Source organism: Citrobacter sp. RHBSTW-01044, from assembly GCF_013781945.1.
GTDB classification, from domain to species: Bacteria; Pseudomonadota; Gammaproteobacteria; order Enterobacterales; family Enterobacteriaceae; genus Citrobacter; species Citrobacter braakii.
The window spans coordinates 4709775-4825117 of record NZ_CP056180.1; the positions used below are offsets into that span (position 1 = coordinate 4709775).

At 52.6% G+C, this 115343-nt stretch carries 105 protein-coding genes, 2 tRNA genes, 3 rRNA genes and 1 pseudogene (2 of these 111 cut by a window edge); 51 read left to right on the forward strand and 60 right to left on the reverse strand.

The features are described from left to right. The 3 genes from hslU to rraA form a co-directional block, all read left to right on the forward strand. Window positions 1–564, forward strand: partial view of an HslU--HslV peptidase ATPase subunit gene (gene hslU / locus HV352_RS22450; protein ID WP_003028803.1) — the final stretch only. The gene continues 768 nt to the left of window position 1, outside the view; 564 of the gene's 1332 nt are visible here — the last part of the coding sequence; its start codon lies off the left edge, out of view; the stop codon is at window positions 562–564. Window positions 565–631: 67 nt separating this feature from the next. After that, window positions 632–1561, forward strand: coding sequence for a 1,4-dihydroxy-2-naphthoate polyprenyltransferase (menA, locus tag HV352_RS22455; protein ID WP_016157915.1), 930 nt, complete (start codon window positions 632–634; stop codon window positions 1559–1561). Between the two features lie 92 nt (window positions 1562–1653). After that, a complete protein-coding gene (gene rraA, locus HV352_RS22460) occupies window positions 1654–2139 on the forward strand; it encodes a ribonuclease E activity regulator RraA (RefSeq protein WP_008787034.1) in 486 nt (161 codons plus the stop codon). Between the two features lie 221 nt (window positions 2140–2360). On the opposite strand, the gene zapB is transcribed toward rraA, so the two are convergent. After that, a complete protein-coding gene (gene zapB / locus HV352_RS22465; RefSeq protein WP_019077914.1) occupies window positions 2361–2606 on the reverse strand; it encodes a septal ring assembly protein ZapB in 246 nt (81 codons plus the stop codon). Window positions 2607–3034: 428 nt separating this feature from the next. Here zapB and HV352_RS22470 point away from each other — a divergent pair, with 428 nt between their 5' ends. From HV352_RS22470 to fpr, 4 genes are all read left to right on the forward strand, one after another. Continuing rightward, a complete protein-coding gene (locus HV352_RS22470) occupies window positions 3035–3880 on the forward strand; it encodes an MIP/aquaporin family protein (RefSeq protein WP_016155255.1) in 846 nt (281 codons plus the stop codon). Window positions 3881–3902: 22 nt separating this feature from the next. Further along, window positions 3903–5411: a glycerol kinase GlpK gene (gene glpK, locus HV352_RS22475; RefSeq protein ID WP_016155254.1), complete on the forward strand. Its 1509-nt coding sequence runs from the start codon at window positions 3903–3905 to the stop codon at window positions 5409–5411. A 135-nt stretch (window positions 5412–5546) separates the two neighbouring features. Further along, on the forward strand, window positions 5547–6557 hold the full coding sequence (glpX, locus tag HV352_RS22480; protein WP_016155253.1) for a class II fructose-bisphosphatase: 1011 nt from the start codon (window positions 5547–5549) through the stop codon (window positions 6555–6557). A 95-nt stretch (window positions 6558–6652) separates the two neighbouring features. After that, entirely contained in the window at window positions 6653–7399 is a 747-nt protein-coding gene (gene fpr / locus HV352_RS22485) for a ferredoxin--NADP(+) reductase (protein ID WP_131380445.1), read from the forward strand. Window positions 7400–7437: 38 nt separating this feature from the next. Here the strand turns inward: fpr and HV352_RS22490 are convergent, their stop codons facing one another. Further along, window positions 7438–7869 (reverse strand): DUF805 domain-containing protein, encoded by a 432-nt coding sequence (locus HV352_RS22490; RefSeq protein ID WP_047497573.1) that lies wholly within the window; start codon window positions 7867–7869, stop codon window positions 7438–7440. Between the two features lie 100 nt (window positions 7870–7969). On the opposite strand from HV352_RS22490, the gene HV352_RS22495 reads away from it, so the two are divergent. Together HV352_RS22495 and tpiA are read left to right on the forward strand one after the other, a co-directional pair. Then, the gene (locus tag HV352_RS22495; protein ID WP_016155250.1) at window positions 7970–8566 is read left to right on the forward strand and encodes a YiiQ family protein; all 597 of its coding nucleotides are present in this window, start codon (window positions 7970–7972) and stop codon (window positions 8564–8566) included. Between the two features lie 111 nt (window positions 8567–8677). After that, window positions 8678–9445: a triose-phosphate isomerase gene (tpiA, locus tag HV352_RS22500; RefSeq protein ID WP_003028783.1), complete on the forward strand. Its 768-nt coding sequence runs from the start codon at window positions 8678–8680 to the stop codon at window positions 9443–9445. An 82-nt stretch (window positions 9446–9527) separates the two neighbouring features. On the opposite strand, the gene HV352_RS22505 is transcribed toward tpiA, so the two are convergent. From HV352_RS22505 to cpxP, 6 genes are all read right to left on the reverse strand, one after another. Next, window positions 9528–10832, reverse strand: a complete 1305-nt coding sequence (locus HV352_RS22505) for an SLC13 family permease (protein WP_016157906.1) — start codon at window positions 10830–10832, stop codon at window positions 9528–9530. Between the two features lie 73 nt (window positions 10833–10905). Continuing rightward, on the reverse strand, window positions 10906–11655 hold the full coding sequence (locus HV352_RS22510; protein ID WP_019077918.1) for a CDP-diacylglycerol diphosphatase: 750 nt from the start codon (window positions 11653–11655) through the stop codon (window positions 10906–10908). Window positions 11656–11759: 104 nt separating this feature from the next. After that, the gene (sbp, locus tag HV352_RS22515; RefSeq protein WP_181635094.1) at window positions 11760–12749 is read right to left on the reverse strand and encodes a sulfate/thiosulfate ABC transporter substrate-binding protein Sbp; all 990 of its coding nucleotides are present in this window, start codon (window positions 12747–12749) and stop codon (window positions 11760–11762) included. A gap of 206 nt (window positions 12750–12955) precedes the next feature. Then, on the reverse strand, window positions 12956–13918 hold the full coding sequence (gene pfkA, locus HV352_RS22520; protein WP_003028778.1) for a 6-phosphofructokinase: 963 nt from the start codon (window positions 13916–13918) through the stop codon (window positions 12956–12958). A gap of 185 nt (window positions 13919–14103) precedes the next feature. After that, complete coding sequence (fieF, locus tag HV352_RS22525) at window positions 14104–15006, reverse strand: CDF family cation-efflux transporter FieF (RefSeq protein WP_016155246.1); 903 nt, start codon at window positions 15004–15006, stop codon at window positions 14104–14106. A gap of 147 nt (window positions 15007–15153) precedes the next feature. Then, entirely contained in the window at window positions 15154–15654 is a 501-nt protein-coding gene (gene cpxP / locus HV352_RS22530) for a cell-envelope stress modulator CpxP (protein WP_016155211.1), read from the reverse strand. Between the two features lie 150 nt (window positions 15655–15804). On the opposite strand from cpxP, the gene cpxR reads away from it, so the two are divergent. Together cpxR and cpxA are read left to right on the forward strand one after the other, a co-directional pair. Continuing rightward, a complete protein-coding gene (gene cpxR, locus HV352_RS22535; protein ID WP_006686193.1) occupies window positions 15805–16503 on the forward strand; it encodes an envelope stress response regulator transcription factor CpxR in 699 nt (232 codons plus the stop codon). Next, entirely contained in the window at window positions 16500–17873 is a 1374-nt protein-coding gene (cpxA, locus tag HV352_RS22540; RefSeq protein WP_016155210.1) for an envelope stress sensor histidine kinase CpxA, read from the forward strand. Before cpxR ends, cpxA begins: the two co-directional genes overlap by 4 nt. A gap of 40 nt (window positions 17874–17913) precedes the next feature. Here the strand turns inward: cpxA and HV352_RS22545 are convergent, their stop codons facing one another. From HV352_RS22545 to yiiM, 4 genes are all read right to left on the reverse strand, one after another. Next, window positions 17914–19164, reverse strand: coding sequence for an MFS transporter (locus tag HV352_RS22545; RefSeq protein WP_181635491.1), 1251 nt, complete (start codon window positions 19162–19164; stop codon window positions 17914–17916). A gap of 118 nt (window positions 19165–19282) precedes the next feature. Then, window positions 19283–20239, reverse strand: coding sequence for a TIM barrel protein (locus tag HV352_RS22550; RefSeq protein ID WP_053388909.1), 957 nt, complete (start codon window positions 20237–20239; stop codon window positions 19283–19285). A gap of 8 nt (window positions 20240–20247) precedes the next feature. Next, complete coding sequence (locus HV352_RS22555) at window positions 20248–20952, reverse strand: GntR family transcriptional regulator (RefSeq protein WP_019077919.1); 705 nt, start codon at window positions 20950–20952, stop codon at window positions 20248–20250. A gap of 228 nt (window positions 20953–21180) precedes the next feature. Beyond that, on the reverse strand, window positions 21181–21855 hold the full coding sequence (gene yiiM, locus HV352_RS22560) for a 6-hydroxyaminopurine reductase (protein ID WP_065554793.1): 675 nt from the start codon (window positions 21853–21855) through the stop codon (window positions 21181–21183). A 152-nt stretch (window positions 21856–22007) separates the two neighbouring features. Between yiiM and HV352_RS22565 the strand changes: the two genes are divergently transcribed. After that, a complete protein-coding gene (locus HV352_RS22565) occupies window positions 22008–22904 on the forward strand; it encodes a dihydrodipicolinate synthase family protein (protein ID WP_016155205.1) in 897 nt (298 codons plus the stop codon). 41 nt (window positions 22905–22945) lie between these two features. Here the strand turns inward: HV352_RS22565 and kdgT are convergent, their stop codons facing one another. Both kdgT and sodA read right to left on the reverse strand, forming a co-directional pair. Continuing rightward, window positions 22946–23929 (reverse strand): 2-keto-3-deoxygluconate transporter, encoded by a 984-nt coding sequence (kdgT, locus tag HV352_RS22570; protein WP_103284383.1) that lies wholly within the window; start codon window positions 23927–23929, stop codon window positions 22946–22948. 235 nt (window positions 23930–24164) lie between these two features. After that, window positions 24165–24785, reverse strand: a complete 621-nt coding sequence (sodA, locus tag HV352_RS22575; protein WP_016155203.1) for a superoxide dismutase [Mn] — start codon at window positions 24783–24785, stop codon at window positions 24165–24167. A 255-nt stretch (window positions 24786–25040) separates the two neighbouring features. Here sodA and HV352_RS22580 point away from each other — a divergent pair, with 255 nt between their 5' ends. Together HV352_RS22580 and rhaT are read left to right on the forward strand one after the other, a co-directional pair. Further along, a complete protein-coding gene (locus tag HV352_RS22580) occupies window positions 25041–26462 on the forward strand; it encodes an L-fucose/L-arabinose isomerase family protein (RefSeq protein WP_019077921.1) in 1422 nt (473 codons plus the stop codon). A gap of 201 nt (window positions 26463–26663) precedes the next feature. Beyond that, window positions 26664–27698 carry an L-rhamnose/proton symporter RhaT gene (rhaT, locus tag HV352_RS22585; protein ID WP_016157897.1) on the forward strand — a complete coding sequence of 345 codons (1035 nt, stop codon included), beginning with the start codon at window positions 26664–26666 and terminating at the stop codon, window positions 27696–27698. A 116-nt stretch (window positions 27699–27814) separates the two neighbouring features. Here rhaT and HV352_RS22590 read toward each other — a convergent pair whose 3' ends face one another. The 8 genes from HV352_RS22590 to rhaS all read right to left on the reverse strand — a co-directional run bounded on the left by HV352_RS22590 (window position 27815) and on the right by rhaS (window position 38008). After that, entirely contained in the window at window positions 27815–28993 is a 1179-nt protein-coding gene (locus HV352_RS22590; protein ID WP_016157896.1) for an MFS transporter, read from the reverse strand. Between the two features lie 3 nt (window positions 28994–28996). After that, window positions 28997–31486 (reverse strand): phosphoenolpyruvate--protein phosphotransferase, encoded by a 2490-nt coding sequence (gene ptsP, locus HV352_RS22595; protein WP_181635095.1) that lies wholly within the window; start codon window positions 31484–31486, stop codon window positions 28997–28999. A gap of 4 nt (window positions 31487–31490) precedes the next feature. Then, window positions 31491–34082, reverse strand: a complete 2592-nt coding sequence (locus HV352_RS22600; protein ID WP_181635096.1) for a glycoside hydrolase family 38 C-terminal domain-containing protein — start codon at window positions 34080–34082, stop codon at window positions 31491–31493. 87 nt (window positions 34083–34169) lie between these two features. Next, window positions 34170–35285 carry a PTS fructose transporter subunit IIC gene (locus HV352_RS22605; protein ID WP_016157893.1) on the reverse strand — a complete coding sequence of 372 codons (1116 nt, stop codon included), beginning with the start codon at window positions 35283–35285 and terminating at the stop codon, window positions 34170–34172. Then, window positions 35278–35592 (reverse strand): PTS fructose transporter subunit IIB, encoded by a 315-nt coding sequence (locus HV352_RS22610; protein ID WP_016157892.1) that lies wholly within the window; start codon window positions 35590–35592, stop codon window positions 35278–35280. Before HV352_RS22610 ends, HV352_RS22605 begins: the two co-directional genes overlap by 8 nt. Next, entirely contained in the window at window positions 35522–35983 is a 462-nt protein-coding gene (locus tag HV352_RS22615) for a hypothetical protein (RefSeq protein ID WP_131341564.1), read from the reverse strand. Before HV352_RS22615 ends, HV352_RS22610 begins: the two co-directional genes overlap by 71 nt. 222 nt (window positions 35984–36205) lie before the next feature. Beyond that, a complete protein-coding gene (rhaR, locus tag HV352_RS22620; RefSeq protein WP_049040553.1) occupies window positions 36206–37054 on the reverse strand; it encodes an HTH-type transcriptional activator RhaR in 849 nt (282 codons plus the stop codon). A gap of 105 nt (window positions 37055–37159) precedes the next feature. Then, a complete protein-coding gene (gene rhaS, locus HV352_RS22625; protein ID WP_016157890.1) occupies window positions 37160–38008 on the reverse strand; it encodes an HTH-type transcriptional activator RhaS in 849 nt (282 codons plus the stop codon). A 300-nt stretch (window positions 38009–38308) separates the two neighbouring features. Between rhaS and rhaB the strand changes: the two genes are divergently transcribed. The 5 genes from rhaB to rhaM all read left to right on the forward strand — a co-directional run bounded on the left by rhaB (window position 38309) and on the right by rhaM (window position 43591). Continuing rightward, on the forward strand, window positions 38309–39778 hold the full coding sequence (gene rhaB, locus HV352_RS22630; protein ID WP_016155199.1) for a rhamnulokinase: 1470 nt from the start codon (window positions 38309–38311) through the stop codon (window positions 39776–39778). Further along, window positions 39775–41034 (forward strand): L-rhamnose isomerase, encoded by a 1260-nt coding sequence (gene rhaA, locus HV352_RS22635; RefSeq protein ID WP_159137220.1) that lies wholly within the window; start codon window positions 39775–39777, stop codon window positions 41032–41034. Before rhaB ends, rhaA begins: the two co-directional genes overlap by 4 nt. 143 nt (window positions 41035–41177) lie before the next feature. Then, on the forward strand, window positions 41178–42005 hold the full coding sequence (gene rhaD / locus HV352_RS22640) for a rhamnulose-1-phosphate aldolase (RefSeq protein ID WP_181635097.1): 828 nt from the start codon (window positions 41178–41180) through the stop codon (window positions 42003–42005). Between the two features lie 126 nt (window positions 42006–42131). Next, window positions 42132–43280: a lactaldehyde reductase gene (gene fucO / locus HV352_RS22645; RefSeq protein ID WP_016155196.1), complete on the forward strand. Its 1149-nt coding sequence runs from the start codon at window positions 42132–42134 to the stop codon at window positions 43278–43280. After that, entirely contained in the window at window positions 43277–43591 is a 315-nt protein-coding gene (gene rhaM / locus HV352_RS22650; protein ID WP_181635098.1) for an L-rhamnose mutarotase, read from the forward strand. The genes fucO and rhaM overlap by 4 nt, the downstream gene beginning before the upstream one ends. Before the next feature lie 290 nt (window positions 43592–43881). On the opposite strand, the gene HV352_RS22655 is transcribed toward rhaM, so the two are convergent. After that, window positions 43882–45279: a carbohydrate porin gene (locus HV352_RS22655; protein WP_016157885.1), complete on the reverse strand. Its 1398-nt coding sequence runs from the start codon at window positions 45277–45279 to the stop codon at window positions 43882–43884. A gap of 335 nt (window positions 45280–45614) precedes the next feature. Beyond that, window positions 45615–46163, reverse strand: coding sequence for an XRE family transcriptional regulator (locus tag HV352_RS22660; protein WP_016155192.1), 549 nt, complete (start codon window positions 46161–46163; stop codon window positions 45615–45617). Between the two features lie 101 nt (window positions 46164–46264). Here HV352_RS22660 and HV352_RS22665 point away from each other — a divergent pair, with 101 nt between their 5' ends. The 6 genes from HV352_RS22665 to HV352_RS22690 all read left to right on the forward strand — a co-directional run bounded on the left by HV352_RS22665 (window position 46265) and on the right by HV352_RS22690 (window position 52137). Next, window positions 46265–46924: an AzlC family ABC transporter permease gene (locus HV352_RS22665; protein ID WP_016155191.1), complete on the forward strand. Its 660-nt coding sequence runs from the start codon at window positions 46265–46267 to the stop codon at window positions 46922–46924. Continuing rightward, window positions 46924–47247, forward strand: a complete 324-nt coding sequence (locus HV352_RS22670) for an AzlD domain-containing protein (protein ID WP_016157884.1) — start codon at window positions 46924–46926, stop codon at window positions 47245–47247. Before HV352_RS22665 ends, HV352_RS22670 begins: the two co-directional genes overlap by 1 nt. A gap of 182 nt (window positions 47248–47429) precedes the next feature. Beyond that, entirely contained in the window at window positions 47430–47876 is a 447-nt protein-coding gene (locus HV352_RS22675) for a PTS fructose transporter subunit IIA (protein ID WP_049282350.1), read from the forward strand. Between the two features lie 10 nt (window positions 47877–47886). After that, entirely contained in the window at window positions 47887–49332 is a 1446-nt protein-coding gene (locus tag HV352_RS22680) for a PTS fructose-like transporter subunit IIBC (protein WP_181635099.1), read from the forward strand. Continuing rightward, window positions 49322–50392 carry an aminopeptidase gene (locus HV352_RS22685; protein ID WP_016157881.1) on the forward strand — a complete coding sequence of 357 codons (1071 nt, stop codon included), beginning with the start codon at window positions 49322–49324 and terminating at the stop codon, window positions 50390–50392. Before HV352_RS22680 ends, HV352_RS22685 begins: the two co-directional genes overlap by 11 nt. Then, entirely contained in the window at window positions 50392–52137 is a 1746-nt protein-coding gene (locus HV352_RS22690; protein ID WP_049269660.1) for a putative frv operon regulatory protein, read from the forward strand. Before HV352_RS22685 ends, HV352_RS22690 begins: the two co-directional genes overlap by 1 nt. 56 nt (window positions 52138–52193) lie before the next feature. Here HV352_RS22690 and HV352_RS22695 read toward each other — a convergent pair whose 3' ends face one another. Together HV352_RS22695 and fdhD are read right to left on the reverse strand one after the other, a co-directional pair. Then, window positions 52194–52406 (reverse strand): DUF1471 domain-containing protein, encoded by a 213-nt coding sequence (locus HV352_RS22695; protein ID WP_003825262.1) that lies wholly within the window; start codon window positions 52404–52406, stop codon window positions 52194–52196. A gap of 128 nt (window positions 52407–52534) precedes the next feature. After that, window positions 52535–53371 (reverse strand): formate dehydrogenase accessory sulfurtransferase FdhD, encoded by an 837-nt coding sequence (fdhD, locus tag HV352_RS22700; RefSeq protein ID WP_071600360.1) that lies wholly within the window; start codon window positions 53369–53371, stop codon window positions 52535–52537. Window positions 53372–53565: 194 nt separating this feature from the next. Between fdhD and fdnG the strand changes: the two genes are divergently transcribed. The 4 genes from fdnG to fdhE are packed head-to-tail and all read left to right on the forward strand — an operon-like array spanning window position 53566 to window position 59089. Beyond that, window positions 53566–56616 carry a formate dehydrogenase-N subunit alpha gene (gene fdnG / locus HV352_RS22705; protein WP_087121869.1) on the forward strand — a complete coding sequence of 1017 codons (3051 nt, stop codon included), beginning with the start codon at window positions 53566–53568 and terminating at the stop codon, window positions 56614–56616. Window positions 56617–56628: 12 nt separating this feature from the next. Continuing rightward, on the forward strand, window positions 56629–57531 hold the full coding sequence (gene fdoH, locus HV352_RS22710) for a formate dehydrogenase O subunit beta (protein ID WP_003028691.1): 903 nt from the start codon (window positions 56629–56631) through the stop codon (window positions 57529–57531). Further along, window positions 57528–58163 (forward strand): formate dehydrogenase cytochrome b556 subunit, encoded by a 636-nt coding sequence (fdoI, locus tag HV352_RS22715; RefSeq protein ID WP_003028686.1) that lies wholly within the window; start codon window positions 57528–57530, stop codon window positions 58161–58163. Before fdoH ends, fdoI begins: the two co-directional genes overlap by 4 nt. Further along, entirely contained in the window at window positions 58160–59089 is a 930-nt protein-coding gene (gene fdhE / locus HV352_RS22720) for a formate dehydrogenase accessory protein FdhE (protein ID WP_003028685.1), read from the forward strand. Before fdoI ends, fdhE begins: the two co-directional genes overlap by 4 nt. A gap of 36 nt (window positions 59090–59125) precedes the next feature. Here fdhE and HV352_RS22725 read toward each other — a convergent pair whose 3' ends face one another. Beyond that, entirely contained in the window at window positions 59126–59500 is a 375-nt protein-coding gene (locus HV352_RS22725; RefSeq protein ID WP_016155182.1) for a type II toxin-antitoxin system VapC family toxin, read from the reverse strand. Next, the gene (locus tag HV352_RS22730; RefSeq protein WP_016155181.1) at window positions 59500–59742 is read right to left on the reverse strand and encodes a CopG family transcriptional regulator; all 243 of its coding nucleotides are present in this window, start codon (window positions 59740–59742) and stop codon (window positions 59500–59502) included. The genes HV352_RS22725 and HV352_RS22730 overlap by 1 nt, the downstream gene beginning before the upstream one ends. A 204-nt stretch (window positions 59743–59946) precedes the next feature. On the opposite strand from HV352_RS22730, the gene HV352_RS22735 reads away from it, so the two are divergent. The 3 genes from HV352_RS22735 (at window position 59947) to HV352_RS22745 (ending at window position 61721) form a co-directional block, all read left to right on the forward strand. Continuing rightward, on the forward strand, window positions 59947–60876 hold the full coding sequence (locus HV352_RS22735) for an alpha/beta hydrolase (RefSeq protein ID WP_181635100.1): 930 nt from the start codon (window positions 59947–59949) through the stop codon (window positions 60874–60876). Window positions 60877–60960: 84 nt separating this feature from the next. After that, on the forward strand, window positions 60961–61272 hold the full coding sequence (locus HV352_RS22740; protein ID WP_019077936.1) for a type II toxin-antitoxin system HigB family toxin: 312 nt from the start codon (window positions 60961–60963) through the stop codon (window positions 61270–61272). Then, window positions 61269–61721 (forward strand): helix-turn-helix domain-containing protein, encoded by a 453-nt coding sequence (locus tag HV352_RS22745; protein ID WP_104651900.1) that lies wholly within the window; start codon window positions 61269–61271, stop codon window positions 61719–61721. The genes HV352_RS22740 and HV352_RS22745 overlap by 4 nt, the downstream gene beginning before the upstream one ends. Before the next feature lie 17 nt (window positions 61722–61738). On the opposite strand, the gene fabY is transcribed toward HV352_RS22745, so the two are convergent. The 6 genes from fabY to HV352_RS22775 form a co-directional block, all read right to left on the reverse strand. Further along, window positions 61739–62680 (reverse strand): fatty acid biosynthesis protein FabY, encoded by a 942-nt coding sequence (fabY, locus tag HV352_RS22750; protein WP_003825286.1) that lies wholly within the window; start codon window positions 62678–62680, stop codon window positions 61739–61741. A gap of 44 nt (window positions 62681–62724) precedes the next feature. Beyond that, window positions 62725–63162 (reverse strand): D-aminoacyl-tRNA deacylase, encoded by a 438-nt coding sequence (dtd, locus tag HV352_RS22755; protein WP_016157874.1) that lies wholly within the window; start codon window positions 63160–63162, stop codon window positions 62725–62727. Further along, window positions 63159–64031 carry a virulence factor BrkB family protein gene (locus HV352_RS22760; RefSeq protein WP_019077938.1) on the reverse strand — a complete coding sequence of 291 codons (873 nt, stop codon included), beginning with the start codon at window positions 64029–64031 and terminating at the stop codon, window positions 63159–63161. The genes dtd and HV352_RS22760 overlap by 4 nt, the downstream gene beginning before the upstream one ends. Next, window positions 64025–64624, reverse strand: a complete 600-nt coding sequence (gene yihX / locus HV352_RS22765; protein ID WP_049282314.1) for a glucose-1-phosphatase — start codon at window positions 64622–64624, stop codon at window positions 64025–64027. Before yihX ends, HV352_RS22760 begins: the two co-directional genes overlap by 7 nt. A gap of 104 nt (window positions 64625–64728) precedes the next feature. Further along, window positions 64729–65532, reverse strand: a complete 804-nt coding sequence (locus HV352_RS22770) for a DeoR/GlpR family DNA-binding transcription regulator (RefSeq protein ID WP_016155173.1) — start codon at window positions 65530–65532, stop codon at window positions 64729–64731. 33 nt (window positions 65533–65565) lie between these two features. Next, window positions 65566–66462, reverse strand: a complete 897-nt coding sequence (locus HV352_RS22775) for a sugar kinase (protein ID WP_104651901.1) — start codon at window positions 66460–66462, stop codon at window positions 65566–65568. Between the two features lie 166 nt (window positions 66463–66628). Between HV352_RS22775 and yihU the strand changes: the two genes are divergently transcribed. The 8 genes from yihU to ompL all read left to right on the forward strand — a co-directional run bounded on the left by yihU (window position 66629) and on the right by ompL (window position 76306). After that, entirely contained in the window at window positions 66629–67519 is an 891-nt protein-coding gene (gene yihU, locus HV352_RS22780) for a sulfolactaldehyde 3-reductase (protein ID WP_019077940.1), read from the forward strand. 19 nt (window positions 67520–67538) lie between these two features. Then, entirely contained in the window at window positions 67539–68414 is an 876-nt protein-coding gene (gene yihT, locus HV352_RS22785) for a sulfofructosephosphate aldolase (protein ID WP_049282318.1), read from the forward strand. 12 nt (window positions 68415–68426) lie between these two features. Beyond that, on the forward strand, window positions 68427–69668 hold the full coding sequence (gene yihS, locus HV352_RS22790) for a sulfoquinovose isomerase (RefSeq protein ID WP_016155169.1): 1242 nt from the start codon (window positions 68427–68429) through the stop codon (window positions 69666–69668). Between the two features lie 18 nt (window positions 69669–69686). Continuing rightward, window positions 69687–70562 carry an aldose-1-epimerase gene (locus HV352_RS22795; protein ID WP_149382143.1) on the forward strand — a complete coding sequence of 292 codons (876 nt, stop codon included), beginning with the start codon at window positions 69687–69689 and terminating at the stop codon, window positions 70560–70562. A gap of 52 nt (window positions 70563–70614) precedes the next feature. Further along, the gene (locus HV352_RS22800; RefSeq protein ID WP_181635101.1) at window positions 70615–72651 is read left to right on the forward strand and encodes an alpha-glucosidase; all 2037 of its coding nucleotides are present in this window, start codon (window positions 70615–70617) and stop codon (window positions 72649–72651) included. 45 nt (window positions 72652–72696) lie between these two features. Then, window positions 72697–74079, forward strand: a complete 1383-nt coding sequence (locus HV352_RS22805; RefSeq protein ID WP_016155166.1) for an MFS transporter — start codon at window positions 72697–72699, stop codon at window positions 74077–74079. A gap of 46 nt (window positions 74080–74125) precedes the next feature. Continuing rightward, window positions 74126–75547 (forward strand): MFS transporter, encoded by a 1422-nt coding sequence (locus HV352_RS22810; protein WP_019077944.1) that lies wholly within the window; start codon window positions 74126–74128, stop codon window positions 75545–75547. 66 nt (window positions 75548–75613) lie between these two features. Further along, on the forward strand, window positions 75614–76306 hold the full coding sequence (gene ompL, locus HV352_RS22815; RefSeq protein WP_019077945.1) for a porin OmpL: 693 nt from the start codon (window positions 75614–75616) through the stop codon (window positions 76304–76306). A 69-nt stretch (window positions 76307–76375) separates the two neighbouring features. On the opposite strand, the gene typA is transcribed toward ompL, so the two are convergent. Further along, complete coding sequence (gene typA / locus HV352_RS22820) at window positions 76376–78199, reverse strand: ribosome-dependent GTPase TypA (protein ID WP_008786988.1); 1824 nt, start codon at window positions 78197–78199, stop codon at window positions 76376–76378. Between the two features lie 380 nt (window positions 78200–78579). Here typA and glnA point away from each other — a divergent pair, with 380 nt between their 5' ends. The 4 genes from glnA (at window position 78580) to HV352_RS22840 (ending at window position 82886) form a co-directional block, all read left to right on the forward strand. Beyond that, window positions 78580–79989 carry a glutamate--ammonia ligase gene (gene glnA / locus HV352_RS22825; RefSeq protein WP_003028638.1) on the forward strand — a complete coding sequence of 470 codons (1410 nt, stop codon included), beginning with the start codon at window positions 78580–78582 and terminating at the stop codon, window positions 79987–79989. Between the two features lie 203 nt (window positions 79990–80192). Beyond that, the gene (glnL, locus tag HV352_RS22830; protein WP_016155163.1) at window positions 80193–81242 is read left to right on the forward strand and encodes a nitrogen regulation protein NR(II); all 1050 of its coding nucleotides are present in this window, start codon (window positions 80193–80195) and stop codon (window positions 81240–81242) included. 11 nt (window positions 81243–81253) lie between these two features. Then, window positions 81254–82663, forward strand: a complete 1410-nt coding sequence (gene glnG, locus HV352_RS22835; RefSeq protein ID WP_047357802.1) for a nitrogen regulation protein NR(I) — start codon at window positions 81254–81256, stop codon at window positions 82661–82663. A gap of 112 nt (window positions 82664–82775) precedes the next feature. Beyond that, window positions 82776–82886, forward strand: a complete 111-nt coding sequence (locus HV352_RS22840) for a YshB family small membrane protein (protein WP_003028631.1) — start codon at window positions 82776–82778, stop codon at window positions 82884–82886. Window positions 82887–82973: 87 nt separating this feature from the next. On the opposite strand, the gene hemN is transcribed toward HV352_RS22840, so the two are convergent. The 3 genes and pseudogenes from hemN to HV352_RS22855 form a co-directional block, all read right to left on the reverse strand. Further along, a complete protein-coding gene (gene hemN / locus HV352_RS22845; protein WP_181635102.1) occupies window positions 82974–84347 on the reverse strand; it encodes an oxygen-independent coproporphyrinogen III oxidase in 1374 nt (457 codons plus the stop codon). Between the two features lie 188 nt (window positions 84348–84535). Further along, entirely contained in the window at window positions 84536–85045 is a 510-nt protein-coding gene (gene yihI, locus HV352_RS22850) for a Der GTPase-activating protein YihI (protein WP_019077947.1), read from the reverse strand. 105 nt (window positions 85046–85150) lie between these two features. After that, window positions 85151–85399, reverse strand: a pseudogene (locus HV352_RS22855) (hypothetical protein). 209 nt (window positions 85400–85608) lie between these two features. On the opposite strand from HV352_RS22855, the gene yihA reads away from it, so the two are divergent. Beyond that, window positions 85609–86241 (forward strand): ribosome biogenesis GTP-binding protein YihA/YsxC, encoded by a 633-nt coding sequence (gene yihA / locus HV352_RS22860; protein WP_115191168.1) that lies wholly within the window; start codon window positions 85609–85611, stop codon window positions 86239–86241. A 333-nt stretch (window positions 86242–86574) separates the two neighbouring features. Here the strand turns inward: yihA and polA are convergent, their stop codons facing one another. Continuing rightward, window positions 86575–89361 (reverse strand): DNA polymerase I, encoded by a 2787-nt coding sequence (gene polA, locus HV352_RS22865; RefSeq protein ID WP_181635103.1) that lies wholly within the window; start codon window positions 89359–89361, stop codon window positions 86575–86577. 363 nt (window positions 89362–89724) lie between these two features. Here polA and HV352_RS22870 point away from each other — a divergent pair, with 363 nt between their 5' ends. Beyond that, window positions 89725–90666 carry an acyltransferase gene (locus HV352_RS22870; RefSeq protein ID WP_181633055.1) on the forward strand — a complete coding sequence of 314 codons (942 nt, stop codon included), beginning with the start codon at window positions 89725–89727 and terminating at the stop codon, window positions 90664–90666. Window positions 90667–90679: 13 nt separating this feature from the next. Here HV352_RS22870 and dsbA read toward each other — a convergent pair whose 3' ends face one another. The 3 genes from dsbA to HV352_RS22885 form a co-directional block, all read right to left on the reverse strand. Then, on the reverse strand, window positions 90680–91303 hold the full coding sequence (dsbA, locus tag HV352_RS22875; protein ID WP_016155156.1) for a thiol:disulfide interchange protein DsbA: 624 nt from the start codon (window positions 91301–91303) through the stop codon (window positions 90680–90682). Between the two features lie 16 nt (window positions 91304–91319). Further along, a complete protein-coding gene (locus HV352_RS22880; protein ID WP_101700788.1) occupies window positions 91320–92306 on the reverse strand; it encodes a serine/threonine protein kinase in 987 nt (328 codons plus the stop codon). A gap of 76 nt (window positions 92307–92382) precedes the next feature. Continuing rightward, complete coding sequence (locus HV352_RS22885) at window positions 92383–92652, reverse strand: YihD family protein (protein ID WP_003028616.1); 270 nt, start codon at window positions 92650–92652, stop codon at window positions 92383–92385. A 69-nt stretch (window positions 92653–92721) separates the two neighbouring features. On the opposite strand from HV352_RS22885, the gene mobA reads away from it, so the two are divergent. Beyond that, window positions 92722–93306, forward strand: a complete 585-nt coding sequence (gene mobA / locus HV352_RS22890) for a molybdenum cofactor guanylyltransferase MobA (protein WP_016157861.1) — start codon at window positions 92722–92724, stop codon at window positions 93304–93306. Further along, a complete protein-coding gene (gene mobB, locus HV352_RS22895) occupies window positions 93288–93806 on the forward strand; it encodes a molybdopterin-guanine dinucleotide biosynthesis protein MobB (protein WP_029139699.1) in 519 nt (172 codons plus the stop codon). The genes mobA and mobB overlap by 19 nt, the downstream gene beginning before the upstream one ends. A gap of 121 nt (window positions 93807–93927) precedes the next feature. Here the strand turns inward: mobB and rrf are convergent. The 9 genes from rrf to pepQ all read right to left on the reverse strand — a co-directional run bounded on the left by rrf (window position 93928) and on the right by pepQ (window position 103472). Then, window positions 93928–94043: ribosomal RNA gene (gene rrf, locus HV352_RS22900) — 5S ribosomal RNA — on the reverse strand. Window positions 94044–94139: 96 nt separating this feature from the next. After that, window positions 94140–97046: ribosomal RNA gene (locus HV352_RS22905) — 23S ribosomal RNA — on the reverse strand. A gap of 208 nt (window positions 97047–97254) precedes the next feature. Beyond that, a tRNA-Ala gene (locus tag HV352_RS22910) sits at window positions 97255–97330 on the reverse strand. 108 nt (window positions 97331–97438) lie between these two features. Beyond that, window positions 97439–97515 (reverse strand) — tRNA-Ile (locus HV352_RS22915). Window positions 97516–97586: 71 nt separating this feature from the next. Beyond that, window positions 97587–99128 (reverse strand): 16S ribosomal RNA (locus tag HV352_RS22920). The 16S, 23S and 5S rRNA genes sit together here with 2 tRNA genes alongside, the layout of an rRNA operon. Window positions 99129–99479: 351 nt before the next feature. Further along, window positions 99480–100025, reverse strand: a complete 546-nt coding sequence (gene hemG, locus HV352_RS22925; protein ID WP_016155152.1) for a menaquinone-dependent protoporphyrinogen IX dehydrogenase — start codon at window positions 100023–100025, stop codon at window positions 99480–99482. Between the two features lie 11 nt (window positions 100026–100036). Then, window positions 100037–101488 carry a Trk system potassium transporter TrkH gene (gene trkH, locus HV352_RS22930; RefSeq protein WP_003017848.1) on the reverse strand — a complete coding sequence of 484 codons (1452 nt, stop codon included), beginning with the start codon at window positions 101486–101488 and terminating at the stop codon, window positions 100037–100039. 38 nt (window positions 101489–101526) lie between these two features. Continuing rightward, window positions 101527–102141 (reverse strand): IMPACT family protein, encoded by a 615-nt coding sequence (locus HV352_RS22935; protein ID WP_181635104.1) that lies wholly within the window; start codon window positions 102139–102141, stop codon window positions 101527–101529. Beyond that, window positions 102141–103472, reverse strand: coding sequence for a Xaa-Pro dipeptidase (gene pepQ / locus HV352_RS22940; RefSeq protein WP_016155150.1), 1332 nt, complete (start codon window positions 103470–103472; stop codon window positions 102141–102143). The genes HV352_RS22935 and pepQ overlap by 1 nt, the downstream gene beginning before the upstream one ends. Window positions 103473–103661: 189 nt before the next feature. Here pepQ and fadB point away from each other — a divergent pair, with 189 nt between their 5' ends. Then, on the forward strand, window positions 103662–105851 hold the full coding sequence (fadB, locus tag HV352_RS22945; protein WP_049042362.1) for a fatty acid oxidation complex subunit alpha FadB: 2190 nt from the start codon (window positions 103662–103664) through the stop codon (window positions 105849–105851). Between the two features lie 9 nt (window positions 105852–105860). Then, complete coding sequence (gene fadA, locus HV352_RS22950) at window positions 105861–107024, forward strand: acetyl-CoA C-acyltransferase FadA (protein WP_016155148.1); 1164 nt, start codon at window positions 105861–105863, stop codon at window positions 107022–107024. Between the two features lie 213 nt (window positions 107025–107237). On the opposite strand, the gene HV352_RS22955 is transcribed toward fadA, so the two are convergent. The 4 genes from HV352_RS22955 to ubiD form a co-directional block, all read right to left on the reverse strand. After that, entirely contained in the window at window positions 107238–108218 is a 981-nt protein-coding gene (locus HV352_RS22955; RefSeq protein ID WP_181635105.1) for a LacI family DNA-binding transcriptional regulator, read from the reverse strand. Window positions 108219–108225: 7 nt separating this feature from the next. After that, on the reverse strand, window positions 108226–109140 hold the full coding sequence (locus HV352_RS22960; protein WP_049269825.1) for an ROK family protein: 915 nt from the start codon (window positions 109138–109140) through the stop codon (window positions 108226–108228). Between the two features lie 233 nt (window positions 109141–109373). Further along, window positions 109374–110075, reverse strand: a complete 702-nt coding sequence (gene fre / locus HV352_RS22965) for an NAD(P)H-flavin reductase (RefSeq protein ID WP_003828903.1) — start codon at window positions 110073–110075, stop codon at window positions 109374–109376. 40 nt (window positions 110076–110115) lie between these two features. Beyond that, window positions 110116–111609, reverse strand: a complete 1494-nt coding sequence (gene ubiD, locus HV352_RS22970) for a 4-hydroxy-3-polyprenylbenzoate decarboxylase (protein WP_016155145.1) — start codon at window positions 111607–111609, stop codon at window positions 110116–110118. Window positions 111610–111813: 204 nt separating this feature from the next. On the opposite strand from ubiD, the gene rfaH reads away from it, so the two are divergent. Continuing rightward, window positions 111814–112302, forward strand: a complete 489-nt coding sequence (gene rfaH / locus HV352_RS22975; protein WP_047358740.1) for a transcription/translation regulatory transformer protein RfaH — start codon at window positions 111814–111816, stop codon at window positions 112300–112302. Window positions 112303–112307: 5 nt separating this feature from the next. Here rfaH and tatD read toward each other — a convergent pair whose 3' ends face one another. The 5 genes from tatD to ubiB all read right to left on the reverse strand — a co-directional run. Further along, window positions 112308–113090 (reverse strand): 3'-5' ssDNA/RNA exonuclease TatD, encoded by a 783-nt coding sequence (gene tatD / locus HV352_RS22980; RefSeq protein ID WP_109017223.1) that lies wholly within the window; start codon window positions 113088–113090, stop codon window positions 112308–112310. Window positions 113091–113131: 41 nt separating this feature from the next. After that, window positions 113132–113923 carry a Sec-independent protein translocase subunit TatC gene (gene tatC / locus HV352_RS22985; protein ID WP_016155142.1) on the reverse strand — a complete coding sequence of 264 codons (792 nt, stop codon included), beginning with the start codon at window positions 113921–113923 and terminating at the stop codon, window positions 113132–113134. 2 nt (window positions 113924–113925) lie between these two features. Next, on the reverse strand, window positions 113926–114474 hold the full coding sequence (gene tatB / locus HV352_RS22990) for a Sec-independent protein translocase protein TatB (protein ID WP_047358742.1): 549 nt from the start codon (window positions 114472–114474) through the stop codon (window positions 113926–113928). A gap of 3 nt (window positions 114475–114477) precedes the next feature. Beyond that, window positions 114478–114732 carry a Sec-independent protein translocase subunit TatA gene (gene tatA / locus HV352_RS22995; protein ID WP_003017888.1) on the reverse strand — a complete coding sequence of 85 codons (255 nt, stop codon included), beginning with the start codon at window positions 114730–114732 and terminating at the stop codon, window positions 114478–114480. Between the two features lie 78 nt (window positions 114733–114810). Continuing rightward, window positions 114811–115343 carry the 3' portion of a ubiquinone biosynthesis regulatory protein kinase UbiB gene (gene ubiB / locus HV352_RS23000; protein WP_016155140.1) on the reverse strand. Its footprint extends 1108 nt past the window's final position, so only the last 533 of its 1641 coding nucleotides appear in the window; the start codon falls outside the window, past its right edge; it ends in the stop codon at window positions 114811–114813.

Genomic DNA, 115343 nt, shown 5'->3' on the forward strand with positions numbered 1-115343 from the left:
GAAATCGACAAAATCTGTAAGCGCGGCGAATCCTCCGGCCCGGACGTGTCCCGTGAAGGCGTACAGCGCGACCTGCTGCCGCTGGTTGAAGGCTGCACGGTCTCCACTAAACACGGTATGGTGAAAACAGACCACATTCTGTTTATCGCCTCTGGCGCATTCCAGGTAGCGAAACCGTCTGACCTGATCCCGGAACTGCAGGGTCGTCTGCCGATTCGTGTCGAGCTGCAGGCGCTGACCACCAGCGATTTTGAGCGTATCCTTACCGAACCGAATGCCTCCATCACCGTCCAGTACAAAGCGCTGATGGCGACCGAAGGTGTGGACATCAACTTCACCGAATCGGGCATTAAACGCATTGCCGAAGCGGCCTGGCAGGTCAATGAAACCACCGAAAACATCGGTGCACGTCGTCTGCATACCGTTCTCGAGCGTCTGATGGAAGATATTTCCTATGATGCGAGCGATTTAAACGGCCAAAGCATCACAATTGATGCCGAATATGTGAGCAAACATCTGGATGCGCTGGTCGCAGATGAAGATCTGAGCCGTTTTATCCTATAATCGCGTTCAATGCATTTTCATCACTGTTGATGGGGCTGATAAAGCCCCATTTTTATTGGCGCTAAATATGACTGAACAACAAAAAATTAGCCGCTCACAAGCCTGGCTGGAAAGTTTACGACCTAAGACCTTACCGCTCGCCTTCGCGGCGATCATCGTCGGTACGGCATTAGCATGGTGGCAAGGATACTTCGATCCGCTGGTTGCTCTGTTGGCATTGATTACGGCAGGACTGCTGCAAATTCTGTCCAACCTCGCTAACGACTATGGCGATGCCGTCAAAGGCAGCGACAAGCCCGACCGCATTGGACCACTGCGCGGTATGCAAAAAGGGGTTATCACCCAACAGCAGATGAAGCGTGCGCTGATCGTTACCGTGGTGTTGATCTGTCTGTCGGGTCTGGCCCTGGTTGCTGTGGCCTGCCACACGCTGGCGGATTTTGTCGGTTTCCTGGTACTTGGGGGCCTGTCGATTATCGCGGCGATCACCTACACTGTGGGTAATCGCCCTTACGGATATATCGGTCTGGGCGATATTTCCGTGCTGGTATTCTTTGGCTGGCTTAGCGTGATGGGAAGCTGGTATCTGCAGGCGCATACGCTGATTCCGGCGCTGATTCTGCCTGCCACCGCCTGTGGCCTGCTGGCAACTGCCGTGCTCAACGTCAACAACCTGCGCGATATCAACAGCGACAGAGAGAACGGCAAGAACACGCTGGTAGTACGTTTAGGTGCCGTCAATGCCCGCCGCTACCATGCCTGCCTGCTGATGGGTACGCTGGTCTGCCTGGCGCTGTTTAACCTGTTTTCGCTACAAAGTCTGTGGGGATGGCTGTTTATCCTTGCCGCTCCGCTGCTTTTCAAACAGGCGCGTTACGTGATGCGCGAAATGGATCCTGCGGCAATGCGTCCGATGCTGGAACGCACCGTAAAAGCGGCGCTATTAACTAACTTGCTGTTTGTCGTTGGAATTTTCTTAAGTCAGTGGTCTCTTTAACTGACAAATATCAATTAACAATTGATGATTTTGCCAACAGTACACATAGCGCGATATACTGAAAATTCTCGCAGCAACTGAACGTTAAGCCTATGAAATACGATACATCCGAGCTTTGTGACATCTATCAGGAAGATGTCAACGTCGTGGAACCGCTGTTCTCTAACTTTGGAGGACGGTCGTCGTTTGGCGGACAAATCATCACGGTAAAATGTTTCGAGGACAACGGGTTGCTGTACGATCTGCTCGAACAAAATGGCCGTGGTCGCATTCTGCTGGTCGATGGCGGCGGTTCTGTCCGTCGTGCGCTGGTCGATGCCGAACTGGCACGACTGGCCGTACAGAATGAATGGGAAGGTCTGGTCATCTACGGCTCAGTCCGCCAGGTAGACGATCTGGAAGAACTGGATATCGGCATTCAGGCGATTGCCGCAATTCCGGTAGGTGCTTCAGGAGAGGGGATTGGGGAAAGCGATGTGCGCGTCAACTTTGGCGGCGTGACATTCTTCTCCGGCGACCACCTGTACGCCGACAACACCGGGATAATCCTCTCCGAAGACCCGCTCGATATCGAGTAAGTGAAAAAGGCACCGCAAGGTGCCTTTTTTATGCGTTGTCACTGATTGCCGGTTGGCGGCTTACGCCTTATCCGGCCTACAGGCACTCGCATTCTACATCCTCTATAGATTTCGCGTCAGGGCAAGGCGGCAAGTAAGTGAATCCCCAGGAGCATAGGCCACTATGTGACTGGGGTGAATGTACGCAGCCAACGCCGCCATAACGTGAAATATGACGAGGATTAGACTTCTTCCATACGCCCCAACAGGGCATGCAGACGATCCTGCCAGCCGTTCTGCTGTTCTTTCAGGTTGTTGTTCTCACGCTCCAGCTCTTCACGCTGCTGCTGTGCAGACTGAACTTCCTGCGACAGTGAGTTGTTCTTTTCTTTCAGCTCTTCGATTTCCATCTGCAACAGCGTGATGGTATCAATCGCCTGCTGTACTTTTGCTTCCAGTTTCTCAAACACTTCTAATGACATCGTCATACCTCTCCTGAATTGCAAGGCGTTGATGGATAAAAATCCTCGTCCCGATAACCGGCGACGCCTTAATAAAAACGAGCGCACTCTACTTAACACCGATTGTATGAAGCCGCGTCATCCCTGTCCAGCGGCATCCCGCGCAGATTGCGGTTTGCAACACTTTTCGTCTTTCTCCTGGTGACATTACTATCATAACTCTTAAATGTTAACGAATTGATCATTGAAATGATTCAGCTCACACTATTTTTGTATAACAAATACCGCGAAATGGCGCGATAACGCTCATTTTGTTGATGGAGTACACACATTTCAATTTCGATATTTCTCGTTTTTGAGCGTTAACGATAAATTAACAGTGTGCCTACCGGCTCCGGGGATGTCAGTGACCTTCTCGCATACAATAAACATTAAACTCTCTTCAGGATCCGATTATGAGTCAAACATCAACCTTAAAAGGCCAGTGCATTGCTGAATTCCTCGGTACCGGGTTGTTGATTTTCTTCGGTGTGGGATGTGTCGCTGCACTCAAAGTTGCTGGGGCTACTTTTGGTCAGTGGGAAATCAGTATCATCTGGGGTCTGGGGGTAGCGATGGCTATCTATCTGACTGCAGGCGTTTCTGGTGCACACCTGAATCCAGCGGTAACCATCGCACTCTGGCTGTTCGCCTGTTTTGATAAACGCAAAGTTGCACCTTTTATTATTTCGCAAATTGCCGGCGCCTTTTGCGCAGCGGCACTGGTTTACGGGCTTTATTACAATCTTTTCATCGATTTCGAACAAACTAACCATATCGTGCGCGGCAGTACCGAGAGCCTGGGTCTGGCAGGTACTTTCTCGACCTATCCGAACCCGCATATCAATTTTGTGCAGGCCTTCGCGGTTGAAATGGTCATTACCGCTATTCTAATGGGGCTGATTCTGGCTCTGACCGACGATGGTAACGGTGTACCTCGTGGTCCGCTGGCACCACTGCTGATCGGCTTGTTGATCGCCGTTATTGGTGCTTCCATGGGTCCGCTAACAGGTTTTGCGATGAACCCGGCACGTGACTTCGGACCGAAACTCTTCGCCTGGATGGCCGGATGGGGTGAGATTGCCTTCACGGGTGGTCGTGATATCCCTTACTTCCTGGTCCCGGTGTTTGGCCCGATTACCGGCGCGATTTTAGGCGCATGGGCATATCGCAAACTGATTGGTCGCCATTTACCGTGCGATGTCTGCGCGATTGAAGAGAAAGACGTTGCGACCAACACTCAACAAAAAGCTTCGCAGTAATGTGACTACGGGACAAATAATCATGACTGAAAAAAAATATATCGTTGCGCTCGACCAGGGCACCACCAGCTCCCGCGCGGTCGTAATGGACCACGATGCGAATATCGTTAGCGTTTCACAGCGCGAATTCGAGCAAATCTACCCGAAAGCAGGTTGGGTAGAACATGACCCAATGGAAATTTGGGCGACCCAAAGCTCCACGCTGGTAGAAGTTCTGGCGAAAGCCGATATCAGTTCCGATGAAATTGCAGCGATCGGTATTACCAACCAGCGTGAAACCACCATCGTCTGGGAGCGTGAGACCGGTAAACCTATCTATAACGCAATTGTGTGGCAGTGTCGTCGTACCGCGGATATCTGCGAAAAGCTCAAGCGCGACGGTATGGAAGAGTACATCCGTAATAACACGGGTCTGGTAATTGACCCGTACTTTTCCGGCACTAAAGTGAAGTGGATCCTCGACCACGTGGAAGGCTCACGTGAGCGCGCTCGTCGCGGCGAACTGCTGTTCGGTACGGTAGACACCTGGCTTATCTGGAAAATGACGCAGGGACGCGTACACGTAACGGATTACACCAACGCCTCTCGTACCATGCTGTTCAACATCCACTCCCTGGACTGGGATGACACGATGCTGGATGCGCTGGATATTCCGCGTGCAATGCTGCCAGAAGTGCGTCGTTCTTCTGAAGTGTACGGCCAGACCAACATCGGTGGTAAAGGCGGCATTCGTATTCCTATCTCCGGTATTGCCGGTGACCAGCAGGCCGCTCTGTTTGGCCAGCTGTGCGTGAAGGAAGGGATGGCGAAAAACACTTACGGTACCGGCTGCTTCATGCTGATGAACACTGGCGAGAAAGCCGTTAAGTCCGAAAATGGACTACTGACCACCATCGCCTGCGGGCCGACCGGGGAAGTGAACTACGCGCTGGAAGGTGCGGTATTTATGGCTGGCGCATCCATCCAGTGGCTGCGCGATGAAATGAAACTCATCAGCGATGCATTCGACTCTGAATATTTCGCCACCAAAGTGAAAGATACCAACGGCGTGTACGTCGTTCCGGCATTCACAGGCCTTGGCGCACCGTACTGGGACCCGTATGCACGCGGAGCCATCTTCGGCCTGACCCGTGGCGTAAACTCCAACCACATCATCCGCGCAACGCTTGAGTCTATCGCTTACCAGACCCGTGACGTACTGGAAGCGATGCAGGCTGACTCCGGTATTCGCCTGCACGCCCTGCGCGTCGATGGCGGTGCGGTCGCCAACAACTTCCTGATGCAGTTCCAGTCCGATATTCTCGGCACGCGCGTTGAGCGCCCTGAAGTCCGCGAAGTCACCGCATTGGGTGCGGCTTACCTTGCCGGTCTGGCAGTAGGTTTCTGGCAGAATCTGGATGAACTGCAGGAGAAAGCGGTCATCGAGCGTGAATTCCGCCCTGGCATCGAAACCACCGAGCGTAATTTCCGTTACAGCGGCTGGAAAAAAGCGGTCAAACGCGCCATGGCGTGGGAAGATCACGACGAGTAATTCGTCATTGCCGGATGGAGACGTTACCTTGTCCGGCAATATCTTCGTGCGGGGGCAACCCCGCACACACATCAATAATCTAGTCCCCTCCCCTGTGCTACACTTCGCGCCATTCCTTTCAGCTACGAGTTTGCAATGAGACGAGAACTTGCCATTGAATTTTCACGCGTGACCGAAGCGGCCGCGCTGGCTGGCTATAAATGGCTGGGCCGCGGCGATAAAAATACCGCTGATGGCGCGGCGGTGAACGCCATGCGTATTATGCTCAACCAGGTCAACATCGACGGCACCATCGTGATTGGCGAGGGTGAGATTGATGAAGCGCCGATGCTGTTTATCGGCGAGAAAGTCGGAACCGGCCACGGTGATGCGGTCGACATCGCCGTCGATCCTATCGAAGGCACGCGTATGACGGCAATGGGCCAGGCGAATGCGCTGGCGGTGCTGGCTGTAGGCGATAAAGGCTGTTTCCTGAACGCGCCAGACATGTACATGGAAAAGCTGATTGTCGGCCCTGGCGCAAAAGGGTCCATCGACCTGAACCTGTCACTGGAAACCAACCTACGAAACATTGCAGCCGCGCTGAACAAACCACTGAGTGACCTGACCGTCACCATCCTGGCAAAACCACGCCATGACGAGGTTATTGCAGAGATGGCGAAACTGGGCGTGCGCGTCTTCGCCATTCCTGACGGCGACGTTGCGGCCTCGATTCTGACCTGTATGCCTGACAGCGAAGTTGACGTGCTGTACGGTATTGGCGGCGCACCGGAAGGAGTGGTTTCCGCGGCCGTCATCCGCGCGCTGGACGGCGACATGCAGGGCCGACTGTTGGCGCGCCATGACGTCAAAGGCGACAGCGAAGAGAACCGTCGTATTGGCGAACAGGAACTGGCCCGCTGCACCGCGATGGGCATTGAAGCGGGCAAAGCGCTGCGTCTGGATGAAATGGCGCGCAGCGACAACGTCATTTTCTCCGCTACCGGCATCACCAAAGGCGATCTGCTGGAAGGGATTAGCCGTAAAGGCAATATCGCAACCACCGAAACGCTGTTGATCCGCGGCAAATCACGCACGATCCGCCGCATTCAGTCGATTCACTACCTCGATCGCAAAGATCCCGATGTGCAGGCGCACATCCTGTAATTGATTTGATCAATAGAGCCTTCCAGCCCATCCGGGCTGGAAATCTTTCGTCCAACGAACGAAGATAAGGCAATCAAAGCAGACAGGAGAAAACCATGGCAGATTGGGTAACAGGCAAAGTCACAAAGGTGCAGAACTGGACCGATGCCCTGTTTAGTTTGACCGTGCGAGCTCCGGTTCTTCCTTTCACTGCAGGTCAGTTCACCAAGCTTGGCCTTGAGATCGACGGTGAGCGCGTCCAGCGCGCCTATTCCTACGTCAATGCGCCCGATAACCCCGACTTAGAATTTTATCTGGTGACGGTTCCCGACGGCAAACTCAGCCCTCGACTGGCGGCGCTAAAGCCTGGCGATGAAGTTCAGGTGGTGAGTGAGGCCGCTGGTTTCTTCGTGCTGGATGAAGTCCCTGATTGCGAAACGCTATGGATGCTGGCAACCGGCACGGCTATCGGCCCGTATTTGTCGATTCTGCAACTAGGCAAAGATCTGGGTCGCTTTAAAAATCTGGTGCTGGTCCACGCCGCACGCTATGCCGCCGATTTGAGCTACCTGCCATTGATGCAGGCGCTGGAAAAGCGCTACGAAGGTAAATTACGCATCCAGACGGTTGTTAGCCGTGAGACAGCCGTAGATTCGCTGACCGGGCGTGTACCGGCGCTGATTGAAAGCGGTGAACTGGAAAAGGCGGTAGGGCTGCCAATGGATAAAGAAACCAGCCATGTGATGTTGTGCGGAAATCCACAAATGGTACGCGACACGCAGCAACTGCTGAAAGAGACCCGGCAGATGACCAAACACCTGCGCCGTCGACCGGGCCATATGACTGCTGAGCACTACTGGTGAGGGTTGCCGGGAGGCGCTTGCGCTTCTCCGGTCGACAACTACTGGCGCTCGGCTTTGTACTTTACGTCCTGCGTATCCTTACCATATTTATTTTCGTCCTGGGTGCCAATGAACGCGCCCAGATCGATGAGCATGCCGACCAGAATGAGCGTCGGAACAAAGCGACCAACCGCCCATTGCCAGACGCCGGGTAACATCGTCCAATTTCCGGCCAGCAGCATCCACGCCAAAATCATCAGCAGCGCCCACGCTCCAGAACGTCCCCGATCGTGCAGGCGTTTTACCGTCACTGCCGCCGTCGGCCATAGCAGACAAACCAGACAAAATGCCGCAGTCTGAATATCGAGTAATTGCTTGCTCGCCAGCGAGAACAAAACCAGCATTCCGACGATCCACAGACCTATCCAAATCCAGAAATCACGGCGCCCGATGCGCCCTTTAAATGAGAATAACCACTGCTGTATGGTCATGTAAGTTCCTTTATTATTACCTTCCAGAACAGTTTACCCTTTTGACAAGCCCGACAGTTACCGTTTTAATCGTGAGCAGTCATAACGAAAGGTACGATTGATGAAGCAAGGATTTACACTGTTTTTATTATTGTTTTCAGCCTTCACCGCGAGCGTTGCGGCACGGGCAGAAGAGCCATCGACGGCAACCACAGCCCCCTATTTACTGGCGGGTGCGCCGACCTTTGACCTGTCGATTAGCCAGTTTCGCGAAAACTTTAATACGCAGAATCCGAAGCTTATCCTGAATGAGTTCCGCGCCATCGACAGCAGCCGCGATCGGGCAAACCTCACCCGCGCGGCCAGTAAAATCAATGAAAACCTGTATGCGTCCTCCGCCCTTGAGCGCGGCACGCTAAAAATCAAAAGTATGCAGATAACCTGGTTGCCGATTCAGGGACCAGAACAAAAGGCGGCCAAAGCGAAAGCGCTGGAATACATGACCGCCGTCATTCGTACCGTCGCGCCGCTACTGACGAAAGAGCAGAGCCAGAAAAAGCTGCAAAAACTGCTCGCTGCCGGCAAAGGTAAACACTATTACGCCGAAACAGAAGGCGCAATTCGCTATGTTGTGGCAGATAACGGTGAAAAAGGGCTGACCTTCGCTGTTGAACCGATTAAGCTGGCACTATCAGAAAGTCTTGAGAAGGCGAATTGATGACAAAAAGCAAAGCCTTTCCGCAGACGAATCTCTATACTGTTTCACAGACCATGCTGCCCTGACGGGCGGCCATATTCCTTAATTCGCTGACAAGCGTGGAGAAATGAAATGCGACATCCTTTAGTGATGGGTAACTGGAAACTGAACGGCAGCCGCCACATGGTAAACGAACTGGTTGCTAATCTGCGTAAAGAACTGGCTGGCGTTGCTGGCTGTGCAGTAGCAATCGCTCCGCCGGAAATGTATATCGACCTGGCGAAACACGCCGCTGCCGGTAGCCACATTATCCTGGGCGCGCAGAACGTTGACCTGAACCTGTCTGGCGCATTTACCGGTGAAACAAGTGCTGAAATGCTGAAAGATATCGGCGCGCAGTACATCATTATCGGTCACTCTGAGCGTCGTACTTACCACAAAGAGTCTGACGAGCTGATCGCTAAAAAATTCGCCGTACTGAAAGAACAAGGTCTGACTCCGGTTCTGTGCATCGGTGAAACCGAAGCAGAAAACGAAGCGGGCAAAACTGAAGAAGTCTGTGCACGTCAGATCGACGCCGTTCTGAAAACTCAGGGCGCGGCAGCATTCGAAGGCGTCGTTATCGCTTACGAACCAGTATGGGCTATCGGTACCGGTAAATCTGCAACTCCTGCTCAGGCTCAGGCTGTTCACAAATTCATTCGTGACCACATTGCTAAAGCTGACGCGAAAATCGCTGAACAAGTTATCATCCAGTACGGCGGTTCCGTAAACGCAGCTAATGCAGCAGAACTGTTCGCTCAGCCGGATATCGATGGCGCGCTGGTTGGCGGTGCTTCTCTGAAAGCAGATGCCTTCGCGGTCATCGTTAAAGCAGCAGAAGCGGCTAAACAGGCGTAATGCTGTTGAGGCGGGTAGCGCTTCGCTGACCCGCCCTCCAAGACTGTAGGCCCGGTAAGCGTTAGCGCTACCGGGCTTTTTTTTACAACTTACCCAACACGCTAAACCACAGATAATCCAGCGGCAGAAGAAGCAGATATGTTGCCGTCGCCAGCGCGATACACAGCAGCATCCCCGCCCTCGCAGGCACTTTCCCAAGCGCCATCGCCACCACAATCGGCGAAGCCTGATACGGCAGTAGCGGTGTGGAATACCCCAATACCTGAATCATAATTACCGACAGCAGCGGGAACCCAGTCGCATCGGCAAAACTTTGCGCCAGAGTGGTATACAGCGCCGGAACGCCGTTCGCCGTCATAATAAAATTGAGTGCGGTGGTAATGCCGGTCAGCGCGAGAAAGCTGGTAAATGGTTTTTCCGCATCCAGCGGCATCACCTGTAACAGCGCCTCGCCCACTGCATTGCCAATGCCGGTCTGGGTAACGGTAATTGCCAACCCCAGAATCCCCGCCACGTAAATGCAGGTCCTGATATTTACCCCGGAGGAAAACTCGTCGCCATTGATAAAACCAACCCGTGGTAGCAGCGTGATAACCGCCGCCGCCAGCCCGGTCCACGCAGGCCCTATACCGTGCCAGCTTTCACTTACCCACAGCAGCAGCACCACTGCTAGCATCCAGGCCAGGCGTTTTTCATCCCGGCTCATTGGTTCCGCTGGCGTGAGATCGCGCGGTGCGTGGGGCTTGCCAGGGAACAGCCAGCAGATAAGCATGATGAGCACCGCGCCTTTAAGCCAGCCCAGAACCGGCGTATGCAGCAGCAAATAGGGAAGATAATTGAGGTGGATGCCGTAAGAGCCTTCCGCCGCGCCGCTCATTACCAGATTGGGCACGTTAGCGGGTAAAATGGTCGCGGAAAGCTGGAACGTCCCAAACCCGACGGCCAGCGCCAGACCATACCAGGCGCGCGTACCCTCGTTAATTCCGGCACGCTTCGCCATTGCGGCAACAATCGGCATCAGCAGCGCAATACGCCCCATATTGGACGGCATCACAAACGCCAGCGCGTAACTGAGCAGCACCACGCTCGCCACCATTAACGGCCAGGAATCGGTCAATCGCGATGACAGCGCTCTCGCCGCCCTGTCCGCCAGCCCCGTTTTGCGAATCGCGATACCCAGCACAAAACCACTAAAGACCAGCCAGAATGCCGAAGACGCAAATCCGCCAAAGATCACATCCGCAGGTGCGATTTTGGCGACCATTGCTACGGCAAAGAACAGCAGCGCCGTTATAAACTCCGGCAGTAGCGACGTCGCCCAGAGCAGGATGGTAATGCCAATCACCAGAGAGGGGATAAACAGAGGGTGTGTAAGCCAGAGCGACATGCCTGTCTCCTGTTGTTTTTTTCAACAAGAATACGGGGACAGACATGCGGAGTAAATGCCAGATTAGGTGGGGTTAACGCAGAATATCACATTGATGATCCTGAATTTCCTCAGCGGAGGCGAGATTGAGCGACAACAGATTGCGCTGGGTCGCCAGCAGGACAAAGGACTCATCGCTCTGACGCACCATCGCCAGCGCATAGCTGCCCATGTGCTCACGCGCATCCGGCACCTCTTCTGCCAGCATCATAAACGGGCTGCGTTGCGCCAGTTCATTTTCCGTGACGCGACGCGCCAGATATTCATGACCGCGCAGCCCACCCGGTAATGGCAGCCAACGAGTGCTGATTTTCGCCAGATTGTCATCCAGCTGTTTTCTGACATCGGTTCGCAGGCAGGAGATATGAATATGCAGATGATTTTGCGTACGCCCGCTACGCGAGTTAATAGTCAGCGATACCGCTTTGTCAGGGATTTCCTGACCGTATTTTTGGCTCATAAAGCTGCGCGCCTGCCAGGCCAGCCAGAAAAAGTTCGGCGTACCTGATTTCAGCAGCAGCGGGCTTTCCGTTCCGTTGATGCGCCAGGTCGGCATCAACAGGTATTGCAGTGGGCCGTTACGATCCTTGAACACCACATATCCGGCATCCGGCTTCACTTCGGCGCACGGCGTGGGATCCTGCTGCTGCAACTGGTGCGGCAGGCATTGCTGAAGAACAATCTGGCGTAATGCGTCCGGGTTACCGGTGAATTTCCAGTACCCGATACCTGCAGCAGCGGCGACTACAATCACCGCCAGTAAAAGATAGCCTGCTTTTTTCATTACGCGTTCCCTGTATCTCATTGAAGGGCAAGAGTAACGCAAAACCATGACAAATAAAAAACCCGGTCGCGTTATGCCACCGGGTTGGTAAATCACAGACTTATTTAGCGCTTGCTGATCTGGTCAAACGTACCACCGTTAGAGAAGTGCTCTTTCTGCGCTTTCGTCCAGCCGCCAAACTCTTCGTCGATGGTGAACAGTTTCAGCTTCGGAAATGCATTTTCGTATTTCTTCGCAACGTCTGCATCACGCGGACGATAGTAGTTTTTCGCTGCAATTTCCTGACCTTCCGGAGAATAGAGATATTTCAGGTAGGCTTCCGCCACCGTTTTGGTGTCTTTCTTTTCCACTACTTTATCGACCACGGAAACGGTCGGTTCCGCGAGGATAGATTCACTCGGCGTCACTATCTCGAATTTGTCTTTGCCCAGCTCGTTTGTCGCCAGCAGGGCTTCGTTTTCCCAGGCGATCAGCACATCACCGATACCGCGTTCAACGAAGGTATTGGTTGAGCCACGCGCACCGGAGTCCAGCACTTCAACATTCTTATACAGGGCCTTCACGAAGTCTTGTGCCTTGGCCTGATCGTTGTTGTTGTGGTGCAAGGCGTAGCCCCATGCCGCCAGATAGTTCCAGCGTGCGCCGCCTGAGCTTTTCGGGTTTGGCGTAATGACCGACACGCCTGGTTTGATCAGATCGTTCCAGTCATGAATTTGTTTGGGGTTGCCTTTGCGGACCAGGAAAACGATGGTGGAGGTGTATGGCGCGGAGTTATCCGGCAGACGCTTAATCCAGTTTTTATCGATACGACCACGTTCAGCAATGGCATCCACATCGTAAGCCAGCGCCAGCGTCACGACATCGGCTTCAATGCCGTTAATGACGGAGGTCGCTTGTTTACCCGAACCGCCATGCGACTGGCGGATCACGATGTTGTCGCCCGTTTCCTGCTTCCAGTGCGCGCTAAAGGCCTTATTGTACTGCTCGTACAGTTCACGCGTTGGATCGTACGATACGTTAAGTAACTGAATATCCTTTGCCAGAACGCTGGTCGATGCCAGCAATAATGTTAACCCTACGCCCCATTTGTTCATCGCCCAGCTCTCTTATGTGGTGTTGTGATGAGCAAAGCGTGCCAGAAAGGTATCCAAACATTAAAGAATAAAAAAAGATTTGCTATAACTTGGGGGAATAAATGCGGGGAATGGTGCCGAATGGTGGTTAGCGGCTCATCAGGCCTACAAGTCTTTGCAACCTGTAGGCCTGATGCGCTTAGCGCCATCAGGCGCGGAAAAAACAATCAGTACAGTTTTTTCGCGCAGTCCAGCCAGTCACCTTTGAACGGACGCTTCATGTTTTCAATCGCGTCGATGATGTCGTGGTGAACCAGTTGTTCGTTCTGAATACCTACACAGCGACCGCCGTGACCGGCCAACAGCAGTTCAATGGCATATGCGCCCATACGGGACGCCAGGATACGGTCGTAAGGCACCGGAGAACCACCACGCTGGATGTGACCCAGTACGGTTGAGCGCGTTTCACGACCCGTTTCTTTCTCGATGTAATGCGCCAGTTCGTCAACGTCACACATGTGCTCAGTGATCGCCACAATCGCGTGTTTTTTACCTTTCGCGATGCCTGCTTTGATTTCAGCAACCAGATCGTCACGGCTGAATTCCACTTCCGGAACCACCACGAACTCACAGCCACCAGCAATGGCAGCCGCCAGAGTCAGATCGCCACAGTAGCGGCCCATCACTTCAACGATGGAAATACGCTGGTGAGAAGAAGAGGTATCACGCAGACGGTCAATCGCTTCGACTACGGTACCCAGAGCGGTGAAATAACCGATGGTGTAGTCGGTGCCTTTGATATCGTTGTCGATAGTGCCAGGCAGACCGATGCATGGGAAGCCCATTTCAGTCAGGCGTTTTGCCCCCATGTAAGAACCGTCACCACCGATAACAACCAGCGCGTCAATGCCACGCTTTTTCAGGTTTTCGATAGCCACGGCACGCACGTTTTCGTCGCGGAATTCCGGGAAGCGGGCAGAACCGAGGAATGTACCGCCACGGTTGATCATGTCGGACACGCTGTAGCGGTCAAGTTGAACCATACGGTCTTCATACAAACCCAGGTAGCCATCATGGATCCCCATGACTTCCAGCCCTTCCGTCAACGCTGCACGTACAACACCACGGATTGCTGCGTTCATGCCCGGCGCATCACCGCCGCTTGTCAACACACCGATTTTCTTAATCATGACTACCTCTGAACTTTGGAATGCAAAATGAAATCTGCTGCCGGAAGTCGATTCCGCATATCGAAACGATCCAACGAATATGCAGATAGTATAACAATCACTTCCTGCTGAATTGATTCAGGTCAGGCCAAATGGTGGTAATTTATACACAAAATGCTGGCCCAGTTCACTTTTTTTACAACGAATTATAAAAGCTCAAACATCTTGCCTTCCTTGGGTACGACCGAACAGGGATCCTGATGAATGATGACATCCGATCCCGGGAAACGCCGTAAAATTGCCTGCTCTACCTGTTCAGCCACTAAATGCGCCTGAACGAGCGGCAGATTATCTTCCATTTCCAAATGAATCTGAATAAAGCGGGTCGGCCCTGACTGCCGCGTGCGAAGATCGTGAGCGCCGCTGACTCCAGGCCATGACGTCACAATATCAATAATTTCCTGACGTTCTTCATCGGGTAAAGCGCGATCCAGCAAAGACTGTACCGCCTCATAACCCATGCGTAATGCACTATATAAAATATAGATGCCAATCCCGAGCGCAAACAAGGCATCTGCGCGATGCCAGCCGTACCATGCCAGCCCAAGCGCCACGAGAATCGCACCGTTCATCATAACATCAGACTGATAATGAAGCATATCCGCCCTAACGGCCTGACTTTGCGTGCGCTTCACCACCCAGCGCTGAAACGAGACCAGAATGATTGTACACACTAACGCAATGATGGTGACAACCACCCCGACGCCAGGATCTTTCATTGGCGTGGGTTGGATGAGATGCTGAATCCCGGTCAGGAATAAAAACAGCGCCGAACCGGAAATAAACATGCTTTGCGCCAGCGCCGCCAGCGATTCCGCTTTTCCGTGTCCGAACGTATGTTCATCATCGGCCGGTTGCAAAGAATAGCGCACCACCAACAGGTTGGTTAACGACGCGGCGATATCCACCAAAGAATCCACCAGCGCAGCCAGAATACTGACCGATCCGGTGTACCACCACGCAAAAATCTTGATCAAAAGTAACAGCGATGCCATTACGGTCGCCGCGATTGCCGCCCGGCTAACCAGCCGCCCATAGGTTTGATTCATAAACACTCCTGCCAGGATATGCCGCTAGTATAACGGATGAAGTAAAACAGTCAGGCAATAACCGAGTGACAAATTTTGGGCAAAAAAAACCCCCACATCATGTGGGGGAAGACAGGGATGGTGTCTATGGCAAGGAAAACAGGGTTACTACTGGGAACGTGAGTTGCTACTACTCAATAAATTCAACGATGAGCTTTTTTTCCAGTGCGCTACGTCGCGCAGTTGCTCCATTCGTTGTTCATGTCTCTCATTTAAAACCGCTTGCTGCTCGGGCGTTAACAGGCGATACATCTGGTTGCGAACCTTGGCTATTTCAACCTGGCGGGCAACCTGTTCTTGCGCCATTCTTTCTGCCTGAGCGCGCACAGCGCGTTCATCAAATTTCTCTGCGGTGACAAGGCGATGCATTGTCTCCATTTCGCTAACATTAACAGGAGGCTGTTCGTGTCTTGCCTGCTGCATTAAATCTCGCATCTGTTGACGTTGATGTTCGGTTAAACTGATACCGTCGAACATGTGGCTCTGAACGCTGCGTTGCGCGGAGCCTTCACCCAGGTGCCAGTGATCGCCTGTGACGACTTCAGCTGCATGGCTTAAAGTACTCAGTGCCAGCGTTGAGGCCATGACGGCAGCGGTAACTTTGCCCATCACTTGCTCCCAAAATCTTTTCTGTCGCGATTCAACGAGAGACAGTTTACGATTCGGGCTGCAAACATGCGTCAGGGGGTGTAAAACAACGTAAAGTCATAGATTAGCGACGCCTGATGACGTAATTTCTGCCTCGGAGGTACGTAAACAATGAATAAAATCCTGTTAGTTGATGATGACCGAGAGCTGACTTCCCTGTTAAAGGAGTTGCTCGAAATGGAAGGTTTCGATGTGCTGGTTGCCTATGATGGGGAACAGGCGCTTGAGCTTCTGGATGACAGCATCGATTTACTTTTGCTCGACGTCATGATGCCGAAGAAAAATGGCATTGATACGCTGAAAGCACTTCGTCAGACACACCAGACACCCGTAATCATGCTGACCGCTCGCGGCAGCGAATTGGATCGCGTACTTGGCCTTGAGCTGGGCGCGGACGACTATTTACCCAAACCGTTTAACGACCGTGAACTGGTCGCGCGCATCCGCGCTATTTTGCGTCGCTCACACTGGAGCGAACAGCAGCAGAACAGCGACAACGGTTCGCCGACTCTGGAAGTGGATGCGTTAAGCCTTAATCCGGGTCGCCAGGAAGCCAGCTTTGACGGGCAAACCCTGGAATTAACCGGCACCGAATTCACCCTGCTCTATTTGCTGGCACAGCATCTCGGTCAGGTGGTTTCGCGTGAACACCTGAGCCAGGAAGTGCTGGGCAAACGCCTGACGCCTTTTGATCGCGCGATCGACATGCATATCTCGAACCTGCGTCGTAAGCTGCCAGAACGTAAAGACGGACACCCGTGGTTTAAAACCCTGCGCGGTCGCGGCTACCTGATGGTCTCCGCTTCATGATAGGGAGCTTAACCGCACGCATCTTTGCCATCTTCTGGTTGACGCTGGCACTGGTGTTGATGTTGGTACTGATGTTACCCAAGCTTGATTCACGCCAGATGACCGAGCTACTGGACAGCGAGCAGCGCCAGGGGTTGATGATTGAGCAACACGTTGAAGCTGAACTGGCGAACGATCCACCCAACGATTTGATGTGGTGGCGTCGCTTGTTTCGGGCGATAGACAAGTGGGCGCCGCCAGGACAGCGGTTATTGCTTGTGACGACGGAAGGACGCGTGATCGGCGCAGAACGCAACGAAATGCAGATCATTCGTAACTTTATTGGTCAGGCCGATAACGCCGACCATCCGCAAAAGAAAAAATACGGTCGCGTTGAGATGGTCGGGCCTTTCTCCGTCAGAGACGGCGAAGATAACTACCAGCTGTATCTCATTCGACCTGCCAGCAGCTCACAATCTGACTTTATCAATCTGTTGTTCGACCGACCGCTGTTGTTGCTGATTGTCACCATGTTAGTCAGCTCTCCGCTATTGCTCTGGCTTGCCTGGAGTCTGGCGAAACCGGCGCGTAAGTTGAAAAACGCGGCGGATGAAGTGGCCCAGGGCAACCTGCGTCAGCATCCGGAACTGGAAGCCGGTCCGCAGGAATTTCTGGCGGCGGGCGCCAGCTTTAACCAGATGGTGACGGCGCTGGAGCGAATGATGACCTCGCAGCAACGCCTGCTGTCGGACATCTCTCACGAGTTGAGAACGCCGTTGACGCGTCTGCAGTTGGGCACCGCGCTGCTGCGCCGTCGTAGCGGTGAAAGCAAAGAGCTGGAGCGTATTGAAACAGAAGCGCATCGGCTGGACAGCATGATCAACGACCTGCTGGTGATGTCACGCAATCAGCAGAAAAACGCGCTGGTCAGTGAAACGGTGAAAGCCAATCAGCTGTGGGGCGAAGTGCTGGATAACGCCGCCTTTGAAGCCGAGCAGATGGGTAAATCACTCACGGTGAATTTCCCGCCGGGCCCGTGGCCGCTGTACGGCAACCCAAATGCGCTGGAAAGCGCGCTGGAAAACATTGTGCGCAACGCCCTGCGTTATTCACACACGCAGATTGAAGTTGGCTTCGCGGTGGATATCGATGGGATTACCATCACCGTCGACGACGATGGCCCGGGCGTTAGCCCTGAAGACCGAGAACAGATTTTCCGTCCGTTCTATCGTACCGATGAGGCGCGCGATCGCGAGTCTGGCGGAACAGGTCTGGGTCTGGCGATTGTTGAAACCGCAATCCAACAGCATCGTGGCTGGGTGAAAGCCGAAGACAGCCCGCTGGGTGGTTTACGGCTGGTAATTTGGTTGCCGCTGTATAAACGCGCTTAACAGGCTTCCCCGGTAACGTCGTACCGGGGAAGTTCTCACATTATGCTGCCACAGTCGCAGCCGCTAGCTTTTGCTTTTTAATCCGCTTCACCAGAATGGTCGAACAGATAAAGCCCATTAAGCTGAACGCAATCATCACGCTAAAGACATAGTTATAGCCCGTGATGCCGCTATTGGTATCCAGTAAATAGCCGTATAACGTATACGCAAACATGGCGGGCATATAACCGATAATACAGCCAAATGCCATCGCCGAACCGGCATATTCACGCGGGGTACCAATCTCATCCATTGGTGCAAAGAAAATGGCGCGCTGTGAGAAAATAATCGCCCCAAATCCTAGCGTCGCCGCCATACCGATATACACATTCATCGTTTGATGTGGCAACAGCATAAAAACAACCATAGCAGCAGCAGAGATCAGAAACGTCCACTTCAGGTAAACCGTAGGTGATTTAGCAACCTTATCCGCCAGCAGCCCACCAATCGGCCCTCCCACCATTTTCAATGCATACTGGTTGATGATGCCGTACGCGCCGACGAGTGCTACCGGCAGCATGTAGATATCTTTTAAGAATGGGATGAAGTAAGTCAGGCCACAGTACGCGGCGTAAACAAAGAAAATCCCTAAAGAAGCCAGCCAGACGTTAGGGCAGGACAACACATGTTTGATACCCTTTAAGACTTCCATGTTTGCACTGGTTTTCTCGCCGCCTTTCACTTTGTCATCATCGACAATAAAGTACGTCACAATACCTGCCGCAAGCGTAATGACCGTATAAAACAACAGACCCGCCTGCATCCCCGCTTTACCTTCACCAAACTGGACGAAAACAAACAGAGCGCCAGAAGCGACGATAACATCCACCACGCCACGTCCGGCTTCTAAAAAGCCAAACATGCGCCCTTGTTCTTCTTGCGTACCTAGCAGACGCACAGCTTTCAATAACACCGGCCAATAAACCACATCGGCAAAGAACGCAATTGCGGCAAAGCAAATAAGATAACCGGTAAATGACGGTAGCGTCGCCAAATATAAACCGCATAGCCCAACGCCGATCAGACCAAATGGTAATAATATTTTCTTGGAATAACGGTCTGCGATATAGAGCGACAGAAAAAGCCCGGTTGTCTGAACAATCGTATAAACAGTAAAACTTAAACCAATTTGCGTATTGGTTAAACCCCAGTCACTTTGCATTGGCACATAGAAAACGTCTTTCATACTTGAAAGTTTGAATATTGTGCCGCCGCCTAAAATTAAAAAACAGAGCCTTGCCCATTTGTTCATGAACATAATTAAACCCTCATTGCTTGTTGAGAGAAATATTTAAATTAAATCATATAACTAATAAATTAAGAGAGTTATTTTCATAACCCTTTTCGCATTTAATAATATTAAAAGAAGTTTATTTATTACTTGTAAACTTGTCGCATAAATCACGGATATACTTTATTTGAGCAAGAGCATGTTCTTTTTCCTGCGCCAGTCGCGCATCAATCATGTTACTGTCGGGCAGCGGCGTATAGCTTGCATCGCGCCATGGGATCCAGGGATTATCACCTTCATCATCAAAACGAAATGCCGGAGCATAATATTCAACTTCCTCTTCCAGACCAAAAGCATTTACTTGCGGCTTGTCCTCACCTAAAAGTAATAATGCCTTAAGCATCTCTTCCATTGGTAAATCACCGTATCCTGAACGACAAGCCTCATGCCCCCAGCCTTTACCTTCTTTAATAATTTTTGCGTCTTTGATATGCACCTGAGTGATTAGAGGGGACATAACTTCTAACGCAGAAAGCGGCTGCTCATTGGCGTTAATCATGTTGCCAAAATCAAAAAGAATAGAGAGATTCTTCATTCCACTATTATTAACCAGCGTAACCAGTTCATGGCCTTGCAGATCTTCATGCTGTTCGATAGTAAAGCTTAGTCCGCAATCGTCATACTGAGACAACCACGCAATATCATTGGCAATCTTTGCCATGACATCGTTGAGATGTCCTTCATAGCGGGGGTAGAAACGTACTGAAGTTGCGCCAGTTGTCACAGCAATACGGATCGCATCCGTCAATGTCGCCTTGTCCGATGCGCTCGTTTCAATATGTACATCGAGGTTATATTTTTTGGCCTTTTCTTTAAAATCGTGCAACTGCCGATCGTTTAGTTTCTGCAGCGATTGGGACTCACCATCCTCAACATGTATTTTCACTCCCTTTAATTGTTGCTGATGCGCAATATCCAGAAGATCGCCCGGAAGGACTCTCTCATAGCGCATATTCAGATGAAAGGCATAAGCATGTAGGTACAGTGGTATATTTCTCGCACGTTCAGCGAGAAGTTCTTGGTTGCATTTTCCCATTATTTTTCTCATTCATCACGAATAACAAGTTCCACAGATTCAAGTCGCCAGTATTCAAAATCAACCTGAACCACTTTTTTATCTCGGGTAGCCCGATGTTTTTCTACTAAAATTCCATAAGTATTAGGCGCAACGCCCAACTCTTTGCAGGCCACTTCTGGCATATTGACCGGTTTAAAAATCATTTCTTTGATATTTAAAGCATGACCAAACGCATCTTCCCAGACGCTGGCAAAAGACTGATTGCCCAATTTGTTAATGAATCCTGGCGCAACATCAGCATCAATATAGGACTCATGGTAAAACACTTTATGCGAATCAAGACCACACCAACCGGTAACTAAATAGCGATCACCGGAGGAGAGAAAAACATCATCAACATGGTGCGGAACCGTCGCAATCGTTTCTTTGGTTAAATAACCCCAAAAAGGCTTGCGCCCCTGAGCACAGGCTTCAGCATTAAAGCTGGAAAGTGATTTGGGATTATAAATAAATCGCTTCGATGAAATAAACCAACCACTGCGGTTCTTTCGGAAGATACGCGCATCGATCTCAAGCTCAATCAGAACCTGACGTAAGGTCATGCGCTTCGCATCCAGCAACTCACATAACTCTCTCTCCGAAGGCAATTTAGAGCCCGCTGGCAAATTATTCTCGTTTAACCAGCTTTCAAAGCGCTCTCTAAGCACATCAACATTGTTTTTCTTTTTCATCTTGCTCATCTGGTTTAAACCAATTTAAAGCTAAGATATTTGAGTGCAGGAAATACTCAAGTTTTTTTTCAACGCAGAGTTTCTTTTTGTGGGCCAGGTATCAAGAATGGACTGAAAACATGGCGTGACAAGCAGGTTTTTTAACCCGCTTTAGTATGCAGAGATAAGAATCACGAGAAAGGCAAATCAGGTGTTACCACCTGATTTAATTGCATGGCCAGAATGGCTTTATTTTCCCCACAAACGGCGGGAATTGTCTTCGATCTTGCCGCTTAAACGACGCTTTTGCATCGTTTTGGTCCAGCTTTTCGATAACCCGGCAGCCGAGAGTAAACGGTGATATTGTGAGTCATCAAACGGCATATGCCAGGCAATGGCAATCGCCTCCCGCACGCTGACGTCGCTGACGCGTGAAGCCAGGATCAACGGCGCGTCCGCCGACACCTGGCCTGGAGCGATGACGCTGCACAACCAGCCCGTCTTGCCTGCATCCTGCATCTGGCTAGCCATATCGCTGATGCCAAAATGGAAATTCAGCTTAAAGCACGGTGAGCGCGGCTGCGTGACCTGAATCAGCGCATCTCCCCACTGGAAAATGTCGCCAATAAATACATTCTCTTCCGTTAGCCCCTGAGTAGAGAGATTCTCGCCAAACGCGGGCGCGACAAAGCGCTCTGCCTGCTCCGGAAACTCTTGTCTCCAGTGCTGATAGTGTTCACGCGGATAGTGGCACAGCGCGCGATCCGGCCCACCGTGAATTTTCGTTTCCGCCTGTTCATCACCCGTCAGCCCCAGTTCGGTCAGCATCAGCTCGCCGTCAACCTGGACCTTAGCAATCGCGCTGGGACGGCTTCCCATGTAGTCCCGAACCTTGCCTGTAAAAACATCGACCGGATATCGCATCTGTTCCCTCTCCCGATAAATTTCCCCCATTACACCACATTTATTTTACCCCAGTCGCTCAAAATGAGAGCACGGTTCACATGAAACTTAGGGACACATGCTATCAATGTAATCTGGTTTTGAAACATCATTTCAAATAAGGAGTCAACAACGTGACTGGTCAATCGCAATTTGCTGGCGTCTGGTGTCCTTCCATTACGCCAATGGATAATGACGGCAAGATCGATCTTAACGGTCTAAGCCAGCATCTCAAACGCCTTACCGAGGCCAAAATCGACGTGATTTTGCTGATGGGTAGCATCGGGGAATTTGCCTCCTTTACGCTCGAAGAAAAGCTGTTACTAATCCGCGAGGCCCGCGCTATGAGCTCGCTGAAGATGGTCGCCAACGTCTCATCCACCTGCCAGAATGATGTGCTGTTGATGGCGCAGGAAGCGTATCGCGCCGATTACGACGCCGTGATGATCCTGCCGCCTTACTACTATGGGCAAACGGCAAAACAGCTGCTGAGCTACTTCCGTCAGTTGGGGCAGAAGCTCAGCGGTAAATGGTTTGCCTATAACTTTCCGGCGCGCACTGGCTGCGATTTAACGCCTGAACTGGTTGCCACCCTCGCCGCCGAGTTCCCCAACTTCGCAGGCATTAAAGATACCGTCGACTGCCAGTCCCATACTCGCAGTATGATCCAGACCACCCGCGCCGTACGGGAGGATTTTGCCGTGTTGTCCGGCTATGACGAATACTACATTCCTAACCTGCTGGCAGGCGGCGCGGGGGTGATTTCAGGATTAAACAACGTCATGCCTGAACTGTTTGTCAGCGCACGGGAAGCATTTAAACAGGGCGACCTGACAGCACTTCGCGACATTCAGGACCAGATTGGCACCTACATGTCCATCTACGCCATCGGCGAAGATTTCGTCACCACCATCAAAACCGTGGTATCGCGTAAGTTTGGCTATTGCACCGGCGTGTCACGAAATGCCGGCGGAGAGTTGAACGAGGGTGAGTGTCGGACCATCGATGAGGTATTTGTCGTCAAAGCGTAAATCGTTAAGCCGGATGGAACAGACCATCCGGCAAAAGAGACTTACTTCACGGCGCTACGAATATCAATTTCCGCCGCCCTGGCTTTAACTCTTTTCGACCAGATGGAAGTGATAATCGGCACCAGAATGGAGGTCACAATCACCGACGTGGCGACAAGGGAAGTTGCTGCCGGTGCCATCGGTTTAAATGCCGGAACCATTTCAGCAATCAGCACTGGCGTAGCGACCGCCGCACCAGCTGAGCTGGAGGCCGCAATCCCCGCCGTGCCATCGCCGCCGCCAATCAGTTTATCAGCGATAATCAATGGGATACCGGTAATGATAATTACCGCCACGCCCAGCAAAATACCCAGTACACCGGTCTGCGCAATCACGCTCAAATCAATGGTGTTACCAAGCGCGAAGGCAAAGAAAGGAATCAATGTCTGCACCGCTTTGCTGAAGAACTCCCGCAGCTCAGGGTCCAGATTCCCCAGCGCAAAGCCAATCAGGAACGGTAATACGGCCCCGACAAACACGTGTGGTTCAAACGAAGCGATCCCGGCGGTTCCCAGAATCACCATAGTCATCAGCGGGCCAGACTCCAGCGACATCAGGACAAACGCCCCGGCCTCTTCTTTGGTGCCGTACTGCTGCATAATCGAGGCATACAGCCCGCCGTTGGTCATATCCATGGCGGCCACCAGCGCCAGCGTAGACAACCCGGCGAAGAAACCAACTTCTACACCATTTTCCGGCAGAATACGTGAAGCAATCGCCGCGACCACCCACGCTACCAGAATCTTGGTTATGACCAGCGTGCCTGATTTACGCAGCACGGTACCGGTGGCGCTTAGCTTGATCGACGCCCCCATACAAAAGAACCAGACCGCCAGAATAGGCACCGTACCGGTGATCATACCGTTGGTAAAGGAGCCGAAGTATTTCCCGGCGCCGGGGGAAAAGGTGTGACACAACGCGCCCAAAAAAAGCGGCACCAGCATCATGCCGCCTGGGATTTTCTCTATCGTTCGTTTGATCTGCATTTCCATCACCTGTAGACATAAAAATGGGGCAATTTTTATGGGCGATTGCATCTTGCTTATGAGATGCGCCCGTCTTGATGAAACGAAGATAGACATTCATAGAGACTATAAAAGTGATCTCACTCGCATAATAAAACCTTGTTTCAATTTAAATAGATCATTGTTTTTATATTGATTTTGATCACAAAAAAACCCCCACAAGCATCGCTTGCAGGGGCTTATCAAAGCGTAGAACTTATTTTTTCGCTGCGAAACGCGCGGCAGCTTCGTCCCAGTTCACCACGTTCCAGAACTCTTTGATGTAGTCCGGGCGACGGTTCTGGAATTTCAGGTAGTAAGCGTGTTCCCAAACGTCCAGGCCCACGATCGGGAAGCCGGAAGCGCCAGAGATAGCTTCACCCATCAGCGGGGAATCCTGGTTAGCAGTGGAAACAACAGCCAGTTTGTCACCTTTCAGAACCAGCCACGCCCAGCCGGAACCAAAACGGGTTGCCGCAGCTTTTTCAAATTCAGCTTTGAAGTTGTCCACGGAGCCGAAGTCACGTTCGATAGCCGCTTTCAGGTCGCCCTGCAGCGTAGTACCGGTTTTCAGACCTTTCCAGAACAGGCTGTGGTTAGCGTGGCCGCCCGCGTTGTTACGCAGTACGGTTTTCTTGTCTGCTGGCAGTTGATCCAGTTTGGTGATCAGCTCTTCAACAGGCAGGCTCGCGAATTCAGGCAAGCTTTCCAGCGCAGCGTTCGCGTTGTTTACGTAAGCCTGGTGGTGTTTGGTATGGTGGATTTCCATCGTCTGCTTATCAAAGTGCGGTTCAAGGGCATCATAAGCGTACGGCAGGGATGGCAGTGTATAACTCATAATCATCTCCAGTATTGTCGGGCGGCCAGTGTTAACGCCGCGTAAGCAGTTGGGTCATTATAGTTAATTAAATGATATTGAAAATGATTATCAATGCCGTACTTTTTACATGGCTATTATGAGGTAAAAGTGTGAGCATCACTGGGAAAATCAGGCTGATTTTGCCAATCTGAGTAGAAAATAGGCAGCGACATGAAGGACATGGGAGATAAAGCACGACATAGTCTGAAAATTATCTCACAAGGAAATATTGCTATGTCTGTCAACATCGCCCTTTTTGGTATCGGCCTCGACACATACTGGCCCCAGTTTACAGGCCTGGAGTCACGTCTTCAGGGCTATCTGCAATCAATTGATGAGCGCCTGACGGCGCAACAAGCCAGCGTGATTAATGGCGGCCTGATTGATAACGTCGATAAAGCCGATGCCCTTATCAGACGGTTGCAGCAACAGCCGGTCGATGCTGTCTGTCTTTACATCAGCACCTATGCGCTCAGCTCAACGGTGCTACCGCTTGTGCAGAGTATCAATAAACCGGTCATTATTCTGGCCCTACAGCCAGAGCCAGGGCTGCCTTATTCAACAATCCGTCAAATTCCCGATCGGGGAGGTCGTACTGGAGAGTGGCTGGCGCACTGTCAGGCCTGCAGCGCCCCCGAACTGGCAAACGTGTTTAACCGTGCGAATATCCGCTTTCAGTTGATTGTTGGCGCATTACAGGGCGATGAGTATGTCTGGCAACAAACGGCGCAGTGGCTACAGGCACTTAACGCTCGTCAAATGCTGGCAAATTGTCAGGTCGGCGTCCTCGGGCACTATTATGACGGTATGGTAGACGTTTACAGCAATATGACGAACTTGTCCGCCAAAATGGGCGTACGCTTTAAGCCATTGGAAATGTGTGAGTTGGCGGAATATCGCGAGCAGGTCAGCGAGGCAGACCTCAATGCCAAACGACAGGAAATGCACCGTGTACTTCAGTTGGATGCGGCATGCGAACCTGCAGAGCTCAACCGCGCACTCACCACTGCCTGCGCCATGGATAAACTGATTGCCCAGAATAAACTCGGTGCACTAGCCTATTATTATGAAGGCCGTAACGGCAACGCTTACGAGAACATCATCACCTCAATCATTCTCGGCAACACGCTGCTTACCCACCGTGGTATTCCCGTAGCGGGAGAATATGAAATCAAAAATGTGCTGGCGATGAAAATTCAGCAACTTCTGGGGGCTGGCGGTTCATTCTCAGAACCATATGGCATTGAATTTAATGATGATGCTGTTTTGTGGGGACATGACGGTCCGGCACACCCGCTGATGGCGGATGGTCCGGTGAGTCTGGTGCCGCTGCCGGTTTATCATGGTAAACCCGGTAAAGGTGTATCTATCCAGATGACCGTAAAATCAGGTCCGGTGACCTTTCTTTCGGTAATTGAAGATGCCGAAAACGGGGTGCGTTTACAGTATGCCGAGGGTGAAGCTGTGCCAGGTGAAGTCCTGGATATTGGCAACACCAATAGCCGCTATCGCTTCCCGTTATCAGCTCGCGAGTTCACCACACAATGGTGTATGGGCGGCCCAGCTCATCATTGCAGCATTGGCCTGGGGCACCATGGCGAGGCACTGGAAAAACTCGCCTGGCTACTGGGTATTCAGGCAGTAAGAATTTGCTAATCCTCTATATTTCCGCCCTTCTCAAAAAAGAGGGGCGGGGCCGCATTTGTGATCAATATCCCTTTCATCCCCTGAATTTTGCCAGCATTACTGATCAAACGGCAGCATGCTGAAGGTTAATCTATTGCTCACTCTTTAGACTTTTGAACATCAAAACGGGTGTTTTCATCCTGCCAAATCGATAATTCAAAAGGAAACAGAATGGGTAACGCAATTACGATGGGGATAATATGGCATCTAATCGGTGCCGCTAGTGCCGCTTGTTTCTATGCCCCTTTTAAAAAGGTACAACACTGGTCCTGGGAAACCATGTGGTCTATAGGTGGTTTTGTTTCATGGCTGATCCTTCCCTGGCTCGTCAGCGCGATCCTTCTGCCGGACTTCTGGGCCTATTACAGTTCATTCAGTGCGTCCACCCTGCTGCCGGTATTTTTATTCGGTGCCATGTGGGGGATTGGTAATATCAACTATGGCCTGACTATGCGCTATCTCGGTATGTCGATGGGGATCGGGATCGCTATCGGCATTACGCTAATTGTTGGTACCTTAATGACGCCAATCATTGCCGGTAAATTTGACGTGCTCATTGGCACACCAGGCGGGCGTATGACCCTGCTCGGCGTGCTGGTCGCCCTGATCGGAGTGGCGATTGTCACCCGCGCCGGACAGTTAAAAGAGCGCAAGATGGGCATCAAGGCCGAAGAGTTCAATCTGAAAAAAGGTCTGATACTGGCGGTGATGTGCGGCTTTTTCTCCGCAGGGATGTCCTTTGCCATGGATGCGGCTAAACCAATGCACGAAGCCGCTGCAACACTCGGTATCGATCCGCTGTATGTCGCCCTGCCAAGCTACGTAGTCATCATGGGCGGTGGTGCGGTGATCAATCTGGGATACTGCTTCATTCGTCTGGCAAAAATGAAAAACCTGTCAGTAAAGGCCGACTTCTCTTTAGCAAAACCGCTGATTATCAGCAATATCCTGTTTTCTGCGCTTGCTGGCCTGATGTGGTATCTCCAGTTCTTCTTTTACGCCTGGGGCCATGCCAAAATTCCAGCACAGTATGACTACATGAGCTGGATGCTGCACATGAGCTTCTACGTCCTGTGCGGCGGTATCGTGGGCCTGATCATGAAAGAGTGGAGCAATGCAGGGAGACGTCCGGTCAGCGTGCTAAGTCTTGGCTGCGTAGTGATCATTGTCGCGGCAAACATTGTTGGTCTGGGAATGGCCAGCTAATCATGTTGGGTACTGAGATGACGCCACTGGCTCGGCGTCATCCCAACTTTACGGTTAAATACCACCGAAAATCAGTTTCCGTTGTACTACCTTAAATTAACCAAATAATGATGGCGTTACTCACAAAATACCTCCGTTCGAGCGTATAGCTTAAATCCGTTCAGCAATAAAAACAGATACCCGATAACCGGCACCCAAAAGCTCAAACGCAGGCCAATAGCATCAATAACCATCCCCTGGATAAAGGGCAGCACCCCGCCGCCAATGCCCGCCATAATCAAGCAAGCAGAAATAGATGCCGCATAGCGATCAAGTCCGGAGAGCGTGCGAGAGAAAATAATGGGATACATCACCGAGTTCATGAGCCCCGTCGCCAGCAGGCAATAGCCGCCAAAACGGTTAGCGAAAACTATCGCGGCAACGGTTAGTAGTACCGCTCCCGAAGAGCACAGGCAAAACAACAACTGAGGTCGGCAACAGTGAGCCAGCAAGCCATACAAAAACCGACCCGCCAATGCACCGCCCCAGTACAACGCGATAAAGGAGGTCGCTTGTGCAAGCGAAAACCCGCCCAAAGACGGGTCGTGAAGATAGCTGAGAGCCGTAGTACCCATGCTGACTTCCACGCCAACATAAACAAGAATGCCACTCACCCCAGTACGAAACTGCGCATAGCGCCTGAGCGCACGAATCGCAGAAAAAATATTCTCGTGCGCGTCACGAAAATCAGCAATTGAAAAACGGTATAACGCAACCAGCAGTATGCCTCCCACCAGCATCAAACCGAGATACATCCCTGGAACTGAAATGACAGAGCCAGCCAGAACAACCGCCAGGACGACAGGCGCCAGCGCCGCCCCGAGGGAGTTGATGGACGACGCCAGACTGAGGCGTCCAGCCGCACTTTGCGCCTCGCCAAGCCGATTAACATAAGGGTTTGCGACCACCTGCATCGCCGCAACCCCCATCGCCACAATGAAAATCCCCACCAGGCAACCGGCAAATGATGCCAGCCAGAGCGATACGGCAATCACCACCGAACCACTTGCGGCAAGTATCAACGCCAGTAAGAGTGCGCTGCGATACCCTAAACGCGCCATCCAGCCTGAACACGGTAAACAAATCACAAACGGTGCGAGATAAAACGCCACATTTACCAACATCGAGTCTCGCCATGAAAGCGAAAAAACTTGCCGGAAAAAGGGAATCGTGGCGCTATTAATTGCCGTCAGGACGCCCCAGTAAAAAAAGACAGACGACAGCATAATGAACGCCCGGCGAGGATTCTGTACCATGATTTATCCCGCCATTTCCTGTGCCAGATGCACGGCGACATCCTGCGGCGACATGCTGCCAAGCAACTGCTCACGGAACTCCACATGCATCAACTTACGCGCCAGACGGGAGAAGATTTTCATATGATCGCCCTTCTCCTGCTCACTCACCGTCAGCATGATAACCAGCGAGACATCCACCTCGTCGCTCCACGCCAGCGGCTCACTCAAACGCATCACCGACACGCTACTGTGCGCGACCGCCGCCGATTTGCAGTGCGGAAGCGCAATTGCAAATCCTAATGCGGTAGAGAAAATCGCTTCACGCTGCCAAATAGCCTCTTCAACGGCTGAGCCGGAAAAGACCCGCTGTTCGACCTCCAGATTATCGGTGAGCACCTTAATCGCTTCCGCTTTACGGGTAATCGCCTGATCGAGCAGGATCAGGGCGGGATCAAACACGGGTTTTGCTTGCGCCGCCACCTGTTGCGAAAGTAGTACCGCCACGTCCTGACCACTTTCACAGGCTAATGCCCGTTCCAGCGTCTGCTCGCTGTGCGCGAGGGTTAAGGTCATTAAGCGCGCCTTTGCTGGCGCAATACGGCTTGAGGACATGCTGATCTGTCGTAAACCAACGCCCAACAGTAGCGCCAGCGCCGACGGGTCGCCGCCCATCTCGCCGCACAGGCTGATCTCAATACCGGCCCGCTGCGCGCGCGCCGTCATCTCCTTCAGTAACTGTAAAAACGCGGGGTCAAAATAATTGTAGAGATGTCGAACCTGCGCGTTGCCCCGGTCGCAGGCCAGGAAGTATTGCGTCAGGTCGTTGCTGCCAATCGAAACAAAGTCGATATACGCAGCGGCTTTCTCCAGCAGATAAAGCACCGATGGCACTTCCGCCATAATACCCAGCGACCACTGCCCAACCGCCGCCCCCTCGGCCAGCAGTTGCGCCGCTGTTTGCTGGAACTGTTCACGCAGCCACTTCACCTCAGCAAGCGTAGTCACCATCGGCGCCATAATGTGCAACGGTCCGGCGACGCTGGCACGCAGTAGCGCACGTATCTGAGGACGGAAAATCGACATAAATTCGGGATACAGGCGGATGCCGCGCCAGCCAAGAAACGGGTTTTCCTCCGGCGGCATCGCCAGATAGTCACAGGGTTTATCACCACCAATATCCAGCGTACGGATCACCACTTTACGCCCCCGCGCCTGTTCCAGCACGTGACGATAGGCCTGGTACTGCTCCTCCTCGTCAGGCGGCGCGGCTCGTTCGCAGAACAGCATTTCAGTGCGGAACAGACCAATCCCCTCCGCCCCGGCGGCAAATGCCGCTTCCACTTCCGCAGCCAGCGCGATATTCGCCAGCACCGTCACCCGTTCGCCCTCTTGCGTCGCCCCAGGGCGTTGAATAAGCGGCTGTAAACGCGCTTCAAGGCGCTGACGTTTGTCCTCTTCCAGTTGATACCACCGCAGAGCCTGCTCATCCGGCGACACCACCACCACCCCGTGGCGAGTGTCGAGCAGCAGCGCTTCACCACCGCGAATACGCCCCGCTTCCGCCGCCTCTACGCTCAGCAGCGGAACCCCAAACGATCGCGCCAGAATGACGGTATGTGATGTTTCCCCGCCCGCGCCCATCACCACACCTTTCAGATGCGGACCGCGCAGCGCCAGAAACTGGCCTGGCGTTATGGGAACCGGACTGATAACGATGGTGTCTTGCGACAATGCCGTTTGCGGCATAAGCGGCTGCGCGGTGAGATGCGCCGCCAGACGCAGGCCCAAATCCTGTAAATCCAGCACCCGCTGTTGTAGGTAAACGCTGCGACTTTCGCGCAGCGGCGCGCTCAGTTCATCCAGCGCCAGCGCCAATGCTGCCAGCGCATTGCGCGCTGTACGGTCGGTAAATAGCGAGGTTTCGAAGAGCGCATCGTCCAGCAGTTTGACATGAGCCTGTAGCACCGACGCGGCTTCTCCCTGCGTATGCGGTAATGCGTCGTGCAGCTCGCGGCGTACTTGCTCAAGTGCCGCCGTCAGCGCGGCTCGCTGTACAGCCGGCGCCGCCACCGCCTCTTGTTCTGCCAATTGATACAGATCCGGCACGCCCAGATGCATTGCCACCCCTTGCGCCAGCCCAGCGCTCACGCCGTTACCGCGCACCCACTCCGCACGGGTCTGCGCCAGAAAAACCGGCAGAGGTTGCTCCACCCGTTCCGGCGTCTGGGCAACGGGTTCGTCACACGCGGCAAACTCTTGCCTCACAAACTGAGTCAGCGCCTGATGCGCGGCAGATTCATCCTCGCCCTCAATCACCAGTTCACACGGGTCCTGATACAAAATATCGGTCCCAATCATCGCCAACACGCTACGGACATCGGCCTGACGCTGGTTACGCAGATTGCCTATTTGAACGCGAGCCTGAAATGCGCTGACGCGCTGCTCTAACGCACTGGCGGGGCGAGCATGTAGACCATTTGGCAACGGGCAGGTAAAACGAATGTTTAACACAATATTATCCTCTGGCTGCAGGCGTAATACGCCATGAGATCGGCGTGCAGGCCGGTATCGTTTCATGCGATGAGTTCAGCGATTTTTCCGCCAGCGTAACTTCGCACACTGTCGCATCAGCGACCGGCGTTGAGCTGATCTGCGGCTGCGAGCCGGGGTTCCAGCCGCGTAAAATCAGCGCATCTTCACGTTGCGCTTTTTTCAAGGTGCTGAAATGGAGTGGTGTCTCCCAGTGCAGCAGGCTGTAGGCTGTCGGGAATGTCAGCGCGTGTGGATTAGTTTTAAAACGCGCCCAGCCGGAATCCAGCCAGCCAACTGGCGATGTGCGCCAGGCTTCGACTTCACGCCAGAAGTTCGGGCTTTCACCATCGCACAACGGGATGAGCGCGAAGCGGGCGCTAAATTCGCCTGGGATCTGTGAGTCTGGGGAAGGCAACGCCATACCGGATGCGCGTCCCGGACGCCACGGCATACCGGCACGTCCCAGCCAACCCACGCTACGTAGTAGCGTAATGGCGATAACCGATGGGCGTTCTGCGGGAATTTCATATTCTCGCAGCCCCTCCGTCACCACACTGATGCCCTGCTTGCCATCATGCATCATTACCAGACTTTGCATTGGCCACAGCGATGCCGGGGCTTCACCCCAATTTTCCTGCTGCCAGACATCCAGCGTGGCCGGTCGGTTGGCGCGACGAATGAGACCAAACGGTTGATCAGCAAAATGGACATCGGTAAAGACATCAGCAGGAATTTCCACCTGTAAACGATGATCGTGCAAGGTGTTGTTGACGCTAACCTGGAGGTCCAGCGTCGGGCGCTGGTGATCTAGCATGACCACCATGCTGACATCCAGTCGTGCATTACAACGGTGCTCCTGCCTGTCGGCCAGCGTGTGCGGTGCTGCGATAGACCAGCTTAGCGACAACGTGTCCACCAGCGCGCCGCGCTGCCAGTCGGCGTGAAGCAGCGCCCCTGCGCCGGTAACGCGCCAGTCATCCTCTGGTGGAGAATAGTTATAGGTGTCACCGGCATCGCCGCCGTCCACCAGTTGAATAAGGTTCTCCCAGCGCTTACCGCTGCGCTTATCGACCAGAACGACCTTTTCACCCTCCAGCGTCAGGCGTAACCACGGGTTCTCCAGCGCCTCTTCTGTCGAGGACGGCACAGCAAATTCGGGGGCGCACTCATCTTGCAGATACAGGGTGGTATAGCCGCAGGCGGGGAGCGATGCGACCTCCAGTAAAATATCGCACCGCCGATAGAAGACGGGATCGGGGCTATTGGACAGTTCCTGAACAATGACGGACATATCTTGCGATGTCTCACGCATAATCTGCCAGCGACAGGGTTGTCCCTGCTCGTCAACAATGCGGAACGCCTCACCGGGTAGGTAGAGCGTCAGCGCCACCAGGCCATCGCGCACCGACGGCAGCGCGTTAAAGACGATGATTTTTTTACCCTGTTGCTGCGCCGTAATGCCGTTTGCCAACATCTGCATATTCAGCTCGTACAGGCGCTCGGCTTTTTCCTGACCCGAGAGCAAACGCGCCTTAACCATTGCATTCACGCGATCGGCATTACACCCACCGATACTATCGTGAGCGTGGGATTTCATCGCCTCGCGCCATATTGTCTCAATGGCTCGCTGCGGATAGGGCAACCCCAGCGTCCAGGCCATACTCAGCAACGGTTCTAGCTGACGGCTGACGAAGTTCTCCAGCCGGACGTTGGCCTGTTTAATATCCATGCGGGTAGAAAAAATACCGCGATGGATACGCATATATTTCGGGCTTAGCAGTTCGCCCTCAAAGATCGCCAGCGGCGTATCCGCCAGCGCGGCAAAGTAACGGCTAAAGTCGCTGCGAATAAAGCGGTACGCCGTTTGTTCCTGATTCAGCGTGTCGAGCATTGCCGGAACGCCGTACTCAAACGGTGACTGATCGTTACCGTTCGGCAGTAGTAGCTGCGTACTGCGGCTAAATGCCGCCTGCTTTTCCATAACCGCAGAGAGGCGCGGCCAGGCCTGGTTGGCATCCGTCGGCAACCACTTCGCGCACCCATAACCCTGCGGTAATACCGCCGTCGTCACCACGCTGCCCCCCTGGCTTCGCCAGCGGAACTCGGTAAACGGCGTGTCGTACTCGCTCCAGCCGCGCCAGATAACTGTGTGGTCGATGGCAAACTGATTAAGGAACATGGGCAACTGTGCGCTCTGGCCAAAGGAGTCCGGTACATAACCGACCGTCATTCTCGGCCCTATCTCGTCACAGTCTGCCTGCCCCAGCAGCAGATTGCGGGTGATGGACTCAGCGCCAACCACCAAAAAATCGGTCTGTGTATACCAGGGACCGATTAACAAACGTCCGGCTTTCACCAGCGCCTGCACGCGTTCGCGGTTTTCTGGTGCCAGTTGGAAATAATCTTCCAGCACCACCGTTTGGCCATCAAGCATAAATGGACCTAATGATTCATCCGCTTCAAGATGTTGGATAAGATCCGCCATAAAATAATAAAGCAGAGCCTGGGAATCATTCTCCGTAAAATACCATTCACGATCCCAGTGCGTATGCTGAATTAAATGAACCGTTTTCATTTCGTTTATTCCTGTTTTAAGGCGTAGGTAACCCGCACGGATATTTACCCGCGCTAAACATAGGGAAATATTAATTCAGTAGTACGTCTAACGGCTGGCTTTAAATTTCGGCGCCACCGTCTCTTTTCTCACCTCAGGCGTGGCTGTCGGGCCACGGAATATCAACAGTGAGCCGCAGGCGATAATCGCCGAGCCACAGACAATCGAGAGCACATAAATCGGCCATTTTTCTACCGCCAGCCAGCCGTAAAAACCGGAGATCGGCGCATGGTTTACCGCCCCTAATCCTACCGCCATCGCCGCCCCCACCGCCGAGCCAATCACGTTGACGACAATAATTCTTGGATTTGACAGCGCAAACGGAATGGCGCCTTCAGAAACACCAATCAGCCCCATCAACGTAGAGGCTTTACCCGCCTCACGCAGGGATTCCGGGAAGCGTGACGACCACAGCAGCGTAGCGACACCCAGACCAATTGGCGGCACGATAATCGCCACCTGCGCGGCGGTGTTTGGGTCATAAATACCGGAGGCCAGTAACGCCATTGCCGTCGTCACCGCCGCCTTGTTAATCGGGCCGCCGAGATCAAACCCAACCATGCCGCCAATGACCGCCGCCAGCAGCACTTTGTTCGTGCCGGACATTGATAACAGCCAGCTTTCCATGCCGTGATTCAACGCCGCCAGCGGCGTACCGATCACAAATGCCATCACCACGCAGGTCAGCAGCGTACCGCCGACTGGCAGAATGAAAATAGGCACAGCAGAGGAGAGCGCCTTCGGCAATTTGATGTAGCGGTTCAGGGCGCGAACGATATAGCCCGCGACAAAACCGGCCGCCAGCGCGCCGAGAAAACCCGTTCCCAGGTTACTCGCCAGCAGTCCGCCAATCATCCCCGGCGCAAGACCCGGTTTGTTCGCCAGCGCAAAGCTGATATAGCCGGCCACCACCGGCAACATCAGGGACAGCGCCAGCCCGCCGAAACCATCAAATTTGTGCAGCAACTGCACCACCATGCCGGCCTGCTCGTAGCTGGCATCCCAGATGTTATCAATACCGTAGAGAGAAGCGCCGATACGGGCGATCCCCATTAGCACCGCTCCAGCAATGACAAACGGCAGCATCCATGAAACGCCGGTCATAATGGCGTTCTTGACCTCTATCCCGGTAGACGGTTTGTCTCCCCCCTGAAACTTAGCCATTTGCAACCTCCTGCTCTACTGCTTCAAACACCGCATCGCCAAATTTGATGGGATCAGAGACGCTGCATTCGAGCTTCACCATGCCATCGAAACGCTCTTTCCCGCTAATCGCAACGTCGGCAGCAATGATGACCGCGTCAGCGCGCGCCAGATCCTCTGGCGTAATTTCATTCTCAGCGCCAATGCTCCCCTGCGTTTCCACTTTAACTTCATGCCCACGGTTTTTCCCCGTGATTTCAAGCGATTCCGCAGCCATGTAGGTATGAGCAACGCCGGTCGGACAAGCTGCAACACAAACAATGTACATAATGATTCCTCGTAGATTCAGGCAATAAAAAAAGCACAATGGCGAAAGTGCGCATTGTGCTTTGTGTAGGACTAACAAATTGATAAACCTGGCTTTCACCGTCAGCGCCGCTGGCATGGCGGCAAACTAACAGTTGGTGCAGGCTGGAGTTACGGAAACTGAAGGCCAGCTCATCACGTTTGCGACGGCACAGCAGCGCCTGCGGGAAATGCAGGCCAAAACGAGCAGGACGATGACAGCGTTGACGTACGCTCGCGCCGATAGCTTCGCTGGCGCAGTCCCACAGGCTGGACCATTCGCGCGCCATTTGCGTATCCATACACTCCTGCTCGGCGATATCATTTTCAGCCAGATCGTTAACGGAATTAAACCAGCAAAAATAATCAAGCATACGTTTAATTTTGCGATCGCAAGATAGCAAAATTAAAAGCAGACTTTTGATGATTATAGAGTTAGTCAACACAAACGTTACTCCGATAAATAAGTTTGCTGAGAATAAAACAAAAATAAAAGAGCAACTGTGATTTATTGCACAGAGCATTCACTCATTATGTCTGATTTAGTCTGAATATGTATCAAAACGCCACTGCAATATATAAACCACATTTATATATTATGGTGTCACCCGACTACGATGGCGCCATTGCCCTGGCGTCATCCCGACTTCGCGGTTAAATACCACCGAAAAATAGTTACTGTCTTCAAAACCGCACTGCATAGCAACTTCACCAATCAGCTTTTCAGTATGCGATAACAGATACTGAGCATGGCAAATGCGCAGTTGCCGCAGGTAATGGTTGATAGTCATCCCGGTCTGGCTGCGAAACTGCTGGCGCAAAACGCGTTCGCTGCACCGTTCACGCTCGCAAAACGTATCCAGTTCGAACGCATGCTCATGGCTACCGGCTAACGCGGTGATCAGTTTATCCAGCAGCGTTTCACTTGACGTCGCCGGGAGCGTATCCGTGGCATAACGATGACGTTTAAGGTGAGTTACCAGTTGACCAAACAGCAGCTCAGCCATGGTAAAGGCCTGCGCATCGCGCTGATTACTTTCATGCTCAAGCTGGCTTATCACCTGTCTGGCCTGGGTCATGCCAACGCTGCCAAGTCGCCAGTGCGGCTGCCTTGGCGTACCGTCAAATCCGGGGATCGCCCCTTGCCAGTCAACATTCAGCGTTAACCGCTCCGGGCAGTAGATGATATTTTGCAACACAAGGTCGTTAACGGAGGTGTAGGAGTGTTTATCTTCGGCGCGAATGTAAAACAGATCGCCACGGGTTATCCGGTACGGACGATCGTTAAGGACATGCAGACCATTGCCGCGCCAGACCAGAACCAGCTCGCAAAACTCGTGGGTATGCTCAGCAAAGACATCCTGCGGATAACGATCGGCCACGGCGACAGCCTGCTGCTCATGCGCAAAAAAGTCTGATTTCAAAAGAACCAGATGATTCGCCATCACATCACCTCAACCTGTACGCTTGCCGGATAAGCGCAGCGCATCCGGCATGAAAGGGTATGATTATCAGCAAACGGACGGTAAAAAACGTTGATAGCTTTCGCGTTACTGAAGGCTGCTTCCCGCTATAAGGTCACGCCCCTGACGAATATCGCGTGGCGACCACTCGAACTCACGGCGAAAAAGCGTCGAAAAGTGGTTACTGTCACCGAAACCGCAGAGATAAGCGATATCAGTCACGCTGTCATCACTGTGGCGGAGAAGATGTCGGGCTTTAATCAGTCGCAGACGGTTAAGGTAGCGCTGCGGCGTCAATCCTGTTTGCTGTTTAAGCTGGCGATGCAGAGTGCGTAAAGAGAGCGAAAACTTCTCGGCCAGCGCCTCCCAACACACCTCTTCGGCAAAGTTATCCTCCAGCCATGCCATCAAAAGGTTAAGCCGCGCATCGTTATCGGTCGCCGCTTCCATCAGGCTGCTTTTACGTAGCAGTACCAGCAACTGCATAAACAAGATCTCGCGATTTGCCGCCGTGGGCGTATCCATCTCCTCGCCGAGCGTCTCCATCTGCCCCACCAGGTGACGAACCTGCTGCAGTACGCCCTGGTTTACGCGCCAGTGGGAGGGATACTGCCCATTTTGTTCCTGAGGCAAAAGCTGATTCAGCCCGGCCAGAAATTGAAACGCATCCGGAGAGCGATACAAAACATTGGTCAGACACAGATTGTCAGTATGTTCATATAAATGCCTGTCATGATCGCGGACGAAACACACCGTACCGCCGCTGATGGTATAAGGCTGTCCGTTGAACACATGGATCCCCGTTCCATGTTCGACCACCACAATTTCATGAAAATCATGATGATGTTCAGGAAACGCGGGCTGAGGAAGCCGCGGTTCAATAGCCACAGGCGCTTTACCTGTCGGAAAAAAATCCACGCAATGCAGTACGGTCATGACGGCTCCCCCTGATTAACGAATATGGCTGAATAGTAATTAAGGGTTCCTACCCTCACCTTAATTTTTTGACGCCAAAGTGCGTAAACACGGTTAATTCTTCAAGAAATGGCGGGAAAGATCGGGAAATGCGGAAGGCGTCACATCCGCCAAAATCCGCGCTATTAGTGGAAACTGTGAACAACATCACGTTCACCTTTGCCATGTTGCCAGCCGCTAATTGGGGCTGTCACTGTCAAGAAGGTACGCTTTATTCGGGGTTCTTAGACTGAGTGCAATAAAACTCAGAAGGACCTCGCCATGACTTTTCGCCATTGTGTCGCTGTCGATCTCGGCGCATCCAGTGGGCGCGTAATGCTCGCACGTTACGACAGTAAACACCGCACCCTGACGCTGCGTGAAATCCACCGCTTCGTTAACTGTCTGCAAAAAACGGACGGTTTTGACACCTGGGACATCGACAGCCTGGAAAACGACATTCGCCTTGGCCTGAAAAAAGTCTGTGATGAAGGCATTCGGATAGACAGCATTGGCATTGATACCTGGGGCGTGGATTACGTATTGATCGATAACGCCGGCCAACGTGTTGGTCTGCCGGTCTCTTACCGTGACAGCCGCACGACCGGCATTATGTCACAGGCGATGGCGCAGCCAGGTAAAGGTGAAATCTACCGCCGTAGCGGCATTCAGTTTCTGCCGTTTAACACCCTGTATCAGCTGCGTGCGCTGGTTGAACAGCAGCCAGAACTGCTTGCGCAGGTGGCACATGCCCTGCTGATCCCCGACTACTTCAGCTTTCGCCTGACCGGCAAATTGAACTGGGAATACACCAACGCCACCACCACCCAGTTAGTCAATATCAACACCGACGACTGGGATGACACGCTGCTGGCGTGGACCGGGGCAGACAAAGCCTGGTTTGGTCGCCCGACGCATCCGGGGAACGTCATTGGTCACTGGATTTGCCCGCAGAAAAACCAAATTCCGGTTGTGGCCGTCGCCAGTCACGACACCGCCAGCGCGGTCATCGCTTCACCGCTGGCCGATAAAAATAGTGCGTATCTCTCTTCCGGTACCTGGTCGCTGATGGGCTTTGAGAGCAGAACGCCGTATACCAACGATGCGGCGCTGGCAGCGAACATCACCAACGAAGGGGGCGCGGAAGGGCGCTACCGCGTACTGAAAAACATCATGGGACTGTGGCTGCTCCAGCGCGTTTTAAAAGAGCGCCAGATTACCGACCTGCCAACGCTTATTGCCCAAACGCAAGCGCTGCCGGCCTGCCAATTCCTGATAAACCCAAACGACGATCGCTTTATCAACCCCGACGATATGAGCGCGGAAATTCAGGCGGCCTGTCGTGAATCGGGTCAACCCGTTCCCCAGCAAAACGCCGAACTGGCGCGCTGTATCTTCGACAGCCTGGCATTGCTATACGCTGACATTCTGCAAGAACTGGCACAACTGCGTGGTGCAGCATTTAGCCAACTGCACATCGTTGGCGGCGGCTGCCAGAACGCCCTACTGAACCAGCTGTGCGCGGATGCCTGCGGTATTCGCGTGATGTCCGGGCCGATTGAGGCCTCCACGCTCGGCAATATTGGCATCCAGTTGATGACGCTGGACGAGCTTAACAACGTCGATGATTTCCGTCAGGTGGTGCGTGCCAACTACGACCTGACCACCTTCATTCCAAATCCTGAAAGTGAAATTGCCCGCTACCAGGCGCAGTTTCCATCACTAAGACAGACAAAGGAGCTTTGCGCATGACCACTCAACTTGAACAAGCCTGGGAACTGGCAAAACTGCGTTTCGCCGCGGTAGGCATTGATGTCGAGGCGGCCTTACGCCAGCTCGATCGTCTGCCGGTCTCCATGCACTGCTGGCAAGGCGATGATGTCGCCGGTTTCGAGAATCCGGAAGGCTCGCTCACAGGCGGTATTCAGGCTACCGGCAACTATCCGGGCAAAGCGCGTAACGCCACCGAACTGCGCGCCGATCTGGAGCAGGCGCTGAGCCTGATCCCGGGTCCAAAACGTCTGAATTTGCACGCGATCTATCTGGAATCTGAGACGCCGGTTGCCCGCGACCAAATCAAACCTGAACACTTTAAAAACTGGGTCGAGTGGGCGAAAGCAAACCAGTTAGGGCTGGATTTCAACCCATCCTGCTTCTCTCACCCGCTGAGCGCCGACGGCTTCACGCTGGCCCACGCCGATGACACCATTCGCCAGTTTTGGATTGACCACTGCAAAGCCAGCCGTCGCGTCTCAGCGTATTTTGGCGAGCAGTTGGGTACGCCATCGGTGATGAATATCTGGATCCCGGATGGCATGAAAGACATTACCGTTGACCGGTTAGCACCGCGCCAACGTCTGCTTGAAGCACTGGATGAAGTGATCAGCGAAAAACTCGACCCGGCGCACCATATCGACGCCGTCGAGAGCAAGCTGTTTGGCATCGGCGCCGAAAGTTACACCGTGGGCTCCAACGAGTTCTATATGGGTTACGCCACCAGCCGTCAGACTGCGCTGTGCCTGGATGCGGGTCACTTCCATCCGACTGAAGTGATTTCCGACAAAATCTCCGCCGCCATGCTGTACGTACCGCGTCTGCTGCTGCACGTCAGCCGTCCGGTGCGCTGGGACAGCGATCACGTGGTGCTGCTGGATGATGAAACGCAGGCGATTGCCAGCGAGATCGTCCGCCACAACCTGTTTGACCGCGTACACATCGGCCTCGACTTCTTCGACGCCTCTATTAACCGCATCGCCGCGTGGGTTATCGGCACTCGCAATATGAAAAAAGCCCTGCTGCGCGCGCTGTTAGAACCGACCGGGCAACTGCGTCAGCTTGAAGCCAGCGGCGATTACACCGCACGTCTGGCCTTGCTGGAAGAGCAAAAATCGCTGCCGTGGCAAGCCGTCTGGGAGATGTACTGCCAGCGTCACGACACGCCAGCAGGAAGCCAGTGGCTGGACAGCGTGCGCGCCTATGAGAAAGAGATTTTGAGCAAACGTAGCTAACCGTGACACCAGGCTTACAGGCCGGATAAGACGCCCCACGTCGCTATCCGGCAATGAATGAAAGACGATTGCCGGATGGATCTTCACTTATCCGGCCTACGTAAGACCCGATAACGATCGGGCAATCAACAGGATCACCGAATATGCAAAACATGACTAATTCCTGGTTCGTCCAGGGGATGATCAAAGCCACTTCCGACGCGTGGCTGAAAGGCTGGGACGAACGTAACGGCGGCAACCTGACGCTGCGTCTGGATGAGACTGACATTGCGCCATTTAGCGCCGATTTCCACGAAAAACCGCGCTATATCGCGCTAAGTCAGCCAATGCCTTTGCTGGCGAACACGCCGTTTATCGTCACCGGTTCCGGTAAATTTTTCCGTAACGTTCAGCTCGATCCCGCGGCAAATTTGGGCGTGGTGAAAGTAGACAGCGACGGCGCGGGCTACCACATCCTTTGGGGCCTGACCCACGAAGCGGTGCCAACCTCTGAGTTGCCGGCTCACTTCCTCTCCCATTGCGAGCGTATTAAAGCGACGAACGGCAAAGACCGCGTGATCATGCACTGCCATGCAACCAACCTGATCGCCCTGACCTACGTGCTGGAAAACAATACCCCGCTGATTACCCGCAAACTGTGGGAAGGCAGCACCGAGTGTCTGGTGGTGTTCCCGGATGGCGTCGGCATTCTGCCGTGGATGGTGCCGGGTACGGATGAAATCGGCCAGGCAACCGCCGAGGAAATGCAGAAACACTCGCTGGTACTGTGGCCGTTCCACGGCGTGTTCGGCAGCGGCCCCTCCCTCGACGAAGCATTTGGCTTGATAGATACCGCAGAAAAATCCGCCGAAGTTTTAGTCAAAATCTATTCGATGGGCGGTATGAAGCAGACCATCACACGTGAAGAGCTGGTAGCACTGGCTAAACGCTTTGGCGTGACCCCGCTGGCCAGCGCCGTAGAGCTGTACTGATACCTGCCAACTCAACGCCGGATGCGGCTTCGCTTTATCCGGCCTACATGACGATGCACGTTTCACCGTCGGCCCGATAAGCGTAATGCCATCGGGCACCAGGGATTTTTTTTAAGGAGAATAGTGATGAGCTTTATGTTGGCACTGCCAAAAATTAGCCTGCATGGCGCCGGCGCGATTGCCGATATGGTGAATCTCGTGGCGAATAAACAATGGGGCAAAGCGCTGATCGTCACCGATGGTCAACTGGTGAAGCTGGGCCTGCTGGATAGCCTCTTTGCCGCACTGGATGAACATCAAATGTCTTACCACCTGTTTGATGAGGTGTTCCCGAATCCGACAGAAGAGCTGGTACAGAAAGGTTTTACGGCATATCAGGGGGCAGAATGTGACTATATTATCGCCTTCGGCGGCGGCAGCCCGATCGATACCGCCAAAGCGGTGAAGATCCTGACCGCCAACCCTGGCCCTTCTACCGCTTACTCCGGCGTGGGCAAAGTGAAAAATGCGGGCGTGCCGTTGGTTGCCATCAATACCACAGCTGGTACAGCAGCAGAGATGACCAGCAACGCGGTCATTATCGACTCTGCCCGTAAGGTCAAAGAGGTGATCATCGACCCGAACATCATCCCGGATATCGCCGTGGATGACGCCAGCGTGATGCTGGAAATCCCAGCCTCCGTTACCGCCGCAACCGGCATGGACGCCCTGACTCACGCGGTGGAAGCCTATGTTTCCGTTGGCGCGCATCCGCTCACCGACGCCAACGCCCTTGAAGCAATTCGCCTGATCAACCTGTGGCTGCCGAAAGCGGTCGACGATGGTCATAACCTCGAGGCCCGTGAGCAAATGGCGTTTGGTCAGTATCTGGCGGGTATGGCATTCAACAGCGCCGGTCTTGGACTGGTTCATGCGCTGGCTCACCAGCCAGGCGCGACCCACAATCTGCCGCACGGCGTCTGCAATGCCATTCTGCTGCCGATTATCGAAAACTTTAACCGCCCTAACGCCGTGGCGCGTTTTGCCCGAGTGGCGCAGGCGATGGGAGTGGACACCCGCGGGATGAGCGACGAAGCGGCAAGCATGGAGGCCATCACCGCGATTCGTGCCCTGAGCAAGCGTGTAGGTATTCCGGCTGGTTTTAGTTCCCTTGGCGTGACGAAAGAGGATATTGAAGGCTGGCTGGATAAAGCGTTGGCCGATCCATGTGCGCCGTGTAACCCACGCACCGCCAGCCGCGACGAAGTCCGCGAGCTGTATCTGGAGGCGTTATGATCCGCAAGGCCTTTGTGATGCAGGTGAATCCCGACGCGCACGTTGAGTATCAACGTCGGCACAATCCCATCTGGCCAGAACTGGAAGCGGTGCTGAAAGAGCACGGTGCCCATCACTACGCGATTTATCTCGATCAGGAACGCAACCTGCTGTTCGCCACCGTTGAGATTGAGTCAGAAGAGCGCTGGAACGCCGTTGCCAGCACCGATGTTTGCCAGCGTTGGTGGAAGCATATGCGTGATGTAATGCCGGCAAACCCGGACAACAGCCCGGTCAGCGCTGAGCTAAAAGAAGTGTTTTATCTGCCTTAACCGCTCTGTTTCCTCCCCTGACGGGGGAGGAAACTTTTTCTCCCGTTAGCAGCATTGCGTTAGTTTTGTCATCCACGCCATTTCCTCACAACCCGGCACCTGCTCAGGCATACCGATGCTGAAAGTCTCCGGCGTCACCAAACTGGAAGACGGGACTGCATTTAACTACTCATGTAGCTACAACCGCGCCGACAAGTTCAAAATCAAAAATAACTGGGTGGGAAAATAAAAGCCTGATGACCAGGCTCTAAGAAAAAAGCGCCTGAATCCAGGCGCCTGAGAACGGAAAATCAGAAGAAGTATTTGAAACGGAGACGCGCGCCGTAACGGTCGTCGTCGTCGGTATAATTCTCCGGATTGCTGTTATCGCTGTTAATCATCGAATAATAAGCGCCGAGATAAATATTAAAGTTCTGCATATCCATCACGTTCGGAATTAAATAAGACGCGTGAATGGTATGAATATCGTAAGTGCCCTCATTGTAGAACCAGTCATTATCATCGTGATCGATCAGACCGTTAAATTCGTCGATCTTGTTATGAGCATAGATATAGCCCAGTTCAAAGCGCTTCCACAGAGCGTTGGCCGCCGCCGTAAAATCTTTTTCGTTATCCGCATCGAGATAAGCGGTGTTCAGGTTAAACACCAGGCCATTTTCCGGATCGGCTTTCAGACCGTTCCAGGTCATCGTCATACCGTAACCGGTACGATCGGACTGATCGACAAAGTTGCCCTGAGCATCGGTATATCCATAGGCGTTATTGATAACGTTCGATTCCATGGCCGCAGAAATCGTCAGCGCATCCACCGGTGTCCAGGCGACGACCGGGCGCAGATAAGCCACGTTTTTCTCCTGCGACATTTCACGACCATGATAGCGGCTATCCTGATAAAGCGAGGTACCATCTTCCAGCAGGGTATTTAACTCGAAATACCAGTTATCGAGCTGTTTGCTCATCAGGAAGCTGCCGCCGGAATCAGAACGGCCACGACCTTCTTTCATCATGTAGATGTAGCCGCTACCGTCATCATACAAATCGTTGGCGGTATGCCCTGAATGCTCAACAAAGGTATCCTGATTCAGCGGGAACATATCGTAAGCTTCGAAACGACCGACTTTTACTTTCCAGTCATTTTCCTGACCGAAGAAGAAAGCGGCGTCATCAAGATTGACCGAACCCGTCATGTCAGCCAGCGGTTGCGCTGAAAAACCGGCGAAATAGCCGTTATCCAGCTTACGCATACCGTCAAAGCCCAGCAGGATACGTCCGTTCAGATCCCAGCGTTCATTGGTTGGGTCGCCCACATTCGAATTGGTTGCCGCCAGCACGCCTTTGTTGCTTTCCGCATCCATGTTGAATTCCACGTCGCCGTAGATTTTCAGATCGCCATAGCCGGAGAGCACCAGGTTAGGGGTGGTGGCGTTCTTTTTGGTCTCTTGCGCGGGCGTAGTGCCGTTGACTGGCGTATTCCCCTGAGCAACTTTAATTTCCTGGATCTCCGCAGCCTGCTGTACCTGCAATTGCTGCACCTGATTTTCCGCTTTTGCCGCGCGGTTTTCCGCAGCTTCCAGCCGAGCCTCCAGCTGTTCGAGCCGCTGTTCCAGAGTCATTTTTTGCGTTTTAGCAAAGCCATTATTTGCCACTAATAATAGACCTATTGCTAAAGCTAACGTCGATTTCTTCATTATTTGCTTTCCTTGAAATAAAGATCGTTCAACGTCTTCCAACCGGAAGACGCGCAACATGCAAATCCCAAAAATATTTTTATAGGTAATACGATACCGATGACTGAAATAAATTCAGAACATTAAAACGTGGCACCAGTGCAGGCTAATATTTATTATCATACTGATTTTATTATGTGTAACGTAGATATAATTAAGAATGTGAGGGATATAACAATAGTGCTGAAATTAACGAAAAATAATAAAACAATTTTATATGAATAACAATAAAATATAATTAAAAATAATAAAAGCGCGAACGATAATCGCCGCGCCTTTATTTAATAAGCGTTCAATTAACTCTGCTCAGAAACCAGAATCGCCTGAGTGTCAGGCTCCAGTGCTTTAAAGATATGTGCTTGATCGGCGGGGTAACAAATATAATCGCCCTCACCTAACTCCTCCGGCGCTTCCGTCAATCCCACCATCGCCTTACCCTGCGTTACGATAATATGTTCAACCGATCCCGGTGGATGCGGTTGTGAAATACGATCCGCGCCCGGCTGCGTCAGCAGCAGATAGATATCCCGCCGCGCACCCGGTGGGCAGGCGGCCAGTAAAATGGCCTGATAGTGGGCCTGCTCAGCCACGACTTTTGTCCCTTCGCCGCGGCGAATCACCTGCGTTTTTTGCTCCTGCGGTTCCAGCAGGCGCGCAAAGGGAATATCTAACGCCACACACAGCGACCAGAGCGTTTCCAGGCTAGGATTTCCATTGCCCGCTTCCAATTGCGAGAGTGTCGATTTTGCAATCCCCGCGCGACGGGCAATCTCCGCCAGCGACAAACCAGTGCGCTGACGTTCACGCACCAGACTTTTCGCGATCATACTGATGGGCTGGGTCATTCACGACTCCATGTTTTTTATATCGAACGAATTGTTCGACTTGTAAAGCCAATTGGTCGCGTTCATTATAATGGAAACTCGTTCGATATGGCTAAAACGGTATGAAACATTATTTTTCCAGTCTCAAAGGCGACACGATAAAAGCAATATTTTTAGTCTGTCTGGCCGTCGGTGTAGTCGGCATGTCATACGGCTCGCTGGCGATGGCCTACGGCTTCCCGCTGTGGGTACCGTTTGTACTCTCTATTACTGTGCTGGCGGGCGCGTCCGAGTTTATGTTTATCGGCATTATCGCCAGCGGTGGTAATCCACTGGCGGCTGCGGCTGCGGGTTTACTGGTTAACGCCCGACACGTGCCGTTCGGCGTCACCGTGCGCGATCTGGTAGGCACCCGAGCTGCCAGTTTCCTCGGCTGTCATATTATGAACGACGAAAGCGTAGTCTTTGGCCTGTCGCAAAAAACGCCTGAGCAACGTAAAGCCGCCTACTGGCTGTGCGGTCTGGGCGTCGCAATTTTCTGGCCTGTTGGCACCCTGATCGGCGCAGGCGTCGGCAAACTGCTCCCTGCCCCGGAAACCATCGGTCTGGATGCCGTCTTCCCTGCCATTCTGCTGGCTCTGGTCGTCCCGGCATTCAAAAACCGCACTACGCTGATTCGTGCCTGTAGCGGCGCCACGTTGTCGCTTGCCGCCATTCCCTTTGCGCCGGTCGGTTTACCGGTTTTGCTCTCACTCTTTGGCTTACTGACGAGGAAAAAATAATGGGCAATATGACGCTGTTTATCGTCGGTATCGCCATGTTATCTGTGGGAACGTATTTAATGCGTTTAGGGGGAGCCAAGCTTGGAAGCCGTTTAGCGTTCTCAGAACGCTCGCAGGCGCTACTTTCCGACGCCGCAACGGTATTACTGTTCTCCGTTGCGCTGGCGACCACCTTTTACGAAGGCGAACACTTTGCCGGGATGGCGCGCGTACTCGGCGTGGCTTTTGCGGTATTTCTCGCCTGGCGTAAGATGCCGCTGATCGTGGTGATCGTTGCCGCCGCAGTGGTAACCGCGCTGTTACGAATGGTGGGCATACACTAAGAATATAATTACCCTGGCGAAATATTCATCAGGGTAATCACCTGTAGCGTTATGTGTTTTACCCCACAAAACCAGGCGCTAACTCTGCCTCAAATTGTCACTTCCCGCTGACATATTGCTGCTCATCTCTTCACCATCTCACCGTTAAAATCAAATCAAACAGTTTTTAACGGAGTCCCACCATGACAGCCCTTACAGCTAACTGCATTGACCTGAATATTCAGGGGAATAGCGTTTATGCCATCCTCAAGCAACTGGCGAATATGGCGCTTCAAAATGGCTACGTCTCTGACCGCAGCGCCTTCCTGCAAACGCTGCTGATACGCGAAAAGCTGCATTCCACCGGCTTTGGATCGGGCATTGCCGTCCCACACGGTAAAAGCGCCTGTATCACACGCCCCTTCGTCTTGTTCGCGCGCAAATCAGAAAAAGTGGACTGGAAAGCCAGCGACGGCGAGGACGTTAACTGCTGGATCTGCCTCGGCGTGCCACAAACGGGCGAGGACGATCAGGTCAAAATTATCGGCACCCTGTGCCGCAAAATTATCCATCAAGATTTCATCAACCAACTGAAGCAAGGCGACACCGACCAGGTACTCGCCCTGCTCAATCAGACCTTAACCTCATAAGGAAGCGGCTATGGAGTCATCCTTGCGTTTAGTGGCGATTACCAACTGTCCGGCGGGTATCGCCCACACTTATATGGTGGCAGAAGCGCTGGAGCAAAAAGCGCGCTCGCTCGGCCATACGATTAAAGTCGAAACCCAGGGCTCAAGCGGCGTCGAAAACCGACTGACCAGTGAAGAAATTGCCGCTGCCGATTACGTTATTCTGGCTACAGGTCGCGGCCTGAGCGGCGAAGACTGGGCGCGTTTCGCCGGGAAAAAAGTCTATGAAATAGCCATTTCCCAGGCGCTGAAAAATATCGACCTGATTTTTACGCAGTTACCGACTCATTCACAACTTTTTGCCACTGATAGCAGTGTGAAGCTGGGAAAACAGGAGGTCCAGCACGGTAGCGTGATGAGCCACCTGATGGCTGGCGTTTCCGCCGCGCTGCCGTTTGTTATTGGCGGCGGTATTCTGGTCGCCATCGCTAATATGCTGGTGCAGTTCGGTTTGCCCTATGCCGATATGTCGAAAGGTGCGCCGTCGTTCACCTGGGTTGTTGAATCCATCGGCTATCTGGGTTTCACCTTTATGATCCCCATTATGGGGGCATACATCGCGTGGTCGATTGCCGATAAGCCCGCTTTTGCCCCGGCGTTTCTGGTGTGTTACCTGGCGAACGATAAAGGTCTTCTCGGCACCCAATCCGGCGCGGGGTTTCTCGGCGCGGTCGTACTCGGACTGGCAATTGGCTACTTTGTGCTTTGGTTTCGCAAGGTTCGGCTCGGCAAAGCGTTGCAGCCGCTGCTCGGCTCCATGCTAATCCCGTTTGTCACTTTGCTGGTGTTTGGCGTACTGACTTATTACGTCATCGGCCCGGTGATGTCCGACATCATGGGGGGGCTGCTGCACTTCCTGAACACCATTCCACCATCAATGAAAATGGGCGCAGCCTTCCTCGTTGGCGCAATGCTGGCATTTGATATGGGCGGGCCAATCAATAAAACGGCCTGGTTCTTCTGCTTCTCACTGCTGGAAAAACATATCTATGACTGGTACGCCATCGTCGGCGTGGTGGCGCTGATGCCGCCCGTCGCGGCAGGTATCGCTACCTATTTAGCGCCAAAACTGTTTACCCAGCAGGAGAAGGCCGCCGCCAGCAGTGCGATTGTGGTGGGTGCCACCGTCGCCACCGAACCGGCAATCCCCTATGCGCTGGCCGCGCCGCTGCCGATGATTACCGCCAATACGCTCTCCGGTGGTATTACCGGCATGCTGGTCATCGCCTTTGGAATCAAACGTCTCGCGCCGGGTTTAGGTATCTTTGATCCGCTGATTGGCCTGATGTCTCCGGTGGGGTCATTTTACCTGGTGCTGGCTATCGGTCTGGCGCTGAACATTTCGTTAATTATCATCCTGAAAGGATTGTGGCTGAAACGTAAAGCCGCACAGCAGGAGCTTGCCCATGAACATTGAGTTACTTCAGCAGTTATGCGAAGCCAGCGCCGTCAGCGGTGATGAGCAGGAAGTTCGCACTCTTCTCATTAATGCGCTGGATTCCAGCGTCGATGAAATCACTTTTGACGGCCTCGGCAGCTTTGTCGCACGCAAAGGCAACCGTGGGCCGAAGGTTGCCATCGTCGGTCACATGGATGAAGTGGGCTTTATGGTCACGCATATCGACGAAAGCGGCTTTTTGCGCTTCACCACCATTGGCGGTTGGTGGAGCCAGTCGATGCTGAACCACCGAGTCGCCATCCGTACCCGCAAGGGCGTTAAAATCCCTGGTATAATCGGCTCCGTGGCACCGCACGCCTTAACGGAAAAGCAGAAACAGCAACCACTGACATTTGACGAAATGTTCATCGATATTGGTGCCAACAGCCGCGAAGAAGTAGAAAACCGCGGAATTGCGATCGGTGATTTCGTTAGCCCGGAAGCCAATTTCGCTCGCTGGGGCGAAGATAAGATCGTCGGCAAAGCGCTGGATAATCGCGTCGGCTGCGCCCTGATGGCCGAGCTTTTACAAACCGTGAATAACCCTGAAATTACCCTGTACGGCGTGGGCAGCGTGGAAGAAGAAGTGGGTCTACGCGGGGCGCAAACCTCAGCGGAGCATATCAAGCCCGATGTGGTTATCGTGCTGGATACTGCGGTTGCGGGCGATGTGCCCGGAATCGACAGCATTAAATACCCACTCAAGCTTGGCGAGGGCCCAGGGCTGATGCTGTTCGATAAGCGCTATTTCCCTAATCAGCAGTTGGTTGCCACATTAAAAGCGTGTGCAGAAAACAGCGGTGCGTCATTGCAGTTTTGCACCATGAAAACCGGGGCGACGGACGGTGGACGCTATAACGTTATGGGCGGCGGTCGTCCGGTGGCGGCACTATGCCTGCCGACTCGCTATCTCCACGCCAACAGCGGCATGATTTCCGCATCGGATTACGACGCGCTGTTTACGCTGGTGCGGGAACTGCTCACCTCGCTGTCGACCGAAAAGGTCCGCGCGCTTACTGACTTTCGCCGGGAGAGTTAATGCTTTCGGAACGCCAGTTAAAATTGGTGGATCTTCTTGAACAGCAGCCGTGTTTGCTGGGCGACCTGGCGCGGCAAACTGGCGTTTCAGGCAGAACCATCCTGCGCGATATTGACTACCTCAATTTTACCCTCAGCGGTAAGGCCCGCATTCAGCCCGGTGGCAGTGCGGGCTATCAGTTGGAAATTGTCGACAGACGCGGTTATTTTCAGCTTCTGCAACGCCATGATAATGATGACCGGTTGCTGGCCTTTCTTCTGCTCAATACCTTTACACCGCGTGTACAGCTGGCTTCGGCGCTCAATTTACCTGAAACCTGGGTGGCCGATCGTCTCCCACGGTTGAAGCAGCGCTATGAGCGGGCCTTTTGTCTTGCCAGCCGCCCGGGCGTCGGTCATTTCATTGATGAACCGGAAGAAAAGCGCATTATCCTGTTGGCGAATCTGCTTAAAAAAGATCCCCTCTTAATTCCACTGCCGGGTATTACCCGGGACAACATCGACAGGCTCAATGCAGCATGTGAAAAACTTAATGAATTCCCGCTCATCTCGGGAGAGTACCTGGCAAGTCTGGTGCTGGCCGTCTATGCCCTGCGTAACCAGCTCTCCGGATCATGGCCGGAGTGTCGGTATGTTTCACTGAAAAATGCGGTGGAACAAGGAGGAGTCTACTTGGGCGAGAACGCCTTCAGAACACTGATCGGCCTTCTGGAAATCAGACAACGGCAGGCAATGACAATCTCTGCCGATGCGGTGACCTTGTTGTTAAAAAGCGTTCCCGGCATCGCTGCGTTGAACGTTATCGATACCCAACTGGTTGATAATATTACCGGCCACCTGCTGAGATGCGTCTCTGCCCCGGTTTGGGTACCAGAACATCGCCAGAGCAGTATGCACAACCTGAAGTCGACCTGGCCTGCCGCCTTCGATTTGAGTCTGCGTTTTATTGCCCTGTTGCGTGAAAAACTGGATATCCCACTGTTCGATAGCGACCTCATCGGGCTTTACTTCGCCTGCGCCCTGGAGCGCCATCAAAACGAGCGCCAGCCGGTCATTTTGTTATCCGACCAGAATGCTATCGCCACCATCAACCAACAGGCTATTGAGCGAGATGTTCTGAATTGTCGGGTGATCATTGCGCGAAATACGAGTGAAGTCAGCGCCATCAGTGAAGAAATCACCCCACTGTTAATCATCAACAATAGTCACTATTTACTTGATGAATCTATAAAAAACACCTTAACCATCAAGAATATCATCACCTCTGCGGGTACCGAGCAGATTAAACACTTCCTCGCGACGGCCTTTATCCGCCAGCAGCCCGAACGTTTCTTTTTACAGCCGGGCAGCTTCCATTACGCCAATATGAAGGCCGAAAGCTGGCAGAGTATCATCGGCCGGATCTGCGGCCAGCTTGTGGCACAGAGCCATATCACCGAGGACGAAGCGCTGCGCATTTGCGCCCGGGAGCATGAAGGTGAAAACCTGATCGTTAATCGCCTGGCGATTCCTCATTGCTGGAGCGAACAGGAGCGCCGCTTTCGTGGTTTCTTTATTACCCTCGCACACCCTATTCTGGTGAATAACGAACCGGTCAGCCATGTCCTGATCGCCTGTGCCGCCGCCGAGGCGCGGCATGAGCTAAAAATCTTCAGTTATTTATCCAGCGTGCTGAGCAGCCATCCGGCAGAAACTATTGCGGGATTGAAAGACTATAACGCGTTTATCGCATTGCTCAGGCAGTGAATGCCGGAAATGAAAAAAGCGCCTCAAGGGCGCTCTTTCGACAGTACTGAGGTATCTTATTTCAGCAGTTCAGCGGTCATGTGCACGCGGTTGCCGGTGTATGCCTGAGTGATTTTATAATCGCTGGCACCTGCACGTTCAGCCTGAGCGGCAATTTTTGCTTCAGCGCTTTCCAGTGTAGAACCAGTTGCGGTAACTGTCTGAGCAGCGAAAGAACCGAAAGAAGTAGCCAGAGCGATAACTGCGACAAAAGTTTTGATGCTTTTCATGATATAAACCCTTTAACTTAGTTGTTTGATTAAGGCACCGTGCCTTGATGTGATAAATAATAGCCATCTCATCGCACAACTAAAAGCGGAAGGATTTGCCAGTCTTATTCAAATTAATTGAATACTGGTTACTCAGTTATCAGACGCTCGGGATGTGTATAAATCGTCGCCCGGCCCGGTTTGCAAAAACCCACCAGCGTCAGGTTACAGCGTTCGGCAACTTCCACAGCGAGCGTTGTCGCCGCAGAAACAGCAAACAGGATTTCCACGCCGCACATTGCCGACTTCTGCACCATCTCGTAGCTGGCGCGGCTGGAGACTAATACCGCGCCCTGCTGCCAGGTTTCCCCTTCGATCGCACGTCGCCCCAGCAGTTTATCCAGCGCAACATGACGTCCAACATCTTCATGTCCGCCCGCCAGATGACCTGACGGCTGTACCCAAGCAGCCGCGTGCGTGCAGCCTGTCAGTTGCCCAACAGGCTGGAAATCAGGGAGATGCCTTAAGGCGTTATCGAGATGCGCCAGATTGAATGTCTGGGTAAACGGCAGCGGCTGGACCGGTTTGCCAATATCATTAAGTTGCTCCACGCCACAAACACCACAGCCAGTCCGACCGGCCAGTGCGCGACGACGCTCTTTCAGCCCCATAAAGCGTCGGCTGGACAGCTCAACCTGCACTTCTAATCCGCTGCAGGAAGGCACCACGTCCATCCCGTAAATATCTTGCGAGGACTCAATAATGCCTTCAGAAAGTGAAAAACCCATCGCGAAGTGCTCAAGATCTTTCGGTGATGCCATCATCACCACGTGTGAAATCCCGTTGTATACCAGTGCCACAGGCACTTCTTCAGCTACCTCATCTGGCTGAGGATGTTGCAAGTCCTCGCGCTTCCAGAGGGTCAACTGACGAGATCCTGTCGGAGATGTCACATTCTTGATGTTTTCTTGAATAATCTTATTCACTTTCTTTTAACCGTATTGGAACACACATACCAACATTGTGGTATTCTTTACAAACCCCTCCTGGACGGAGGGAAATTCACCCAATTCTGGACCTTTGCGGTCCCGTCCGCAAAGAAAAATAACAACCACTTCCCTCGCGTTCGCGTTATAGGAAAACGAAGGGAACGTGACAATGTCGAAACAAGGAGCGAACCATGCAGGTCAGCAGAAGGCAGTTCTTTAAGATCTGCGCTGGCGGTATGGCAGGCACCACGGCAGCGGCACTGGGCTTTGCACCCGGCGTAGCGCTAGCGGAAACACGGCAATATAAATTGCTGCGCACCCGCGAAACCCGTAACACCTGCACTTACTGTTCCGTTGGCTGTGGACTGTTAATGTACAGTCTCGGTGACGGAGCAAAAAACGCCAAAGCATCCATCTTCCATATCGAAGGGGACCCGGATCACCCGGTGAACCGTGGCGCACTGTGCCCGAAAGGGGCAGGACTTGTGGACTTCATCCACTCTGAAAGCCGCCTGAAATTCCCGGAATACCGCGCACCTGGCTCTGATAAGTGGCAACAGATTAGCTGGGATGAGGCATTTGACCGCATCGCTAAGCTGATGAAAGAAGACCGCGACGCTAACTACGTTGCACAAAACGCCGAAGGCGTAACCGTTAACCGCTGGCTTTCCACCGGGATGCTGTGTGCTTCCGCTTCCAGTAACGAAACCGGCTATTTAACACAAAAATTCTCCCGCGCGCTTGGTATGCTCGCGGTCGACAACCAGGCACGCGTCTGACACGGACCAACGGTAGCAAGTCTTGCTCCAACATTTGGTCGCGGTGCGATGACCAACCACTGGGTCGACATTAAAAACGCCAACCTCGTTGTGGTAATGGGCGGTAACGCCGCTGAAGCTCACCCGGTCGGGTTCCGCTGGGCGATGGAAGCCAAAATTCACAACGGCGCGAAGCTGATTGTTATCGATCCGCGCTTTACGCGAACCGCGGCGGTGGCTGATTTCTATGCTCCGATTCGTTCCGGTACTGACATTGCTTTCCTGTCAGGCGTTTTGCTGTACCTGCTGAACAACGAAAAATTCAACCGCGAATACACTGAAGCCTATACCAACGCCAGCCTGATCGTGCGTGAGGATTACGGTTTCGAAGATGGCCTGTTTACCGGCTACGACGCGGACAAACGCAAGTATGACAAAACCAGTTGGAACTACGAACTGGATGAAAAAGGCTTCGCCAAACGCGATGTCACCCTGCAACACCCGCGCTGCGTATGGAACCTGCTGAAACAGCACGTCTCCCGCTACACGCCGGACGTCGTAGAAAATATCTGCGGTACGCCAAAGGCCGACTTCCTGAAGGTCTGTGAGTACATCGCAGAAACAAGCCGCCCAGATAAAACCGCGTCGTTCCTGTACGCACTGGGCTGGACGCAACACTCCGTTGGTGCGCAGAACATCCGTACCATGGCGATGATCCAGTTGCTGCTGGGCAATATGGGGATGGCAGGCGGCGGCGTTAACGCTCTGCGCGGACACTCTAACATTCAGGGTCTGACCGACTTAGGTCTGCTGTCACAAAGCCTGCCGGGCTACATGACGCTGCCAAGCGAGAAGCAAACTGACCTGCAAACTTACCTTGCCGCCAACACGCCAAAACCGTTGCTGGAAGGCCAGGTGAACTACTGGGGCAACTACCCGAAATTCTTCGTTTCGATGATGAAAGCCTTCTTTGGCGATAAAGCGACAGCGGAAAACAGCTGGGGCTTCGACTGGCTGCCGAAGTGGGATAAAGGGTACGACGTCCTGCAGTACTTCGAGATGATGAACCAGGGCAAAGTGAATGGCTATATCTGCCAGGGCTTTAACCCGGTCGCATCATTCCCGAATAAAAACAAGGTGGTGGCTTCGCTATCCAAACTGAAGTTCCTGGTCACCATCGACCCGCTCAACACAGAGACCTCCACCTTCTGGCAGAACCACGGTGAGTCGAACGATGTTGACCCGTCGAAAATCCAGACTGAAGTATTCCGTCTGCCGTCCACCTGCTTCGCCGAAGAGAACGGTTCTATCGTCAACTCCGGTCGCTGGCTGCAGTGGCACTGGAAAGGTGCGGATGCCCCGGGGATTGCCGTTACCGATGGTGAAATCCTCGCCGGTATCTTCCTGCGTCTGCGCAAGATGTATGCCGAACAGGGTGGTGCGAACCCGGAACAGGTACTGAGCATGACCTGGAACTACTCCACCCCACACGAACCGGCTTCGGAAGAAGTGGCGATGGAGAGCAACGGTAAAGCCCTGGCCGACATTACCGACCCGGCCACCGGTGCCGTTATCGTCAAGAAAGGCCAACAGCTTAGCTCGTTCGCCCAACTGCGTGACGACGGTACCACCTCCAGCGGCTGCTGGATTTTTGCCGGTAGCTGGACGCCGGAAGGCAACCAGATGGCACGTCGCGATAACGCCGATCCGTCAGGCCTTGGCAATACGCTGGGCTGGGCATGGGCGTGGCCGCTCAACCGACGTATTCTGTATAACCGCGCCTCCGCTGACCCGCAGGGGAATCCGTGGGATCCAAAACGTCAGATCCTGAAATGGGACGGGGCGAAATGGAGCGGGATGGATATTCCAGACTACAGTGCCGCCGCGCCGGGCAGCAACGTTGGGCCGTTCATCATGCAGCCGGAAGGGATGGGACGCCTGTTTGCTATCGATAAGATGGCAGAAGGTCCGTTCCCGGAACACTACGAGCCGTTTGAAACGCCGCTGGGGACTAACCCGCTGCACCCGAACGTTATCTCTAACCCTGCCGCACGTATCTTTAAAGGTGACGCGGAAGCACTGGGTAAAGCGGATAAGTTCCCGTACGTCGGTACGACCTACCGTCTGACCGAGCACTTCCACTACTGGACTAAGCATGCGCTGCTTAACGCTATCGCCCAGCCGGAGCAGTTTGTGGAAATTGGCGAGAAGCTGGCGAATAAGCTCGGTATCTCTCATGGCGATACCGTCAAAGTCTCCTCTAACCGTGGCTACATTAAAGCCAAAGCGGTGGTGACTAAACGTATTCGCACGTTGAAGGCCAACGGTCAGGATATCGACACTATCGGTATTCCGATTCACTGGGGCTACGAAGGTGTGGCGAAAAAAGGCTTTATCGCTAACACGTTAACGCCATTCGTCGGTGATGCGAACACGCAGACGCCGGAATTTAAGTCCTTCCTCGTGAACGTGGAAAAGGTGTAACGGAGACGACCTATGGCTTATCAATCGCAAGACATCATTCGTCGTTCCGCCACTAACGGTTTCACCCCCGCGCCTCAGGCGCGGGACCATCAGGAAGAGGTGGCGAAGCTTATCGACGTCACCACCTGTATCGGCTGTAAAGCGTGTCAGGTGGCGTGTTCAGAATGGAACGACATCCGTGATGAAGTGGGCAACAACGTTGGGGTGTACGATAACCCGGCTGATTTGACCGCTAAATCCTGGACGGTAATGCGCTTCTCGGAAGTGGAACAAAACGACAAACTGGAGTGGCTAATCCGCAAGGATGGCTGTATGCACTGCGCCGATCCGGGCTGCCTGAAAGCGTGTCCGGCCGAAGGAGCAATCATTCAGTATGCCAACGGTATCGTCGACTTCCAGTCCGAGCAGTGCATCGGCTGTGGCTACTGTATCGCGGGCTGCCCGTTCGACGTGCCGCGCCTCAACCCGGAAGACAACCGCGTTTACAAATGTACGCTGTGCGTTGACCGTGTAGTGGTCGGACAAGAACCAGCCTGCGTGAAAACGTGTCCAACCGGCGCTATTCATTTCGGCACTAAAGAGTCGATGAAAACGCTGGCCGGTGAGCGCGTGGCGGAGCTGAAAACGCGTGGTTACGAAAACGCGGGTCTGTACGATCCGGCAGGCGTTGGCGGTACGCACGTGATGTACGTATTGCACCATGCGGACAAGCCGAATCTGTACCACGGTCTGCCGGAGAACCCGGAAATCAGCGCCACCGTGAAGTTCTGGAAAGGCATCTGGAAACCTCTCGCAGCCGTCGGCTTTGCAGCGACATTTGCGGCCAGTATCTTCCACTACGTCGGCGTAGGCCCGAACCGTGCGGAAGAGGAAGAAGACAATCTGCATGAAGAAAAAGACGAGGTGCGCAAATGAAACGACGTGACACCATCGTGCGCTACACGGCGCCGGAACGCATCAACCACTGGATCACCGCCTTCTGCTTCATTCTGGCGGCAGTGAGCGGGATGGGTTTTCTCTTCCCGTCGTTTAACTGGCTGATGCACATCATGGGCACGCCGCAACTGGCGCGAATTGTGCACCCGTTTGTCGGCGTGATCATGTTTGCCTCGTTTATCATCATGTTTTTCCGTTACTGGCACCACAATCTAATCAATCGGGATGATATCTTTTGGGCGAAGAATATTCGTAAGATTGTCGTCAACGAGGAAGTAGGTGACACTGGACGTTATAACTTCGGCCAGAAATGCGTATTCTGGGCGGCGATTATCTTCCTGGTCCTGTTGCTGGTGAGCGGAGTGGTCATCTGGCGTCCGTATTTTGCGCCTGCTTTCTCAATCCCGGTGATCCGATTCGCGTTAATGCTGCATTCATTTGCCGCAGTAGCGTTAATTGTGGTTATCATGGTGCACATTTACGCCGCCCTTTGGGTGAAAGGCACCATTACCGCGATGGTGGAAGGATGGGTTACCAGCTCATGGGCGAAGAAACATCACCCGCGCTGGTACCGTGAAGTCCGCCAGAAACAGGAAAAGTCATCTGAATGAGTATTCGCATAATCCCGCAAGATGAGCTGGAGAAGAGCGAGAAACGCACGGCGGATATGATTCCGCCGTTATTATTCCCCAGACTCAAAAATTTGTATAACCGCCGCGCTGAACGTCTGCGCGAGCTGGCCGAGAACAACCCGCTGGGTGATTACCTGCGTTTTGCCGCGCTGATCGCTCACGCGCAGGAAGTGGTGTTGTACGACCATCCGCTGCAGATGGATCTGACCGCTCGCATCAAAGAAGCGAACGATCAGGGCAAACCGCCACTGGATATCCACGTTCTGCCACGCGACAAGCACTGGCAAAAACTGCTGCAATCGCTAATTGCTGAGCTGAAGCCGGAAATGAGCGGCCCTGCACTGGCCGTAATCGAGAATCTGGAAAAAGCCTCGGAGCAGGAGCTGGAACTGATGGCCAGCGCGCTGTTTGCCTCCGATTTCGCCTCCGTCAGCAGCGACAAAGCACCGTTCATTTGGGCTGCCCTGTCGCTCTACTGGGCGCAGATGGCGAGCCTGATCCCCGGCAAAGCCCGTGCGGAATACGGCGAACAGCGTCAGTACTGCCCGGTGTGTGGTTCAATGCCGGTCTCCAGCATGGTGCAAATCGGTACCACTCAGGGGCTGCGCTATTTGCACTGCAACCTGTGCGAAACTGAGTGGCACGTGGTGCGCGTGAAGTGCAGCAACTGTGAGCAGAGCCGTGATTTGAACTACTGGTCGCTGGATAACGAACAGGCGGCAATTAAAGCTGAAAGCTGCGGCGATTGCGGGACTTACCTGAAGATTCTCTATCAGGAAAAAGACCCGAAAGTCGAGGCCGTAGCCGACGATCTCGCTTCACTGATGCTGGACGCACACATGGAGCAAGAGGGCTTTGCCCGCAGCTCCATCAACCCGTTCCTGTTCCCGGGTGAAGGGGAGTAAGTTCTTCGCACTACCGGGCGGCGCAGGTCGCCCGGGTTATAACGTATACGGTGTGACCACGCCGGATATGCCTGCAAAATCCCTGGTATTACGCGTAACCAGTGTAAGACGATGAATCTGCGCAGTGGCCAAAATGATGGCATCCGGCAATTTCATCCCATATTCCTGCCTGATACTCACGCTTCGTTCAGCAATATCCTGTGAGACACCGATCACATTAAAAGCGCCTAGCGCAACGCGTGTGCGAGATTCCTGATGATATTTTTTTGCGCCCACCATCAACTCCATCCATGTAATGAGGCTGATTGCGTTCTGCGGCGGCCATGTTTCTATCGCTAGTTTTGCTTCACTTCGCCCGCTAAACAGGTCGATGAGGATGTTGGTATCAAAAAGCGCAGATCCTGTGACCATTACCATTCCTCGCGGAGTTTACGCTGATAATCAACGCCATCTTCCTCACAACCTTGCCATAGCCCAAGAGCACGTGAAATTGTCGTTTCAGCTTGATCCTGCCTCTCAAGATACTGTTCAACAGCCTCCCGCAAAAGCTCGGCCCGCGGCAGATTACGCTGCACCTTGAGATCATCAAGACGTTTGATCACTTCGTCTGATAAATCGAGTAAAATTCTGCCCATATCCATCCCAGCCATCATACTCACATATACCTCCAGTATATCATTGGCGATTAATTTCCACACAACATACACCCGAGAAAAGCGAGAAAATAGCCTTCACGCGAACGATTTTTACTTTTGCGAGCCGCTTTCCAGAATCGTACACCCGTCACTTTTCCCATTCTCATTCGTGGCTATCCAGGTTATAAAACTGTATATCCATACAGATAAGGAAAATAATAAATGGCACTGGAAAGCGGGATTGCACAGCTGGTTGAGGCATTTATCGCGGCGGGACGCCCTTCTTCGCGTGAGCAAAATATTGATGACCGGAGAGCTGGCTACATTGCCAGCACGGTACTGGCAGGAGAAACTGAAACCCGCGTACAGGTTGAAGATATTGAACTCGATGCAATGACATTTCGCGTTGTTTCGCCGCGGGACGCCACGGGAAATCTCCCCTGCGTTATCTATTATCACGGTGGCTGCTTTGTTAGTGGCGGATTCGCGACGCATGATAACCAGCTAAGGCAGCTCGCCTGGTACAGCGGCTGTCGAGTCATTGCGGTGCAGTATCGCCTTGCACCAGAGCATACTTTCCCGGCTGCACATAACGACGCTGAAACGGGAGCCAATATTATCTGGAAGTATGCCCAGAAACTGGGTGTCGACCGCGGCAGGATTACGCTTGCTGGCGACAGCGCGGGCGGGCATCTGGCGCTAGTCACCGCACTGCGCCTGAAAGCTGCCAATCAATGGCAACCTGCGCAGCTAATACTGATTTACCCGATGCTGGACGCAACCGCCAGGTTTGAGAGCTACGATCGAAATGGGCAGGATTACATTATCACGCGTGACACGTTGCTTTCGGGCTACGAGATGTATTTGCCGCAAACCGACCTGCGGCATCCTGAAGCCAGCCCTGTCTGGCGTGAAGACTTCAACGGTCTGCCGCCCACGCACATCATTACAGCCGAATTCGACCCACTGCGCGATGAGGGCGAGGCCCTGTATCAACGGTTCCAGGAGCAGGGCGTGGAGTGCACCTGCCAACGCTATCTTGGCGTTATCCACGGATTTTTCCAGTTGGCAGGAGTGAGCCAGGCGGCACGAAATGTTATGCGAGATGTGGCCTGGCGCGTCGTTAATCCTATAGCAGGAAGACATGCTTGATTAATCTTTTGTTTTCATCTTGAAAACTTAATTGCCTTGCGTTATTTTGTTTTCAGGTTGAAAACCTTGTAATGGAACTACACCATGCATGTTATCAGCCGAAAACCTTTCAACGAGGCAATACTCCGTTTTCCAAACCACATGGCAGCACTCGTTGATTTGCTGAATATTTTAGAGAAAAAAATGTTCCACACTCCTGAAGAGATGAAGCAGTACATACCTTCACTGGATAATTTTAAATACAGAAATAAATGGTGGGTGATTAATGTTTCAGGTAACTGCTTGAGACTTATTGCCTATATTGATTTCAAACTGCAAAAGGTATTTGTGAAGCATATCGTTCACCATGCCGAGTATGACAGACTAACCACATACTATCGGGGTCACAAAGAATGAGAACGCATGAAAGCCATCAGATAGACACAGCCAGTGTAAAATTGATGATCGATACCTTTACCGATGCAGTGAAAAAAATCCCCCTGTTAGGCAAAGAACAAAATGAGACAGAGTACCGAAAAGCACTCGCTTTGGTGGAGTTTCTGGTTGATCGTGACGACCTGGAAAACCCGTTGTTTGAGCTGCTTTCAGCTCGGATCCGCGACTACGAAAAACATGCGCCTGAGTTCAGTGCCCTCAACCAACAACTGGAACATACTCCTCATGGCGTTACGTTACTGCGTACGCTCATGGATCAATATGGTCTCAAAGCAGCAGATCTTGCCAACGAACTTGGTTCAAAATCCAATGTCAGCAACATCTTGAATGGTCGCAGAGCACTGACTGTAAGTCATATTAAAATGCTCGCAGAACGCTTTAACCTTCCGGCAGACGCATTCATCGAGTAAAGAGGATCCCCTCTGACCTACTCTTCCTCATTCCCGCCCTCTTCATATGCGCCAAACGGTTTCGCGGGTAGCACAATGTAGGTACCTTCAAACACGACGCCCGGCGTGTCATCGCCAAACACCCCGACCTGCATCTGAACGCGCGCCTTGCGGCCTCTTGCCAGACGGTCCAGGTCACCGCTCAGCGAGCCCAGATCGGCAATAGCGGTAGGTTTCCCGGTAATTGGCCTGCTGTATCGGATATGCGCGTCGGCGAGGATTATCGTCCCCCCCAGATGACGCTCGCGCAGCATCAGCCAGATAAGCCCCCAGCCCGTTAACGTCGCCAGTGAAAACAGGCTTCCGGCAAACAGCGTATGGTGCGGGTTCTGATTGCCTGTCTCTGGCATCGTAGTAATAAATTTCTGCCCGGTGTACTGCTGAATGCGCACGCCCATTTTCTCACTCAATGGAATATGTTCGTACCAGGCTTGCTGTAGCTGTCCGCACCAGTCCCCGCGATGGAGAATGTCGTCCAGCGTTGCGATGGGTTTAATCATCAAAAAATGGCGCACCGGCGTGGTTTGTGGCGTGGTAATTTCGCCCTGACTCACAAACCCCAGTTTGGCGAAAAATTCGACCGCATCTTCACGAGCGCTACAGGTTACGCGCTTTACCCCTTCCTGACGCGCCACAGACTCCAGGGTCATCGCCATCAGCGTGCCCAGCCCTTTCTCCTGCACAGAGGGGTCAACGGCCATAAAGCGTATGGAGGCTTCGTTATCCGCATTGATATACAGACGCCCGACCGCGACCAGATTTCCCTCTTCGTCCACCACCATCTGGTGATGCGCCATCGCGTCCCAGGCATCCCGTTCGGAGCCTTTGGGCTGGTGCAACGGTTTACGCAACATCTCCCAGCGAAACTGGTAGTAACGCTCCAACTCTTCTTCTGTTTGCGGTACTCGAAGGTGATACATAGTCGTATTCTCTCTTGTTGCCCGCGGCCACACCGGTAGCTGGTTCATACTTGTAACCAGAACGTCACGGGGCCATCATTAACCAGTGAAACCTGCATATCCGCAGCGAATCGACCGGTTTGCGTATTCATTTCCTGTTGGCGGCAACGCTCAACAAAGTATTCATACAGCGCTTCTGCCCGCTCGGGCGAAGCGCCTTTCGAAAACCCCGGGCGCATGCCACGTTCGGTATCTGCCGCCAGCGTGAACTGTGAAACCACCAGCACACTGCCACCTGATTGCTGCACGTTGAGGTTCATTTTTCCTTCGGCATCGCTAAAGATTCGATAGCCGAGTACGCGCTCGCACAGACGGTTCGCTTTCTGTTCGTCATCATCCCTTTCGACACCTAACAGGACCAAAAGTCCTGGGCCAATTTCACCCGTCACCTCGCCCTCCACGGTGACGCTGGCACGGGTTACGCGCTGAATTAATGCAATCATGGTTGATCTGCTTCTTCTTGTTCTGCGGCTTGTTTAAGTTTGCGGTATTCCCCGAGAGTGACAGTTATTTCTGCACCAAGCAAGACGATACACCACGTCCAGTATACCCAGACAAATAAAATGGGGATCACCGCCAGGACACCGTAAATGAGCTGATACGACGGGAACATCGTGATGTAGAGTGCAAATCCTTTCTTTCCGGCCTCGAACAACACGGCGGCCACAAAGGCGCCAATAACAGCATCACGATTGGGCACACGCGTAGTTGGCACAATGCTGTAAAGCAGCCAGAACGAGAGCCAGGAAAGCACCAGAGGGAAAATACGCAAGACGTCATCAATCACCGAGTTGAGATCGCTGGCCCAGCGCAATGACAACAAATAAGAGCTGATCGCCAGACTGGCCCCCGCCAGCAGCGGCCCCAGCGTTAAAATCATCCAGTAAACGGCGAAAGAGTAAACTTTGGGACGAGTGCGCTTACTGCGCCAGATAGTATTCAGAGCATTATCAATGGCATACATCAGCAATAACGCCGTGACAATCAGCCCACATGCCCCAACGGCCGTCATTTTGTTCGAGTTGGCGACAAACTGTTCGATATAACGCTGGATGACGTCTCCCGTCGCCGGGATAAAGTTTGCGAAAATAAAATGACGTAGCTGGGCACTGACGTCGGAAAACATCGGAAATGCGGCGAAAAGAGCAAACACAACGGCGATAAGCGGCACTAATGAGAGCAGTGAAACGTAGGCAAGATTCCCTGCCAGCGTCGTCATGTTGTCCTCATCAATCCGCTGCCATAGTAGCTTCAGCCAGGCCCGTACAGGACGCGTATGGTGCCTGGCTTGTTGCTGAACATTTTTTAGCATAACAACTTCGCGAAATAGTCAGGAATGGTCGTTTTATCGACGACCAGGATACTGGTAATCCCTAACCGGTTAGCTCCTTCAATATTATCGGCGTTGTCGTCAAAAAAGACCGCATCGTCCGCAGAAAAACCTTCAGACTGCAGGACATGCTGGTAAATCCGCGCTTCCGGCTTTCGCATGCCCAGATCCTGGGAAAGATAAATATGGTCAGCAGCCTGACGAATTTCAGGATATTCATCCGGCCAAAATGTTGTGTGCAGACGGTTAGTATTCGACAAGACGACCACCCGATGCCCCTGCTCACGCAGCTTATGCATGATGTCGATGACTTCAGGGCGCAATGCCACAAAAACGGCCTGCCAGCCGTGAGAGAACTGCTCGTAACTTAGCGGCAGCGCCATGTCATGACATAGTGCCTCGGCAAAGGCTTCATCCGTTATTTCACCTCGCTCGTGCTGGTGAAAAGCCTCCCCCATGGTGAAACTTTGCTTCAGCGAGGCCAGCGGTACACGGCTCAGATCGCTCCATGTGCCCAACACGCGGTTGAAGTCGATATCGACAATCACATTACCTAAATCAAAGATATAGAGCATGCCCTTCTCCTTATTCGCCGTGGATGAATAACTGTAGCGGGAAAGGAGAAGTTTGACTATGTGAGAGTGATGGCTTCGAACTTATCGAGCCATCATCTGAGGAATTACACGGCCAGAGCATCATCTTGTGAAGGACTCACCTGCACAATTTCAACCTGTTGTGACTGGAGTAAATTATGCAATGCGGGACCTGGGTATTCATCGGTAAACAGCGCGGTCACCTGAGAGACGTTACCAATTTCTACCGCGGCAGAAGCCGTATATTTCGTATGATCCGCTGCCAGCAGAATGTGTCTTGAGTGCGACATCATCGTTTTCACCACGCTGGCTTCATTGACATCAAACTCCAGCAGCGCGCCATCACTTTCGATCGCGCCAACGCTGGTTACCAGGTAGTCGGCCCGAAAATCAGCGACAAATGCCGAGGCAGAAGGACCAATGATGCCACTGTTGTGCGGGCGTAACGTTCCCCCCGGCACCATGACTTCAAAACGTGGATTGTTATAAAGAATGTGCGCCACGCGCAGACTGTTGGTGATAATGCGCAAATGATTATGGTTTAACAGCGAGCGGGCCACCTGCTCAACGGTGGTGCCAATGGTAATAAACACCGTTGACCCATCGGGAATGTAGTCCGCCACCGCTTCCGCGATGGCTTTTTTCTCCTCCGTCCAGGAGACTTCACGCTGCTCAAACGCCGTATTCACCACGCTGGAGGCTCTGCCCGCGCCACCATGATGACGCGTAATTAATCCCTGCTCGCTGAGTTTACGAATATCACGACGCACGGTCTGCGTGGACACGTCCAGCAGGCTGGCCAGCTCGTCGATATTCATATAACCGCGCTCGCTAATCAGCATAAGCAGTTGATCGTGTCGCGGGTTACCGGTCAGTTCGGTAAGACTCATGAAATTTCCTCGAAAAACCATTGCCCTGGCATTTTATACAAAAAGTGACAGAAAAGATCGGGTTTGATCACAGTCAGGGATTCCGGCCCTTCCTCCCGGACGCGTACATTTTAGCGCAGCAACCCCGCTGGCGAACCTGACGGCCTCTTCCGGGAGGTCGCCGCCGGCCAGGCTAAACGCGAGCGCACCATGGAAAACATCCCCCGCCCCCGTTGTGTCAACAACGTCGACTTTAAATCCAGATTGATGCTGCAACGTATTATTTTTTATCCAGTCGCAGCCTGCACTGCCCCGCGTTACATACACGTGACCATTTGTGAGCGTTTGTGCTTGTTTCAGTCCGGCTTCAGGATCGTTTATCCCGGTTAAACGCGCCAGACCGGGTTCAGAAAACGCAGCATGATCGCTTAACGCCACCAGCTCGCGGATATCTTGTGGCGTTACGTCACCATCCAGTACCGTCATCACTCCCGCCCGACGTGCCAATGTGAACGCCTGCCTGGCCCCTTCGTGCCAGCGAACATCCGCCAACACCACATCCCACTGGGTAAAATCGATCTCATTGAGCCAGTCAGCATCATGCAGTAAATCCGGGCTGGGATAGTTAACGATAATCCGTTCCCCTTGCGCATCAACCATAATTGCCGATTGTGAAGACTTCGCCCCCGCGTAGCGCCGGGAATAGCGGGTATTTACCCCCAGGGACTCCAGCTCCGCCAGCAAGCTATTTCCGGTGTCGTCATCGCCCACACGGCCAATAAAGTCCACCTGCGCGCCCAGCTTCGCTGCAGCCACTGCGGCCGTTGCAGCAGGCCCGCCGCCCACTTCCGTATAACGCTTCGCCACATACTTACCTCCTTCAGTCGGTAAACCTTCCACGTAATAGATGCGATCCATCACGGCAATACCTACACAAGCAATACGAATCATGGTCGTTCCTTAGGCGTTTCAAGATGGGATCATTTTAATTTCACAAAATGTTTAAAAAGTGACGGCTGTCAATTTTTTGACCATAAATTACAAATACGATCAAAAACAGACAGAAACAAACGACCTTAAATGACAAAAAATGACATCCACGTCTCAGGAGAACGTTATGGCAGTTATAGCATTTATCGGATTAGGTCAGATGGGTTCACCCATGGCGAGCAACTTGCTGAAGCAGGGTCATCAACTCAGCGTCTTTGACGTTAACCCGGATGCCGTTCAGCGCCTGGTGGAAAAAGGAGCACAGCCTGCCAGTAGCCCGGCTCAGGCAGCAAAAGGTGCAGAATTTGTCATCACCATGCTGCCAAACGGCGATCTGGTGCGCAGCGTATTGTTCGGCGAGCAGGGTATTTGCGAAAGCCTCTCACAGCAGGCGTTAGTAATTGATATGTCGACTATTCACCCACTGCAAACCGATAAACTCATCGCCGATATGCGTGCCAAAGGCTTCGATATGATGGATTGCCCGGTTGGACGCACCTCCGATCACGCCATAGCGGGAACGCTGTTGCTGCTGGCAGGTGGAACGGCAGAGCAGGTAGAACGCGCCACACCGTTTCTGATGGCGATGGGTAATGAATTGATCAATGCAGGTGGTCCCGGCATGGGGATCCGCGTGAAGCTCATCAACAACTACATGAGTATCGCGCTAAACGCCCTCTCTGCCGAAGCCGCCGTGTTGTGCGAGGCACTTGGTCTCTCCTTCGATGTGGCTTTGCAAGTCATGAGCGGCACCCCCGCCGGAAAAGGCCACTTTACTACCTCCTGGCCGAACAAAGTGCTGAAAGGCGATCTTTCCCCGGCTTTCATGATCGATTTAGCTCACAAGGATCTTGGCATCGCCCTGGACGTTGCCAACCAATTGCACGTGCCGATGCCGCTCGGCGCCGCTTCCCGCGAAGTCTATAACCAGGCACGCGCCGCTGGCCGTGGCCGGGAAGACTGGACCGCAATACTCGAGCAGGTTCGGGCATCTGCCGGACTGAATTCCCAACTTTGATAAGTAAAAGGACTGAACAATGACCAAGTACACCCTGAAAGATATCACCCGAGCTTCCGGCGGGTTTGCCATGCTGGCGGTCGATCAGCGCGAAGCCATGCGCTTAATGTTTGCCGCCGCGGGTGCAAAATCCCCGGTCAATGACAGCGTGCTGACTGATTTCAAAGTCAATGCGGCGAAGATCCTTTCCCCCTATGCCTCCGCCATTCTGGTCGATCAGCAGTTCTGCTACCGCCAGGTTGTAGAGCAAAACGCGGTCGCCAAAAGCTGCGCCATGATTGTGGCCGCTGATGAGTTCATTCCGGGTAACGGTATTCCGGTCGATAGCGTGGTGATTGATAAAAAAATCAACCCGCAGACCGTGAAGCAAGATGGTGCCAAGGCCCTCAAACTGCTGGTGCTGTGGCGTAGCGATGAAGATGCCCAACAACGTCTTGATATGGTGGGAGAATTCAATGAACTGTGCCATTCCAATGGCCTGCTGAGCATCATCGAGCCGGTTGTTCGCCCACCACGTCGTGGCGATAAGTTCGATCGTGAACAAGCCATTATCGATGCCGCGAAAGAACTGGGTGATAGCGGTGCCGATCTCTACAAGGTCGAAATGCCTCTGTACGGCAAAGGAACCCAACAAGAGCTGCTTAGCGCCTCTCAGCGCCTGAATGAAAACATCAACATGCCGTGGGTCATTCTCTCCTCCGGTGTGGATGAAAAACTGTTCCCACGCGCGGTCAGCGTAGCAATGACCGCTGGCGCATCCGGCTTCCTGGCCGGACGTGCGGTCTGGTCATCCGTGGTTGGCCTGCCGGATACCGAACTGATGCTGCGTGATGTTTCCGCACCTAAGTTGCAGCGTCTGGGCGATATCGTCGATGAAATGATGGCCCGGCGCTAAGAGGATCTCAGAATGAAATGGTTTAACACCCTAAGCCACAACCGCTGGCTGGAGCAGGAAACAGACCGCATCTTTAACTTTGGTAAGAACGCTGCGGTACCTACCGGATTTGGCTGGCTGGGAAACAGTGGTCAGGTCAGAGCAGATATGGGGACACATCTGTGGATCACCGCCCGCATGCTGCACGTCTACTCCGTTGCCGCGTCAATGGGTAGGCCTGGCGCATACCAACTCGTCGATCACGGCATTAAAGCGCTGAACGGTGCGCTACGCGACACACGCTACGGCGGTTGGTACGCCTGCGTAAATGACGAAGGCGTGATGGACGCCTCCAAGCAGGGTTATCAGCATTTCTTCGTCTTGCTCGGCGCGGCAAGCGCGGTCACTACCGGTCATCCACAGGCCAGACAATTGCTGGATGACGCCATCGAGGTGATTGAAAAGTACTTCTGGAGCGAAGACGAGCAGATGTGCCTGGAGTCCTGGGACGAAGCCTTCAGCCAGACGGAAGATTACCGTGGCGGTAACGCCAACATGCACGCGGTCGAGGCTTTCCTGATCGTTTATGACGTTACCCATGACCGTAAATGGCTCGATCGCGCACTGCGAATTGCTTCGGTGATTATTCACGACGTGGCCCGCAGCGGGGAGTATCGCGTCAACGAGCACTTCGATTCACAGTGGAACCCAATCCGCGATTACAACAAGGATAACCCTGCTCACCGTTTCCGCGCATACGGCGGCACGCCGGGCCACTGGATCGAATGGGGCCGTCTGATGCTGCATCTGCATGCCGCGTTGGAAGCCCGCTTCGAAACGCCTCCCGCCTGGCTGCTGGAAGATGCCAAAGGCTTGTTCCACGCCACCATCCGTGATGCCTGGGCACCGGACGGTGCGGATGGTTTTGTCTATTCGGTGGACTGGGACGGTAAACCAATCGTTCGCGAAAGAGTGCGTTGGCCGATAGTCGAAGCCATGGGTACCGCCTATGCCTTGTATACCCTCACCGGCGACAGCCAGTACGAAGCCTGGTACCAGAAGTGGTGGGATTACTGCATCACCTATCTGATGGACTACGAGACCGGTTCATGGTGGCAGGAGTTGGACACCGATAACAAAGTGACCACCAAAGTCTGGGACGGTAAGCAGGACATTTATCACCTGCTGCACTGCCTGGTAATCCCGCGTCTACCGCTGGCTCCGGGCCTTGCTCCGGCGGTTGCTGCCGGTCTTCTGGATATCAACGCCAAATAAGTCACAAGGATAGCAGCCATGCATAGTGGTGGAAAAACCATTCATCTTCAGGCCGGACACTACGAGGCGAAAATCGTCACGGTTGGCGCTGGGCTGGCAGAATTGATGCATCGTGGGCGTCACATCGTTATTCCACATAAGCCGGAAGAGATGCCGCAGGCGCATTTAGGAAAAGTGTTAGTCCCATGGCCAAACCGCGTTGCAGACGGCTGCTATCAACATAACGGCAAGACCTTCCAGCTTGCCGTTAACGACCCTATTTCGCATACCGCCATTCATGGGCTGTTGGCCTGGCGGGACTGGCAGATTAACCAGCAGTCGGCATCGGAAGTGTCGCTGATGATTTTTCTGCCGCCCTCTTATGGTTATCCCTTTTCATTACTGGTTGAAACAACATATCGCCTTGATGCAATAAGCGGTCTGCACATTTTTATTACTACGCTGAATATTGGTGATGAATCAGCGCCTTATGGTTCTGGCGCTCATCCCTATTTGACCTGTGGTCTTGAGAAGATAGATAGCTGTACGCTCACTCTTCCGACAGATGAGGTCTTTGACATTGATACCCTGGAAACGCATCGCGTTGAGAATACCGCGCTGAATTTCACCACGCCGCGCCCTGTCGCTGCAACGCAGATCGATCACACCTTTAAAACCCCTGTGTCCGGGCGTGAATGGGAAGTCAGCATGTTCAGTGCAACGAAAAATATGACGACGTACTTACGTTGCGACCAGCCGTGGCTACAGATTTACAGCGGCGAGAAATTACACCGTCTGGGGATTGCCGTAGAACCCATGACCTGCCCGCCAGATGCCTTTAATTCAGGCATCAGTCTTATCTCTCTGGCACCCGGCGAGATGCATCGGATGCATTTTTTAATCGGTGCCGAATAACCTTATCCCAAAACAAAAATTACCGAATTACCCTATTTTTACGGAGACGATAATGAATTCGCTACAACAACGGTCAACCGCTTTAGAACTAACGACGTTACAGAATGGCTTTACGCTGACATACCACCAGCGCCTGATTTTACGTCACAGCACAGAAACCCCCTGCCTGTGGATCGGCGCTGGCGTTGCCGATATTGATATGTTCCGCGGCAACTTCAGCATTAAAGACAAACTCAATGAGAAGATTGCCCTGACCGACGCCACGGTCAGCGAGTCGCCTGACGGCTGGCAGGTGCATTTCAGTCGCGGTAACACCATCAACGCCACGCTGCACATCTCCATCGATGAACAGGGTCGCCTGAAGCTGGATCTGCACAACGATGATCTCAGCCATAACCGCATCTGGCTGCGTCTGGCTGCCAACCCGGACGATCATATTTACGGCTGCGGTGAACAGTTCTCTTATTTCGACTTACGCGGTAAACCGTTCCCACTGTGGACCAGCGAACAGGGCGTGGGCCGTAACAAAAATAGCTATGTCACCTGGCAGGCAGACTGCAAAGAAAATGCCGGTGGTGACTACTACTGGACCTTTTTCCCGCAGCCGACCTTCGTCAGCACGCAGAAGTACTACTGCCACATTGATAACAGCTGCTATATGAATTTCGACTTCAGCGCGCCGGAGTATCACGAACTGGCATTGTGGGAGGACAAAACCACCCTACGATTTGAATGCGCTGACACCTACATCTCTTTACTGGAAAAACTGACCGCGCTGTTAGGACGCCAGCCGGAGCTGCCGGACTGGATCTACGATGGCGTCACGCTCGGTATTCAAGGCGGTACTGAGGTTTGCCAGAACAAACTGGACACCATGCGTAACGCAGGCGTGAAAGTAAACGGCATCTGGGCGCAGGACTGGTCCGGGATCCGCATGACCTCCTTTGGCAAACGCGTGATGTGGAACTGGAAGTGGAACAGCGACAACTATCCTCAGTTGGATAGCCGTATTAAGCAGTGGAAAGAAGAAGGCGTGCAATTCCTCTCCTACATCAACCCGTACGTCGCCAGCGATAAAGATCTCTGCGCTGAAGCGGCTGCGCACGGTTATCTGGCGAAAGATGCCTCTGGCGCTGACTATCTGGTTGAGTTTGGCGAGTTTTACGGCGGCGTGGTGGACCTGACCAACCCTGAAGCCTACGCCTGGTTCAAAGAAGTCATCAAAAAGAACATGATTGAGCTGGGATGCGGCGGTTGGATGGCCGACTTTGGCGAATACCTGCCAACCGACACTTACCTGCACAATGGCATTAGCGCTGAAATTATGCATAACGCCTGGCCTGCGCTGTGGGCGAAATGTAACTACGAAGCGTTACAGGAGACTGGCAAGCTCGGCGAGATCCTGTTCTTTATGCGTGCGGGTTACACCGGCAGCCAGAAATACTCCACCATGATGTGGGCAGGCGATCAGAACGTTGACTGGAGCCTTGACGACGGTCTGGCCTCGGTCGTGCCTGCTGCGCTGTCACTGGCGATGAGCGGTCATGGTCTGCACCACAGCGATATCGGCGGCTACACCACCCTATTTGAAATGAAACGCAGCAAAGAGCTGCTGCTGCGCTGGTGTGACTTTAGCGCCTTCACGCCGATGATGCGCACCCACGAAGGTAACCGCCCTGGCGATAACTGGCAGTTTGATGGTGATGCTGAAACCATCGCCCACTTTGCTCGTATGACCACCGTCTTTACCACCCTTAAACCGTATCTGAAACAGGCAGTCGCACAAAACAGCGCTACCGGCCTGCCGGTGATGCGTCCGCTATTCCTACATTACGAAGACGATGCACGGACCTACACCCTGAAATATCAGTACCTGCTGGGACAGGATGTGTTGGTTGCGCCGGTTCACGAACAAGGCCAGCAAAACTGGACTCTGTATCTGCCGGAGGATAGCTGGGTCAACATCTGGACCGGGGAAACTTACCAGGGCGGTGAAATTACCGTGGATGCGCCTATTGGCAAGCCTCCGGTGTTTTATCGCGCGAAGAGTGAATGGGCGTCACTGTTTGCTACTTTACGCAACATCTAATGCGGCTCGCCCGTGGGGAAACTCGCGGGCACATGGAGAATAATAATGAGTCAGACTTCCTCTAATCCGGCAACCCTACGCTTGCCGTTCAAAGAAAAACTCGCCTATGGGATGGGGGATTTAGGCTCCAATATCCTGCTGGATATTGGTACGCTCTATTTACTCAAGTTTTATACCGATGTCCTTGGTTTACCTGGAACTTATGGCGGTATCATTTTCCTCATCGCCAAGTTTTTTACCGCGTTTACCGATATGGGCACCGGGATTATGCTTGATTCCCGTCGCAAAATTGGCCCGAAGGGAAAATTCCGTCCGTTCGTTCTTTATGCCGCATTTCCGGTTACCTTGCTGGCGATTGCAAACTTTGTCGGTACACCGTTTGAAGTAACCGGTAAAACGGTCATGGCAACGGTGCTGTTTATGCTGTACGGATTGTTTTTCAGCATGATGAACTGCTCTTATGGTGCGATGGTTCCCGCGATTACGAAAAATCCTGACGAACGCGCGTCGCTTGCCGCCTGGCGGCAAGGTGGCGCAACCCTTGGTCTGTTGCTGTGTACCGTCGGTTTTGTTCCCGTAATGAACCTGATCGAAGGCAACTCGCAGCTGGGTTATATCTTCGCCGCCACGTTGTTTTCTCTGTTTGGCCTGCTGTTTATGTGGCTCTGCTATGCCGGGGTAAAAGAACGTTACGTGGAAGTGAAACCCGTTGATGCCGCGCAAAAACCGGGATTGCTGCAATCCTTTCGCGCCATCGCCGGTAACCGCCCGCTGTTTATTCTGTGCATTGCCAACCTTTGCACGCTTGGCGCGTTTAACGTCAAGCTGGCGATTCAGGTCTACTACACCCAGTACGTTCTTAATGACCCGATCCTCCTTTCCTGGATGGGCTTTTTTAGCATGGGTTGTATCTTCATCGGCGTCTTCTTGATGCCTGGCATGGTCAGACGTTTCGGCAAGAAAAAAGTCTACATCGGCGGTTTGCTGATTTGGGTGGCGGGCGATCTGCTTAATTACTTCTTTGGCGGCGGCTCCGTCAGTTTTGTCGCGTTCTCTTGTCTGGCGTTCTTCGGCTCGGCATTCGTCAACAGCCTGAACTGGGCGTTGGTCTCCGATACCGTGGAATATGGCGAATGGCGTACCGGCGTACGCTCTGAAGGTACGGTATACACCGGTTTCACCTTCTTCCGTAAAGTGTCACAAGCGCTGGCAGGATTCTTCCCGGGATGGATGCTGACGCAAATCGGCTACGTCCCCAATGTGGTGCAATCTGCAAGTACGGTCGAAGGATTGCGTCAGTTGATCTTTATTTATCCCTGCGCCTTGGCGGTGATCACCATTGTAGCTATGGGCTGTTTCTACAACCTTAACGAGAAGATGTATGTCCGCATCGTTGAAGAGATAGAAGCGCGTAAACAACCCGTTTGATAATAATAATGAATAGCGCTCTACGGGGCGCTATTGAGGAGCGATTATGTCTTTTCATGATCCGCTAACGCTAAAACTGAGCCTGCGTGAAAAATTCGCCTACGGAGTGGGTGACTTCGGCTCAAATTTGATGCTGTGTATCGGTACGCTGTATCTGCTTAAATTTTATACCGATGAACTAGGGATGCCGCCGTATTACGGTGGGATTATCTTTTTGGTGGCGAAGTTCTTCACCGCTTTCACTGATATGTTGACCGGTGTGTTGCTGGACTCAAGGCGTAATATTGGCGCAAAAGGGAAATTCAGGCCCTTTATTTTGTATGCATCATTTCCTGTTGCTGTCGTTGCCAGCGCGCAGTTTTTAGCGACAGATTTTACGCTAACGGTGAAAACCGGGCTGGCGACAGTGTTGTTTATGCTGTTCGGGCTGTTCTATAGCCTGATGAACTGCTCCTACGGCGCGATGGTGCCCGCGATCACGAAAAACCCGCATGAACGAGCTCAGCTCGCCGCCTGGCGTCAGGGCGGCGCTACCGTAGGCCTGTTACTGTGTACTGTTGGCTTTATGCCTATTCAGGCGCTATTTGTTAGTTCACCTTCGCTGGGTTATCTGATTGCCGCACTGATCTTCTCCGTCTGCGGACTGTTCAGCATGTGGTGGTGCTTTAGCGGTGTGAAGGAACGCTATATCGAAATCGTGCCGGATCACCATAAGCCCAGCATTCTCAAGTCGTTCTGCGCCATTTTCCGTAACCCTCCACTGCTGGTGCTGTGTGTCGCCAATCTGTGCACGTTGGCGGCATTCAACATCAAGCTGGCGATCCAGGTGTATTACACCCAGTACGTGCTCAACGATATTCATCTGCTGTCGTGGATGGGTTTCTTCAGCATGGGATGCATTCTGGTTGGGGTACTGCTGGTTCCCACAGCTGTAAAACGCTTCGGTAAAAAGCAGGTTTACCTCGGTGGCCTGGCGCTATGGGCTATCGGTGATGTGCTGAACTTTTTCTGGGGCAGTACGTCATTTTTATTCGTCACGTTCTCTTGCATGGCCTTCTTCGGAACCGCTTTTGTTAACAGTCTAAACTGGGCACTGGTTCCGGATACGGTCGATTATGGCGAATGGAAAACGGGGATCCGTGCAGAAGGTTCGGTGTATACGGGTTATACCTTTTCTCGCAAAATTTCTGCTGCGCTCGCAGGCTTCCTGCCGGGCATCATGCTGACGCAAATCGGTTATATCCCCAATATAGTCCAGAGCGATGCCACACTGCTCGGTTTGCGTCAGCTTATTTTCCTCTGGCCTTGCGGACTTGCAATTATTGCAGCACTCACGATGGGCTTCTTTTATAAGCTCAACGAAACTCGTTTTGCTTTTATTATTGAGGAAATCAGCCAACGGAAGAAAAACAACATCCAACCGGACCCTATTACTAATAAAAAGAACACCTCTGCTGTAAACGTATAAAAATAATTGCCGCCTATTCCATCCCAATGGATGGCGGCCTCCCTACGCGTAAAAAATGGATTTATCATGAAAAAATTAACGACAATAATTCTCTTATCCTCTGTGGTATCAACCTCTGCTTTCGCTGGAGCCTATGTAGAAAACCGCGAAGCATATAACCTGGCATCCGACCAAATGGAGGTCATGCTGCGCGTTGGCTATAACTCCGATATGGGTGCGGGTATCATGCTTACGAACACCTACACTATGCAACGCAAGGATGAGTTAAAACACGGCTATAACGAAATAGAGGGTTGGTACCCGTTATTTAAACCGACAGATAAATTAACAATCCAGCCTGGAGGGTTAATAAACGATAAGAGTATTGGCTCAGGCGGTGCTGTTTATCTGGATGTTAACTATAAATTTACTCCGTGGTTTAATCTTACCGTGCGTAATCGATATAACCATAATAACTACAGTTCAACCGACCTAAACGGTGAGCTGGATAATAATGATACCTATGAAATAGGCAACTACTGGAACTTTACCATTACCGATAAGTTTTCCTATACCTTTGAACCGCACTATTTTATGCGAGTCAATGACTTCAATAGCAGCAATGGAAAAGATCATCACTGGGAAATTACCAATACCTTTAAGTATCGTATCAATGAACACTGGTTACCCTACCTTGAATTACGCTGGTTAGATCGCAATGTTGAACCCTATCATCGCGAACAAAACCAGATTCGTGTTGGGGCAAAGTATTTCTTCTAATTCTCCTGATGATAAAAAAAGCCGCTGAAATCAGCGGCTTTTTTATGCTTACCTGAGAAAGAGCGTTAATTACTCTTCTTTCGCGCCACGCATTGCACGGCGACGATCGTTTTCAGTCAGGTGACGCTTACGGATACGGATAGAGGTTGGGGTAACTTCTACCAGTTCGTCGTCATCGATGAATTCCAGAGCCTGCTCCAGAGTCATCTTAACCGGCGGAACCAGAACCGTTGCTTCGTCAGTACCGGACGCACGCATGTTGGTCAGTTTCTTACCGGTCAGGCAGTTTACAGTCAGGTCGTTAGAGCGGCTGTGAATACCGATGATCTGGCCTTCGTAAACTTCAGCACCGTGACCCAGGAACAGCTTACCGCGGTCCTGCAGGCTGAACAGTGCGAACGCAACTGCTTTACCCTGGCCGTTGGAGATCAGTACGCCGTTCTGACGCTGACCCACATCACCCGCACGAACATCGTCGTAGTGGCTGAAGGTGGAGTACAGCAGACCGGTACCGGAAGTCATGGTCATGAATTCTGAACGGAAGCCGATCAGACCACGGCTTGGGATCACGTAGTCAAGACGTACGCGGCCTTTGCCATCTGGATTCATGTTTTTCAGGTCGCCTTTACGCTCACCCAGAGCCTGCATGACAGAACCCTGATGCTGCTCTTCTACGTCCAGCGTTACGTTTTCGAACGGCTCTTGCTTACGGCCGTCGATTTCGCGGAAGATTACTTTCGGACGGGAAACCGCCATTTCGAAACCTTCACGACGCATGTTCTCGATCAGAACAGACAGGTGCAGCTCACCACGACCGGATACACGGAACGCATCCGCATCTTCGGTTTCTTCGACGCGCAGCGCAACGTTGTGCACCAGCTCTTTGTTCAGGCGGTCAAGGATCTGACGAGAGGTAACATACTTACCTTCTTTACCACAGAACGGGGAGGTGTTTACGCAGAAGAACATGGTTACGGTCGGTTCATCAACGGACAGAGCCGGCAGCGCTTCGACGTTCTGCGGGTCGCAGATGGTGTCGGAGATGTTCAGTTCGCCCAGACCGGTGATCGCGATGATATCGCCCGCTTCGGCAATATCACTCTCGATACGTTCCAGACCCAGATGGGTCAGAACTTTACCGACTTTACCGTTACGGGTTTTGCCTTCGCTATCAATGATAGTGATCTGCTGGTTCGGTTTAACTTTACCGCGTTTGATACGGCCGATGCCGATTACGCCAACGTAGTTGTTGTAGTCCAGCTGAGAGATTTGCATCTGCAGCGGGCCATCAAGGTCTACGCTTGGAGCCGGAACACGATCAACGATGGTCTGATACAGCGGAGTCATGTCTTCAGCCATATCTTCGTGATCCAGACCTGCGATACCGTTCAGCGCGGAAGCGTAAACGATCGGGAAGTCCAGCTGCTCGTCGGTAGCGTCGAGGTTAACGAACAGGTCAAATACCTGATCAACAACCCAGTCAGGACGCGCGCCAGGGCGGTCAACTTTGTTGATAACAACAATTGGCTTCAGGCCATGGGCAAAGGCTTTTTTGGTCACGAAGCGCGTCTGCGGCATCGGACCATCCATTGCATCCACCACCAGCAGCACGGAGTCGACCATGGACATTACACGTTCAACTTCACCACCGAAGTCGGCGTGCCCTGGGGTATCAACGATGTTGATACGGTAGTCATTCCATTTGATAGCGGTGTTTTTAGCGAGGATGGTAATCCCACGCTCTTTCTCCAAATCGTTGGAGTCCATCACGCGCTCTTGGGTTTCAGCACGTGCATCGAACGTACCGGATTGTTGGAGCAGCTTGTCTACCAGGGTCGTTTTACCATGGTCTACGTGCGCGATGATGGCGATGTTACGCAAATTTTCGATCACAACTTTGCCTCAGGCATTTTAGAAATAGCGCGTTATTGTACACGGATTAATCGCAGTACAAAACAGGATCACAAACATCCTCCGCAAACAAGTATTGCAGAGTTTCTTTGTGATCACATTCACGGAGCGTTAAAAGGGGTAATCTGACATGCTTTGCACCAATATGGTGCTTAATGTTCACATTAAAGCACTATAATGGTGCAATACAACCTTCATGGTGCAGCCCCTTTGCACGATAGTGCGCATGATAACGCCTTTTAGGGGCAATTTAAAAGTTGGCACAGATTTCGCTTTATATTTTTTACGGCGACACGGCCAATTTTTTGCAGAATTGAAGACTTCGTTACCACGACGACCATGACCAATCCGGGAGAGTAAGTATGTCCGCTGAACACGTTTTGACGATGCTGAACGAACACGAAGTGAAGTTTGTTGATTTACGCTTCACTGATACCAAAGGTAAAGAACAGCACGTCACTATTCCTGCTCATCAGGTAAATGCCGAATTCTTTGAAGAAGGCAAAATGTTTGACGGCTCCTCAATCGGTGGCTGGAAAGGCATTAACGAATCAGACATGGTTCTGATGCCAGATGCGTCTACTGCACTCATCGACCCGTTCTATGAAGAGTCCACCCTGATCATCCGTTGCGATATCCTGGAACCAGGTACGCTGCAGGGCTACGACCGCGACCCGCGCTCCATCGCTAAACGCGCTGAAGAGTATCTGCGTTCTACCGGCATCGCAGACACCGTTCTGTTCGGGCCTGAGCCAGAGTTCTTCCTGTTTGACGACATCCGTTTCGGCGCGTCCATTTCCGGTTCCCACGTGGCTATCGATGACATCGAAGGCGCATGGAACTCTTCCACCAAATACGAAGGTGGTAACAAAGGTCACCGTCCTGGCGTGAAAGGCGGTTACTTCCCGGTTCCTCCGGTAGATTCTTCTCAGGACATCCGTTCTACCATGTGTCTGATCATGGAAGAAATGGGCCTGGTTGTTGAAGCGCATCACCACGAAGTGGCGACCGCAGGTCAGAACGAAATCGCGACCCGCTTTAACACCATGACCAAAAAAGCGGACGAAATTCAGATCTACAAATATGTGGTTCACAACGTCGCTCACCGTTTCGGTAAAACCGCGACCTTTATGCCAAAACCTATGTTTGGCGATAACGGTTCCGGTATGCACTGCCACATGTCTCTGTCCAAGAACGGCGTAAACCTGTTCTCTGGCGACAAATATGCGGGTCTGTCTGAGCAGGCGCTGTTCTACATTGGCGGCGTAATCAAACACGCTAAAGCGATCAACGCGCTGGCTAACCCAACCACCAACTCTTACAAGCGTCTGGTCCCAGGCTACGAAGCGCCGGTAATGCTGGCTTACTCTGCCCGTAACCGTTCTGCTTCTATCCGTATTCCGGTAGTGGCTTCTCCGAAAGCGCGTCGTATCGAAGTGCGTTTCCCGGACCCGGCTGCTAACCCGTACCTGTGCTTCGCAGCACTGCTGATGGCGGGTCTTGACGGTATTAAGAACAAGATCCACCCGGGCGAAGCCATGGACAAAAACCTGTACGACCTGCCGCCGGAAGAAGCGAAAGAGATCCCACAGGTTGCTGGTTCTCTGGAAGAAGCACTGAAAGAACTGGATCTGGACCGTGAGTTCCTGACTGCAGGCGGCGTGTTCACCAATGAAGCGATCGATGCGTACATTACGCTGCGTCGCGAAGAAGATGACCGCGTGCGCATGACTCCGCACCCGGTAGAGTTTGAGCTGTACTACAGCGTTTAATTAGTACCAATACTCCGTAGATTTCTTGTTGCGACCCACGCGGCTGTAGCAAGAAAAATATAGAGTCTTTAAGTTGCCGTGGAACTTTTAGCCCATCCCAGGATGGGCTTTTTTCTCCACTAACAACCTGCTTCCTCGCGCTTTTTTGATGTAAAAAGCTATAATGCACTAAATTGGTGCAACACTTTTCAGGAGACTGCTGAATGGCAACCGGCACGCTGCCCGATGCTGGGCAGATCCTCAATTCTTTAATCAACAGCATCTTACTCGTCGACGATGAGCTGGCGGTACATTACGCCAACCCGGCGGCACAACAGTTGCTCGCCCAAAGCTCCCGCAAACTGTTTGGTACCCCACTTCCCGATCTGTTGAGTTATTTCTCCTTAAACATCGGGCTGATGCGAGAGAGCCTGGAAGCAGGCCAGGGCTTTACGGATAACGAAGTGACGCTGGTGATAGATAGCCACTCACATATCCTCTCTGTGACCGCTCAGAGGCTGCCTGATGGCCTTATCCTGCTGGAGATGGCGCCAATGGATAACCAGCGCCGTCTGAGCCAGGAACAGCTCCAGCACGCCCAGCAGATTGCTGCCCGCGATCTGGTGCGCGGCCTGGCGCACGAAATTAAAAACCCGCTGGGTGGATTACGCGGCGCGGCGCAACTGCTCAGTAAAGCGCTTCCGGACCCGGCGCTGACTGAATATACCAAAGTCATTATTGAGCAGGCCGACCGCCTGCGTAATCTGGTCGACCGTCTGCTGGGACCACAACAGCCGGGAATGCACGTCACGGAAAGTATTCACAAAGTGGCGGAGCGCGTGGTGGCGCTGGTCTCGATGGAGCTGCCGGAAAACGTCACGCTGATTCGTGATTACGACCCGAGTCTGCCTGAATTACTGCACGACCCGGACCAGATCGAGCAGGTTTTGCTGAACATCGTGCGCAATGCTTTGCAGGCGCTGGGACCGGAAGGCGGCGAGATTATTCTGCGTACCCGCACCGCGTTTCAGCTCACGCTGCACGGTATGCGTTATCGTCTGGCGGCGCGGATTGATGTTGAGGATAACGGTCCGGGAATTCCCTCGCATTTGCAGGACACGCTGTTCTACCCAATGGTCAGCGGTCGCGAAGGCGGTACCGGCCTTGGATTATCCATCGCCCGTAATTTGATTGATCAACATTCCGGCAAAATTGAATTTACCAGTTGGCCGGGTCATACCGAGTTCTCGGTTTACCTGCCTATCAGGAAATAAAGGTGACGTTTATGCAACGAGGAATAGTCTGGGTAGTTGATGACGATAGTTCCATCCGTTGGGTGCTTGAACGTGCGCTCGCAGGGGCAGGACTAAGCTGCACTACATTTGAGAGTGGTAAAGAGGTACTGGACGCGCTGGCCAGCAAAACGCCGGACGTACTGCTGTCGGATATCCGTATGCCGGGCATGGACGGCCTGACGCTGTTAAAGCAGATCAAACAGCGGCATCCGATGCTTCCGGTCATCATAATGACCGCACACTCCGATCTGGATGCTGCCGTCAGCGCCTACCAGCAAGGGGCGTTTGATTATCTGCCCAAACCTTTTGATATTGATGAAGCCGTGGCGCTGGTCGAACGCGCCATCAGCCATTATCAGGAACAGCAGCAACCGCGTAATATTCAAATCAACGGCCCAACAACCGACATCATCGGCGAAGCACCAGCAATGCAAGACGTCTTTCGCATTATTGGTCGCCTGTCCCGTTCTTCAATCAGCGTATTGATTAACGGAGAGTCCGGGACCGGTAAAGAGCTGGTCGCCCATGCGTTGCACCGTCATAGTCCGCGCGTCAAAGCACCGTTTATCGCGCTGAACATGGCTGCTATTCCGAAAGATTTGATCGAGTCTGAGCTGTTTGGCCATGAAAAAGGGGCGTTTACCGGGGCGAATACGATTCGTCAGGGGCGCTTTGAACAGGCAGACGGCGGCACGCTGTTCCTCGATGAAATTGGCGATATGCCGCTGGACGTGCAGACACGTTTATTGCGCGTATTAGCCGATGGACAGTTTTACCGCGTTGGCGGTTATGCGCCTGTGAAGGTGGACGTACGTATTATCGCCGCCACGCACCAGAACCTGGAACTGCGGGTGCAGGAAGGCAAATTCCGTGAGGACTTATTCCATCGCCTGAACGTCATCCGGGTGCATCTGCCGCCACTGCGCGAACGTCGGGAAGATATCCCACGCCTGGCGCGTCATTTCCTGCAGGAGGCCGCCCGCGAACTGGGAGTAGAAGCCAAGCAATTACACACTGAAACCGAGGCGGCGCTCACCCGTCTGTCATGGCCGGGAAACGTGCGTCAGCTTGAGAATACCTGTCGCTGGTTAACCGTAATGGCCGCCGGACAGGAAGTACTCATTCAGGACTTACCGACCGAACTGTTTGAAACCACCGTGCCTGACGCACCGTCCCATATGCAGCCAGACAGCTGGGCAACCCTGTTGGCACAGTGGGCGGATCGGGCATTACGTTCCGGTCATCAAAACCTGCTTTCAGAGGCTCAACCGGAGATGGAGCGCACGCTGTTGACCACCGCGCTACGCCATACCCAGGGGCATAAACAGGAAGCGGCACGGCTGCTCGGTTGGGGCCGTAATACCTTGACGCGAAAGTTAAAAGAACTCGGAATGGAGTGACGATCGGTCACTGTGTAAAGATTGATAATTGAGCGCAAATTGCTGCTATTTTGCGCTTTACTGTTCCGATGAGTTAAGTATGATCGTGCCCGGCAAACGGGGGGAAGTCATCATGCTGGAATCAATGATAAATCTGCTATCGAGTGGTGCGGTTGAAAGCCATACGCCACAAACTGCGGTTGCCGCCGTGCTGTGTGCGGCGCTGGTTGGGCTGTTCAGCTAGCGGGTTTGTCGGGTGGCGCTTCGCTTACCCGACCTACGTATTGAGATTTCGTAGGCCCGGTAAGCGAAGCGCCACCGGGCAACCCGGCTAAATAACGCGCGAGAACTGCTGCAAACGCGCTTTTTGGCGCAGATATGCATCGAAGCACATGCAAATATTACGAATCAGCAGACGCCCCTTCGACGTAACCTGAATCCCCTTCTCATCCACATCCACCAGCCCATCTTTCGCCAGCGGCGCCAGCAGTTTCAGGTCTTCGGCAAAATAGTCAGCGAAGTTCAGATCCCATTGTTGTTCCACGGCGGCATAGTCGAGGCGGAAATTGCAGATCAGGAGCTTAATAACATCCCGACGAATGCAGTCGTCGCGGGTCAGGGCAATTCCGCGCCACAGCGCATTCCCCTGTTCGTCTACCTGCTGGTAATAGTGCTTCAGCTCTTTCTGATTCTGCGCGTAGTTGTCGCCAATCATACTGATGGCCGATACGCCCATCCCCAACAGATCGGTGTCCCCCTGGGTGGTATAACCCTGGAAATTGCGATGCAAAACGCCCTCGCGTTGAGCAATGGCCAGTTCGTCATCCGGGCGGGCAAAGTGATCCATGCCAATGAACCGATAGCCAGTTTCGGTCAGTGAAGAGATGGTCTCCTGCAGGATATCCAGCTTCTGCTGCGCGCTGGGCAGGTCGGCATCTTTAATCTTGCGCTGGGCAGCAAACAGCGTCGGCAGGTGCGCGTAGTTAAAGACGCTCAGACGGTCTGGATTCAGCTCAGCCACGCGTTTCAGGGTAAAGGCGAAGCTCTCTGGCGTCTGTTTTGGCAGGCCATAAATCAGATCGATATTCGTTGAGGTAAAGCCAATCTCCCGCGCATGATTCAGCAGCGCAAAGATAAACTCCTCATCCTGCTCACGGTTCACCAGGCGCTGAACTTCTTTGTTGAAGTCCTGCACTCCCATGCTCAAACGGTTAAAACCTTCAGCGCGTAAATGATCAAGGACATCCAGCTCGATTTCACGCGGATCCACTTCGATCGAGATTTCGGCATCGTCGTTAAAGTTGAAATTGCCACGCAGCAGTGACATCAAACGGCTGATTTGCGCTTTATTCAGATACGTTGGCGTGCCGCCGCCCCAGTGCAGTTGGCTGACATGGCGTGCGGCGAACAGCGGTGCGCGATGGATAATTTCTTGTTCCAGGGCATCGAGATATTGATCTGCTTTATGCTGCTGGCGAGTCACAATCTTGTTGCAGCCACAGAAGTAGCACAGTTTGTGGCAGAACGGGATGTGAACGTACAGCGAGAGCGGACGCTCAGGATAACGCGCCACGGCCTTTAGAAATGCTTCTGTGCCGTAGTCTTCAGAAAACTCCAGCGCGGTCGGGTACGAGGTATATCGTGGCCCGGAATAGTTATATTTCTGGATCAGGGCCAGGTCCCAGTCTATTAACTGCTCTGACATGCTCACTCCTTCCGATGGCGTCTCTGGCGGGTACGGCGTACCGGCTTAACCCCAGTGCGGGTGATAAGCCGGTTGCGCAGCCACTTCTGTCGCCGCGACAACCGCTGTAGTTTAACGAATAACCACACCAGATAACATATAACCGGAAGGGTTATAAGCAGGACGGGAAGACCCACGGTGTAAAACCGTTAGTTGCCGCCTTTCAGCAGACGCATCATGTCTTCCTGCTTTTCTTCCTCTTCCTCTTCTTCCTCGTCATCGTAAGAAAGACCCAGCTTTTGCATCAGCTCATCGATGCGGTCCAGCTTGGCATCAACCCAGGTCTGATCTTCCGCGCTCAGGGTTTCTCCTGCTTCAAGACGCTCCAGCAGCGCATCCAGGCGCTCATCCGTTTCCAGTAAATCCAACTCAGCCTGTGGTGAAAGCATAGGTTTCTCACTCTTCGGTTTGTGCTGTTTGGTGACTTTTTCGGTCACGCCCAATGGAATGGGGTTTTTGCTGCCAATACGAGGATCTTTTTGCTTATTTTGGTTTCCGCCACCAGATGCGCCTTCGCTACCGGACGCACGGCTACCCGCCGCATGACCACGGTGTTTTTTCTGGCGCTTACGGTCGCGAGCTTCCTGATTAATTTCTTCGCGTGTTTTACGACGCGCTTTTGCAGGACCTTTACCGCGTGGTGTAGAAGTTGGTTTCATCATGATTCGTCTTTGGCTGTTTTATTCAGTATATAATTGCGCCGGAATCTAGCAGAAATAAAGAAAAAAGGCGACAGAGTAATCTGTCGCCTTTTTTCCTGACTCTCAACCCTTACGGGCTCTACAATCCTTGTTGGCTATCAACACACCCTGTTTTTCCCTTAGCCTGAAACATTCCGTGTTGTTTCCATTTCCTTTTACTAACGTCTCCAGACGTTTGTCTCCCTGACAATCCTGTGTCTTCGCCTCCTGGCGCTCCTGACCCTCATCCTGAGTCGACTATCCTGTCAGCTTCCTCGCTATGGGCGCTACTTTACCGCTTTGGTTTAAACGTACAAGTAACCTGGGTAACAATTTCGGACTTTAAGAATAGTGCCTTATCTTAACTATATGATTTATTTTAGTTACGTCATTTTTTACTCTGTCATCTCGTATAGAAACTATCGGCAATGTCTCACAAAGTGCGAGGTTTTTACTTACATAGCCTACGCGTCGAAAAACCAGCCTTTTGCTGGGGTTCAGGTATAATCGCTGCAAAGCCCTGATTGATGGAGAGGACTGCTTTGACTAACTTGAATTATCAACAGACGCACTTTGTGATGAGTGCGCCTGATATTCGCCACTTACCTTCCGATACCGGTATCGAAGTGGCTTTTGCTGGCCGTTCCAACGCAGGCAAATCCAGTGCGCTAAATACCCTGACGAATCAAAAGAGTCTGGCGCGTACATCTAAAACGCCGGGTCGTACTCAGCTCATCAACTTGTTTGAAGTCGTTGACGGCAAACGCCTGGTCGATTTGCCAGGATACGGTTATGCCGAAGTTCCGGAAGAGATGAAGCGCAAATGGCAGCGCGCGCTGGCTGAATATCTGGAAAAACGTCAGAGTCTGCAAGGTCTGGTGGTATTGATGGATATTCGTCACCCGCTAAAAGACCTCGACCAGCAGATGATCCTGTGGGCGGTTGAGAGCAACGTTCAGGTTCTGGTACTGCTGACTAAAGCAGACAAGCTGGCCAGCGGTGCGCGCAAAGCCCAGTTGAATATGGTACGTGAAGCCGTAATGGCATTTAACGGTGATGTACAGGTAGAAGCATTTTCATCACTGAAAAAACTGGGCGTGGACAAACTTCGGCAGAAGCTGGATAGCTGGTTTAGTGAACTGGCGCCGATTGAAGAGATGCAGGACGGGGAATAACCCACCGATATGCCGGATAGCGCCGCTGCGCGTCTTATCCGGCCTACAGCCTGTGCGAAACTTTTCTTTCGCACAATAAAAAACGCCCCAGTCATTACTGACTGGGGCGGCTAAAATATTCAGCCAAATCCGATTACGTGAAGTAAAAGGTCTGAAAGATAGAACATCTTACCTCTGTACCCTACGTGAATAACTTTACTCTTTTTTAAGCAGCTCAGAAAGCACTTTTTGTAATTTTTTTTCATTCCTTACATAGGGAATTCTAATGGACATCACAAAAAGTTCTATCTTATGTTGCTTAGTTACGAAAAAGGGGCGTTATTCAGTAAACCCTTAGTGCGCCTGATCCCAGTTTTCGCCACTACCGACTTCCACCAGCAACGGCACATCAATCTGGGTCTCGTTTTCCATCAGTTGATGGATCTTTTTAGAGACGCTTTCGAGGTCATCTTTATGCACTTCAAACACCAGTTCATCGTGTACCTGCATGATCATGCGCACACGTGGTTGCTCGGTTTGCAGCCATCCGTCCACCGCAATCATGGCTCGTTTGATAATGTCTGCGGCAGTACCCTGCATCGGGGCGTTAATTGCCGCGCGCTCTGCACCAGCGCGACGAGCGCCATTACTGGATTTAATATCCGGTAAATAGAGACGACGCCCTTCCAGCGTTTCGACATAACCTTGCTCTTTTGCCTGTGCACGGGTGCGTTCCATATATTCCAGCACGCCAGGGTAGCGTTCGAAGTAGAGGTCCATGTACTTCTGTGCTTCTTTACGCGGAATATTCAACTGGCGCGCCAAACCAAAGGCACTCATCCCGTAGATCAGACCGAAGTTGATGGCTTTCGCGCTGCGGCGTTGTTCACCAGTCACGGAATCCAGCGGTAAGCCAAAGACTTCCGCCGCCGTTGCGCGGTGAATATCTTTCCCTTCGGCAAATGCGGTAAGCAGACCTTTATCACGCGAGAGATGCGCCATGATACGCAGTTCAATCTGTGAGTAGTCTGCAGAGACAATCACGTAGTCTTCTGGCGCAATAAACGCCTGACGAATACGACGACCTTCGTCATTACGTACCGGGATGTTCTGCAGGTTTGGATCCGTGGATGACAAGCGCCCGGTAGCGGTCACCGCCTGGTGATAGGAGGTGTGAACGCGCCCGGTTTTCTTGTTAATCATCAACGGAAGCTTATCCGTATAGGTCGACTTCAGTTTTGCTAAGCCGCGATATTCCAGGATCACTTTCGGCAATGGGTAATCGAGCGCGAGCTCTTCCAGTACCTCTTCCGACGTTGATGGCGCGCCGCCAGGGGTTTTCTTCAGCGGCTTAATACCCTGCTTTTCAAACAGGATAGTTTGCAGTTGCTTGGTGGAAGAGAGGTTAAACGCTTCTCCGGCGATCTCGTGCGCTTTTTGCTCCAGCTCGTTCAAACGCAGCGTCAGCTCTTCTGAATGTTTGTGCAGAACAGCCGGATCGATTTTCACACCGTTGCGCTCAACGCGAGACAAAACAGGAACCAGCGGCATATCGATATTTTCAAAGACGTTCAGCGGTCCTTTATGCTGCTGCAATTCTGGCCACATTTTGAGATGGAGCTGTAGCGTAACGTCGGCGTCTTCCGCAGCGTAACGTCCGGCTTCTTCCAGCGCTATCTGGTTAAAGGTCAGCTGGTTTTTGCCCTTTCCGGCGATCTCTTCAAAGGTGATGGTTTTATGTTTCAGCCAGCGGTCCGACAGGCTGTCCATATCGTGTCGGCCAGCGACGCTGTTAAGAATGTAGGATTCGAGCATGGTGTCATAGGTGATGCCACGCAGTTCAATGCCATAGTTCGCCAGGATACCGCGATCGTACTTCAGGTTTTGCCCGACTTTATGCGCGTTCTCATCTTCCAGCAGCGGCTTCAGCAATGCCAGCGCGCGGTCGCGAGCGATCTGATCGGGGGCGTCCAGGTAATCGTGGGCAACAGGAACATATGCAGCCACACCCGGTTCAATGGCAAAAGACAGGCCAACCAGATTCGCAGAGATGTTGTCCAGGCTGTCAGTTTCAGTATCGAAGGCAAAGACAGGCGCTTTTTTCAGCTTCGCAATCCACTCTTCCAGCGTCGCTTCATCCAGAATTGTCACATAGTTATCATACGAGAGAACCGTGGCCGGCCCCTCAGGCGTTTCATCGACAGCGATAGTTTCCTGTGGTTTTGCCGCCGCCTTCGTTCCTTTCGCCTGTAGCCATTTACCCGCTTCAACGTCAGTAACCCAACGCTTGAATTCATACTGTTTAAACAGGCCAAGTAGTTCATCCGCTGCCGGCTGACGTACTTCCAACTGCTCGCAGGTCAACTCCAGTTCAACATCCGTTTTGATGGTAGCTAATTGATAAGAGAGGTACGCTACCTCTTTATTCTGCTCAAGTTTGCCCGCCATAGTTTTCGCACCACGGAAAGTCAGCCCCGCGATTTTGTCTGATTCAGCATAGAGGGTATCCAGCCCCCCCAGCCCCTGCAGCAGAGCCTGCGCGGTTTTTTCACCTACGCCAGGAACGCCTGGGATGTTATCTGAGGAATCCCCCATCAGCGCCAGGAAATCGATGATCAGTTCTGGTGGAACACCATATTTATTCACCACTTCATCCGGGCCGAGGATCGTATTGGTCATGGTGTTGATCAGGGTGATATTCGGCGTCACCAACTGAGCCATATCTTTATCACCAGTGCTAATCAGCACCGGACGCCCCACCTTCTCTGCTTCCCGCGCCAGCGTACCAATGACATCGTCTGCTTCCACGCCCGAAACGGCCAGCAGTGGCAACCCCATCGCTTTTACCATCGCATGCAGAGGCTCAATCTGCGCACGCAGATCGTCCGGCATGGGTGGGCGGTGTGACTTGTAGTGTTCGAATAACTCATCACGGAAGGTTTTACCCTTAGCGTCGAATACCACCGCAGCATGGGTCGGCTGATATTGCAGAATCAAGCTACGCAGCATGTTGAGGACACCATACATCGCGCCAGTAGGTTCTCCTGCACTGTTGGTCAGCGGCGGGAACGCATGGTATGCGCGATACAGGTAAGAGGAGCCATCTACAAGGATAAGTGGGTTTTCTGGGATCTGAACCATAATGTCCGTGCCTGTTTATCAGATTATGGGTAAAGGATGCCACAGACAGGATGAAAACATGAGTTTTTCGCCGCATTTGTCGAAAAACTTTTGTAGATCTTCTGCTTTGCTCGCAAAGAAGACTGTGGATAACTTTGTGAATAAATAATTTTCAGCTCTTTAAATATAGCAATAAAATTAACACATCATTTATTTTGTACATATATTTCAGAAGCTTAAATAAATGCGTAGCATTTTATTCCATTTATACAGCTTATATCCTGATGTGGATAGATATTCCCTTTTTTTCTATTCAGGGAAGATCCATCATTTGGTTCGTTTTCTGATAAAATCAGCCCCTTGCGCCTCTTTAACGCACTATCTATGGCTAACCTTTTGAATAATTTAATTATGACGAGAATACTCGCTGCGATAACGCTGTTGCTGAGTATCGTATTGACCATATTGGTCACGATTTTTTGTTCTGTGCCGATCATCCTTGCCGGGGTTGTAAAACTCCTTTTGCCCGTTCCCGTTGTCTGGCGCAAGGTTTCTGTCTTCTGTAATTTCATGATGTACTGCTGGTGTGAAGGTCTGGCGCTACTGCTACACCTCAATCCGCGACTGAAGTGGGATGTCGAGGGGCTGGAAGGTCTTAGCAAGAAAAACTGGTATCTGCTCATTTGTAACCATTACAGCTGGGCTGACATCGTTGTGCTTTGCGTTCTGTTCCGTAAGCACATCCCCATGAATAAATATTTCCTCAAGCAACAACTGGCCTGGGTGCCCTTTATTGGCCTGGCCTGCTGGGCGCTGGATATGCCGTTTATGAAACGCTATTCGCGTGGCTACCTGCTCCGTCATCCAGAACGGCGCGGTAAAGATGTCGAAACAACGCGTCGTTCCTGCGAGAAGTTTCGCGTACACCCGACAACTATTGTGAATTTTGTCGAAGGTTCACGCTTTACCAAAGAGAAATGTGAGCAAACCCGCTCTCCTTATCAAAACTTGCTCCCTCCAAAGGCGGCCGGTATTGCGATGGCATTGAACGTACTGGGGTCGCAGTTCGATAAAATGTTGAACGTCACGTTGTGCTATCCGGAAAACAGCAGCCGACCGTTCTACGATATGCTGAGCGGTAAGCTAACGCGTATTGTCGTGCGGGTAAATCTGGAGCCAATTCATGAAGGGTTGCACGGTGATTACGTGAACGATAAGGGATTCAAGCGTCGGTTTCAGCTATGGCTTAATACGCTATGGAGTGAGAAAGACGCGCAGCTCGACGCGATTAAAGCTTCAAATGAAAAAGCCGGTCAGCACAAGTGACCGGCTTTTGCTTTTACTTCTGACCAACCAGATACTTCACAGTATCCGCATACTGTTGTACAAAGATATCCATGCTGCTGGTATCCATGCCCTGCGGATTTACCTGATATTTGCCATTCACGAACATTGCCGGAACGCCCTGCAGCTGTAAATCAGCCGCCGCTTTTTCCTGCTGCGCCACGAGTGATTTCACCACGAAGCTGTTCCATGCCGCATCATAGTCTTCACCCTTAATACCCGCGTCGACAAACACTTTACGGATATCAGCTACAGACTGAACGGTCTGGGTTTTCTGAACACCTTCAAACAACGGAACGGTTACTTGATCTTCAACGCCCAGCGCCATAGCAACGGCCCAAGCTTGCGTCAGATCTTTGCCCAACGGCCCCAGAAACTCGACGTGGTACTTAGTCATCTTGGTGCCTTCCGGCAGTTTTTTCTTCACGTTATCAGATACGTGAAGAACTTCTTCAAACTGATAGCAGTGCGGGCAGTAGAAGGAGAAGAACTCCAACACTTGCGGTTCACCCGCAACAGGCTTTTCCAGAGTGATGTATTGTTTGCCATCCTGGAACTGCGCTGCAGATGCGCTAAAAGCTAAAACCATACCAGCCAGCGCCAGCCATAATTTTTTCATGTTCAAATTTCTCCGATTAATACATTGGCGTTAATTGTAAGGGGGGCTCTTGCAGAATTTTTGCCTGCTCAATAAAAGTCGCGGTCTGACGATGCCAGTAATCTTCCCCGGTTAACCACGGGAAGTTTTTTGGAAAAGCAGGGTCAGCCCAACGTCGAATTAGCCAGGCAAGATAATAAACTAAACGCATAGCGCGTAAAGGTTCTATCAGTCCGATTTCAGAGGTGTCGAACTCACTAAACTCTTCATAAGCCTCGATAATGGTTTCAAGCTGCATGCGTTGTTCAGCTTTATCGCCATTGAGGAGCATCCATAAATCCTGAACAGCCGGGCCATTGCGGGCATCATCTAAATCGACAAACATCGGACCATCGCGCCACAGAATATTACCGGCATGACAATCACCGTGCAGACGTAACGTGGTAAAACGTGCATGCCAGCGTTCGGTAACGACCGCGATAAGCGCATCCGTTGCCTTCAGGAAAGCCGCTTTTTGCCCTGATGGGATCAACTGTGCGTGTTCAAAAAGTTTACGTGGCTCAGTCAGGTATTCTTCAAGGCCAATCGTCGGGCGAAAGGCAAAAGTACGCTTGCATCCGGTCTGATGCATACGCCCCAGATAGCGCCCCACCGCCTCCATCTGATCGATATTGTCGGCCTCAAACTGCCGCCCGCCGACGCTGGGGAAGATCGCATAATGGAAACCCTGATGGCTTAACAGCGTTTGGCCGCTTAGTACCAGCGGTGCAGCTACCGGGACTTCATCGCTTACCAGTTCCAGAGCAAACTGGTGCTCTTCCTGGATCTGATCGACGGACCAACGTTCAGGGCGATAAAACTTAACGACAAAGCGTCGACGGTCTTCGTCCTGGAATTGATAGACACGGTTTTCATAGCTGTTAAGCGGGGTAAGCCCGGAGTCCACCCGGATCCCCTGCACAAACAGTGCATCCATGATGGTATCCGGGTGTAGCGTCTGGAAATTAAAAGCGTTGTCGTTCATCCCATCATCCGGAAAATACTACGAATGATTCAGGATATCATTTCGCAGCGCTTTCGGTGGTGGCGATTACAAGCTTTTACTCTTTAATTACGCCACGTGCGCGGAGTAGTGCGGTTTTAAAATCTTCTTCATAATCTTTCTGAATACCTGGGATGACGGCATCTTTCGCCGAGTCACGCATTTTCAGGTGATAGATCAGAATGTCATCAGTTAAATCCGCCAGTTCGCCGTCAAAACCTGACTCTTGCGCCAGTTTCTGTAAAAATTGCATCAGGTTAAGATCGGGTTCCTTCTGCCAGGCCGGCTGGAGGAGTTCAATAACTTCATTCAGACGTTTACATTTCATGGTTGTGCTCCTTAGGCTCAATACAGATACGTTAGCAGGGTCAATCCCACATTAAAAGAGGCGATATCAGTGATTCTGGATAGTGCAATAACAGGGGTTGTGCTGGCAGGCGGTAAGGCCAGACGGATGGGCGGAACCGATAAAGGTCTGCTTGAGCTGGACGGTAAACCTCTTTGGCGGCACGTAGCCGATACCCTCGCTTTACAGGTCGAAACCGTGGTGGTTAATGCCAATCGCCACCGGGATATTTACCAACAAAGCGGCCTGAAAGTTATCCCTGATTCATTGGCCGATTTCCCTGGCCCACTGGCCGGGATGCTATCGGTATTCCTGCAGCAAGCGGGGGAGTGGTTTCTGTTCTGCCCGTGCGATATGCCCTATATTCCTCACGATCTGGTCAAACGTTTGAAGGAGCAGCGCAAAGCTGCACCGGTTGTCTGGGTGCATGATGGCGAAAGAGATCATCCGACCATTGCGCTAATGCACCGCACCATGCAACCCTTGCTACAAGATTATCTTCAGTCCGGTGAAAGACGCGTCATGGTCTTTATGCGCCAGGCTGGCGGTCATGCTGTCGATTTCAGCGATCATAAAGATGCGTTCGTGAACGTGAACACCCCTGAAGAACTTGCAAAATGGCAGGACAAATCATGATCCCATTACTCGCTATAGCAGCATGGAGTGGAACGGGAAAAACTACGCTGCTTAAAAAATTGATCCCGGAGCTACGTGCCAGAGGCATTCGTCCCGGATTGATTAAGCATACTCATCACAATATGGATGTTGATAAGCCCGGCAAAGATAGCTATGAGCTACGCAAAGCCGGTGCAGCACAAACCCTGGTCGCCAGCCAGCAGCGCTGGGCATTAATGGTAGAGACCCCTGAAGAGCCCGAACTGGATTTAGCGTACCTGGTAAGCAGGATGGATGCTTCTACACTGGATATGGTGTTGGTTGAGGGCTTTAAGCATGAACCTGTTGCTAAGATCGTTCTTTTTCGCGACGGTTGCGGGCACAGTCCAGAGGACCTGGCGTTAGACAACTATGTTATCGCGGTTGCCAGTGATATTCCGCTTGCGGTGGATGTTCCATTGTTAGATATCAACGATATACAGCAAGTTGCCGATTTTGTTACGCAATGGATAAGAAGATAGCTGCTGTGTCGTGATACGCCTTTGTAGGCCGGATAAGGCGGGAGGTCACTTCCGGCGATTTTCATCCCGCACAGACGCAAAAAAGCCCATCCGGCAGGATGGGCTTCTTCACTTGTTTGATGCCTGGCAGTTCCCTACTCTCGCATGGGGAGACCCCACACTACCATCGGCGCTACGGCGTTTCACTTCTGAGTTCGGCATGGGGTCAGGTGGGACCACCGCGCTACAGCCGCCAGGCAAATTCTGTTTATCAACACGCTTTTCGCATGTCGATGTAATCTGTCATCAAGCTGAATTTCGATGTCTCTTTCGCCAAAACACCTTCGGCGTTGTAAGGTTAAGCCTCACGGTTCATTAGTATCGGTTAGCTCAACGTATCGCTACGCTTACACACCCGACCTATCAACGTCGTCGTCTTCAACGTTCCTTCAGGACCCTTAAAGGGTCAGGGAGAACTCATCTCGGGGCAAGTTTCGTGCTTAGATGCTTTCAGCACTTATCTCTTCCGCATTTAGCTACCGGGCAATGCCATTGGCATGACAACCCGAACACCAGTGATGCGTCCACTCCGGTCCTCTCGTACTAGGAGCAGCCCCCCTCAATTCTCCAGCGCCCACGGCAGATAGGGACCGAACTGTCTCACGACGTTCTAAACCCAGCTCGCGTACCACTTTAAATGGCGAACAGCCATACCCTTGGGACCTACTTCAGCCCCAGGATGTGATGAGCCGACATCGAGGTGCCAAACACCGCCGTCGATATGAACTCTTGGGCGGTATCAGCCTGTTATCCCCGGAGTACCTTTTATCCGTTGAGCGATGGCCCTTCCATTCAGAACCACCGGATCACTAAGACCTGCTTTCGCACCTGCTCGAGCCGTCACTCTCGCAGTCAAGCTAGCTTATGCCTTTGCACTAACCTCCTGATGTCCGACCAGGATTAGCTAACCTTCGTGCTCCTCCGTTACTCTTTAGGAGGAGACCGCCCCAGTCAAACTACCCACCAGACACTGTCCGCAACCCGGATCACGGGTCTACGTTAGAACACCAGCCATTAAAGGGTGGTATTTCAAGGTTGGCTCCATGCAGACTGGCGTCCACACTTCAAAGCCTCCCACCTATCCTACACATCAAGGACCAGTGTTCAGTGTCAAGCTATAGTAAAGGTTCACGGGGTCTTTCCGTCTTGCCGCGGGTACACTGCATCTTCACAGCGAGTTCAATTTCACTGAGTCTCGGGTGGAGACAGCCTGGCCATCATTACGCCATTCGTGCAGGTCGGAACTTACCCGACAAGGAATTTCGCTACCTTAGGACCGTTATAGTTACGGCCGCCGTTTACCGGGGCTTCGATCAAGAGCTTCTCCTTACGGATAACCCCATCAATTAACCTTCCGGCACCGGGCAGGCGTCACACCGTATACGTCCACTTTCGTGTTTGCACAGTGCTGTGTTTTTAATAAACAGTTGCAGCCAGCTGGTATCTTCGACTGATTTCAGCTCCATGAGTAAATCACTTCACCTACATATCAGCGTGCCTTCTCCCGAAGTTACGGCACCATTTTGCCTAGTTCCTTCACCCGAGTTCTCTCAAGCGCCTTGGTATTCTCTACCTGACCACCTGTGTCGGTTTGGGGTACGATTTCGTGTTACCTGATGCTTAGAGGCTTTTCCTGGAAGCAGGGCATTTGTTACTTCAGCACCGTAGTGCCTCGTCATCACACCTCAGCGTTAACAAGACTCCGGATTTACCTGGAATCTCCGCCTACATGCTTAAACCGGGACAACCGTCGCCCGGCTAACATAGCCTTCTCCGTCCCCCCTTCGCAGTAACACCAAGTACAGGAATATTAACCTGTTTCCCATCGACTACGCCTTTCGGCCTCGCCTTAGGGGTCGACTCACCCTGCCCCGATTAACGTTGGACAGGAACCCTTGGTCTTCCGGCGTGCGGGTTTTTCACCCGCATTATCGTTACTTATGTCAGCATTCGCACTTCTGATACCTCCAGCATGCCTCACAGCACACCTTCAACGGCTTACAGAACGCTCCCCTACCCAACAACACATAGTGTCGCTGCCGCAGCTTCGGTGCATGGTTTAGCCCCGTTACATCTTCCGCGCAGGCCGACTCGACCAGTGAGCTATTACGCTTTCTTTAAATGATGGCTGCTTCTAAGCCAACATCCTGGCTGTCTGTGCCTTCCCACATCGTTTCCCACTTAACCATGACTTTGGGACCTTAGCTGGCGGTCTGGGTTGTTTCCCTCTTCACGACGGACGTTAGCACCCGCCGTGTGTCTCCCGTGATAACATTCTTCGGTATTCGCAGTTTGCATCGGGTTGGTAAGTCGGGATGACCCCCTAGCCGAAACAGTGCTCTACCCCCGAAGATGAATTCACGAGGCGCTACCTAAATAGCTTTCGGGGAGAACCAGCTATCTCCCGGTTTGATTGGCCTTTCACCCCCAGCCACAAGTCATCCGCTAATTTTTCAACATTAGTCGGTTCGGTCCTCCAGTTAGTGTTACCCAACCTTCAACCTGCCCATGGCTAGATCACCGGGTTTCGGGTCTATACCCTGCAACTTAACGCCCAGTTAAGACTCGGTTTCCCTTCGGCTCCCCTATTCGGTTAACCTTGCTACAGAATATAAGTCGCTGACCCATTATACAAAAGGTACGCAGTCACCCCATAAAGAGGCTCCCACTGCTTGTACGTACACGGTTTCAGGTTCTTTTTCACTCCCCTCGCCGGGGTTCTTTTCGCCTTTCCCTCACGGTACTGGTTCACTATCGGTCAGTCAGGAGTATTTAGCCTTGGAGGATGGTCCCCCCATATTCAGACAGGATACCACGTGTCCCGCCCTACTCTTCGAGTTCACAACACATGCACTTTTGTGTACGGGACTATCACCCTGTACCGTCGGACTTTCCAGACCGTTCCACTACCACACATGCTGATTCAGACTCTGGGCTGCTCCCCGTTCGCTCGCCGCTACTGGGGGAATCTCGGTTGATTTCTTTTCCTCGGGGTACTTAGATGTTTCAGTTCCCCCGGTTCGCTTCATTACGCTATGTATTCACGTAATGATAGTGTGACGAATCACACTGGGTTTCCCCATTCGGAAATCGCCGGTTATAACGGTTCATATCACCTTACCGACGCTTATCGCAGATTAGCACGTCCTTCATCGCCTCTGACTGCCAGGGCATCCACCGTGTACGCTTAGTCGCTTAACCTCACAACCCGAAGATGTTTCGTAAAACACTTCAGTGTTGCGAAAATTTGAGAGACTCGAACACACCGCTTTTCATTTCTTGTTTACGGAGAAATGAAACAGTGTGTCGTTTCAATTTTCAGCTTGATCCAGATTTTTAAAGAGCAAAACTTCGCAGTGAACCTTTTCAGGTACACTCTGAAGTTTTCTTGTTTTTTTGCAGTAAGGGATGGTGGAGCTATGCGGGATCGAACCGCAGACCTCCTGCGTGCAAGGCAGGCGCTCTCCCAGCTGAGCTATAACCCCATCGTAAATGCTAATCTCTGTACCCTAATTCGTTTCCGGGCAAGGCGCGGTGGTGCGAAGCATACTGAAGTATGCGAGCATCGCCGTAACACAGCACGGAGGCGAATTTGGTAGGCCTGAGTGGACTTGAACCACCGACCTCACCCTTATCAGGGGTGCGCTCTAACCACCTGAGCTACAAGCCTGCAGAGATTTTCTTACTGCTAATTTTCATCAGACAATCTGTGTGAGCACTACAAAGAACGTTTCTTTAAGGTAAGGAGGTGATCCAACCGCAGGTTCCCCTACGGTTACCTTGTTACGACTTCACCCCAGTCATGAATCACAAAGTGGTAAGCGCCCTCCCGAAGGTTAAGCTACCTACTTCTTTTGCAACCCACTCCCATGGTGTGACGGGCGGTGTGTACAAGGCCCGGGAACGTATTCACCGTGGCATTCTGATCCACGATTACTAGCGATTCCGACTTCATGGAGTCGAGTTGCAGACTCCAATCCGGACTACGACATACTTTATGAGGTCCGCTTGCTCTCGCGAGGTCGCTTCTCTTTGTATATGCCATTGTAGCACGTGTGTAGCCCTACTCGTAAGGGCCATGATGACTTGACGTCATCCCCACCTTCCTCCAGTTTATCACTGGCAGTCTCCTTTGAGTTCCCGGCCGAACCGCTGGCAACAAAGGATAAGGGTTGCGCTCGTTGCGGGACTTAACCCAACATTTCACAACACGAGCTGACGACAGCCATGCAGCACCTGTCTCAGAGTTCCCGAAGGCACCAAAGCATCTCTGCTAAGTTCTCTGGATGTCAAGAGTAGGTAAGGTTCTTCGCGTTGCATCGAATTAAACCACATGCTCCACCGCTTGTGCGGGCCCCCGTCAATTCATTTGAGTTTTAACCTTGCGGCCGTACTCCCCAGGCGGTCGACTTAACGCGTTAGCTCCGGAAGCCACGCCTCAAGGGCACAACCTCCAAGTCGACATCGTTTACGGCGTGGACTACCAGGGTATCTAATCCTGTTTGCTCCCCACGCTTTCGCACCTGAGCGTCAGTCTTTGTCCAGGGGGCCGCCTTCGCCACCGGTATTCCTCCAGATCTCTACGCATTTCACCGCTACACCTGGAATTCTACCCCCCTCTACAAGACTCTAGCCTGCCAGTTTCGGATGCAGTTCCCAGGTTGAGCCCGGGGATTTCACATCCGACTTGACAGACCGCCTGCGTGCGCTTTACGCCCAGTAATTCCGATTAACGCTTGCACCCTCCGTATTACCGCGGCTGCTGGCACGGAGTTAGCCGGTGCTTCTTCTGCGAGTAACGTCAATTGCTGCGGTTATTAACCACAACACCTTCCTCCTCGCTGAAAGTACTTTACAACCCGAAGGCCTTCTTCATACACGCGGCATGGCTGCATCAGGCTTGCGCCCATTGTGCAATATTCCCCACTGCTGCCTCCCGTAGGAGTCTGGACCGTGTCTCAGTTCCAGTGTGGCTGGTCATCCTCTCAGACCAGCTAGGGATCGTCGCCTAGGTGAGCCGTTACCCCACCTACTAGCTAATCCCATCTGGGCACATCCGATGGCAAGAGGCCCGAAGGTCCCCCTCTTTGGTCTTGCGACGTTATGCGGTATTAGCTACCGTTTCCAGTAGTTATCCCCCTCCATCGGGCAGTTTCCCAGACATTACTCACCCGTCCGCCACTCGTCACCCAAGGAGCAAGCTCCTCTGTGCTACCGTTCGACTTGCATGTGTTAGGCCTGCCGCCAGCGTTCAATCTGAGCCATGATCAAACTCTTCAATTTAAGTTTGATGCTCGTGAATTAAACTTCGTAATGAATTACGTGTTCACTCAGAGACTTGGTATTCATTTTTCGTCTTGCGACGTTAAGAATCCGTATCTTCGAGTGCCCACACAGATTGTCTGATAAATTGTTAAAGAGCAGTGCCGCTTCGCTTTTTCTCAGCGGCGCGGGGTGTGCATATTACGCCATCCCGCTGGAGAGTCAAGCGTTTATTTTCGCTTTTCTCCGCTGACCCGGCGGTTTGTAATCCGTTGTTCCGTGTCAGTGGAGGCGCATTATAGGGAGTTATTTCAGGCTGACAAGGGGAAATTTAAAATAATCTTCCGAGTGCGTATTTTTTATTCTTTGTGCTTATTTTGACAACGTTTTGTGGGTTAATTGGGCGATTTCCCGCGCGAAATCCGCGACCTGTTCCCAATCGGTATACACCACTTCTTTATTGGTATCTGTTTCACCGCCTGACATCTTCATTATCAGTTGGATCATAACGCGGTCATACCAGCGATAGCGTGGATACAGCAAAGCGCCAGCAATAACCGCACTGCGATCAGGCCGCCACGGCGAACTCATCAGGAACTTACGCGCATAGCTGTTAGTTTGCGGCGTGCGTTTCTCCGGTTTACGGGCAACCAGGTTTACGGAGTAGAAGGCACTCGGCATCGCGTTCAGCCGTGTGGCATGCTTTTTCACAAACTCCTGAAAAGCTGCATGGTAATGACCATAGCGAATCGAGGCGCCAATCACCACGCTGTCATAATTTTGCCAGTCAGGCTCCGCGGTACGATGCAAATTAACGACATCCGCCCAAACGCCCAGCTCTTTGAGTTCAGAAGCCAGATACTCGGCGATTTCACGCGTTTGTCCGTCCCGGGAAGAAAAAAGAATCAGTGTTTTCACGTGTTACTCCATTATTCACGCCAGAAGGTAGGGGTAAAGAGTACCAGCAGGGTAAAGACCTCCAGACGACCAAACAGCATATTGGCAATCAGGATCCACTTCGCCACGGGGTTCATACTGGCAAAGTTGTCGGCAACAACCCCCAGCCCTGGCCCCAGGTTATTCAGCGTCGCCACAACAGAGGCAAACGCGGAGAAGTCATCAACACCGGTCGCAATAATCGCCAGCATACTGATAATAAAGACCAGCGCATAGGCAGAGAAGAATCCCCACACAGCTTCAAGGATTCGCTCCGGCAAAGCACGGTTACCCAGCTTGATACTGTAAACCGCATTCGGGTGGACCAGTCGTTTCAATTCGCGGTTACCCTGCTTAAACAGCAACAGGATACGAATCACCTTCAAGCCACCGCCCGTCGACCCGGCACAGCCGCCAATAAAAGCAGAACATAGCAACAGCACCGGCAGGAACAGCGGCCAGCGGGCAATACTGTCCGTAGTAAATCCGGCGGTCGTCGCCATCGATACCACCTGAAAAAAAGCCTGGTTGATGGTCGTGAGTGCCGAACCGTAGGTATTGTGTATCCACAGCACCAGCGTACAGACAGCCACCAGCGTCAGCTGCACCCCAATGAACATGCGGAATTCTGGATCGCGCCAGTAGACCTTCAGGCTGCGACCGCTGAGTAAAGAGAAGTGCAGACCATAGTTACAACCAGAGATCAGCAAGAAGATAGCAATAATGGTGTTAATCGTGGGACTGTCGAAATACCCCACGCTGGCATCGTGTGTGGAAAAGCCGCCGATGGCTATCGTAGCAAAGCTGTGCCCAATAGCGTCAAACGCGGGCATCCCGGCAAACCATAGCGCCAGCGCACACGCCACCGTCAGTAATACATAGATAAGCCACAGCGTTTTCGCCGTTTCGGCAATACGCGGACGCATTTTGTTATCTTTCAGCGGGCCCGGCATTTCTGCCCGGTAGAGCTGCATCCCACCGACGCCAAGAATAGGCAGAATAGCCACCGCCAGCACGATGATCCCCATCCCGCCGAACCATTGCAGCATCTGTCGATAAAAGAGGATAGCGTGTGGCAATGAATCCAGCCCCACCAGCGTTGTCGCCCCCGTGGTGGTTAATCCGGAGAAGGATTCAAAAAAAGCGTCGGTTATCGTGAGGTTAGGGCTTTCCGCAAAGATGAACGGTAGCGCACCCACGCTACCCAGCACGGTCCAGAACAAAACGACAATCAGAAACCCTTCGCGCGATTTCAGCTCGCCCTTCTCTTTACGGTTTGGCCACCACAGCATGGAGCCGATCGCCAGAGCAACGAAGAAAGTTTGAGTAAACGCACGCCCTGCCCCATCGCGGTAGATGAGCGCTACCAGTCCGGGGATAATCATTGTCCCCGAGAATAAGATGACCAGTAGTCCAACGATTCGGGTGATGGCGCGAAAATGCATCTCTGCCGCTTCCTTAGTTCTTTAAAATGAGGTGGGGATTATTCTTCAATCGCTAACAATTGCAATGAACCACGACTAAAATCCGCCAGTTTTGCCGAAAATTCATCCATTTTGGCATAAGGAAGCGCCACCCTGAGCCGAACAAAAGCCTGGTAATCACTGGCAACAACTTTACCGTCAAACTGCCCCAGCAAAGCTTCAATGCCTGCCAGCTGACCGTACTCACACTGCAAAGTATATTCGGTTAATGGCGTCTTGCGCTGCGTCGTTAACTGACGCAACGCCTGATTCACGCCGCCACCGTAGGCTTTCACTAGCCCACCCGTACCCAGAAGGATACCGCCGTAGTAGCGCACCACCACCGCGGTAATCTCACCGATGCCACTCCCCATCAGCTGCGCGAGCATCGGTTTGCCTGCCGTACCAGCCGGTTCGCCATCGTCTGAAAATCCCAGCTGCTGCGAGTCATTGGGCGCGCCCGCCACCCACGCCACACAATGGTGGCGGGCGTCCGGGTGTTCCATTTTGACTGACTCAACAAACGCTTTCGCCGCTTCTACGCCGTCCGTATGGGCGAGCAGCGTAATGAAGCGGCTTTTTTTGATCTCTTCAACGACGCTTACCGGCGCCGCAGGGATTAACCAACTGTCCATTACGCCAGTTTTAAATCCCGTGTCATGTTTTCGATATTGTTCTCGTGGACCACCACGTTATCTTCAATACGAATACCGCCGAACGGTTTCAGGGCTTCAATTTTCTGCCAGTTGAAGTGTTTACTGAACTGCCCTTCACGCCACGGCGCCAGCAGCGATTCAATGAAGTAGATGCCCGGTTCGATGGTCAGGACCATGCCCGGTTGCAGAACGCGGGTGCAACGCAGGTAAGGATACTTCGACGGCGCGGCCAGATGCGTACCGCTGTCATCTTGCATAAAACCAGCGACATCGTGTACCTGCAGGCCCAGCGGGTGACCAATGCCATGCGGCATAAACGGCCCGGTAAGATCGTTTTCCACCATCGCCTCTTCACTCATATCGGTGATGATTTGATGCTTACGCAGCAGCTTCGCGATGCGCTGATGGAACTGAATGTGATAATCCACGTAGCTGGTGCCCGCTTTCATAGTGGCAATCAGCGCCAGTTGCTCGTCATTCACATCCTTCACCAGATGCGCATAGTCGTTGTCGCTTTTCGCCGACCACGTACGCGTCAGGTCTGCTGCATAGCCGTTGTATTCCGCACCGGCGTCCAGCAGGAAACTGCGGATTTCAGACGGAGCCTGATGATCCAGCCTGGTGTAATGCAGAACCGAAGCATGCTCGTTAAGCGCCACGATGTTGCTGTACGGCACGTCGGTGTCGCGATGACCGGTAGCAGTCAGGTAAGCGAGGTTGATGTCAAACTCGCTCATCCCGGAACGGAACGCTTCTTCCGCGGCACGGTGTCCATTCACCGCCATTTTCTGTGCTTCGCGCATACAGGCCAGTTCGTAATCTGTTTTGTAAGCACGATAATAATGCAGGTAGTCAATAACCCCTTTCGGGTTGATATTGCTGGCCGCGATATCCAGTTGCAGCGCGCGTTCCGGAACCGGACCGATGTAACCGATATTGCCGCGAGCAGCAGGCAGTTGGCTACCGATACCATCAGCTTTTGGCAGCGCGATGATCTCAATTTCTTCCGTCCAGAAGGAGGTCGGCAGCGGCTCAACGTTGTGCCAGTAATCAACCGGCAGGTAGAACCACAATTTCGGCTTATTCACGCCATCCACCAGCAACCAGCAGTTAGGAACCTGCGTTACAGGCACCCAGGCTTTGAATTGCGGATTGACCTTAAACGGGTAGGGATGATCGTCGAGAAAGACGTTAACAAGTTCTCCTGAGTGAATAAGTAACGCATCCAGCTTGAAGCGCTCCAGCGCGTCGCGCGTCCGTTCTTGTAGGGTAACGATATGATTTTTATAGAGTGCGGCCAGTGATTCCATTTTCTATCCTTCTGTTTTTTTGACCTCAAGTGTCCGCATCTTAGCACATCGTTTTGTGAGTGCGTGATTTCTGCCGAGCGTGATCAAATCGTCATTTCTTTAATCATTCATTTGCATTTTATTAACATAAAACACACACTTCGATTCATCTGGTATGACCAGATCACCTTGCGGATTCAGGAGACTGACATGCTTTACAAAGGCGACACCCTGTACCTCGACTGGCTGGAAGATGGCATCGCCGAACTGGTGTTCGATGCCCCAGGTTCAGTCAATAAACTCGACACGGCCACCGTTGCCAGCCTGGGCCATGCGCTTGACGTGCTGGAAAAACAACCGAATTTAAAAGGGCTGCTGCTGCGTTCTAACAAAGCAGCCTTTATTGTTGGTGCCGACATCACCGAATTCCTTTCACTGTTCCTCGTGCCTGAAGAGCAACTGAGCCAGTGGCTGCATTTTGCCAACAGCGTCTTTAATCGCCTGGAAGATCTGCCTGTTCCGACTCTCTCAGCAGTTAACGGCTATGCGCTGGGCGGCGGCTGCGAGTGTGTCCTGGCGACCGATTATCGTCTGGCTACGCCGGACCTGCGCATCGGCCTGCCGGAAACCAAGCTGGGCATTATGCCAGGCTTTGGCGGCTCCGTGCGTATGCCACGTATGCTGGGTGCGGACAGCGCGCTGGAAATTATTGCTGCGGGTAAAGATGTGGGTGCTGAGCAGGCGCTAAAAATCGGTCTGGTCGATGGCGTAGTGAAGCAAGACAAACTGCTTGATGGCGCGATCGCGGTATTACGTCAGGCGATTAACGGCGACCTCGACTGGAAAGCCAAACGTCAGCCGAAGCTGGAGCCGTTGAAACTCAGCAAAATTGAAGCAGCAATGAGCTTTACCATCGCCAAAGGTATGGTGGCGCAGACGGCAGGTAAGCATTATCCCGCACCGATTACCGCGGTAAAAACCATTGAAGCAGCGGCCCGTTTTGGTCGTGAAGAAGCGCTGAATCTGGAAAATAAAAGCTTTGTTCCACTCGCGCACACCAATGAAGCCCGCGCACTGGTTGGAATTTTCCTTAACGATCAGTTCGTGAAAGCCAAAGCCAAAAAGCTCACCAAAAATGTTGAAGCGCCAAAGCAAGCGGCAGTGCTGGGCGCAGGCATTATGGGCGGCGGCATCGCTTACCAGTCGGCCTGGAAAGGCGTGCCGGTTGTCATGAAAGATATCAACGACAAATCATTAACGCTGGGTATGACCGAAGCGGCCAAGCTACTGAACAAACAGCTGGAGCGCGGCAAAATTGACGGTCTGAAAATGGCGGGCGTTATTTCCACCATTCATCCCACCCTCGACTATAGCGGTTTCGAACGCGTGGACGTGGTAGTTGAAGCGGTCGTAGAAAACCCAAAAGTGAAAAAAGCGGTACTGGCGGAAACCGAAGATCAGGTTCGCCCGGACACTGTACTGGCTTCGAATACTTCCACCATCCCAATCAACGAACTGGCCAGCGCGCTTAAGCGTCCGGAAAACTTCTGTGGGATGCACTTCTTTAACCCAGTGCACCGTATGCCGCTGGTTGAGATCATTCGCGGCGAGAAAAGCTCGGATGAAACCATCGCTAAGGTTGTCGCCTGGGCAAGCCAGATGGGCAAAACGCCGATTGTGGTTAATGACTGCCCTGGTTTCTTCGTTAACCGCGTGCTGTTCCCCTATTTTGCCGGTTTCAGTCAGCTGCTGCGCGACGGGGCGGATTTCCGCAAAGTCGACAAAGTGATGGAAAAACAGTTTGGTTGGCCGATGGGCCCGGCTTATCTGCTGGACGTGGTAGGTATTGATACCGCGCACCACGCGCAGGCGGTGATGTCCGCAGGCTTCCCTCAGCGTATGCAGAAAGATTATCGCGATGCGATAGATGCCCTGTTTGATGCTAACCGTTTCGGGCAGAAAAACGGTCTCGGATTCTGGCGTTATAAAGAAGACAACAAGGGCAAGCCGAAGAAAGAAGAAGATGCCACCGTTGACGATCTGCTGGCAGAGGTCAGCCAGCCGAAACGCGACTTCAGCGATGAAGAGATTATCGCCCGCATGATGATCCCTATGGTCAACGAAGTAGTGCGTTGCCTGGAAGAAGGCATTATCGCCAGCCCGGCAGAAGCCGATATGGCGCTGGTATACGGTCTGGGCTTCCCTCCGTTCCATGGCGGTGCGTTCCGCTGGCTGGATACGCTCGGCAGCGCGAAGTATCTCGATATGGCTCAGCAGTATCAGCACCTTGGTCCGCTGTATGAAGTTCCGGCCGGTCTGCGTGATAAAGCGCGCCATAACGAACCGTATTATCCCCAGGTTGAGCCAGCCCGCCCGGTTGGCTGCCTGAAAACGGCTTAAGGAGTCACAATGGAACAGGTTGTAATTGTTGATGCGATCCGTACCCCGATGGGCCGTTCGAAAGGGGGCGCGTTTCGGAACGTGCGGGCAGAAGATCTCTCTGCACATTTAATGCGTAGCCTGCTGGCGCGTAATCCGGCGCTGGAGCCAACCGCGCTTGATGACATTTACTGGGGCTGTGTGCAACAAACGCTGGAGCAGGGTTTCAATATCGCCCGTAATGCCGCGCTGTTGGCGGAAGTTCCGCACTCCGTTCCGGCCGTCACGGTCAATCGCCTGTGCGGTTCGTCCATGCAGGCACTGCACGATGCGGCACGCATGATCATGACTGGTGATGCTCAGGCGTGCCTGATTGGCGGCGTTGAGCATATGGGCCATGTGCCAATGAGCCACGGCGTTGATTTCCACCCGGGTATGAGCCGCAACGTGGCGAAAGCCGCAGGGATGATGGGCCTGACCGCGGAAATGCTCTCCCGCATGCACGGCATCAGCCGTGAAATGCAGGACGCTTTCGCCGCACGTTCACACGCTCGCGCCTGGGCTGCAACACAGTCTGGCGCTTTTAAAAACGAAATCATCCCGACCGGCGGTCATGATGCCGACGGCGTGCTGAAGCAGTTTAACTACGATGAGGTTATCCGTCCGGAAACGACCGTTGAAGCGCTCTCCACCCTGCGCCCGGCGTTCGATCCGGTGAACGGAACGGTGACTGCCGGTACCTCTTCTGCGCTCTCCGACGGCGCAGCGGCGATGCTGGTAATGAGCGAAAGCCGCGCCCGTCAACTGGGTCTGACGCCGCGTGCCCGTATTCGTTCGATGGCTGTTGTCGGCTGCGATCCGTCAATCATGGGTTACGGCCCGGTTCCGGCCTCAAAGCTGGCGCTGAAAAAAGCGGGACTCTCCACCAGCGACATCGGCTTGTTTGAGATGAACGAAGCCTTTGCCGCTCAGATCCTGCCGTGTATTAAAGATCTGGGGCTAATGGAGCAGATCGATGAGAAGATCAACCTCAACGGCGGGGCGATCGCCTTGGGTCACCCGCTGGGCTGTTCTGGGGCGCGTATCAGCACCACCCTACTCAACCTGATGGAACGCAAAGACGTGCAGTTTGGTCTGGCGACGATGTGTATCGGGTTAGGTCAGGGTATCGCAACGGTATTTGAGCGAGTTTAATCAAAGCATGCCGGGGGCGCTTCGCTTGCCCGGCCTACGAAATGTTATCTCAAAGCCATTGGTGCCAGAACAAGGCGGCAAGCGAATGAATCCCGATGAGCTTACGTATAGTAAGTGATTCGGGTGAATGAGCGAAGCCAACAAAGTTATGGTGCCAATGGCGAAGAGAGAAAGTTTAGTTGCCGTTCTTCCCGCCTGTCAGGGGCGGGTTTTTTATTTCCCTGAACTACCACGCACCACTAACTGCACCGGCAGCAGCAGATTCTCTTCCTGATTTTCTTCCAGCAGTAAACGCAGCGCTTCACGCCCCAGCTGTTTTTTATCAACCGCAATGGTAGTCAGCGGCGGATGTGACCAGGCCGCAGCATCGATATCATCAAACCCCACCAGCGCAAGATCTTCCGGGATACGTATACCCTGCTGCGCACACACCTGCTGAACAACCATCGCTGCCGCGTCGTTATAGGCAAAAATGGCATCGGGCGACTCTGGCAGTCTGAGTAGCTCATTAACCGCATCCACCAGAGATTGCTCGGTATCCAGCAGCGGCGGCGCAACGACATCGTACTCTGGCGGCATTAGCAAACGGGCTTCATACAATGCCTGACGGTAGCCCTTTTCACGCTGACGGATGCTGTAGTGCGCGAGCGTACTGGCAAGAAAAGCAATGCGGCTGCGGCCTTGTGCAATCAGATGTTGCGTAGCCAGATAGCCGCCCAGAGTATTGTCAGGATTCACGCAAGGCAGTCCTGGCGCCCAGAGATCCACCAGCACCAGCGGCAATTTCATCTGTTGTAGCAGCCCAAGCAACTCAGGTTCAAAAAATCCCGCGCAGATCAGCGCATCAGGCTGGTGCAGCATTACCTGCTCACTCACTGCATCGCCTGGACCTATAGAGAGAAAGCTCAGCGCAACCCCCTTTTCGCGACACAGATCTTCTATCCCCAGCAGCAGTTGAGAGTAAAACGGTAAAGCTCGGCTGATATTGTGCTGGCGATGCAGTAAAAACAGGACACGTTTGATTTTGTCTGCGCGCAGGCGAGAAAAATCATAACCCTGTTGCTGCGCCACTGAAATAATGCGCTGTCGGGTCTCTTCCCGCAGCCCCGGTTGCCCTTTTAGCGCGCGGGAAACAGCGCCAACCGAGACGCCACAAGCGTCGGCAATGTCTCTGATACGTACAGGTTTCGTCATTTCAGTCTCATGGATTTACTGTGGCTTGTTGTGCCCCCAGCCAGGCTGCGCCGCGTACGCCGCTGCTGTCGCCGTGGCGGGCCTGAACGATCGGTGTGCGGCACTGTTTACCAAACACGTACTGCGCCACTCGCGCCTGTAAACCTGAGTACAGTAAATCGATATTGGATACCCCGCCCCCCAGCACGATAACATCGGGATCGAGCATATTCACCACACTCGCCAGCGCGCGAGCCAGTTGATCGCAATAGCGTTCCCACAACAAACAGGCGTCTGCATCACCCGATGCTACCCGTTGCATAATTTGTGGCACCCCCATATGTTGCGCGGTGTGATTCATATACTGACGCTCCAGGCCACTACCGGAAATAAAGCTCTCAATACAGTTCAACTGTCCGCAATAGCATGTCACTTCAGCCCCGTCCCGAGATCCGTGGTAGCGCGGCAAGGCATTATGCCCCCACTCTCCGGCACAGGCGTTAGGGCCGGAGATCAACCGGTTCTCGATGCACAGACCACCGCCGCATCCGGTACCGAGGATCACACCAAATACCACGCTATGCCCACGCCCACTACCGTCCATCGCTTCTGACAGGGTAAAGCAGTTGGCATCATTGGTAACGGGCACTGGCATTCCTAATGCACGCTCGAGATCTTGCGCAAAGGCCTGCTGATTCAGCACCAGAATGTTGGAATTCTTAATCAAACCTTCGCTATCCACCGCACCTGGCACCCCGACGCCAACCGATAAAGGCTTATTAATGGCCTGCATAGCCCTGGCTATCATCTCCGTCACGGCCTGGAAAAAATCACCGTAACGCTGCTTTGGTGTCGCACATCGTTCTCGGTAAACAATTTCACCCGCGTTATCAATCACCACCGCTTCGATTTTAGTCCCGCCGATATCCAGTCCGAGCCTCATGGTTTTTCCTCATTTGCATCTCACAATGTGATGCGGTTTAGCTTGCCTATTTTGTTTACTAAACACATGGAGAGCTGTCACAAAAACTCAATTTATGTTTGAGTGACGGACATATTATGTTTACTAAAAAATAATTATGATGAGAAAGAGAGGCAATGACGCCGGGCCTGCGCCCTGCTAGTTGGAAGACAGATGATTGATGGATGCGCCGGAAGGGCTCCGGCGCACAGCGCTTAAATGAACGCGAAAGCGTCGCCAAACAGGCGATCTTCACGCGCACTGCGTTCATTACAGAACAGATCGCGCGCGATTTTGGCCATTTCAAAACGACCGGCAATGTAGATATCGTGCTCCGCCAGGGTACCGTAATCCTGCAATACCGCCGTTAACACGGTTCCCGTACGACCACGCCAGCCGTCTTCTGGCTGTTCCACCACTGGCTCAACGCGCAGATTCGGGTGATTAACAGACAACGCTTCCAGTTCGGAGAGATCATAGAGATGCTTCTCTTCACGCCCACCCCAGTAAATGGTGATATCGCGGTTTGGATTACGTGCCAGCGCAGTAAGCAGAATGGAACGCACGTAAGAGAACCCTGTACCACCGGCAATCAGGATCAGCGGGCGCTCGTCTTCATCACGCAGCCAGGCTTCGCCATGCGGAATGTCGACCTTGATTTCCCGGTCTTTCAGAATGCGGTCCATCACAGCCATGGCATAAAGATTTAGCTCAGAGGCGCCAACGTGCAGCTCAATGAATCCTTGCTCGTCCGGCGTGGATGCCATGGAGAACGGACGCTTATCCCTTTCGTCCATCACGACCATTAAATACTGGCCAGCACGAAAGGAAAACGCCGCGTCTGGCACTAAACGAACGCGATATACGGTATCAGTGATAGCTTCTACCGAGGTCACTTTACAGCTTAAGGTTGTCATGCGCTCTCTCTGTCGGATCAATAGGCAAAACGATCGCGCCTCAGGCGCTTTTGCCGTCATTAAAGATGGCCAGTTCATCCCAAATTGCGTCAATACGCGCAGTTACTTCAGGATCTTTTTTAATCGGGCGTCCCCATTCGCGTTGGGTTTCGCCCGGCCATTTATTTGTGGCATCCAGCCCCATTTTTGAACCCAGGCCGGAAACCGGCGAGGCAAAGTCCAGGTAATCAATTGGCGTATTCTCTACCAGTACCGTATCCCGAGCCGGGTCCATACGGGTAGTAATTGCCCAAATCACATCATTCCAGTCGCGTGCATTGACATCATCATCGCAGACAATAACAAATTTGGTGTACATAAACTGGCGTAAAAACGACCAAACACCCATCATGACGCGTTTGGCATGACCAGCGTACTGTTTTTTCATCGTCACCACGGCCAGACGATATGAACAGCCTTCCGGAGGCAGGTAAAAATCGACGATTTCCGGGAACTGCTTTTGCAGAATAGGAACGAAAACTTCGTTCAGCGCCACACCAAGCACCGCGGGCTCATCAGGCGGACGTCCGGTATAAGTAGAGTGATAAATCGCCTCTTCACGCTGGGTAATGTGCGTGACGGTAAAGACCGGAAAGCTATCTACTTCGTTGTAGTAGCCGGTATGATCGCCATACGGCCCTTCCGGGGCCAGCTCACCCGGTTCGATATACCCTTCCAGCACGATTTCAGCACTGGCGGGCACTTCCAGATCGTTGGAAATACATTTGACCACTTCGGTCTTGGTGCCACGTAACAGCCCGGCAAATGCGTACTCGGATAATGTATCAGGGACGGGCGTCACGGCCCCCAGAATGGTCGCAGGATCTGCCCCCAACGCCACCGAAACAGGGAAGCGTTCGCCAGGATGCGCCGCACACCACTCCTGGTAATCGAGCGCGCCGCCGCGGTGGGACAACCAGCGCATAATAAGCTTGTTTTTGCCAATCAGCTGCTGGCGATAAATGCCCAGATTCTGCCGCTCTTTATGCGGACCACGCGTTACGGTTAGCCCCCAGGTAATCAGCGGTGCGGCATCTTCCGGCCAACAGGTCATAATCGGAATACGGTTTAAATCGACGTCATCACCGGAGTAGATTTTTTGCTGACAAGGCGCACCGCGCAACCGCTTAGTCGGCATGTTCAGCACCTGCTTAAACTGCGGCAGCTTATCAAACAGATCGCGGAATCCTTTCGGTGGCTCCGGCTCTTTCAAAAACGCCAACAGTTTACCGACTTCCCGTAGTGCCGAGACATCTTCCTGCCCCATCCCCATCGCAACACGCTTCGGTGTGCCAAACAGGTTACACAGCACCGGCATTGAATAGCCTTTAGGATTCTCAAACAGTAACGCAGGCCCACCAGCACGCAGGGTGCGATCGGCAATTTCAGTAATTTCCAGGTGGGGATCCACCTCAAGCGAAATGCGTTTGAGCTCGCCCTGCTGTTCAAGCAGCGTCAGGAAGTCGCGTAAATCGTGATATTTCATGGCGTCCATTGTGGCCTCTTCGTAAGCGCTTCATTATACGGCGTTCATCATTGTGATGCTGTATTTTTGTTAAATTAGCGTGAACTCTGGCGATACATATAAGCCCTGGGAGTATATACCCGTTGGGTTTCAGCCTGCTTTGAGGCGGGTATAATTAACTTAACTCATGGCTTTTGCTATGCTAGCGCTCAGAACAAGCGAATAAGAGTTATTATGCAATCCTGGTATTTACTGTACTGCAAACGTGGGCAACTTCAGCGAGCCCAGGAACACCTGGAAAGACAGGCGGTGAACTGCCTGACGCCTATGATCACCCTGGAAAAAATGGTGCGTGGTAAACGTACCACAGTCAGTGAACCACTATTCCCTAATTACATGTTTGTCGAGTTCGACCCGGAAGTGATCCACACCACCACGATCAACGCCACGCGTGGTGTCAGCCATTTCGTTCGTTTTGGAGCGACGCCTGCGACCGTCCCATCCCCCGTAATTCACCAGCTTTCTATCTACAAGCCTGAAGGTATTGTTGACCCGCAAACCCCTCAGCCAGGGGACAGCGTGATTATTACTGAAGGGGCGTTTGAGGGACTGAAAGCGATCTTCACCGAACCGGATGGCGAAGCGCGTTCCATGCTGCTGCTTAACCTCTTGAATAAAGAGATTAAGCAGAGCGTTAAAAATACCGGTTTTCGAAAAATATAAGTCGTTTAGAAGGTCACTTCGAACAGCGTTCTGACGTTGGCATCAATGGTTGCTGACAGCCATTGAGGATCTTCCCCACGCCAGTGAGCAATTCGCTCAAGAATATGCGGCAGGTGCGCCGGTTCATTGCGACGTGACGTCGGTTTAGGCGTTAAGTCGCGGGGGAGCAGGTAAGGTGCATCGGTTTCTATCAGCAGTCTTTCCACCGGAATAAACGGCAGCAGCTCCCGCAGTTCCATCCCCCGGCGTTCATCACAGACCCACCCGGTGATACCGATATAAAGCCCTCGGTCCACGCAGTCCTGCATCTCCTGGCGCGAACCGGTGAAACAGTGCAGCACCGCGCCTGGGAGGCTGTCCAGCCACGGCTCCAGCAACGTCAGAAAACGCGCATGCGCATCCCGACAATGCATGAAAATCGGCATCTGCAGTTCAGCAGCAATGCGCAGTTGCGCTTCAAAAGCACGTTCCTGTTCCTGCGGCGTGGAGAAATTGCGATTGAAATCCAGACCGCACTCACCAATAGCGACTACCTTCGACTGGTTTGCCAGCGCGATGATCTCGTCTTCCGTTGAGGATTGCCATTGGCTGCTGTCATGCGGGTGCACGCCAGCCGTGGACCAGCACTGCGGATAATGCTGCGCCAGCTTTAACGCCTGCTGGCTTTCGTGAAGGCTTGTTCCGGTCAGAAGCATACCGTTTACGCCCGCAGCAAAGGCGCGCGCCACGACCTCATCCCGGTCTTTCGCAAATTGTGAACTGGTTAAATTAACGCCAATATCAAACATGCTTCCTCCCATATGACAACCGCCCTGACGGGCGGTTGAATTTATTCTTCAGTTTTCTCGGTGGCTTCGGCTTCTTTTGCTTCTTCAGCCTCGTTGTCCTCATCTCTCGTACGTCGCTTACCGACATAGAAACGAGAGAAGAAAACACCCACCTCGAACAGGCAGTACATCGGTATCGCCAACAACGTTTGCGAGAAGACATCTGGCGGAGTCAGTAGCATCCCGACGACAAAGGCACCCACCACAACATAAGGACGCTTTTTGCGTAAATCATCTGGCGTCGTAATGCCCATCCAGCATAGCAGCACGATGGCGACAGGCACCTCAAAAGAGACACCGAAAGCCATAAATAGCGCCATTACAAAGCTGAGATAGCTGGCAATGTCCGTTGATACCTGCACGCCTTGCGGAGCCGTGTTGGCCAGAAAACCAAACGCTAACGGGAAGACAACAAAATAGGCGAATGCCATGCCGATGTAGAACAACAACGAACTGGAGACCAGCAGCGGAACAACCAGACGGCGTTCATGTTTATACAACGCCGGCGCAATAAATGCCCACACCTGGTAGAGGATCACTGGCGCTGACAGGATCAGCGATACCATGAAGGTCAACTTGATTGGGGTAAAGAACGGCGAAGCCACATCGGTGGCGATCATCGTTGCACCCTGCGGCATCTGTTTAATCAACGGCGCCGCGACCATATGGTAAATGTCGTTGGCAAAGTAAACCAACGCCAAAAAGATCACGATTACCGCAATGATGCAGTTCAGGAGTCGCTTACGCAGCTCAATAAGATGCGTGATGAGCGGTTGGGTATCTTCTACAGCCATGTTTACGGTTTATCACTCGACGAGGGGGAGGATTCGACAACAGGTGCGACAGCTTTCTTTTCTGCATCCATTAACGTAGCGGAAGTGTTTTCCGTTGGCTCTGGCGTTTTAGCACCCGTGGATTCCGGTTTTTGCTCCGGCGAACTGGCCTGGTTTTCAGCGGCAGCAGGGGTGACCCCTTCTCGCTGCGCTTCAGCTTCTTTCACCACCGGATTATGGATAGTGTGCGCTTCATCGCTCTCTTTCTCAGGATCGTGCACACTGTAAGAACGCTTCATCGACTCTGCCGCTTCACGCAGCTCATCCATTGAGGCTTTCAACTCCGGGGTCAGATTTGTCAGGCTCGCTTTCTCTACTTTCTTCAGGCTGTCCTGAAACTCCTGAAGCTTAAGCTCCTGGGTCAGTTCATTCTGAACAGTAGTTGCCAGGGAACGCAAAGCACGAACCCAGCCAGCAACCGTTTTTACCGCTACAGGTAAACGTTGCGGCCCCAGGACGATGAGGCCGATCACGAACACCAATAACAGTTCGCTAAAACCGATATCAAACACGGATTATACCTGCTCTTTATCTTGGCTTTTGGCGTCTTCTTTTTTCACTTCGCCCTGCTTATCGGTAATGGATTTAGCAGTAAAATCAGCGTCCTGGCTGGTTTTATCTTGCTTTGGCTCATCATCACCCATTGCTTTTTTGAAGCCTTTAATCGACGCGCCAAGATCGGAACCGATGGAGCCGAGTTTCTTGGTGCCAAATAGCAGTACAACGATGACGGCAATGATCAACAACTGCCAAATACTGATACCACCCATACATGTTCCTCTGTCATAGATGATGAATTAATAAGGCCGTAGTATACGTTACACGACCTGCCTAGGGCGATGAAAAATTCAGCGCATTTTGCGCCAGCCGATCAACCAGGCTAAGACACCGCCGGCCATTAACCAGCCCGGCATAAGCCCCCACTCAGGACGGCTTACCAGCAGGAATGTTCCACTGAGCAACAATGTTGCACCAATGCCCAATAAATAACGGGATTGTCCCTGACGTACATGATTCGCGTGAAGCTCGCGGGCAATCTTATCAACACTGTGCTGTAAATATTTGCCCTGGCGCAAACTGTCATACACCAGTTCAGGTATTTCTGGCATTTTTTCGACCCAGAACGGTGCTTTTTCTTTAAATGCTCTAACAAGCGCCGGAATACCGACCTGATCTTTGATCCAGGATTCGAGGAAAGGCTTGGCCGTTTTCCACAAATCTAACTGCGGATAGAGCTGACGTCCGACACCTTCAACGTACAGCAGCGTCTTCTGTAGCAATACCAGTTGAGGCTGAACTTCCATATTGAATCGGCGCGCTGTGTTGAACAGATTTAACAGCACATGACCAAAGGAAATCTCCGCCAGCGGTTTTTCGAAAA

Bases quoted from the DNA above. Each gene is read 5' to 3' on its own strand.
- menA (WP_016157915.1), top strand. From the start codon at position 632: ATGACTGAACAACAAAAAATTAGCCGCTCACAAGCCTGGCTGGAAAGT.
- rraA (WP_008787034.1), top strand. From the start codon at position 1,654: ATGAAATACGATACATCCGAGCTTTGTGACATCTATCAGGAAGATGTC.
- zapB (WP_019077914.1), bottom strand. From the start codon at position 2,606: ATGACGATGTCATTAGAAGTGTTTGAGAAACTGGAAGCAAAAGTACAG.
- HV352_RS22470 (WP_016155255.1), top strand. From the start codon at position 3,035: ATGAGTCAAACATCAACCTTAAAAGGCCAGTGCATTGCTGAATTCCTC.
- glpK (WP_016155254.1), top strand. From the start codon at position 3,903: ATGACTGAAAAAAAATATATCGTTGCGCTCGACCAGGGCACCACCAGC.
- glpX (WP_016155253.1), top strand. From the start codon at position 5,547: ATGAGACGAGAACTTGCCATTGAATTTTCACGCGTGACCGAAGCGGCC.
- fpr (WP_131380445.1), top strand. From the start codon at position 6,653: ATGGCAGATTGGGTAACAGGCAAAGTCACAAAGGTGCAGAACTGGACC.
- HV352_RS22490 (WP_047497573.1), bottom strand. From the start codon at position 7,869: ATGACCATACAGCAGTGGTTATTCTCATTTAAAGGGCGCATCGGGCGC.
- HV352_RS22495 (WP_016155250.1), top strand. From the start codon at position 7,970: ATGAAGCAAGGATTTACACTGTTTTTATTATTGTTTTCAGCCTTCACC.
- tpiA (WP_003028783.1), top strand. From the start codon at position 8,678: ATGCGACATCCTTTAGTGATGGGTAACTGGAAACTGAACGGCAGCCGC.
- HV352_RS22505 (WP_016157906.1), bottom strand. From the start codon at position 10,832: ATGTCGCTCTGGCTTACACACCCTCTGTTTATCCCCTCTCTGGTGATT.
- HV352_RS22510 (WP_019077918.1), bottom strand. From the start codon at position 11,655: ATGAAAAAAGCAGGCTATCTTTTACTGGCGGTGATTGTAGTCGCCGCT.
- sbp (WP_181635094.1), bottom strand. From the start codon at position 12,749: ATGAACAAATGGGGCGTAGGGTTAACATTATTGCTGGCATCGACCAGC.
- pfkA (WP_003028778.1), bottom strand. From the start codon at position 13,918: ATGATTAAGAAAATCGGTGTGTTGACAAGCGGCGGTGATGCGCCGGGC.
- fieF (WP_016155246.1), bottom strand. From the start codon at position 15,006: ATGAATCAAACCTATGGGCGGCTGGTTAGCCGGGCGGCAATCGCGGCG.
- cpxP (WP_016155211.1), bottom strand. From the start codon at position 15,654: ATGGGCAAAGTTACCGCTGCCGTCATGGCCTCAACGCTGGCACTGAGT.
- cpxR (WP_006686193.1), top strand. From the start codon at position 15,805: ATGAATAAAATCCTGTTAGTTGATGATGACCGAGAGCTGACTTCCCTG.
- cpxA (WP_016155210.1), top strand. From the start codon at position 16,500: ATGATAGGGAGCTTAACCGCACGCATCTTTGCCATCTTCTGGTTGACG.
- HV352_RS22545 (WP_181635491.1), bottom strand. From the start codon at position 19,164: ATGAACAAATGGGCAAGGCTCTGTTTTTTAATTTTAGGCGGCGGCACA.
- HV352_RS22550 (WP_053388909.1), bottom strand. From the start codon at position 20,239: ATGGGAAAATGCAACCAAGAACTTCTCGCTGAACGTGCGAGAAATATA.
- HV352_RS22555 (WP_019077919.1), bottom strand. From the start codon at position 20,952: ATGAAAAAGAAAAACAATGTTGATGTGCTTAGAGAGCGCTTTGAAAGC.
- yiiM (WP_065554793.1), bottom strand. From the start codon at position 21,855: ATGCGATATCCGGTCGATGTTTTTACAGGCAAGGTTCGGGACTACATG.
- kdgT (WP_103284383.1), bottom strand. From the start codon at position 23,929: ATGCAGATCAAACGAACGATAGAGAAAATCCCAGGCGGCATGATGCTG.
- sodA (WP_016155203.1), bottom strand. From the start codon at position 24,785: ATGAGTTATACACTGCCATCCCTGCCGTACGCTTATGATGCCCTTGAA.
- HV352_RS22580 (WP_019077921.1), top strand. From the start codon at position 25,041: ATGTCTGTCAACATCGCCCTTTTTGGTATCGGCCTCGACACATACTGG.
- rhaT (WP_016157897.1), top strand. From the start codon at position 26,664: ATGGGTAACGCAATTACGATGGGGATAATATGGCATCTAATCGGTGCC.
- HV352_RS22590 (WP_016157896.1), bottom strand. From the start codon at position 28,993: ATGGTACAGAATCCTCGCCGGGCGTTCATTATGCTGTCGTCTGTCTTT.
- HV352_RS22600 (WP_181635096.1), bottom strand. From the start codon at position 34,082: ATGAAAACGGTTCATTTAATTCAGCATACGCACTGGGATCGTGAATGG.
- HV352_RS22605 (WP_016157893.1), bottom strand. From the start codon at position 35,285: ATGGCTAAGTTTCAGGGGGGAGACAAACCGTCTACCGGGATAGAGGTC.
- HV352_RS22610 (WP_016157892.1), bottom strand. From the start codon at position 35,592: ATGTACATTGTTTGTGTTGCAGCTTGTCCGACCGGCGTTGCTCATACC.
- HV352_RS22615 (WP_131341564.1), bottom strand. From the start codon at position 35,983: ATGCTTGATTATTTTTGCTGGTTTAATTCCGTTAACGATCTGGCTGAA.
- rhaR (WP_049040553.1), bottom strand. From the start codon at position 37,054: ATGGCGAATCATCTGGTTCTTTTGAAATCAGACTTTTTTGCGCATGAG.
- rhaS (WP_016157890.1), bottom strand. From the start codon at position 38,008: ATGACCGTACTGCATTGCGTGGATTTTTTTCCGACAGGTAAAGCGCCT.
- rhaB (WP_016155199.1), top strand. From the start codon at position 38,309: ATGACTTTTCGCCATTGTGTCGCTGTCGATCTCGGCGCATCCAGTGGG.
- rhaA (WP_159137220.1), top strand. From the start codon at position 39,775: ATGACCACTCAACTTGAACAAGCCTGGGAACTGGCAAAACTGCGTTTC.
- rhaD (WP_181635097.1), top strand. From the start codon at position 41,178: ATGCAAAACATGACTAATTCCTGGTTCGTCCAGGGGATGATCAAAGCC.
- fucO (WP_016155196.1), top strand. From the start codon at position 42,132: ATGAGCTTTATGTTGGCACTGCCAAAAATTAGCCTGCATGGCGCCGGC.
- rhaM (WP_181635098.1), top strand. From the start codon at position 43,277: ATGATCCGCAAGGCCTTTGTGATGCAGGTGAATCCCGACGCGCACGTT.
- HV352_RS22655 (WP_016157885.1), bottom strand. From the start codon at position 45,279: ATGAAGAAATCGACGTTAGCTTTAGCAATAGGTCTATTATTAGTGGCA.
- HV352_RS22660 (WP_016155192.1), bottom strand. From the start codon at position 46,163: ATGACCCAGCCCATCAGTATGATCGCGAAAAGTCTGGTGCGTGAACGT.
- HV352_RS22665 (WP_016155191.1), top strand. From the start codon at position 46,265: ATGAAACATTATTTTTCCAGTCTCAAAGGCGACACGATAAAAGCAATA.
- HV352_RS22670 (WP_016157884.1), top strand. From the start codon at position 46,924: ATGGGCAATATGACGCTGTTTATCGTCGGTATCGCCATGTTATCTGTG.
- HV352_RS22675 (WP_049282350.1), top strand. From the start codon at position 47,430: ATGACAGCCCTTACAGCTAACTGCATTGACCTGAATATTCAGGGGAAT.
- HV352_RS22680 (WP_181635099.1), top strand. From the start codon at position 47,887: ATGGAGTCATCCTTGCGTTTAGTGGCGATTACCAACTGTCCGGCGGGT.
- HV352_RS22685 (WP_016157881.1), top strand. From the start codon at position 49,322: ATGAACATTGAGTTACTTCAGCAGTTATGCGAAGCCAGCGCCGTCAGC.
- HV352_RS22690 (WP_049269660.1), top strand. From the start codon at position 50,392: ATGCTTTCGGAACGCCAGTTAAAATTGGTGGATCTTCTTGAACAGCAG.
- HV352_RS22695 (WP_003825262.1), bottom strand. From the start codon at position 52,406: ATGAAAAGCATCAAAACTTTTGTCGCAGTTATCGCTCTGGCTACTTCT.
- fdoH (WP_003028691.1), top strand. From the start codon at position 56,629: ATGGCTTATCAATCGCAAGACATCATTCGTCGTTCCGCCACTAACGGT.
- fdoI (WP_003028686.1), top strand. From the start codon at position 57,528: ATGAAACGACGTGACACCATCGTGCGCTACACGGCGCCGGAACGCATC.
- fdhE (WP_003028685.1), top strand. From the start codon at position 58,160: ATGAGTATTCGCATAATCCCGCAAGATGAGCTGGAGAAGAGCGAGAAA.
- HV352_RS22725 (WP_016155182.1), bottom strand. From the start codon at position 59,500: ATGGTCACAGGATCTGCGCTTTTTGATACCAACATCCTCATCGACCTG.
- HV352_RS22730 (WP_016155181.1), bottom strand. From the start codon at position 59,742: ATGATGGCTGGGATGGATATGGGCAGAATTTTACTCGATTTATCAGAC.
- HV352_RS22735 (WP_181635100.1), top strand. From the start codon at position 59,947: ATGGCACTGGAAAGCGGGATTGCACAGCTGGTTGAGGCATTTATCGCG.
- HV352_RS22740 (WP_019077936.1), top strand. From the start codon at position 60,961: ATGCATGTTATCAGCCGAAAACCTTTCAACGAGGCAATACTCCGTTTT.
- HV352_RS22745 (WP_104651900.1), top strand. From the start codon at position 61,269: ATGAGAACGCATGAAAGCCATCAGATAGACACAGCCAGTGTAAAATTG.
- fabY (WP_003825286.1), bottom strand. From the start codon at position 62,680: ATGTATCACCTTCGAGTACCGCAAACAGAAGAAGAGTTGGAGCGTTAC.
- dtd (WP_016157874.1), bottom strand. From the start codon at position 63,162: ATGATTGCATTAATTCAGCGCGTAACCCGTGCCAGCGTCACCGTGGAG.
- HV352_RS22760 (WP_019077938.1), bottom strand. From the start codon at position 64,031: ATGCTAAAAAATGTTCAGCAACAAGCCAGGCACCATACGCGTCCTGTA.
- yihX (WP_049282314.1), bottom strand. From the start codon at position 64,624: ATGCTCTATATCTTTGATTTAGGTAATGTGATTGTCGATATCGACTTC.
- HV352_RS22770 (WP_016155173.1), bottom strand. From the start codon at position 65,532: ATGAGTCTTACCGAACTGACCGGTAACCCGCGACACGATCAACTGCTT.
- HV352_RS22775 (WP_104651901.1), bottom strand. From the start codon at position 66,462: ATGATTCGTATTGCTTGTGTAGGTATTGCCGTGATGGATCGCATCTAT.
- yihU (WP_019077940.1), top strand. From the start codon at position 66,629: ATGGCAGTTATAGCATTTATCGGATTAGGTCAGATGGGTTCACCCATG.
- yihT (WP_049282318.1), top strand. From the start codon at position 67,539: ATGACCAAGTACACCCTGAAAGATATCACCCGAGCTTCCGGCGGGTTT.
- yihS (WP_016155169.1), top strand. From the start codon at position 68,427: ATGAAATGGTTTAACACCCTAAGCCACAACCGCTGGCTGGAGCAGGAA.
- HV352_RS22795 (WP_149382143.1), top strand. From the start codon at position 69,687: ATGCATAGTGGTGGAAAAACCATTCATCTTCAGGCCGGACACTACGAG.
- HV352_RS22800 (WP_181635101.1), top strand. From the start codon at position 70,615: ATGAATTCGCTACAACAACGGTCAACCGCTTTAGAACTAACGACGTTA.
- HV352_RS22805 (WP_016155166.1), top strand. From the start codon at position 72,697: ATGAGTCAGACTTCCTCTAATCCGGCAACCCTACGCTTGCCGTTCAAA.
- HV352_RS22810 (WP_019077944.1), top strand. From the start codon at position 74,126: ATGTCTTTTCATGATCCGCTAACGCTAAAACTGAGCCTGCGTGAAAAA.
- ompL (WP_019077945.1), top strand. From the start codon at position 75,614: ATGAAAAAATTAACGACAATAATTCTCTTATCCTCTGTGGTATCAACC.
- glnA (WP_003028638.1), top strand. From the start codon at position 78,580: ATGTCCGCTGAACACGTTTTGACGATGCTGAACGAACACGAAGTGAAG.
- glnL (WP_016155163.1), top strand. From the start codon at position 80,193: ATGGCAACCGGCACGCTGCCCGATGCTGGGCAGATCCTCAATTCTTTA.
- glnG (WP_047357802.1), top strand. From the start codon at position 81,254: ATGCAACGAGGAATAGTCTGGGTAGTTGATGACGATAGTTCCATCCGT.
- HV352_RS22840 (WP_003028631.1), top strand. From the start codon at position 82,776: ATGCTGGAATCAATGATAAATCTGCTATCGAGTGGTGCGGTTGAAAGC.
- hemN (WP_181635102.1), bottom strand. From the start codon at position 84,347: ATGTCAGAGCAGTTAATAGACTGGGACCTGGCCCTGATCCAGAAATAT.
- yihI (WP_019077947.1), bottom strand. From the start codon at position 85,045: ATGAAACCAACTTCTACACCACGCGGTAAAGGTCCTGCAAAAGCGCGT.
- polA (WP_181635103.1), bottom strand. From the start codon at position 89,361: ATGGTTCAGATCCCAGAAAACCCACTTATCCTTGTAGATGGCTCCTCT.
- HV352_RS22870 (WP_181633055.1), top strand. From the start codon at position 89,725: ATGGCTAACCTTTTGAATAATTTAATTATGACGAGAATACTCGCTGCG.
- dsbA (WP_016155156.1), bottom strand. From the start codon at position 91,303: ATGAAAAAATTATGGCTGGCGCTGGCTGGTATGGTTTTAGCTTTTAGC.
- HV352_RS22880 (WP_101700788.1), bottom strand. From the start codon at position 92,306: ATGAACGACAACGCTTTTAATTTCCAGACGCTACACCCGGATACCATC.
- HV352_RS22885 (WP_003028616.1), bottom strand. From the start codon at position 92,652: ATGAAATGTAAACGTCTGAATGAAGTTATTGAACTCCTCCAGCCGGCC.
- mobB (WP_029139699.1), top strand. From the start codon at position 93,288: ATGGCAGGACAAATCATGATCCCATTACTCGCTATAGCAGCATGGAGT.
- trkH (WP_003017848.1), bottom strand. From the start codon at position 101,488: ATGCATTTTCGCGCCATCACCCGAATCGTTGGACTACTGGTCATCTTA.
- HV352_RS22935 (WP_181635104.1), bottom strand. From the start codon at position 102,141: ATGGACAGTTGGTTAATCCCTGCGGCGCCGGTAAGCGTCGTTGAAGAG.
- pepQ (WP_016155150.1), bottom strand. From the start codon at position 103,472: ATGGAATCACTGGCCGCACTCTATAAAAATCATATCGTTACCCTACAA.
- fadB (WP_049042362.1), top strand. From the start codon at position 103,662: ATGCTTTACAAAGGCGACACCCTGTACCTCGACTGGCTGGAAGATGGC.
- fadA (WP_016155148.1), top strand. From the start codon at position 105,861: ATGGAACAGGTTGTAATTGTTGATGCGATCCGTACCCCGATGGGCCGT.
- HV352_RS22955 (WP_181635105.1), bottom strand. From the start codon at position 108,218: ATGACGAAACCTGTACGTATCAGAGACATTGCCGACGCTTGTGGCGTC.
- HV352_RS22960 (WP_049269825.1), bottom strand. From the start codon at position 109,140: ATGAGGCTCGGACTGGATATCGGCGGGACTAAAATCGAAGCGGTGGTG.
- fre (WP_003828903.1), bottom strand. From the start codon at position 110,075: ATGACAACCTTAAGCTGTAAAGTGACCTCGGTAGAAGCTATCACTGAT.
- ubiD (WP_016155145.1), bottom strand. From the start codon at position 111,609: ATGGACGCCATGAAATATCACGATTTACGCGACTTCCTGACGCTGCTT.
- rfaH (WP_047358740.1), top strand. From the start codon at position 111,814: ATGCAATCCTGGTATTTACTGTACTGCAAACGTGGGCAACTTCAGCGA.
- tatD (WP_109017223.1), bottom strand. From the start codon at position 113,090: ATGTTTGATATTGGCGTTAATTTAACCAGTTCACAATTTGCGAAAGAC.
- tatC (WP_016155142.1), bottom strand. From the start codon at position 113,923: ATGGCTGTAGAAGATACCCAACCGCTCATCACGCATCTTATTGAGCTG.
- tatA (WP_003017888.1), bottom strand. From the start codon at position 114,732: ATGGGTGGTATCAGTATTTGGCAGTTGTTGATCATTGCCGTCATCGTT.